The organism is Rosenbergiella sp. YN46 (genome assembly GCF_036620675.1).
Classification (GTDB): domain Bacteria; phylum Pseudomonadota; class Gammaproteobacteria; order Enterobacterales; family Enterobacteriaceae; genus Jejubacter.
In genome coordinates, this window is sequence record NZ_JAZHEE010000012.1 from 1 (window position 1) to 107482 (window position 107482).

The 107482-nt window shown below is 56.3% G+C and carries 93 protein-coding genes, 1 tRNA gene, 1 pseudogene and 1 riboswitch; of the genes and pseudogenes, 41 read left to right on the top strand and 54 right to left on the bottom strand.

Going from position 1 to position 107482, the window contains the following annotated elements; all coding sequences use genetic code 11:
• Positions 1–663: 663 nt before the first annotated feature.
• Positions 664–1551 carry a LysR family transcriptional regulator gene (locus V3W49_RS10915; RefSeq protein WP_500145413.1) on the bottom strand — a complete coding sequence of 296 codons (888 nt, stop codon included), beginning with the start codon at positions 1549–1551 and terminating at the stop codon, positions 664–666.
• A gap of 115 nt (positions 1552–1666) precedes the next feature.
• On the opposite strand from V3W49_RS10915, the gene V3W49_RS10920 reads away from it, so the two are divergent.
• The 5 genes from V3W49_RS10920 to V3W49_RS10940 all read left to right on the top strand — a co-directional run bounded on the left by V3W49_RS10920 (position 1667) and on the right by V3W49_RS10940 (position 5550).
• A complete protein-coding gene (locus V3W49_RS10920) occupies positions 1667–2614 on the top strand; it encodes an amidohydrolase family protein (protein WP_500145414.1) in 948 nt (315 codons plus the stop codon).
• 387 nt (positions 2615–3001) lie between these two features.
• Entirely contained in the window at positions 3002–3529 is a 528-nt protein-coding gene (locus V3W49_RS10925; protein WP_500145415.1) for a cupin domain-containing protein, read from the top strand.
• A 48-nt stretch (positions 3530–3577) separates the two neighbouring features.
• Complete coding sequence (locus V3W49_RS10930; protein ID WP_500145416.1) at positions 3578–4015, top strand: lipocalin-like domain-containing protein; 438 nt, start codon at positions 3578–3580, stop codon at positions 4013–4015.
• Between the two features lie 301 nt (positions 4016–4316).
• Positions 4317–4961: a hypothetical protein gene (locus tag V3W49_RS10935; RefSeq protein ID WP_500145417.1), complete on the top strand. Its 645-nt coding sequence runs from the start codon at positions 4317–4319 to the stop codon at positions 4959–4961.
• Between the two features lie 61 nt (positions 4962–5022).
• On the top strand, positions 5023–5550 hold the full coding sequence (locus V3W49_RS10940) for a hypothetical protein (protein WP_500145418.1): 528 nt from the start codon (positions 5023–5025) through the stop codon (positions 5548–5550).
• A 31-nt stretch (positions 5551–5581) separates the two neighbouring features.
• On the opposite strand, the gene V3W49_RS10945 is transcribed toward V3W49_RS10940, so the two are convergent.
• From V3W49_RS10945 to V3W49_RS10965, 5 genes are all read right to left on the bottom strand, one after another.
• Complete coding sequence (locus tag V3W49_RS10945; RefSeq protein ID WP_500145419.1) at positions 5582–6163, bottom strand: glycoside hydrolase family 19 protein; 582 nt, start codon at positions 6161–6163, stop codon at positions 5582–5584.
• Positions 6160–6636, bottom strand: coding sequence for an Hcp family type VI secretion system effector (locus V3W49_RS10950; RefSeq protein ID WP_500145421.1), 477 nt, complete (start codon positions 6634–6636; stop codon positions 6160–6162). Before V3W49_RS10950 ends, V3W49_RS10945 begins: the two co-directional genes overlap by 4 nt.
• A gap of 313 nt (positions 6637–6949) precedes the next feature.
• Positions 6950–7026, bottom strand: a tRNA-Pro gene (locus V3W49_RS10955).
• Positions 7027–7103: 77 nt separating this feature from the next.
• Entirely contained in the window at positions 7104–8870 is a 1767-nt protein-coding gene (gene yejM, locus V3W49_RS10960; RefSeq protein ID WP_500145422.1) for an LPS biosynthesis-modulating metalloenzyme YejM, read from the bottom strand.
• Between the two features lie 19 nt (positions 8871–8889).
• The gene (locus V3W49_RS10965) at positions 8890–9117 is read right to left on the bottom strand and encodes a YejL family protein (protein WP_500145423.1); all 228 of its coding nucleotides are present in this window, start codon (positions 9115–9117) and stop codon (positions 8890–8892) included.
• Positions 9118–9323: 206 nt separating this feature from the next.
• Here V3W49_RS10965 and yejK point away from each other — a divergent pair, with 206 nt between their 5' ends.
• Entirely contained in the window at positions 9324–10328 is a 1005-nt protein-coding gene (yejK, locus tag V3W49_RS10970) for a nucleoid-associated protein YejK (protein ID WP_500145425.1), read from the top strand.
• Between the two features lie 59 nt (positions 10329–10387).
• On the opposite strand, the gene rplY is transcribed toward yejK, so the two are convergent.
• Positions 10388–10672, bottom strand: a complete 285-nt coding sequence (gene rplY / locus V3W49_RS10975) for a 50S ribosomal protein L25 (RefSeq protein ID WP_500145426.1) — start codon at positions 10670–10672, stop codon at positions 10388–10390.
• Between the two features lie 241 nt (positions 10673–10913).
• On the opposite strand from rplY, the gene leuE reads away from it, so the two are divergent.
• Positions 10914–11558: a leucine efflux protein LeuE gene (gene leuE / locus V3W49_RS10980; RefSeq protein ID WP_500145428.1), complete on the top strand. Its 645-nt coding sequence runs from the start codon at positions 10914–10916 to the stop codon at positions 11556–11558.
• Between the two features lie 14 nt (positions 11559–11572).
• Here leuE and radD read toward each other — a convergent pair whose 3' ends face one another.
• Positions 11573–13327, bottom strand: a complete 1755-nt coding sequence (gene radD, locus V3W49_RS10985) for a DNA repair helicase RadD (RefSeq protein ID WP_500145429.1) — start codon at positions 13325–13327, stop codon at positions 11573–11575.
• 173 nt (positions 13328–13500) lie between these two features.
• On the opposite strand from radD, the gene rsuA reads away from it, so the two are divergent.
• The 3 genes from rsuA (at position 13501) to V3W49_RS11000 (ending at position 16109) form a co-directional block, all read left to right on the top strand.
• A complete protein-coding gene (gene rsuA / locus V3W49_RS10990) occupies positions 13501–14208 on the top strand; it encodes a 16S rRNA pseudouridine(516) synthase RsuA (protein WP_500145430.1) in 708 nt (235 codons plus the stop codon).
• A 16-nt stretch (positions 14209–14224) separates the two neighbouring features.
• Positions 14225–15409, top strand: a complete 1185-nt coding sequence (locus tag V3W49_RS10995) for a Bcr/CflA family multidrug efflux MFS transporter (protein WP_500145431.1) — start codon at positions 14225–14227, stop codon at positions 15407–15409.
• Between the two features lie 349 nt (positions 15410–15758).
• On the top strand, positions 15759–16109 hold the full coding sequence (locus tag V3W49_RS11000) for a YejG family protein (protein WP_500145433.1): 351 nt from the start codon (positions 15759–15761) through the stop codon (positions 16107–16109).
• A gap of 7 nt (positions 16110–16116) precedes the next feature.
• On the opposite strand, the gene yejF is transcribed toward V3W49_RS11000, so the two are convergent.
• The 10 genes from yejF to V3W49_RS11050 form a co-directional block, all read right to left on the bottom strand.
• Positions 16117–17697 (bottom strand): microcin C ABC transporter ATP-binding protein YejF, encoded by a 1581-nt coding sequence (gene yejF / locus V3W49_RS11005; protein ID WP_500145435.1) that lies wholly within the window; start codon positions 17695–17697, stop codon positions 16117–16119.
• Between the two features lie 2 nt (positions 17698–17699).
• On the bottom strand, positions 17700–18725 hold the full coding sequence (locus V3W49_RS11010) for a microcin C ABC transporter permease (RefSeq protein ID WP_500145436.1): 1026 nt from the start codon (positions 18723–18725) through the stop codon (positions 17700–17702).
• A complete protein-coding gene (locus tag V3W49_RS11015) occupies positions 18722–19819 on the bottom strand; it encodes a microcin C ABC transporter permease YejB (RefSeq protein ID WP_500145437.1) in 1098 nt (365 codons plus the stop codon). Before V3W49_RS11015 ends, V3W49_RS11010 begins: the two co-directional genes overlap by 4 nt.
• 8 nt (positions 19820–19827) lie before the next feature.
• Complete coding sequence (locus tag V3W49_RS11020) at positions 19828–21633, bottom strand: extracellular solute-binding protein (protein ID WP_500145438.1); 1806 nt, start codon at positions 21631–21633, stop codon at positions 19828–19830.
• 17 nt (positions 21634–21650) lie between these two features.
• Complete coding sequence (locus V3W49_RS11025) at positions 21651–21782, bottom strand: hypothetical protein (protein WP_500145439.1); 132 nt, start codon at positions 21780–21782, stop codon at positions 21651–21653.
• The gene (gene pdeN / locus V3W49_RS11030; protein ID WP_500145441.1) at positions 21761–23332 is read right to left on the bottom strand and encodes a cyclic di-3',5'-guanosine monophosphate phosphodiesterase PdeN; all 1572 of its coding nucleotides are present in this window, start codon (positions 23330–23332) and stop codon (positions 21761–21763) included. Before pdeN ends, V3W49_RS11025 begins: the two co-directional genes overlap by 22 nt.
• Positions 23333–23557: 225 nt before the next feature.
• Positions 23558–24124: a bifunctional murein DD-endopeptidase/murein LD-carboxypeptidase gene (gene mepS / locus V3W49_RS11035; RefSeq protein WP_500145443.1), complete on the bottom strand. Its 567-nt coding sequence runs from the start codon at positions 24122–24124 to the stop codon at positions 23558–23560.
• A 402-nt stretch (positions 24125–24526) separates the two neighbouring features.
• Entirely contained in the window at positions 24527–25246 is a 720-nt protein-coding gene (locus tag V3W49_RS11040; RefSeq protein WP_500145444.1) for a phosphatase PAP2 family protein, read from the bottom strand.
• A gap of 42 nt (positions 25247–25288) precedes the next feature.
• Positions 25289–26311, bottom strand: coding sequence for a CobW family GTP-binding protein (locus V3W49_RS11045; RefSeq protein WP_500145445.1), 1023 nt, complete (start codon positions 26309–26311; stop codon positions 25289–25291).
• Between the two features lie 117 nt (positions 26312–26428).
• Positions 26429–27895 (bottom strand): mannitol dehydrogenase family protein, encoded by a 1467-nt coding sequence (locus V3W49_RS11050; protein WP_500145446.1) that lies wholly within the window; start codon positions 27893–27895, stop codon positions 26429–26431.
• A 199-nt stretch (positions 27896–28094) separates the two neighbouring features.
• On the opposite strand from V3W49_RS11050, the gene uxuA reads away from it, so the two are divergent.
• Positions 28095–29285: a mannonate dehydratase gene (uxuA, locus tag V3W49_RS11055; RefSeq protein WP_500145448.1), complete on the top strand. Its 1191-nt coding sequence runs from the start codon at positions 28095–28097 to the stop codon at positions 29283–29285.
• A gap of 52 nt (positions 29286–29337) precedes the next feature.
• Here the strand turns inward: uxuA and yeiP are convergent, their stop codons facing one another.
• Positions 29338–29910 carry an elongation factor P-like protein YeiP gene (gene yeiP, locus V3W49_RS11060; RefSeq protein WP_500145449.1) on the bottom strand — a complete coding sequence of 191 codons (573 nt, stop codon included), beginning with the start codon at positions 29908–29910 and terminating at the stop codon, positions 29338–29340.
• Between the two features lie 150 nt (positions 29911–30060).
• Between yeiP and V3W49_RS11065 the strand changes: the two genes are divergently transcribed.
• Positions 30061–30315: a YkgJ family cysteine cluster protein gene (locus tag V3W49_RS11065; RefSeq protein ID WP_500145450.1), complete on the top strand. Its 255-nt coding sequence runs from the start codon at positions 30061–30063 to the stop codon at positions 30313–30315.
• Here V3W49_RS11065 and setB read toward each other — a convergent pair.
• Positions 30312–31493, bottom strand: a complete 1182-nt coding sequence (gene setB, locus V3W49_RS11070; RefSeq protein WP_500145452.1) for a sugar efflux transporter SetB — start codon at positions 31491–31493, stop codon at positions 30312–30314. The two genes, V3W49_RS11065 and setB, sit on opposite strands and share 4 nt — an antisense overlap.
• 413 nt (positions 31494–31906) lie before the next feature.
• On the opposite strand from setB, the gene V3W49_RS11075 reads away from it, so the two are divergent.
• Positions 31907–32626, top strand: a complete 720-nt coding sequence (locus V3W49_RS11075; RefSeq protein WP_500145454.1) for an HPr family phosphocarrier protein — start codon at positions 31907–31909, stop codon at positions 32624–32626.
• Positions 32623–33564, top strand: coding sequence for a 1-phosphofructokinase (gene fruK / locus V3W49_RS11080; protein WP_500145455.1), 942 nt, complete (start codon positions 32623–32625; stop codon positions 33562–33564). Before V3W49_RS11075 ends, fruK begins: the two co-directional genes overlap by 4 nt.
• 40 nt (positions 33565–33604) lie before the next feature.
• Here the strand turns inward: fruK and nfo are convergent, their stop codons facing one another.
• Entirely contained in the window at positions 33605–34450 is an 846-nt protein-coding gene (nfo, locus tag V3W49_RS11085; RefSeq protein WP_500145456.1) for a deoxyribonuclease IV, read from the bottom strand.
• Positions 34451–34686: 236 nt separating this feature from the next.
• On the bottom strand, positions 34687–35742 hold the full coding sequence (locus tag V3W49_RS11090) for a YeiH family putative sulfate export transporter (protein ID WP_500145457.1): 1056 nt from the start codon (positions 35740–35742) through the stop codon (positions 34687–34689).
• A gap of 273 nt (positions 35743–36015) precedes the next feature.
• Here V3W49_RS11090 and yieE point away from each other — a divergent pair, with 273 nt between their 5' ends.
• From yieE to V3W49_RS11110, 4 genes are all read left to right on the top strand, one after another.
• Positions 36016–36885: a DNA-binding transcriptional regulator YeiE gene (gene yieE, locus V3W49_RS11095; protein WP_500145459.1), complete on the top strand. Its 870-nt coding sequence runs from the start codon at positions 36016–36018 to the stop codon at positions 36883–36885.
• Between the two features lie 138 nt (positions 36886–37023).
• Entirely contained in the window at positions 37024–38493 is a 1470-nt protein-coding gene (locus V3W49_RS11100) for an amino acid permease (protein ID WP_500145460.1), read from the top strand.
• A 327-nt stretch (positions 38494–38820) separates the two neighbouring features.
• The gene (cirA, locus tag V3W49_RS11105; protein WP_500145461.1) at positions 38821–40803 is read left to right on the top strand and encodes a catecholate siderophore receptor CirA; all 1983 of its coding nucleotides are present in this window, start codon (positions 38821–38823) and stop codon (positions 40801–40803) included.
• Positions 40804–40918: 115 nt separating this feature from the next.
• The gene (locus V3W49_RS11110; protein ID WP_500145463.1) at positions 40919–41854 is read left to right on the top strand and encodes an EamA family transporter; all 936 of its coding nucleotides are present in this window, start codon (positions 40919–40921) and stop codon (positions 41852–41854) included.
• Here the strand turns inward: V3W49_RS11110 and fghA are convergent.
• Positions 41847–42680: an S-formylglutathione hydrolase gene (fghA, locus tag V3W49_RS11115; protein ID WP_500145549.1), complete on the bottom strand. Its 834-nt coding sequence runs from the start codon at positions 42678–42680 to the stop codon at positions 41847–41849. The genes V3W49_RS11110 and fghA overlap by 8 nt on opposite strands.
• A gap of 262 nt (positions 42681–42942) precedes the next feature.
• Here fghA and folE point away from each other — a divergent pair, with 262 nt between their 5' ends.
• Both folE and yeiB read left to right on the top strand, forming a co-directional pair.
• Positions 42943–43611 (top strand): GTP cyclohydrolase I FolE, encoded by a 669-nt coding sequence (gene folE, locus V3W49_RS11120; protein WP_500145465.1) that lies wholly within the window; start codon positions 42943–42945, stop codon positions 43609–43611.
• Positions 43612–43629: 18 nt separating this feature from the next.
• Positions 43630–44781, top strand: a complete 1152-nt coding sequence (gene yeiB / locus V3W49_RS11125; RefSeq protein ID WP_500145466.1) for a DUF418 domain-containing protein YeiB — start codon at positions 43630–43632, stop codon at positions 44779–44781.
• On the opposite strand, the gene sanA is transcribed toward yeiB, so the two are convergent.
• From sanA to V3W49_RS11145, 4 genes are all read right to left on the bottom strand, one after another.
• The gene (gene sanA, locus V3W49_RS11130; RefSeq protein ID WP_500145468.1) at positions 44778–45497 is read right to left on the bottom strand and encodes an outer membrane permeability protein SanA; all 720 of its coding nucleotides are present in this window, start codon (positions 45495–45497) and stop codon (positions 44778–44780) included. The two genes, yeiB and sanA, sit on opposite strands and share 4 nt — an antisense overlap.
• A gap of 111 nt (positions 45498–45608) precedes the next feature.
• Complete coding sequence (cdd, locus tag V3W49_RS11135; protein WP_500145470.1) at positions 45609–46493, bottom strand: cytidine deaminase; 885 nt, start codon at positions 46491–46493, stop codon at positions 45609–45611.
• 135 nt (positions 46494–46628) lie between these two features.
• Positions 46629–47324: a CidB/LrgB family autolysis modulator gene (locus tag V3W49_RS11140; RefSeq protein ID WP_500145471.1), complete on the bottom strand. Its 696-nt coding sequence runs from the start codon at positions 47322–47324 to the stop codon at positions 46629–46631.
• A complete protein-coding gene (locus V3W49_RS11145) occupies positions 47321–47722 on the bottom strand; it encodes a CidA/LrgA family protein (RefSeq protein WP_500145472.1) in 402 nt (133 codons plus the stop codon). The genes V3W49_RS11140 and V3W49_RS11145 overlap by 4 nt, the downstream gene beginning before the upstream one ends.
• A gap of 201 nt (positions 47723–47923) precedes the next feature.
• Between V3W49_RS11145 and dusC the strand changes: the two genes are divergently transcribed.
• Positions 47924–48883, top strand: a complete 960-nt coding sequence (gene dusC / locus V3W49_RS11150; RefSeq protein WP_500145473.1) for a tRNA dihydrouridine(16) synthase DusC — start codon at positions 47924–47926, stop codon at positions 48881–48883.
• Here dusC and V3W49_RS11155 read toward each other — a convergent pair.
• Positions 48843–49775, bottom strand: coding sequence for a LysR family transcriptional regulator (locus tag V3W49_RS11155; protein WP_500145474.1), 933 nt, complete (start codon positions 49773–49775; stop codon positions 48843–48845). The genes dusC and V3W49_RS11155 overlap by 41 nt on opposite strands.
• Before the next feature lie 78 nt (positions 49776–49853).
• Here V3W49_RS11155 and V3W49_RS11160 point away from each other — a divergent pair, with 78 nt between their 5' ends.
• A complete protein-coding gene (locus V3W49_RS11160; protein WP_500145476.1) occupies positions 49854–50750 on the top strand; it encodes an MBL fold metallo-hydrolase in 897 nt (298 codons plus the stop codon).
• Here the strand turns inward: V3W49_RS11160 and V3W49_RS11165 are convergent.
• Together V3W49_RS11165 and V3W49_RS11170 are read right to left on the bottom strand one after the other, a co-directional pair.
• Positions 50747–51484 (bottom strand): class I SAM-dependent methyltransferase, encoded by a 738-nt coding sequence (locus tag V3W49_RS11165; protein WP_500145478.1) that lies wholly within the window; start codon positions 51482–51484, stop codon positions 50747–50749. The two genes, V3W49_RS11160 and V3W49_RS11165, sit on opposite strands and share 4 nt — an antisense overlap.
• A gap of 21 nt (positions 51485–51505) precedes the next feature.
• Positions 51506–52090: a DedA family protein gene (locus tag V3W49_RS11170; RefSeq protein ID WP_500145480.1), complete on the bottom strand. Its 585-nt coding sequence runs from the start codon at positions 52088–52090 to the stop codon at positions 51506–51508.
• Positions 52091–52252: 162 nt separating this feature from the next.
• Here V3W49_RS11170 and V3W49_RS11175 point away from each other — a divergent pair, with 162 nt between their 5' ends.
• The 4 genes from V3W49_RS11175 (at position 52253) to V3W49_RS11190 (ending at position 55162) form a co-directional block, all read left to right on the top strand.
• Positions 52253–52840 carry a Yip1 family protein gene (locus V3W49_RS11175; RefSeq protein ID WP_500145481.1) on the top strand — a complete coding sequence of 196 codons (588 nt, stop codon included), beginning with the start codon at positions 52253–52255 and terminating at the stop codon, positions 52838–52840.
• 169 nt (positions 52841–53009) lie between these two features.
• Positions 53010–53924: a D-alanyl-D-alanine endopeptidase gene (pbpG, locus tag V3W49_RS11180; RefSeq protein ID WP_500145483.1), complete on the top strand. Its 915-nt coding sequence runs from the start codon at positions 53010–53012 to the stop codon at positions 53922–53924.
• Between the two features lie 228 nt (positions 53925–54152).
• The gene (locus V3W49_RS11185) at positions 54153–54755 is read left to right on the top strand and encodes a DUF8812 domain-containing protein (protein ID WP_500145485.1); all 603 of its coding nucleotides are present in this window, start codon (positions 54153–54155) and stop codon (positions 54753–54755) included.
• On the top strand, positions 54752–55162 hold the full coding sequence (locus V3W49_RS11190; RefSeq protein ID WP_500145486.1) for a lysozyme inhibitor LprI family protein: 411 nt from the start codon (positions 54752–54754) through the stop codon (positions 55160–55162). Before V3W49_RS11185 ends, V3W49_RS11190 begins: the two co-directional genes overlap by 4 nt.
• Positions 55163–55248: 86 nt before the next feature.
• Here the strand turns inward: V3W49_RS11190 and dld are convergent, their stop codons facing one another.
• Entirely contained in the window at positions 55249–56988 is a 1740-nt protein-coding gene (gene dld, locus V3W49_RS11195; protein ID WP_500145488.1) for a D-lactate dehydrogenase, read from the bottom strand.
• Positions 56989–57176: 188 nt separating this feature from the next.
• Here dld and bglX point away from each other — a divergent pair, with 188 nt between their 5' ends.
• The 5 genes from bglX (at position 57177) to V3W49_RS11220 (ending at position 63370) form a co-directional block, all read left to right on the top strand.
• On the top strand, positions 57177–59474 hold the full coding sequence (bglX, locus tag V3W49_RS11200) for a beta-glucosidase BglX (protein WP_500145490.1): 2298 nt from the start codon (positions 57177–57179) through the stop codon (positions 59472–59474).
• A 192-nt stretch (positions 59475–59666) separates the two neighbouring features.
• Entirely contained in the window at positions 59667–60551 is an 885-nt protein-coding gene (gene osmF, locus V3W49_RS11205) for a glycine betaine ABC transporter substrate-binding protein OsmF (RefSeq protein WP_500145551.1), read from the top strand.
• The gene (locus V3W49_RS11210) at positions 60551–61708 is read left to right on the top strand and encodes an ABC transporter permease (RefSeq protein WP_500145492.1); all 1158 of its coding nucleotides are present in this window, start codon (positions 60551–60553) and stop codon (positions 61706–61708) included. Before osmF ends, V3W49_RS11210 begins: the two co-directional genes overlap by 1 nt.
• The gene (locus V3W49_RS11215; RefSeq protein WP_500145494.1) at positions 61701–62642 is read left to right on the top strand and encodes an ABC transporter ATP-binding protein; all 942 of its coding nucleotides are present in this window, start codon (positions 61701–61703) and stop codon (positions 62640–62642) included. Before V3W49_RS11210 ends, V3W49_RS11215 begins: the two co-directional genes overlap by 8 nt.
• Positions 62639–63370 carry an ABC transporter permease gene (locus V3W49_RS11220; protein ID WP_500145495.1) on the top strand — a complete coding sequence of 244 codons (732 nt, stop codon included), beginning with the start codon at positions 62639–62641 and terminating at the stop codon, positions 63368–63370. Before V3W49_RS11215 ends, V3W49_RS11220 begins: the two co-directional genes overlap by 4 nt.
• Here the strand turns inward: V3W49_RS11220 and V3W49_RS11225 are convergent.
• Positions 63351–63458: a YohO family small membrane protein gene (locus tag V3W49_RS11225; RefSeq protein ID WP_500145497.1), complete on the bottom strand. Its 108-nt coding sequence runs from the start codon at positions 63456–63458 to the stop codon at positions 63351–63353. The genes V3W49_RS11220 and V3W49_RS11225 overlap by 20 nt on opposite strands.
• Before the next feature lie 150 nt (positions 63459–63608).
• Here V3W49_RS11225 and V3W49_RS11230 point away from each other — a divergent pair, with 150 nt between their 5' ends.
• Positions 63609–64073 (top strand): YehS family protein, encoded by a 465-nt coding sequence (locus V3W49_RS11230; protein ID WP_500145498.1) that lies wholly within the window; start codon positions 63609–63611, stop codon positions 64071–64073.
• A gap of 568 nt (positions 64074–64641) precedes the next feature.
• On the opposite strand, the gene metG is transcribed toward V3W49_RS11230, so the two are convergent.
• Positions 64642–66675 carry a methionine--tRNA ligase gene (gene metG / locus V3W49_RS11235; RefSeq protein ID WP_500145500.1) on the bottom strand — a complete coding sequence of 678 codons (2034 nt, stop codon included), beginning with the start codon at positions 66673–66675 and terminating at the stop codon, positions 64642–64644.
• 204 nt (positions 66676–66879) lie between these two features.
• On the opposite strand from metG, the gene apbC reads away from it, so the two are divergent.
• The 4 genes from apbC (at position 66880) to V3W49_RS11255 (ending at position 70835) form a co-directional block, all read left to right on the top strand.
• Positions 66880–67989, top strand: coding sequence for an iron-sulfur cluster carrier protein ApbC (gene apbC / locus V3W49_RS11240; protein WP_500145501.1), 1110 nt, complete (start codon positions 66880–66882; stop codon positions 67987–67989).
• 374 nt (positions 67990–68363) lie between these two features.
• Positions 68364–69242, top strand: coding sequence for a winged helix-turn-helix domain-containing protein (locus V3W49_RS11245; protein WP_500145502.1), 879 nt, complete (start codon positions 68364–68366; stop codon positions 69240–69242).
• On the top strand, positions 69242–69715 hold the full coding sequence (locus V3W49_RS11250; protein WP_500145504.1) for a YqeJ family protein: 474 nt from the start codon (positions 69242–69244) through the stop codon (positions 69713–69715). Before V3W49_RS11245 ends, V3W49_RS11250 begins: the two co-directional genes overlap by 1 nt.
• Before the next feature lie 337 nt (positions 69716–70052).
• On the top strand, positions 70053–70835 hold the full coding sequence (locus V3W49_RS11255; protein WP_500145506.1) for a LuxR C-terminal-related transcriptional regulator: 783 nt from the start codon (positions 70053–70055) through the stop codon (positions 70833–70835).
• On the opposite strand, the gene V3W49_RS11260 is transcribed toward V3W49_RS11255, so the two are convergent.
• Positions 70797–71153: an RcnB family protein gene (locus V3W49_RS11260; RefSeq protein WP_500145508.1), complete on the bottom strand. Its 357-nt coding sequence runs from the start codon at positions 71151–71153 to the stop codon at positions 70797–70799. The two genes, V3W49_RS11255 and V3W49_RS11260, sit on opposite strands and share 39 nt — an antisense overlap.
• A gap of 318 nt (positions 71154–71471) precedes the next feature.
• Here V3W49_RS11260 and V3W49_RS11265 point away from each other — a divergent pair, with 318 nt between their 5' ends.
• Together V3W49_RS11265 and nepI are read left to right on the top strand one after the other, a co-directional pair.
• The gene (locus V3W49_RS11265) at positions 71472–71924 is read left to right on the top strand and encodes a DUF1198 family protein (RefSeq protein ID WP_500145510.1); all 453 of its coding nucleotides are present in this window, start codon (positions 71472–71474) and stop codon (positions 71922–71924) included.
• Positions 71925–72020: 96 nt separating this feature from the next.
• Positions 72021–73205, top strand: coding sequence for a purine ribonucleoside efflux pump NepI (gene nepI, locus V3W49_RS11270; RefSeq protein WP_500145512.1), 1185 nt, complete (start codon positions 72021–72023; stop codon positions 73203–73205).
• On the opposite strand, the gene V3W49_RS11275 is transcribed toward nepI, so the two are convergent.
• The 5 genes from V3W49_RS11275 to hdcC form a co-directional block, all read right to left on the bottom strand.
• Positions 73202–75049, bottom strand: a complete 1848-nt coding sequence (locus tag V3W49_RS11275; protein WP_500145513.1) for an ATP phosphoribosyltransferase regulatory subunit — start codon at positions 75047–75049, stop codon at positions 73202–73204. The genes nepI and V3W49_RS11275 overlap by 4 nt on opposite strands.
• 104 nt (positions 75050–75153) lie before the next feature.
• Complete coding sequence (gene hisS / locus V3W49_RS11280) at positions 75154–76422, bottom strand: histidine--tRNA ligase (protein ID WP_500145515.1); 1269 nt, start codon at positions 76420–76422, stop codon at positions 75154–75156.
• Between the two features lie 12 nt (positions 76423–76434).
• Entirely contained in the window at positions 76435–77799 is a 1365-nt protein-coding gene (locus V3W49_RS11285) for an amino acid permease (protein WP_500145517.1), read from the bottom strand.
• Positions 77800–77995: 196 nt separating this feature from the next.
• On the bottom strand, positions 77996–79132 hold the full coding sequence (locus V3W49_RS11290; protein WP_500145519.1) for a histidine decarboxylase: 1137 nt from the start codon (positions 79130–79132) through the stop codon (positions 77996–77998).
• Positions 79133–79175: 43 nt separating this feature from the next.
• Positions 79176–80528 carry a histidine-histamine antiporter gene (gene hdcC / locus V3W49_RS11295; protein ID WP_500145521.1) on the bottom strand — a complete coding sequence of 451 codons (1353 nt, stop codon included), beginning with the start codon at positions 80526–80528 and terminating at the stop codon, positions 79176–79178.
• A 417-nt stretch (positions 80529–80945) separates the two neighbouring features.
• Positions 80946–81046, top strand: a riboswitch (TPP riboswitch).
• A 36-nt stretch (positions 81047–81082) separates the two neighbouring features.
• Here hdcC and thiM point away from each other — a divergent pair.
• From thiM to fbaB, 3 genes are all read left to right on the top strand, one after another.
• Positions 81083–81871, top strand: coding sequence for a hydroxyethylthiazole kinase (gene thiM / locus V3W49_RS11300; RefSeq protein WP_500145523.1), 789 nt, complete (start codon positions 81083–81085; stop codon positions 81869–81871).
• Positions 81868–82668, top strand: coding sequence for a bifunctional hydroxymethylpyrimidine kinase/phosphomethylpyrimidine kinase (gene thiD, locus V3W49_RS11305; RefSeq protein WP_500145525.1), 801 nt, complete (start codon positions 81868–81870; stop codon positions 82666–82668). The genes thiM and thiD overlap by 4 nt, the downstream gene beginning before the upstream one ends.
• A gap of 2752 nt (positions 82669–85420) precedes the next feature.
• On the top strand, positions 85421–86473 hold the full coding sequence (gene fbaB, locus V3W49_RS11310; protein ID WP_500145527.1) for a class I fructose-bisphosphate aldolase: 1053 nt from the start codon (positions 85421–85423) through the stop codon (positions 86471–86473).
• 97 nt (positions 86474–86570) lie between these two features.
• Here fbaB and yegS read toward each other — a convergent pair whose 3' ends face one another.
• From yegS to V3W49_RS11385, 15 genes and pseudogenes are all read right to left on the bottom strand, one after another.
• Positions 86571–87467 (bottom strand): lipid kinase YegS, encoded by an 897-nt coding sequence (gene yegS, locus V3W49_RS11315; protein ID WP_500145529.1) that lies wholly within the window; start codon positions 87465–87467, stop codon positions 86571–86573.
• A 241-nt stretch (positions 87468–87708) separates the two neighbouring features.
• Positions 87709–89073, bottom strand: a complete 1365-nt coding sequence (gene trhP, locus V3W49_RS11320; RefSeq protein WP_500145531.1) for a prephenate-dependent tRNA uridine(34) hydroxylase TrhP — start codon at positions 89071–89073, stop codon at positions 87709–87711.
• Positions 89074–89275: 202 nt separating this feature from the next.
• Positions 89276–91366 carry a peptidase domain-containing ABC transporter gene (locus V3W49_RS11325; RefSeq protein WP_500145532.1) on the bottom strand — a complete coding sequence of 697 codons (2091 nt, stop codon included), beginning with the start codon at positions 91364–91366 and terminating at the stop codon, positions 89276–89278.
• Positions 91356–92639 (bottom strand): HlyD family secretion protein, encoded by a 1284-nt coding sequence (locus V3W49_RS11330; protein ID WP_500145534.1) that lies wholly within the window; start codon positions 92637–92639, stop codon positions 91356–91358. The genes V3W49_RS11325 and V3W49_RS11330 overlap by 11 nt, the downstream gene beginning before the upstream one ends.
• On the bottom strand, positions 92636–93670 hold the full coding sequence (locus V3W49_RS11335; RefSeq protein WP_500145535.1) for a glycosyltransferase family 2 protein: 1035 nt from the start codon (positions 93668–93670) through the stop codon (positions 92636–92638). Before V3W49_RS11335 ends, V3W49_RS11330 begins: the two co-directional genes overlap by 4 nt.
• Positions 93643–95028: a TcdA/TcdB catalytic glycosyltransferase domain-containing protein gene (locus V3W49_RS11340; protein ID WP_500145537.1), complete on the bottom strand. Its 1386-nt coding sequence runs from the start codon at positions 95026–95028 to the stop codon at positions 93643–93645. The genes V3W49_RS11335 and V3W49_RS11340 overlap by 28 nt, the downstream gene beginning before the upstream one ends.
• A gap of 10 nt (positions 95029–95038) precedes the next feature.
• On the bottom strand, positions 95039–95287 hold the full coding sequence (locus tag V3W49_RS11345) for a hypothetical protein (protein WP_500145538.1): 249 nt from the start codon (positions 95285–95287) through the stop codon (positions 95039–95041).
• A gap of 87 nt (positions 95288–95374) precedes the next feature.
• Positions 95375–95662, bottom strand: coding sequence for a hypothetical protein (locus tag V3W49_RS11350; RefSeq protein ID WP_500145540.1), 288 nt, complete (start codon positions 95660–95662; stop codon positions 95375–95377).
• A gap of 293 nt (positions 95663–95955) precedes the next feature.
• On the bottom strand, positions 95956–96678 hold the full coding sequence (baeR, locus tag V3W49_RS11355; RefSeq protein ID WP_500145542.1) for an envelope stress response regulator BaeR: 723 nt from the start codon (positions 96676–96678) through the stop codon (positions 95956–95958).
• On the bottom strand, positions 96675–98066 hold the full coding sequence (gene baeS, locus V3W49_RS11360) for an envelope stress sensor histidine kinase BaeS (RefSeq protein ID WP_500145544.1): 1392 nt from the start codon (positions 98064–98066) through the stop codon (positions 96675–96677). Before baeS ends, baeR begins: the two co-directional genes overlap by 4 nt.
• Positions 98063–99524 (bottom strand): annotated as a pseudogene (gene mdtD, locus V3W49_RS11365) (multidrug transporter subunit MdtD). Before mdtD ends, baeS begins: the two are co-directional and overlap by 4 nt.
• Before the next feature lie 3 nt (positions 99525–99527).
• Complete coding sequence (mdtC, locus tag V3W49_RS11370) at positions 99528–102608, bottom strand: multidrug efflux RND transporter permease subunit MdtC (protein WP_500145545.1); 3081 nt, start codon at positions 102606–102608, stop codon at positions 99528–99530.
• Positions 102609–105731, bottom strand: coding sequence for an MdtB/MuxB family multidrug efflux RND transporter permease subunit (locus V3W49_RS11375; RefSeq protein ID WP_500145546.1), 3123 nt, complete (start codon positions 105729–105731; stop codon positions 102609–102611).
• A complete protein-coding gene (locus V3W49_RS11380) occupies positions 105731–106987 on the bottom strand; it encodes an MdtA/MuxA family multidrug efflux RND transporter periplasmic adaptor subunit (protein ID WP_500145553.1) in 1257 nt (418 codons plus the stop codon). Before V3W49_RS11380 ends, V3W49_RS11375 begins: the two co-directional genes overlap by 1 nt.
• Positions 106988–107229: 242 nt before the next feature.
• On the bottom strand, positions 107230–107482 hold a 253-nt coding region (locus tag V3W49_RS11385; RefSeq protein ID WP_500145548.1), incomplete at its 5' end, for a hypothetical protein.

Consider the following 107482-nt stretch of genomic DNA (forward strand, 5'->3'; position numbering starts at 1 on the left):
TCCCTCTCCCGTTTCGGGAGAGGGCCGGGGTGAGGGTGACAGGCGGCTCCGGCGCCCTGTTTCAGAATAAAAACGGCAGAATATAATGATGCGGCGGGCTGTTCCGTTCATTGGCGGGAAACTCCCTCTCCCGTTTCGGGAGAGGGCCGGGGTGAGGGTGACAGGCGGCTCCGGCGCCCTGTTTCAGAATAAAAACGGCGGAACATAGCGATGCGGTGGGCTGTTCCGTTCACTTTGCGTCACTGCTTCTCTGTGGATTCACCGGTTCCGCAACCGACATATAAAAATACCCTTCAGGTAAGCGGAACCTTCTCCTGCGCTACATAATCACCCAGAAGCCAGGGCAGCCGTCGGTAACTTCAGCTTCACGATAATCCGCGATGAACCTTTTTTATTGCGCCTCTTGCGTTGGGCGTCTGAATGGAAACAGGGGAAAGGACGGTCGCTTTGCGGGAAGGGAAAGAAAACGGGGCCGTATGCAAGAGCCCCGCCCCGGCGCCCGATAGTGCGAATATTGGTTAGCCGGGCTGCGCATAATACCTTGTTGACGTAGGGAATCCAGATGTCGGGTGATAGTTTCAGACTTTTTAGCGCAAGCAGATGTCAGTATCCCTGAAAAATGCATTGTTCTGCTTCCCTTCCTGTTGGCTTCACATATTCTGCTTACGCCGATCTCAATTCTCTAATCACTTCCAGAAATGATGCCAGCAGGGGAGAGGGGTCATCATTTCTATATATGCAATTCAGCTCGACGGAATTTAATGCACTATCTTGCAACTTGCGAAACACTACGCCGGGAAGCTGCAGATAGGTTCCGGAATGCGTCGTGATACCAACGCCAAACCGGCTCGCGACCAGGGTGATACAGCTCATAACATCGTCGACCTCATGCTCAATTTTCAGACGTAATCCCTTATTACGAAACGCGGCATAGATCTCGTGGCGTAGACCGTATGGTGAGGCATTAGGGTAAAGGATTAACGGTTCTGATTGTAAATCTTCCAGGCTAATTTCAGGAAGGTGGCACAGAGGATGAGACTCGTGAAGCGCGACAAAAACCTCTTCTCTGGATACCCAATCAATCAAAATATCAGGCGCCTCCAGGGGAAAACGACAGAACCCGATATTTAGCTGTCTTTTGTGTAGAGCGGAAACCTGCTCCAGCTTGGACAGATTGTGCAGGCATACTTTTACGCAGGGAAAAGCCTGGTGATAGCGTTCCAGAATCTTAAGCACGCTTTGTAGTCCACCAAAGTTGAACAGCCCTACATCAAGGCGGCCACTGTAGCCGCTCGCCGTTCTTAACACCTGTTCAGAGGCAATATCGGCAAGAGAAAGAATCGTTACTGCATAGTCGTGGAGCGCATGCCCGGCTGGGGTTAATTCAATTCCTTTTGGCTGACGAAGAAATAGCCTGGCGCCAAGACTTTCTTCAAGCTGCATGATAGCTCTGCTGAGAGGGGGTTGAGTGATATTCAGCCGGTTTGCTGCTCTGTGGAAGTTTAACTCTTCCGTCAGAACAAGAAAGGATCGCAGGTGCTGTAAATTCATGACAGAAGAATCTCCGTTCGATACCTAAAAGGTATCGGCTGAGTAATATTACGAATTAGACGGTATCAGAGCAGAATACTACTATGGCTTCATGTTTCCTAATCCTGAGGGATTTATGAAAATTATTGGTATTGAAGAGCACTGGATCTCCCGCAAATTCGCGGGTTTCTATCCGGCAGAAGGCCAGCCTGGTCAGGATGCCCCGATTGATGTTTTGACTAATATAGGCCAGGGACGGATCGACGTCCTTGATAAAGAAGGGATTGACATTCAGGTACTGGGACACGGCATGTTTCCTGCCACTACGGCACCTTTGGCTGATATACGGGAAACGAACGATCAGGTCGCCGAGGCGATAGCCCGTTTCCCAACGCGTTTTGCCGCATTTGCGGCGCTACCTCTGGCAGATGCCAGGATTGCTGCAGAAGAACTGGAACGTACTGTGGTGAATTACGGGTTTAAAGGCGCGATGATCAACGGAACAATTGACGGAAAATTCCTCGATAACCCGATTTTTGAACCGTTACTGGCCAGGGCACAGGCGCTGGATGTTCCCCTCTATCTCCATCCTGCCTATCCGGTACCCGCGATAAGCGATATATATTATAAGGGTGAATTCAGCGATCTGGTGGGGTTCACCTTAGGGTCAACAACGGCGGGCTGGCACTGGGAAGTTGGGTTGCATGTACTTCGAATGATTGTTTCCGGTGTCTTCGATCGCTATCCCAATTTGCAAATTATCATTGGTCATCTGGGGGAGCTGATCCCATTCTTTTGGGAGCGTATAAAATTCTGGCTGGAACCGAGAGCCACAGGGCTAAAGTATCCGGTTCGTGAGTATTTCTTCCGTAATATACATGTCACAACCAGTGGGTATTCCACGCTGCCTCCCTTTATGCTGGCGCTGGAGATATTTGGTGCGGACAGAATTATTTTCTCGGTAGATTATCCGTTTAATCCGATACGGCCCGCGGTGGAGTTTCTGAAAAAGTTACCGGTTAGCAAGGAAGAGCAGCTAAAAATAGCGAGTGGAAATGTTTCTAAGCTTCTGAAAATAGAATAGGCATACAAATTTAGCGCCAGACATAAGTCTGTGCATATGCCTGCAATCATTGAGGATGCATGATTTTGACATGCCAGAGGATCGTGTTGTCGCCTGCGAAGATATTTACCACTGAACGACAAAAGGAGCATTTTCATAACTCCACTCGTGATGGTAGGGGACATGAGAGTATCAACGCTGTTTTTCTGGTTTATCTAGCCTTGCGCTCGGCTATATAGCAGGGCGTTCAGGGATGCAATATTTGAATTTTTCGGCCAGATGCTACCGGGAATAGCGGGCTTTCTGACGACTCGATTTAACAATAGGTGCTCAAATCCGCGTTCTGAACTTTATTGGGTATATAATTATTTTTAATAAAATTGAAATCCTGTTAAGAGGCTAAAAACCATGAGCAACACAGCGAACATCAAAACGGGTAAAATAAAAACATCTGACAAAGCATTTAAAGTGCGGCGAATTGTAACGGGTGAGAAAAATGGTCGTTCCTTAATAACCTCCGATGATATTGTCAAAACAACCGTCGCAATGAATGATATACCCGAGTTTGTGACAACGGATGTCTGGAAAACAAATACGTTTCCAAATGATTATGTTGATGATTTTTCTGAAGATAGTGAATATAGCTTTTCTTTAGAGCCCACTCCTCACGGAAGTATATTGCGTTTAACAGAATTTATTCCTAATGAAGATCTCATCAAGCAGAGTGGCGTATCATCGCCTCAATTCCACACAACGGATACGGTGGACTATGGTGTTGTGCTTCGAGGGGAAATCACGCTACTGACTGATACCAGTGAAACTTTAGTCAGGCAAGGCGATATCGTGATCATGCGTGGTGTCAATCATGCATGGGTAAATAACTCAGCGCATTCAACTTTAATGCTATTTGTGTTGATGGCGGGTAAGCAACGATAAACAGCGATTGATTTTGTATAATGATTAATGCGAAAGATAGGATTACACATGAAAGCAGAAGATGTTATAGGAACCTGGCAATTAACAAGTTATCAGTTAAAAGATAATTTTGGTAATTTAGTATTTCCCTTCGGTGAACACGCCCAGGGGTTTCTTATTTATAATAAAAGCGGTTATGTTACTGCGCAGATTATGAAGCCGGGTCGGGAAAAATACGACGGTAAGAGCTTATTTGATGGCAATGACAAAGTGTTAGCTGAATCTGCACGTGGTTATATTTCTTATGTTGCCAGGTATACCGTAAATGTAGCAGATAACACAGTAACTCATGATATTATTCTGAGCTTAAACCCTGGATTGATTGGTAATTCCCAAAGACGTTTTGTGAACATGAGTGAAGACTTATCCACACTAGATATTATTTCTGAAATTGATGGTGCTAAACTTTCGTGGCGGAAAGTGCTAAACGCTCATGAAGAGTATTAATTCAGACCCGATCTGACAGTTACCGGTTATTTATACAGGTATCTGTCAGATTACATCAGCTTAGCTTTTTCTCAGCCCGGAAGCGCTTTCCATTAAGTAATGTTTCCATGGCGTCCGATCACAACAGTTGCCCCGTACTCCGCTCGGAAAGATATAATTCCCGGCAGGGAAAAGGTTCTGTATCTGCAAGGGTATATATACAGTGCATGCCTGAAACAGCTGTATAGTTGGAAGCCTGCGCCAGGCTGTACATTTCAGGTAGCGCAGGCAACCGGTAGTCCTAAGATTGGGAGTTGTTTTTGTGGGCAATTTCTTACATCTTATCCAGCACGCTGAATCTGACGCGGCGCTGCTGTCCCGGCTGGCGGCGCTCTATGGCGCGGTGAGCAAGCCAACCAACGGATTCTGGTTATTCCTGGAGTATGGCGCCGGCCAGACGGTATCGGGTCGCGAAATGGTTGAAGTTACGATCACGCCTGAGATGGTATCCCGGTGGAACTATTCAGAAAGGAAGCGGGACGGGGCGCAGTCTACGGCGAAAAAGAAAGGTAAGGTGACGGTTAACTATTTCGACCCGGCCAGCGGCGAGATTAAAAGCCACGAAGTGGAGCACGACGGCACGGACAAGATACATCCCCACACCCAACCGGATCAGAGCCATGCGCAGCAGAACGCCGCCGCGAAGGTGAAGCGGGTGGAAAAATCCGGGCGAAAAATGTCACTGACCATGCCGGTGGTGCCAGAGCTGGTGAAACTGACGGCAGAGAGTCGGATCACAACGCAGGGGTTTGGGGTCAGGGAAGATCACAACTGGCTGACAGAGAGCCTGCAATTTTCGATGTCTGAAAGCGGTTTTACGCTGGAAATTGACCTGGCAACGGATATTTCGCAGAAAGGGGAGAAGGGGAAGAAAGGGACGCTGCCAGCGGTGGATTATTTTGGATAGATAGCGGTACTGCTGTTACGCTATCATGTCAACATACCCTTTATGATGAAGAGGATTTTGTATGAAAAAAAGGATTTTGCTGTGTGCATTGTTGGCCCTGTCTGGAGTAGTGCACGGGACTGAGCCGGTTTATACAGGGCCGGATTGTTCACAAGGCGATGGAAAAGACGAAATTATTTCTGTGGTTCATACAGCGTTAATTTCCGGGTTGGGTGATATCCCTAAGAGCGATAAAGCCAGAATAGAAAAGCAAGATAAATATATAAACTCATTTGATGTGGGAAATAAATCACTGAGTTTCTTAGTCAAAAGACTGGCATCTGAAGAAATGAAACAAAAAGATGTTCTGGAAAAACTGGTCATGTTTAGCTATGACAAGAAACATCCGGAAGATATCAAACCTGGCGGCATGCTTTATGAACGATATATGAATAAGAAAGTATATAATCAATTCTATGAGATAAAAAGCAGCAATGGTATTATAGCTATATCAGAAAGGTATGCAATTCCATCTGCAATCGGAGGTGACAATCTGTCATATGAATGTTCTGATATCGGACGTGTTTTTATTGTTACCGATGTGTTTTAATTAAACATCCCGCATAATATGCGGGATGTTATTATATGTTCAGTAACTGCTTTGCTTTGTTAAGTGCTCTGCGGCGCTCAGGCTTTCCGTTTATCCCTCCATTTACCCTGTGGCATATTTCGTCAAAGTTGTCTGCATCAGCCAGGAAATTCAATCCACGACTTTTCCAGAACATGCAGGACGTTCTTACAGCTAATGATAAATCTTTAGCCACTATCTCGGGATTACCCTCTAAATCCTGATGGATTTGATCACCATAACGGCGATAATTTTCTCTGCCGGTCAGATGTAACAATCCTCGCCCTATGTATTTTGGCCCATCCCCTGGAAACTTATTACCAACCCGCCTACCTGCATTTGTTGTTGGTTCATATTCGAGTCCACCTTTAGCGGGGCGCTCTGTCAACCATAAGAAGTAGCCAGTTTCACAGCATGCTTGTGCGAGGAAATGCGCAACCCGAAGTTTGTTTTTATTAATCTCATAAACAGAAAACCAATGATTAATATGAAAGGGAAGCGCGTGAAAATTGGCTTGTTGTGCGACTGCTCTTCCCCTGTTACTTCTGTATGGCAATGAGATGCCCATTAGTAATTGAGGGGTTACTGTAATCATGCTGTTGTTCTCTCGCTCCATGAGTCGGTAAACTGCACATTACCATCACAATATTTCCATGTGATTTTTTCATAGCGTAATGACACATGTTCAACATGGTTAGTCTTGTCTTCGTTTACCATTGAAGGAGAAACCGAAACCACCTTTACCCCCTCCAGCAGCATATTAAAATATTCGACTTCCTGCCCGGCGTCGTTAATTTTATACCATCTGATTTCGGCGGAATGCAGGCGCTGACCGGTTGCGACCGCCTTATAGAGATAGGGAGAGGACGAATCAAACACCTTTTCCAGATTCATTGCACCATGAATACGGGTTCCCGTTAGTTTTCCGGTAGCGTCATCGGTGGGAATTCTTAGGGAATGTCCGAAACTAATGATTTCGATACTGCCATCTCTGTCTATCACATCAACGGAGCCTTTGATATCCGCGCCGCCATCATCTTTAAGCCACATATAAGCCGGAATTGCCATAGTTAACCTCTTTATCCATGTTGTTATTAAGGTTTTAAATTACACAAAACATCATTCTGTTAGCAAGAAAAAAGTGGGTATTCAGGTTCACTCAAAGACGTACCAGAGGATTAATAGCAGCTAACAACCATTGATTTTTAGTGGGTAATAATCAGAATTTTCATTCAAAGAAATGAATGACAGATGTTAAAGAGGATGGATTATGGAGGAAGTTGCAGGCTTTCACGTGACAGGGTTTCACCATCGTTTCACCATGTTAAAACGATGTAAAAGAAAAAAGCAGCCATAAGAGGCTGCTTTTTCCTGGGAATTTTGGTCGGCACGAGAGGATTTGAACCTCCGACCCCTGACACCCCATGACAGTGCGCTACCAGACTGCGCTACGTGCCGATTCAGTGGGGCTAATACTACCGTTTTATTCGCTGAATGCAAGGGGCTGACCGTCTGAGTGAGTTATAAATAATCAATCAGTTAGCAATAAAGCGTTTTTCATCGGTCAGCACCTGCAGCAGCAGACTCAACTGCGGTCGCTCCTGCTTCAGCTCTTCTCCTTTGCGGTTCCAGACTTTGTAATTACCGTTGTTATCCAGCACCAGCGTCATCTCCGGCGTGGTAATGGATAACGTATTGCTGTCGGCACCCACAACCCAGTTATTGCTGCGATTAGCGGCAAAGAGATCTTCGCCCTGTGAGTATTCCCAGGCCGGTGTCCGCACGTGCAGCAGACGCTGCATCAGGGTTGTCATCAGATCCCGATGGTCGGTCAGACGCGTGACCTGCTGGGCAGGGGTGCCGGGCCAGTGGATAACCATCGGCACCTGAATCCGGGCGCGGGACCAGCCGAAGCTGTCGCGCTGCTTATCCAGCGGCACGCCGTGGCTACCGGTAATAATGACCACGGTGTTATTCAGCTTGCCGCTGCGCTGTAGCGCATCCAGCACGCGGCCAATCTGACCGTCTACATTGCGCGCGGCCTGAGTATAGCGACGCGTGAAGTTTTGCTGATTGCTCTGTTCATCGACACGGGTGCCGTTAAACGAGATCCATGAGAACCAGCGGTTATCCTCGTTGGCATACTTGCCCAACCAGTTAATCCACTGGCTGGCGGTCTGCGAGTCCGGCTGATTGTGGGCGGGCGGCAGCGAGAAGTCGGAAAGCAGCGCCTGGCGATACAGCGGATTACCGAAACCGTCGGAGGCGAACAGGCCCAACTGATAGCCCTGCTGATTGAGCGCGCTGATCAAGGCGGCCGGCGTACGGGAAGAGAGCACGCCGTCCATATAGGCGGGCGTGATGCCGTAGAACAACCCGAATATACCGCCATCGGCATTGTTGCCGGGGCTCATATGCTGAGTAAAGTTCACATTCTGGCGGGCGAATTCCGCCAGCTGCGGCATGGTTTTCTCAAAGTCGGAATAATTCAGCCCGTCTACCGTAATCAGCAGAACGTTATGGCCGGCGCCCATATCCCGGTAGCTTAGCGGGCCGAGCGGATACTGAACTGCCGCCGCTTCCGGATTCCCCTGTTCCACCAGGCGACGCTCATACTCCTGGGCATCCAGCAGACCGTGTTTCTCAAGGAAACGGCGGGCCGTCATTGGATAAGAGAGGGGCAGATTGGCTCGCTGCATGGTGATCGGGCGATAAAAATTGGCATCGGCCCAGATATACATCAGATGACTGGCGAAGAAGGAGATGCAAAACAGCGTGGCCAGCGGCTTACCGTAGCGATTACGACGACGGCTAAGGCTACGCAGCTTTTGCCAGCTCCAGGTGGCGAACAGCATCTCGACAAGCAGTATCACCGGCACACCGATAAACATCAGTTGCCAGTCGCGGGCCATCTCGCCCTGGTCGGGATTAATCACCAGCTCCCAGACCACGGGATTCAGGTGCAAATGAAAGCGGGTAAAGACTTCGCTGTCGATCAGCAATAGCGTCATTCCCGCCGTGGCGAAAGCCACCGACAGAAAGCGCATCAGGCGCTGCGACATCACCACAAAGGTGAGCGGAAACAGAATCAGCAGGTAGGCGGCGAACACCAGAAAGCTAAAGTGCCCCGCCAGGCTGAACCACGAGTACAGGCGACCGGTCAGCGTACCCGGCCAGTCAGCGGCCAGCAGATACCGGCTACCGAGCAGGATTGCCACCAGAATATTGAACAGAGCAAACCAGTGCCCCCAGCTAATCATCTGGGAGACTTTTTCGCGGTAGCGCTGACGGTTAGTCACCATAACTCGTTAACATTATTCCTTAATGAGCTTTATCTTCGCGAATAGAGGCGTTCAGCGCCTCGGCGAAGGAGCGGGCCAGAACACGCCGCTGGTTTGGTGCCACACTGCTGTTAATCAGGTTGGTGACCATATTCCCCAGAACCATCAGGGAGAGATCGGTCGGCGCATGATGTTTCTCAAGCACCTCAACCAGTTCGCTGAGCAGCGCTTCAACGCGTTCGTCACTATAGCGGGATGTTTGCGGCATAAAAATCAGTTATCAGTATGTTTCCGGAAAGGGAGCATCTTACCGTAGACGTCGGGCTTTTTCTGCTTTTTTATCACGGTTGCAGCCAGCGGCCAATCGTGGCTGAATACCCGGCGCCTTTATGCGCCGTTGGTGGGCCTGTGGCAATGATCGCCAGCGGCGCTCATGTATAATGGCGCAATACAGCCATATCAGGAGAGTTTAACATGAGTCTGGATATCGACCAGATAGCCTTGCACCAGTTGATTAAACGCGATGAGCAGACGCTGGAGCTGGTTCTCAGGGACAGCCTGCTGCAGGAAAGCCCGGCGGTGGAAGAGATGATGGCGGAACTGCACCGGGTCTATAGCGCTAAAAGCAAAGCCTATGGTCTGTTCAGCGAAGAGAGCGAACTGGCGGATGCGCTGCGTTTGTGTCGCAAGGGCGAAGAGGATTTTCTGGGCTTCAGCCGTGCGGCGACCGGCCGGCTGCGCGACGAGCTGGCGAAATATCCGTTCGCCGATGGCGGTATTGTCCTGTTCTGCCAGTATCGCTATCTGGCGGTGGAGTACCTGATGGTGGCGGTACTGAACAACCTGAGCAGCATGCGGGTGAACGAGCAGCTCGATCTCAGCACCACGCACTATCTGGACATCAATCATGCCGATATCGTGGCGCGTATCGACCTGACCGAGTGGGAAACCAATCCGGAATCCACCCGCTATCTCACTTTCCTGAAAGGGCGGGTAGGGCGCAAGGTTGCCGACTTTTTTATGGATTTCCTGGGGGCCAGCGCCGGTCTGGATGCCAAAGCTCAGAATCGCGGCCTGCTACAGGCGGTGGACGACTATACCGCAGAGGCGCAGCTGGATAAGAGCGAGCGCCAGAACGTGCGTCAGCAGGTATACAGCTATTGCAGCGAACAGCTGCAGGCCGGAGAAGAGATCGAACTTTCTTCCCTTTCTCAGGAATTGCCGAACTTCGGTGAAAAGAGCTTTCAGGAATTTACCGCCGAGCAGGGATACGAACTGGAAGAGAGCTTCCCGGCGGATCGCAGCACGCTGCGTCAGCTCACCAAATTCGCCGGTAGCGGCGGTGGCCTGACCATTAACTTCGACGCCATGCTGCTGGGGGAACGCATTTTCTGGGATCCGGCGACCGATACCCTGACCATAAAAGGGACGCCGCCGAACCTGCGCGACCAGTTACAGCGTCGCACTTCCGGGGGCTGAATCCCGGGCATAAAAAAACGCCGCATTATGCGGCGTTTTCCTTTTCGGCGACCCGGCGATTACGCGCGCAGGAAGTCGATGTGAGTCAGTTTCGGCTTGAACGGGTGACGCTGTACAGCCTGAACTTTGACTTTCTCTTCTTTACCGTCAACAACCACGGTCAGTACTTCAGTGTAGAACGCTTCGTTCTTCTGAGTGTTGATAACCTGGTCGTGATCCAGCTCGATAGCTACCGGGGAGGCTGAGCCGCCGTAGATGATTGCCGGGAACTTGTTAGCTGCGCGCAGGCGGCGGCTCGCACCCTTACCCTGCTCTTTACGTACTTCTGCGTTGATAGTAAACATTGATGTCTCTCTATATATAAATCCTGTTACAGGCGACCCAGCAACAGGCGAATGTTCTGCCCTGCGGCTGCAGAGCGGGCTGCATTATAGCGGCAAGAGGCTTGCGCGGCAACGGAAACCGGCGCTGCGGGAAAAAGCATGCCGGCAACTTTAAACTATCCGGTATCTGGAGTAGCATCTGCGCGCAATAATTGACGAGTATGATGGCTCCGCTGGCGCGGAGGGATTCGGAGTAAAGTAAGTGTTTGCTGAGTTTGGGGTTTTGAATTTCTGGACCTATTTCTTTGGGGCGGTATTTATTGTGCTGGTGCCGGGGCCGAACACTCTGTTCGTCCTGAAAACCAGCGTGGCCCATGGCGTGAAGAAAGGCTACCTGGCGGCCAGCGGCGTCTTTACCGGCGATGCGGTGCTGATGTTTATGGCTTACGCGGGGGTGGCGACCCTGATTAAGACCACGCCGGTGCTGTTTAGCGTGGTGCGCTACCTGGGGGCGATTTATCTGCTGTACCTGGGGGGCAAGATGCTGTACGCCACCTTTATTAACAAAGGGAAAGGGCAGGCGTCGGGGCATGATGCGGTGCCGGGCCGTGCGATTCTGCGCCGTTCGCTGGTGTTGAGCATGACCAACCCCAAGGCGATTCTGTTCTACGTCTCTTTCTTCGTGCAGTTTATCGACGTTAAGGCTGCGCATCCGGGTATGGCCTTCTTTATTCTGGCCTGCGTCCTGGAGCTGATAAGCTTTACTTATCTGAGCTTTCTGATCTTCTCCGGCGCCTTTGTTACCCGCTATGTGCGTACCCGTACCCGGTTGGTTAAGCTGGGCAACGCCCTGACCGGTATGCTGTTTGTCGGTTTCGCGGCGCGGCTGGCCAGTCTGCAATCCTGATCGCGGATTCAGCGTTAGAGTTCGTTAGCGCGTCGGAAGCGGCCCTGATAGTCGAAAACCTTTTCCCGAACCTGCCACCAGGCGCCTTTTTTGCGAGCGACGACGAAGTCAGGGTGGCGCAGCGTTCGCTGCTGTGCCACTACGTCATCCAGCGTCATCCAGGGGAGGGGGACGCCGGGTGTGCGGCTGTGGGGGCGGATAAACAGTAATTCAAAGGCGGTGCGCTGAGCCCGGGAGCTTACCCGGAAGCGTTCGCTCACCTCGGCGCCGTCCTCATCGTAATAAGTCACTTTCAGCCAGGGGCCTTTGGCGTCGCTGCCCTGTGCCAGGACCATGCCGCTACAGCGCAGCACCAGCGCGTCTTTTAGCTTTAGCGCCGCCTTTAGCATATCGTCGGGATCCACCAGTACCTGGCCGCACTCATGGCAGCGCCGGGCGGCGATATCATTTTCAGCATTACAGTTGGGGCACTGCTTAAAGCGAAAGCGGTAGCTGCACTGCTCGCGTTGGCCATCGTCGTCTTCGAACCAGCCCTGGCAGCGGCGCCCGAAGTGTTCGATGAGGGTGCCATCGGCAGCGGTTTTGCCCCAGAAGATGTTGGCGAAGCCGCAGTCGGGGCAAAAAACCTGCACCGGGACGTTATCGCTTTGCTTACGCGGTGTGCCCACTTCCGGGGCGTAGAGATCGTGCGGATTCCCGGCATAGTCGAGGATCAGGCAATTCTCTTTTCCGGGAAACAGCCGCAGGCCGCGACCCACTATCTGCTGATAGAGGCTAACCGACTCGGTAGGGCGCAGAATGGCTATCAGATCGACATGGGGAGCATCGAAGCCGGTGGTCAGCACCGAAACGTTCACCAGATAGCGAAACTGCTGGCGCTTAAAGGCGTCGATAAGCTGGTCGCGTTCAGGGCCAGGGGTTTCGCCGGTAATCAGGCGAGCCCGATCGGCGGGCAGCAGCCCGGTCACTTCCCGGGCGTGTTCTACCGTGGCGGCAAAGATCATCACGCCCCGGCGGTTTGCTGCGAACGTTTCTATCTGGCTGATGATATGAGGCGTAATTCGTCGCTGATCTTTCAGCTCGCGGTTGAGATCGCTTTCACTGAACAGCCCGTTTTCCCTGGCCTGCAGGCGGCTGAAGTCGTACTGTACCACCGGCATATCCAGACGCTCCGGTGGCGTCAGATAGCCGTGTTTTATCATATAGCGCAGCGGCAGTTCATAGATGCAGTCGCGAAACAGCGCTTTTTCGTCACCGCGCACCATACCGTGGTAGTGGAACTGATAGATCCAGCCTTTACCCAGACGGTAAGGGGTGGCGGTCAGGCCCAGCAGGCGCAGGCGCGGATTGGCATTTTTCAGATGACTGATAATTTGCTGATACTGACTCTTCTCGTCATCGCTAATGCGATGGCATTCGTCGATAATCAGCAGGGAAAATTCTGCGCTGAAATGGTCAGGGTTACGGGCCACCGACTGAACGCTGCCGAACACCACCTTTCCCTGACTTTCTTTACGCTGCAGTCCGGCGGCGTAGATGTCAGCTTCCAGCCCCAGAGCGCAATATTTGGCGTGATTCTGGGCCACCAGCTCTTTGACATGGGCCAGTACCAGTACCCGGCCGCGAGCCAGCCGCGCCAGCTCGGCGATAACCAGACTCTTACCGGCCCCGGTGGGCAGCACGATAGCGGCGGGAGCGTCATGATGGCGGAAGTGCTTCAGCGTGGCGGCGACCGCCTCCTGCTGATAGGGGCGTAAACGAAAAGACATAGCGCAGGCATTGGGTGAAACATCGCGGTATTATGCCATAACACCGCGTCAAAATGGGGTTTTCCTGCGCTTTTACCGAAGGCGCGAGATCGCTATACTGACCCACTGATTTACCATTTCTTGTATCCGCGCCGCTGCGGCCGGTATCTGCAACAGACAGGCATAATAATTTCATGCGACTTGATAAATTTATCTCCCGGCAGTTGGGCGTCAGCCGCGCCATTGCGGGGCGAGAACTTCGCGCCCAGCGGGTCACCGTTGACGGCAATGTGGTCAGAGACGGCGCCTTTAAGCTTCAGCCGGAGCATCAGGTAGCCTTTGATGGCAATCCGCTCGTTCAGCAGAGTGGCCCGCGTTATTTCATGTTGAACAAACCCCAGGGCTATGTCTGCGCCACCGAAGATCCCGATCATCCGACGATTCTTTATTTCCTGGATGAGCCGGTGGCCCATGAGCTGCACGCCGCCGGACGGCTGGATATCGATACCACAGGGCTGGTGCTGATGACGGATGACGGCCAGTGGTCGCACCGTATTACCTCGCCGCGCCACCACTGCGATAAGACCTACCGGGTACAGCTTGAATCGCCGCTGGCGGAAGATATCGCCCACCAGTTTGCCGAAGGCGTACAGCTTAACGGCGAGAAAGCGCCGACCCGACCGGCGCAGCTGGAAGTGATTACCCCTACCGAAGTGCTGTTGACCATTAGCGAAGGACGCTACCACCAGGTGAAGCGGATGTTCGCCGCCGTGGGTAATCACGTCGTGGCGCTGCACCGGGAGCGTATCGGCGCTATTACGCTCGACCCCGATCTGGCGCCGGGGGAATATCGTCCTCTGACCGCAGAAGAAATCGCCAGCGTCGGATTACCGCCGCGTTAAATTCAGGAGAACATCAGTGACCAACACCGGGAAAAACTCCTCACTGGGGATCGTTTTTATCCTCGGCCTGCTGGCCATGTTAATGCCGCTGTCGATCGATATGTATCTGCCTGCGCTGCCCGGCATCGCCCGGGAGTTCGGCGTGCCTGGAGGCAGCGCGCAGATGACCCTCAGCACTTATATCCTGGGGTTCGCCATCGGTCAGTTGCTTTATGGGCCGATGTCCGACAGTCTGGGGCGTAAACCGGTGATTCTGGGAGGAACGCTGTTTTTCGCTGCTGCGGCGGTGGCCTGCGCGCTGTCGCAGACTATCGGCATGCTGATCGGTATGCGTTTTCTGCACGGTCTGGCTGCCGCCTCCGCCAGCGTGGTGATTAACGCCCTGATGCGTGACACATACTCCCGGGATGAGTTTTCGCGCATGATGTCTTTTATGATGCTGGTAACCACAGTCGCGCCGCTGCTGGCCCCAATGATGGGCGGCGCGGTGCTGGTGTGGTTTAACTGGCATGCGATCTTCTGGATCCTGGCCGCCGCGGCGCTGCTGGCGTCGCTGATGATCCTGTTTCTGATCGATGAAACGCTACCGCGGGAGCGGCGTCAGAAGTTTCACATTCGCACCACGCTGGGGAATTTTGCCACGCTGTTTCGCCACAAGCGGGCACTGAGCTATATGCTGGCCAGCGGCTTTAGCTTTGCGGGGATGTTTTCGTTTCTGAGTGCCGGGCCATTTGTTTATATCGAACTGAATCAGGTTCCGGCCCAGCATTTCGGCTATTATTTTGCGCTTAACATCCTGTTTTTGATTGTTATGACCACCATTAACAGCCGTTTCGTGCGCAGGGCGGGGGCGGTGAATATGTTCCGCTTCGGCCTGTTCGTTCAGTTTGCCATGGCGCTGTGGCTGGTGGCGACGCAGCTTGCGGGCGTGGGCTTCTGGGCGATGGTGCTGGGCGTGGCGGCGTTTATCAGCTGTGTGTCGCTGGTGTCGTCCAACGCAATGGCGGTGATACTCGACGAGTTTCCCCATATGGCAGGAACCGCGTCTTCGCTGGCGGGTACCTTCCGCTTTGGCATCGGCGCTATTACCGGCGCATTGCTGGCTATGGTGAGTTTTCGTTCCGCCTGGCCGATGATCTGTTCAATGGCGCTGTGCGCCACCCTGTCGATTCTCTTCTATCGCTACGCCAGTCGCCGCTAATCGCGGGGCCGACTTGCTTCAGGGCGCCGGACGGCGCCCTGTTTCTTAATCCATATCAACAAAGTTACCGGTAAAGCTGATATAGTTGTTTAGCGTTTGTAACGTTATGGGATAAGAAAAGTCACATCTTTGTAGTAAAAAAAGTTGAGTTAGCTCCCATAAAAGGGTACATATAGCGCAAAATTATGGGTTCCCGTCACATAAACATCCCCCGCAGCGGCTGTGACTTAGCGGTTATTCAGTGCGATGAAAGAGGGAGAGGGGACTCTGGTTGATGTAATGTTAAACAACATTATGTTAACCTTTGTGCAATAATTATATCAATATGAGTACTTCCGGGGACTTCAGTTTGAATACACTACAGCTTTCCATCGTCCATCGCTTGCCCAACAGCTATCGCTGGGCCGCGGGTTTAGCAGGTTCAAGTGTTGAACCGATTCCGCCCACGCCAAACGGCCTGTGCGAAGACAACAGCCTGGTAGGCCTTAAGCTCCTGAGTCCGAACGGCGACAAGGCGTGGTCGGTTATGCGTAACCTGAGCCTGGCTCTGAGCGATATCGACGTCGAAAGTTCGATTCTGGAGTGCGAAGGGGAGCCCTGCCTGTTTGTGCGCTGTCAGGATGAATACGCCACCACCTGCCGCCTGAAAAACTGCGGCGTAGCTATCGCCGAGCCATTTTCCGCCGCCGCGCCCTTCTAAGATAGTCTCAGTCGGGCGCCAGTAGTAGCTGACGGGTATATTCCGTTTCTGGCGCGCTAAACACCTTCTGACACTCTCCCTGCTCCACGACCTCTCCCTGCCACAGCACCACTACCTGATGGCAGAGCGCGCGCACCACCTGCAGATCGTGACTGATAAACAGATAAGCCAGCCGGTGTTTACGCTGAAGGTTTTTTAACAGCGCCAGGATCTGCGCCTGCACGGTTCTGTCCAGCGAGGATGTCGGTTCATCCAGGATAACCAGCTCTGGTTGCAGAATCAGGGCGCGGGCGATGGCGATACGCTGGCGCTGGCCGCCGGAAAACTCCGACGGATAGCGATACCGGGTCTCTGGATCCAGCCCGACCTCTTGCATCGTGGTGATGGTGCGCGCTTCGCGTTCCGCCGCGTTCAACTGGGGATGGTGAACTTTTAGTCCCTCTTCGATAATCTGCTGCACCGTCAGGCGAGGGTTCAGCGATGAATTGGGATCCTGGAATACCACCTGAATGCGGCGGCGTACTGGCAGCATCTGTTTACGATTCCACTGGTGCAGAGGCTGGCCATCGAACAGAATCGTGCCGCTGGAATGGATCAGGCGCAGCAGCGCAAGTCCCGTGGTGCTCTTACCGGAGCCGGATTCGCCGACAAGGCCGATGCTCTCACCCGGTCGCAGCGTAAAGCTCAGGTGACGAATACCATAGTGGTGACCCACGGTTCGTTTGAGAATGCCGCGCCGGACAGGGAAAGCCACTGCCAGGTTCTCTACCTGTAACAGCGGCGCCTGCTGCGAGTCAAACGCTTCGGGCTCCCCGGAAGGCTCCGCCGCCAGCAGCATGCGGGTATAGTCGTGGCCGGGAGAGGCGAAAAGTTGGCGCATGGTATTGTGCTCCACGCAGCGGCCGCGGCGCATGACGGTAACGTCATCCGCCAATCGTTGCACCAGATTCAGGTTATGGGTAATAAACAGCATGCCCATATTCAATTCTTTTTGCAGCTCGCGCAGCAGCGAGAGGATCTGAGCCTGAACCGTAACGTCCAGCGCAGTGGTGGGCTCGTCGGCGATCAGCAGTTCAGGGTGAGTCAGCAACGCCATGGCGATCATCACGCGCTGGCGCTCGCCGCCGGAAAGCTGATGCGGAAAATCGTTGAGTCGCTGCCCTGGGTTGCGGATCCCCACCCGCTCCAGGCAGGTAATAATTTCAGCGCGCGCCGGCTCTCGCCGCATACCCCGGTGCAGCGACAGCACTTCATAGAGCTGTTTTTCCACGTTGTGCAACGGGTTTAGCGATACCATGGGCTCCTGGAATATCATGGCAATACGGTTGCCGCGAAGAGCGCGCAGCGTCCTTTCCGGCGCGCGCAGTAGCGGCTGACCGTGGAAAAAGATCTCACCGGAAGGGTAGCTGACGGGCGGCGTAGGCAGCAGACGCAGCACCGAAAGGGCGGTCACGCTCTTTCCCGAACCGGACTCGCCCACCAGCGCCAGAGTCTGGCCCGCTTCGATTTTCAGCGACAGATCCTCCACCACCTTCTGTTGGTCAAAGGCGATGGAAAGCTGGTCTATCGACAGGAGCGGCGTGGTCATGGTTATCGTCCCCGGGATGGATCGAAGGCGTCGCGTACGGCTTCGAAAATAAAGATTAACAGCGACAGCAGAATCGCCAGCGACAGAAAGGCGGCGATCCCCAGCCAGGGCGCCTGGAGATTATTCTTGCCCTGCAGCAGCAGTTCGCCAAGGGACGGCGAGCCCAGCGGCAGACCAAAGCCCAGAAAGTCGAGCGAGGCCAGGGTGGTAATTGAGCCGCTCAGGATAAACGGCAAAAATGTCAGGGTAGCCACCATGGCGTTAGGCAGCATATGACGCAGGATAATAGCGCCGTCGCTAACGCCCATCGCCTGGGCGGCGCGAATGTAGTCGAAGTTGCGGGTGCGCAGGAATTCGGCGCGTACCACGCCCACCAGACTCATCCAGCCGAACAGGGTGGTAATGCCCAGCAGCCACCAGAAGTTGGGCTGCACCACGCTTGACAGCAGAATAATCAGAAACAGGGTCGGCATGCCGGACCAGACTTCAATTACCCGCTGTCCCCACAGATCGACGCGCCCCCCGTAATACCCCTGGAGCGCCCCCACAAGAATGCCGATAACGCTGGCGCACAGGGTGAGCATCAGGCCGAACAGAATCGAAATACGGGTGCCGTAGAGGATACGCGCCAGCACGTCGCCGCCGTTGGCATCGGTACCCAACCAGTTACCCGGCGCCGGCGGCGAAGGGAAGGGCTGGTCGGTGGCGAAGTTGATACTGGTGGCGCCAAAGCGGATTGGCGCCCACAGCACCCAGCCCTGAGATTCCAGCTTCTGGCGCAGCCAGGGATCCTGGTAATCCGCGCGGGTGGGCAGCGGTCCGCCGAAGTCGCTTTCGCGATAGTCGCTTACCACAGGGAAGTACCAGTTGCCCTGATAATGCACCGCCAGTGGACGATCGTTGGCGATCAGTTCGGAAAACAGGCTGAGTACGAAAATCACCACGAAAATCCACAGCGACCAGTAGCCGCGGCGGTTTTGACGAAAGCGCGACCAGCGCGCCTGGTTAACGGGACTAAGACGGCTCATGAACGCCCCTCGAAATCAATGCGCGGATCGACCAGGGTGTAGGTCAGGTCGCTGAGGATGTTCAGCAACAGGCCTACCAGAGTGAAGATATACAGGGTGCCGAACATCACCGGATAATCGCGGGAAACGGTGGCTTCATAGCCCAGGAGCCCCAGGCCGTTAAGCGAGAACATCACCTCTATCAGAAGCGAACCGGTGAAAAACATGCTGATAAAGGCCGCCGGAAAACCGGCCATGACCAGCAGCATCGCGTTTCGGAAAACGTGACGGGTCAGAATGCGCTTTTCATCCAGCCCTTTAGCCCGGGCGGTCACTACGTACTGCTTACGAATTTCGTCGAGGAACGCATTTTTGGTCAGCATGGTCAGTGAAGCGAATCCGCCGATAACGGTAGCCAGCACCGGCAGCGTGATGTGCCACAGATAGTCGGTAATCTTCTGGTACCAGGGCAGAGTATCGAAGTTAGCGCTGACCAGTCCGCGCAGCGGGAAGATATCCAGCCAGCTGCCGCCGGCGAAGAAGACGATCAGCAAAATAGCGAACAGGAACGACGGCACGGCGTAGCCAACGATGATCGCCGCACTACTCCAGATATCGAAGCGGCTGCCGTTACTGACCGCTTTACGGATCCCCAGCGGAATCGACACCAGATAGATAATCAGGGTGCTCCACAGTCCCAGCGAGATGGAAACCGGCAGGCTCTCTTTGATCAGATGCACCACGGAGGCGCTACGGAACAGGCTGTTGCCGAAGTCGAAACTCAGATAGTCCCTGAGCATTTTGAAGTAACGCTCGTGTATCGGTTTATCGAAGCCGTAGCGTTTGGTTATCTCCTCGATCACTTCCGGATCCAGACCGCGTCCCCCCCGGTACTGGCTTTCCCCCGGTCGGGCGATACCAGTATGGGCATGGCTGGCGCCTTCTCCGCCAGCGGTGACGCCGGGCATGCCGGGGGACTGACCAAACTGAATGGCGGCGATAGCCTGGTCGACCGGCCCGCCGGGAGCGACCTGAACGATGAAGAAATTCAGCGTGATGATGGCCCACAGGGTGGGGATCACCAGCAGTAGTCGACGGATAAGATAGGCGCTCATTATATTCCTTAGCGTCGTTCCGCCGGCAGGCGTGCGGCTTTGTTGATGTCATACCACCAGGTATCGAAACCCAACGAGTAACGCGGGCGAATCTCCGGATGGGAGAATTTATCCCAGTAAGCAAGGCGGTCGGTAGCCATATACCACATGGGCAGCATATAGAAATTCCACGTCAGCACCCGGTCCAGCGCTCGCCCCAGCGGCAGCAGCCTCTTCTCGTCGCCCTGATGGGCAATTATCTGGCTAATCAGCTTGTCCACCACCGGATCCTGAACGCCCGGAGTATTCCAGGTGGAGTCGATAAAGGCGGAATCCCAGAGGATCTGGAGATCGGAACTGGGATACGTCATGGCGCGGTATACCGTCGGCATCATATCGAAGTCGCGGCTGCGCAGACGGTTGGTGAGCTGGGAGTTATCCACCTGGCGGACGTTCATTTTAATGCCCAGCCGTTCCAGATTGTGGCTAAAGGGCAGCGCCCACTGATTATTGCCCCCGCCAGGCAGCAACAGTTCAAAAATGAAGGGCTTGCCGGTTTTGGCGTTAACCAGCTTGCCGGATTTTAACTCCCAACCGGCGGCCTTCAGCAGCGCCAGGGCTTTCAGAAGGTTATCGCGGTCGAAACCGTTCCCCCGGGAGACCGGCGGTTGATAGACCTGGCTAAATACCTCGGGCGGCAGCGATTTTTTAAATGGCGCCAGTATCGTCAGTTCGTCAGCCTGAGGGTAATTGCGGGCCGCATAGTCGGTGTTCTGGAAATAGCTGTTGGTACGGCTGTACGCGCCGTAAAACAGCGCCTTGTTCATCCATTCGAAGTCGAAGGCCAGAGTAATGGCTTCGCGCACCCGGCGATCGGCAAATATCGGGCGTTTGATATTAAAGGCCAGCCAGCGGGCATTCTGGGCGGAGTTGTTATTCTGCTCTTCGCGCACGATATGGTTATTGGTGAAGTTTTTTCCTACGTAGCGGGTCGCCCAGTTTTTCGGGCTGGGCTCTTCGCGAAAATCGAAGGCCCCGGCCTTAAAGGCTTCGAAGGCGACATTGTCATCCAGGTAGTAGTCATAACGGATAGTATCGAAATTCCAGCGGCCACGGTTAACCGGCAGGTCGGCGGCCCAGTAATCTTTCACCCGGCTAAAGATAACGTACTGCCCCATACGCCAGGCGCTGATGCGATAAGGCCCGCTGGAGAGCGGCGGTCTGGGGAGCGGTTCACCCAGATTGTGATGGCGCCAGAATTTTTCCGGCATCACCGGCAGGGTGAACAGGCTCAGCATGGTGTCCTTACTGGGCTTCGGCAGTTCGATACGAACGGTTAGTCGGGAGATTGCCTTAACCTTCACGCCCTTATAGTAGATACGAAACTGGGGCACCCCTTCGGTCATAAACTTATGGAAGGTATATTCCACATCTTTGGCGGTAATGGGACTGCCGTCGTGGAATCGGGCGCGGGGATTAATGCTGACTTCGCTCCAGGCGTAGTCAGCCGGATAGCGAGCCTTTTCGGCGACCAACGGGTAGTAGCTGCCCGGTTCGTCATCGGAGGTGGCAAACAGCGCGTCATACAGTTCACCGGTGCGGATACTCGCGTTGCCGCGTAGCGCATAACGGTTGAAGTTATCAAATGTGCCAATAGCCGACAGAGTGATATTGCCGCCTTTGGGCGCTGCGGGGTTAACGTAATCGAAGTGATTAAAATCGACGGCGTATTTAGGCTCTCCGAGTACGGAAAACGCGTAGCTTTCGTGAATTTCCTGCGCCATGACGGAACCGCTTATCAGGCCAAGCAGCAGGACGAATATGCGCACAAACATCGTCGTCAGCAATCCTGTTATAAAGGAAAATGCATCGCCGAAATAGTCTCTTCCTGAGGCGAACGGCGATAAGAACCACGGAAAAACCAGTGGCTTGATAATAAGTGACTGAGGCGCGATTGTGAAATTAATCCTGCCGCTTCTGCCATTCGATAAGCTCCTCGATGGGGAGTGGGGGACTGAACAGATAGCCCTGCAGATAATTAACCCCCTGTTCCACCAGCCAGCGGGCCTGCTCCTGAGTTTCAACGCCTTCGGCGACGGTGGCCATATTCAGGCGTTTTGCCAGGGTGATAACGGCGTCAAGCACTGGCGTTGTCACCGTTTCCATACCGATACTGCTAACGAAACCCCGGTCGATCTTCAGATAGTCGAGTTTAAAACGCTCCAGGTAGATAAGGGCGCTGTGGCCGGTACCGAAGTCATCCACTGCGATTTCAAAGCCCTGCTGATGCAGCCAGTTAAAAACGTCGCAGGCCACATTTTCATTCAGCATATCGCGCTCAGTGATTTCAAAAACCAGCTGGAAATGGTTCGCCGGCAGGGCGGCCACCAGATCGCGGATATCCTGCTTAAATTCCGGTGCGTGCAGGTGACTGGGGGCCAGATTAATGCCGAGCTTACTGCCGACCGGCAGTATCTGGCTCAGGCGCGGCGCATCCCTGGCGATTAACGTAAACAGATGGCGGGTTAGCGGTACAATCAATTGACGAGCTTCGGCCCAGGCGATGAAGACATCCGGAGAGATAGGGCCGGCGCTGGGATGATCCCAGCGCATCAATACCTCAACGCCGGTGAATTCCATTCCTGGTGCCGTAACAACCGGTTGCCAGACGATATGGAATTGGTTGCGGCGTATGGCGGTCGGGATTTCCCGTCCGTTACGCAACCGCGTCATCAGTATCAGGCTACACAGAAGCCCGCTTCCCAGGCCCAGCACCAGTCCGGCCAGCAGGCTGAGCTGGATATCCTCGGTGGTCAGGAGATCGCCATACAGCCACAGCGACATCGGGAATCCCTTGATATTGGTAATCCGGGTCGGGTGGCTCCACAGTTGATCTACCGCAATCACCCGCGGCGAAAAGGTGGTCAGCGCTTTATCACCAATCACCAGCGCGATACCGTTGACGTCCCTCTGGCGCTCGGTATAGAGCAGATAGGGGGTCAGGTTGACATTCAGGGTTGTGAATATGCCACGATCCGGTACCAGCGGGTTGCGATACCAGGCCGCAATGGCAGGTTTGTTAGGCAGCATGGGCGTGCCTTCCATAATCGCCAGATCCACCGCCTTATTAATGTTGATATTCGGCGCCAGCTGTTGAAGCGGTAAATCCATGTGGCCGGTGGCGGAAGAGCAGTAGGCGGCGCCATCCTTTACCAGTAAGAAAGCGCGTACGTTAACGTTGAAGGCGGCATGGGAGGTGAGCTGCGAGACGACATGACCGCAGTCCGTCATGGTCAGAGGCTGAATGGCCTGTGCCGTGGCGCTCAGTTCGCCAAAAAAGGCGTCCATATAGCCGCGAATATCCTGGATCAGAACGTCGTAGCTGGCCTGACGTTTATGATACAGCCAGCTTGCGGTAAAGCAGCCTGCAAAAATGGCGCATAATAGTCCAATGAGAAGGCTTAATGCAGCGATTCTTCTGGGCGTTGAGAGGTAATGGTCGAATATTTTTCTGCCGGGCACGTTAGAGACCAAATTAAATGTCTGTCTATGCGACGTTGTTTTAGCCACAGACTAAAAGGAAAGCATGCTTTTATATGTGAAGATAGTCACGTAAGTTAATAAAAGCATCCGTAGTATTTTGCTACTAAATGGTTTTTTCAGGTAATGATAATCATAGTGTAACCATAAAAAAAACGCTGCCCGGCAGCGCTTTTTCTTTCTCTTTCCCTGAGAAGGTATCAAGGGACTGAAATAATCTTAACTGCGGGTTAAAACCCGTCTTGCCTGGTTATAACGCTTGTTCCAGTACGGCTCATCGAGATTAGAAATCATGACGCCGCTGCTGGTGGATGCGTGAACAAACTGGTTATTACCAATATAGATGCCGATGTGACGTCCAGTGGAACCTGCACGGAACAGAACCAGATCGCCGGTGCGCAATTTACTGCGGGAAACGGGAGTGCCACTGCTTCTTTGTTGTGAGGTGGAGCGGGGAAGTTCAAGACCAAACTGTTCGCGGAATGTGCGTTGTACAAATGCGGAGCAGTCAACGCCTCTTTTGGTATCGCCGCCCAGTCGGTAACGAACCCCTTTCCAGCTGGCGTATTGATCCATTAAACGGGATTTAATATCCAGGTTGTGCACCATGCTTTCGAATTCGTCCTGAGAAGTCTGGAGTAAGAATCCGTTATTACCGCTGCTGGGTGAAGGTGTGTGCATAGTGTTAGCAGTATTGGTGGAGCTACAGGCCGAGAGCACGGCTGCCACCGCGACTGCGGGGATAGCCCGCAGAATATATCTCAAAATCGGCTGAGATGTGACCATTGTGTTTTTGATCCCTTGATGTCCTTAACGACAACGTCGTTATGAAAATGCCAAACGTGACGAGAATAAGTATCGAACGGGAATGAGACAAATCTGGAATAATAAAACTGTGGCATGGCGCACGTTTTATTATTCAGGGTACCCAAAAACCCGGCGATAAAACGAGAGAAAGATTACCCGATCAATCGCCGGTTGGCGAGGGCTTTTACGTCTGTTTTACGATAAGTTTTGTGATGGATAGCCTGTAAATGTTAGCGAATTTTACAAGAGCCTGGCGGTTAAAAAAAAGGTGTTGTGGTGGTTTTATGAACAAAAAGAAAAAGTGTTAGCGATGAGATCAAATAACTCAGAGAAATTGCCGGGAATTATTCCCGGCAATTTATGAAGGTTGTGTTGAATTAATTAGTCTGAAATGTTGCTTGTTTGTTTATATTTGCCGGGAAGATGACGGTCAAACCAGAGAATAATCCGATCGCTTAATGGGGTCATCAGGCACCAGGGCAGTCCCACCAGTACAACCGATAATGAACCGACAAAAACGTCGGTAAACCAGTGAGCACCGCTCATCATACGCGGCAGCGAGAAGAGCACCACAATGATCAGCGCGACGGTGAAGGCCCGGCGTCCGAAATAGCGCAGCATAAAGCCAGCGAAGATCAGCAGCATCATTCCGTGGTCACCAGGGAAGCTGTCACGCGAGGCGTCTTTAGTGGAAACCGGCAGCAGGTCACGGACGCGATGTGCGTTTTCAAAGGTCAGTGTCGGACTCGGGCGCTCTACCGGAATACGCTGCCCTAGCTGGTTCAGCACGACGGCGGTCAGCAGCATAGTCAGACCCATAATAAATATCCAACGCCGCTCGCGGGCGGAGCTTCCCCACCAGTAGCTTAGCATCAGCAGACCCATACACAGCAGCGAGCAGAGATCGAAAGCCCGGTTGTTAGTGATGGCTACCAGCCACAGAAAAGCGCGGCTGTTAACCAGCCCGGCGTTAAAGAAATGAAAAATACCGGAATCTATCGCAAACCAGAATCCGTGGTTCGCTGGCAGATACCACGAAAAGAACAGCGCCAGTCCCAGCGCGTTCAGTAACAGAATGTGAGTGTAATCAGAACGAGTCATAGGTTTCCCACCAGTAAACGCTGGTGGGAAACACGCTAACCGTTAACCGGTAAACGAATCGTCAACGGTGGCGGCGCTCTGACCCTCGTCGGGTAAACGAAGCTTCAACAAATCCTGTTGAAGTCGATTCCAGTCGCATTCTTCACTGTGAATGATCTCGATACGGCTGTCCGGCGGAGCCACATTCTGGGTTTCGATATGGAAATCCTGACCCTGGCGATTGATGCGCACCAGACCTTCGGGGATGCGCATAACGCCTTTAACACGCTCTACCGGCGCCAGGCGCGCCCATTCCAGCAGGCCGATGGTATCGAAGCATGTTTCCGGGTCGAAGATCCAGCCGCAGGCGTGGTGGCCCTGGCCGCTGTTCAGGCTGCGGCGCCAGCGTTGATGAGACGCCAGACTCAGGGCCGCCAGTCCCCGGGAAGCGGAATGAGAATGGCTGTGACCGGCGCTTGTGGGCAATGCCCGCAGATTGCGGCGCGGCTCTTCCAGCAGGGCGGGATCGATCTGGCCCTGGCTTACGGTAACGACTTTGCGCTCATCCTGATTGCGACTCAGCCATTCCTCCAGCGCCGCGCGGCTCTCCCGATCCTGCCTGTCAGCCTTATTGGCAATGATAATGTCGGCGGCGGCCAACTGGTCGCGGAAGTTTTCGTCGTTTTGCAGGCGGGGCTCCAGCAGCTGGCGCGGATCGAGCAGCGTCAGAGTAGCGCGCAGATCGATCCACGGTTGGTAAACGTCGGCGCTCAGCATATCCAGGATCTGTTTCGGATGCCCCAGCCCGGTGGGTTCGATCAGCAGGCGATCGGGTCTCCCCTGGCGCAGCAGAGTATTGAGTCCCACCTGCATGGGCAGACCGTTGACGCAGCACATACAGCCGCCGGGAATCTCTTTCAGCAGCGCGCCGCTATCGGCCAGCAGCGCGCCGTCAATACCTATCTCGCCAAATTCATTTACCAGCACCGCCCACTTCTCATTTTCAGGCTTGTGGGCCAGCAGGTGAGTGATGGTGGTGGTCTTACCGCTGCCAAGAAAGCCGGTAATCAGATTGGTTTTTGTCACAGGTGCTCCGGGATAATAGTGATGTTGCGGCAGCGCCGCGAAGGAACCGTACTATCCTGGCGAAAAAAAAACGAAAAGAGAAGGGCGCGGCCAGGCGTTTGCCGTCGCCCTGAAGGGTTAACCGGCAAGTGTCGCGGCTACGGCGCCGCGCGCGCCCTTACGGCACAGCAGATGCCAGGCTTGCTCCACGGCGTCGACAAAGGCGGGATTGGCCGGCAGGTCGTCGCCGAAGATCTCTTTGAGCGTCAGCAGTGCGCTAACGCGTTCCTGCTCGCTGCTTTGCGCCACCCGGACGGTGATTTTTTCCCGCAGCGGATCGCGGATGTCGATCGACTCGCCGCGATCGTCCACGCCGCTGACGTAGCGCATCCAGCCCGCCACGCCCAGCGCCAGTAACGGCCAGTCGCTATCGTTAGCCAGATGCCAGCGAATACCGTTCAGCATCCGCTGCGGCAGTTTCTGACTGCCGTCCATGGCGATCTGCCAGGTGCGGTGCGGTAGCGCGGGATTACTGAAGCGCGCGATCAGGCCGCTGGCGTAATCGTTCAGATCGACGTTGTGAATATTCAGCGTGGGCGCCTGTTCCTGTAGCATCAGGCGCCGGGCGGCGGTTTGGAAATCGGCGTCGGCCATGCAGTCGGCAATGGTATTAAAGCCCGCCAGATAGCCCAGCCAGGCAAGAAATGAGTGACTGCCGTTAAGCATGCGCAGTTTCATCTCTTCCCAGGGCAGGACATCCTGAACCATTTGTACGCCCACCTGCTCCCAGGCCGGGCGTCCGGCGACGAAGTTATCCTCAATCACCCACTGAATCCACGGCTCGGCGCAGATGCCGCAGGGATCTTCCACCCCCAGCGTATCGGCTATTTCTTGCAGTGATGACTCCGTGGCGGCGGGTACGATACGGTCTACCATGGTAGAGGGGAAGGTCACGTTATCGCGGATCCAGTCCGTCAGGGCTTTGTCGCGCTGTTGCGCCAGGCCCAGCACGGCATTGCGCACCGTATGACCATTGTCGGGAATGTTATCGCAGGAAAGTACGGTAAAAGGCGCCAGGCCACGCTCCCGGCGGCGAGCCAGGGCCTCCACCAGAATGCCCGGCGCGGAATGGGGCCGATCCGGATGCTCGAGATCGTGACGAATTCGCTCATTATTCACATCGAGCTGGCCGCTGGCCGGATCGATGCAGTAACCCTTTTCGGTGATGGTGAGCGACACAATGGCGACCTGAGGCTCGCAGAATTTTTCAATAATGGCGGGCAGACCATCGAGCCGGGCATTCAGGCATTCGTTAACGGCGCCGACTACGATAGCTTCACTACCCTGCGGGCCTTTTTCCAGCACGGTATAAAGGTGATCCTGAGCGCGCAGCGCGCTCATCAGTTTGTCGCCGCTGAACAGGCTGATTTCGCAAATGCCCCAGTCGCCGCCCAGCAGGTTTTGAACCCGGTCAGTCAGCAACGCCTGATGGGCGCGGTGAAAGGCGCCAAATCCCAGGTGAACGATGCGGCTTTTAAGCTGTGTGCGGTCATAGCCCGGCAGACGAACGCCGGACGGCAGCGCGGCGCTGGCGATAGTGTTCATGAAATGTTATTCCCGATAACCATTGATTAACATTGCCAGTGTAAAGTTATATGACAACAAATGAAATTGGTGTGCCTTATTTATCGGGGGAATGTGAAGTAGATCAACCAATACTGCGGATAATATTGACGGAATTTGCAGGGCATGTAGGGTAACTGCATTAACTGATTGGTATAACATCTTTTGCGAGGAGATGGCGATGGAACAAACCTGGCGTTGGTATGGGCCTAATGACCCGGTTACCCTTGATGATGTTCGGCAAGCGGGCGCGACTGGGGTGGTCACTGCGCTGCATCATATTCCCAACGGCCAGGTCTGGCCGGTTGAAGAGATCCGCGAGCGTCAGCGGCTGCTGGCGGAAAAAGGGCTCACCTGGTCGGTGGTCGAAAGCATTCCGATCCATGAAGATATCAAGACCCATAGCGGCGACTACGATCGGTATATCGCAGCCTGGCAGCAGAGCGTGCGTAACCTGGCCGAATGCGGCATTGATACCGTTTGCTACAACTTTATGCCGATTCTGGACTGGACCCGTACCGATCTGGCCTGGACTCTGCCGGATGGTTCAAAGGCGCTGCGTTTCGATCAGATTGCCTTTGCGGCGTTTGAACTGCATATCCTCAAGCGTCAGGGGGCCGAAGCCGACTATACCGACCAGGAGCGCGCCCAGGCGGCGGAGTACTTCGCCGCTATGAGCGAAGCTGATATTGATAAGCTGACCCGGAATATCATCGCCGGTCTGCCCGGGGCTGAAGAGGGTTATACCCTCGATCAGTTCCGAGCTCGTCTGGCGGAATACGACGGCATCGATAAAGCGAAGCTGCGCGAAAACATGGCTTATTTCCTGAAAGCGGTGGTACCGGTGGCAGAAGAGTCTGGCGTGCGCCTGGCGATTCACCCGGACGATCCGCCGCGCCCGATCCTGGGTCTGCCGCGTATTGTCTCTACCATTGAAGACATGCAGTGGATGAAACAGACCGTAGACAGTATCTATAACGGCTTCACGATGTGTACCGGCTCTTACGGCGTGCGCGCCGATAACGATCTGGTGAATATGATCGAAACCTTCGGCGATCGCATTCACTTTACCCATCTGCGCGCCACCTGCCGGGAACAGAATCCGAAAACCTTCCACGAAGGGGCGCATCTGCAGGGAGATGTGGATATGGTCGCGGTAGTGAAGGCGATTCTGAGCGAAGAGTCGCGACGTAAGGCGGCAGGTGACCTGCGTCCGATCCCGATGCGTCCGGATCACGGCCATCAGATGCTGGACGATCTGCATAAAAAGACCAACCCGGGCTATTCCGCCATCGGGCGTCTGAAGGGGCTGGCGGAAGTGCGCGGCGTTGAGCTGGCGCTGAAAAAGCTGCTGTTCCCTGAACTGCTGTAATCGGTTATCAAAAGAAACGGGAGGCCCTGGCCTCCCGTTTCTTTATGGCCGATTACTCGGCGCGTCCCATATAGCGGCGCTCGGCCACGTGAATACGGATTTTCTCACCAGTCACCAGATATTCCGGCACCTGAATCGTCAGGCCGGTTGAGAGGGTGGCCGGTTTGGTACGGGCGCTGGCGGAAGCGCCCTTAATGCCCGGTGCGGTTTCGGTAATTTCCAGATCCACCGTCTGGGGCAGCTCCAGCGCCAGTACCTGGCCGTCCCAGGTCAGAACCTGCATACCGGGAATACCGCCTTCGGGAATAAACTGCAGCTCGTCGGCAATCTGCTCCTGGTTAAAGGAGTAGGGGGTGTAGTCTTCGTCATCCATAAAGACGTATTCGTTGCCGTCGACGTATGAAAAATTAACCGGGCGGCGGCTGAGTATGATGGTGTCCAGAATATCGTCACCCTTAAAGCGCTCTTCCACCTTGAGACCGGTGCGGACATCCGAAAAGCGCATCTTATAGAGCGTGGCCGCGCCGCGGGCGCTCGGGGCCTGGATATCGATATCTTTCACCAGCAGCAGCTTGCCATTGTAGTTGACGGCCATGCCGCGCTTGATTTCGTTAGCTCTTGCCATACATCAATCCTGATCGATAACGCGATAAAAATATGGCGACAAGGTACTCGCGGCACCGCGTTCAGGCAAGAAAATTCTCTGTAGGTAAAGAGGGTGGCTGTGGGGGAAATGGGCTGTTAGAGTAGCGGTTTTTCCGGCCGGAGCCTTCAGATGGACTGTCGCCCTGACTGCGGTGCCTGCTGCACCGCCCCTTCAATATCCAGTCCGATCCCCGGTATGCCTGAAGGCAAGCCTGCGGGCGTGCCCTGCGTGCAGCTCGACGAGCGTCAGCGCTGTAAGCTTTTCGGCTCGCCACTGCGCCCTGCCGTTTGCGCCAGCCTGAGTCCGCACGCCGCGATGTGCGGCACCAGCCGGGAGCAGGCGCTGGCGTATCTTATCCATCTTGAGGAAGCGACGGCACCCTAAACGTCGCGAATGCGCAGTAAGCACCAGACGGCGACGGCAATCATTCCCAGCGCCAGCCAGAATACCGAATGATAGCTCCAGAGCTCTGCCGCTATACCTGCAAGCCCACCGGCGATAATCCAGCCAACGCGGGTGGTGTTGGTGTACAGCGTGGTGGCGGCGCCCGCCTGGCCTGGCATCAGGTCCTGGAAATAGAGCATGCCGATGCCCGCCAGTATCCCGATATAGACGGCATTCATCAGCTGTAGCGCCAGCAGCAGCATCGGGCTGTGCAGCGTCAGCATACCGATATAGAACAGCATCCCGCCGACCATCGCCACCCGTATCAGAAAGCGTTTGCCGAAGCGCCGGGCGTAATAGCCGGCAATAAGCATGGTGGGAATCTCCAGCCCGGCAGCGGTGCCCATCATCAGCCCGGCCAGTTTTTCCGGCAGTTTAAGCTCGTGGATGATGTAGAGCGGCATATTAATGATGTAGAGACTGTTGCTGCCCCACATCATGGTACAGGCGATGAACAGCAGCAGGGCATCGTGGCGATTACTGTGCGGTGCTTCCAGGCGGCCCGCCCCGGCGGCGGGATCCTTACGCATCGACGGCAGCCAGAACCAGACGATGAGCCCGCACACGATAAAGGCCGCTGCGGCACTCAGATACATCGCCTGAAAACCAAAACCCAGGGCCAGCGCATAGGCCAGTGGCGGCCCCACCACCCAGGCCAGTGACACCTGGGCGCGCAGGATAGAGCTGAACATGACCGCTTCGCGCCCGGTACGATCTGCGTGCTCCCGGGCCAGGGCGAACATCTGCGGGTTCGCCGTAGAACCAAAGCTACTCAGAAAGACGCCAATAAATAACAGAATAAAGTAGTTACGGTTCCAGGCGAACAGTACGCAGGCCAGCGCCCCCAGCAGGCAGCAGACCAGGATCAGGCTTTTGCGATCGCCTCGCCTGTCAGAATGGCTGGCCAGAAACTGACTGACCAGGATGCCGATAACCGCGCTGCCGGTAAAGAACAGTCCCACCATGGCCGGACGGGCGTGTACCTCTTCGCTCAGGAACAGGCTCAGGGTAGGCGTCTGGAGCGCGCCGGCAATACCGGTCAGAAACGCGACGATCAGGAACGCCGCCGACGTCAGGTTCACGGGGCCTGAACGAGGCAGGGTAGAGTCAGGTTGCATGGAAAATGTTTGAGTTGATGAATTAACGCGCGCAGTGTAACGGGCCTGAAGATAAATAAACAGTCACTAAAATCAAAATCGGCATCGAAAATCAAAACGCTATTCCATCTTTGTAAGCAGGGCGGTGAGTGATGAGCGGTTTTTTGGCGCCGCACCGGGGGCTGATATCGGCTGAAACTGTGCTGAAAATCAAACTTCTGTGGCCGGAATCAGCCAGGAACTTGCCTGAATTCGGTGAATGACGGACACTATTGCGGGATTTTTTGAAACGTTTCAGCGCCTATATCCTGCGGCGAAAAGTTGCATGGCGTCGTTTTTTATGGTCCGATAGCTGAAACGTTTCAATTTATGACGGGAGTCGCTATGCCGCACGCGGGGCGCCAGACTCTTTCCATTGGACCGGCGGAGCGCTGATGGAAAAGGGGCCGCACAGCCAGTTAATTTTTGATGCCGGTACCCTGATACTGGATGCGGAAGCCCGCGATCTGGCGGTGCTTCAGGCCCTGAATATCGGGATGCTGAAGGCCAGAGGCGCGATTAACGATGCTTTCGCGCATAGCGCCAGTGAACAGTGCCCTAATCATCTGGGGCAGGGGGTCTGGCTGAACGACAGCCTGCACGGTAATCTCATCAGCGCTGTCGCCATCAGCCGCCCCAGAACGCCATTCCTGGCAGACGGGCTCCCGGTCGCGTTGCTAATCACCACGTCGGTGGCGGATGATAAAGCGCTGCAAATTCTGGGGCGTCTGAGCGCGCTGCTCAGCCAGGGAGAGGGTGAACGTCTGCTAAACGCTAACGTCGCGACGCTGCTGAGGCTGCTGACCCGGGATGAAACTGCCAGTGAACCCACGCCGCAGATAGCAGATTTTGTGATACGCAACGAATACGGTATTCATGCCCGTCCGGGCGCCGTACTGGTCAATATTATCAAACAGTTTAAGAGTGACATTACCGTGATAAACCTCGACGGAACGGGCAGGGCGGCCAGCGGCCGCAGCCTGATGAAGATAGTCGCGCTGGGCGCGAAAAAGGGACACCGTCTGCGTTTTACCGCCTGTGGCGAGGATGCCTCACCCATGCTGAAAGCGATCGGTGAAGGCATCGCCAGTGGCCTGGGGGAGGATGTGGCATGACCAGACGCGTTGCCACTATTACCCTTAATCCGGCCTATGACCTGGTGGGTTTTTGTGAAGAGATTGAGCGCGGCGAAGTGAACCTGGTGCGCACCACCGGTCTGCACGCTGCAGGAAAGGGCATTAACGTCGCTAAGGTGCTGAAGGATCTGGGCATCGACGTGACCGTCGGCGGCTTTCTGGGGAAAGAGAATCAGGAAGGCTTCCAGCACCTGTTCAGCGAACTGGGTATCGCCAACCGCTTTCAGGTGGTGCAGGGGCGAACCCGCATCAATGTGAAGATGACCGAAAAAGATGGCGAAGTGACCGATCTCAACTTTTCCGGTTTTGAAGTGACCCGCCCGGACTGGGAGCGTTTTGTTACCGATTCCCTGAGCTGGCTGGGCCAGTTTGACATGGTGTGCGTCAGCGGTAGTTTGCCGGTGGGTGTACAGCCCGACGACTTTACCGACTGGATGGTACGCCTGCGCCGCCAGTGTCCGTGCATTATCTTCGACAGCAGCCGCGAAGCGCTGAAGGCCGGTCTTAAAGCGGCGCCCTGGCTGGTGAAACCTAATCGTCGTGAACTGGAGATCTGGGCCGGTCGCCCGCTGGAGGGCATGCAGGATGTCGTTGAAGCAGCCCATCAGCTGCGCGAACAGGGCATTGCCCATGTGGTGATTTCTCTTGGCGCCGAAGGGGCGCTGTGGGTCAATGCCTCCGGCGCCTGGATAGCCCGTCCACCTGCCTGCGACGTGATCAGCACCGTCGGCGCCGGTGATTCCATGGTCGGCGGCCTGATCTATGGGCTGCTGATGCGCGAAAGTAGCGAACATACCCTGCGTCTGGCGACGGCGGTGGCGGCACTGGCGGTGAGCCAGAGCAATGTAGGCGTCAGCGATCGTTCCCGGCTGGCCGCCATGATGGCGAAGGTGGAATTAAAACCGTTTAATGGCTGAATGACGCGGGGCCGGCTGTCGGCCCCGCGATGTGCGGCGATTAGTCGTTCTGCTGGGCGCGCAGCCAGGCAATCTCTTTATCCCAGATATCCGGATTAATGGTTTCCAGTATCAGCGGAATGCCGTCGAAGCGCGGATCGCGCATTATCCAGCGAAAGGCTGTATGGCCGATATTGCCTTCGCCCAGGCTGTGGTGGCGATCCACCCGGCTGGCGAATTCGCTTTTCGCGTCGTTCAGATGCATGCCCCGCAGATAGTGAAAGCCGACCGTTCGTTCGAAATCGGCAAAGGTTTCGCGACAGGCTTCTTCGGTGCGCAGGTCGTAGCCGGCCGCGAATGCGTGGCAGGTATCAATGCAGACCCCTACCCGCGACTTATCCTCGACGCCTTCGATAATTTCCGCCAGCTGTTCGAAGCGGAATCCCAGGTTACTGCCCTGACCGGCGGTGTTCTCAACGACCGCCGTCACCCCTTCGCTCTGCTCCAGCGCAATATTGATGGAGTCGGCGATGCGCGCCAGGCATTCGGATTCGGAAATCTGTTTAAGGTGGCTACCGGGGTGGAAGTTAAGCAGCGAAAGCCCCAGTTGCTGGCAGCGCTGCATTTCGTCGATAAAGGCAGTACGCGATTTTTCCAGCGCCTCCTGAACCGGGTGGCCCAGATTAATCAGGTAGCTGTCATGGGGCAGGATCTGGCCTGGGCCAAAATGGTACTTTTTACAGGCCGCCTTAAAATTTTCGATGGTCTCTTCGCTGAGCGGCGCAGCCCGCCACTGGCGCTGATTTTTGGTAAACAGGGCGAAAGCGGTGGCTTCCAGCTCTGCGGCGCGGATAACGGCGTTCTCCAGGCCGCCAGCCGCGCTGACGTGCGCTCCAATATACTTCATTATCGTTGTTCTCCGGTCGTCCCGCAGGGAAGTGCCTATAATAGCGGTTCGACCGGCAAAAATCTTATCCCCTTTATACTTCGGGCTGCCTCTTTGTTGGCGGTCTTTGCTCGCCCCGGCCCCTGGTATGGCGATGCTCCCGGGGGGATGAGCCTGCGGGCCGGCGTACACGTTGTTCAAACCGGTTTGTCGCTCGGTTGCCGCTTTGATGCAATCCGAACTAATTCGGGTATCAATCACGATGAGAACAGATGTTGCACCGCCAGATTAATGGTGCCACCGCCGACAATCAGCCAGATAAACAGGATGAGCGCTAACAGCATCGGCCGCAGCCCGGCTTTTTTCAGGGCGCTGACGTGGGTAGTCAGACCCAGAGCCGCCATGGCCATGGCCAGCAGCGCGGTATCCAGTGCGACTATCTCCTGTACCAGCGTATCCGGCAGCAGGTGAAAGGAGTTAAACACTGCCACCACAATAAACAGCACCGCGAACCAGGGAATGGTGATTTTACTCTTTTCCTGTTGACCGGTAGGGGCCAGTTGCTTCACTCGCGCCGCCAGCAGCAAGAGGAAGGGGGCCAGCATCATCACCCGCAGCATTTTGGCGATGACCGCGCTGTTTTCGGTTTCCGGGCTGACGGCGTGCCCTGCGGCCACCACCTGAGCTACTTCGTGTACCGTTGAGCCTGTATAGATACCGAAGGTTTCCGGGGTAAACCAGTGGCTGAGCAACGGCCACAGCGCCGGGTAAATAAAGATGGCGAGGGTACCAAATATCACCACGGTTGCTACCGCCACGGTGACCTTACTGGCCTCCGCCCTGGCCACTGGCTCTGATGCCAGTACCGCCGCCGCGCCGCAGATGCTGCTGCCGGCGCCAATCAGCCAGCTGGTCTGACGATCAAGACCGAACAGGCGCTGGCCCAGCAGACAGGCCAGCCCAAAGGTGCTGGAAAGGGTCAGAATATCGATAACGATGCCGCTGGCGCCGACATCGGCAATTTGCGCAAAGGTCAGGCGAAAGCCGTAGAGAATAATCCCCAGTCGCAGCAGATGCTGCTTAGAAAAAAGCACTCCTGCGTCACACTGACGCCATACTTTAGGGTAAAGGGTATTACCCACCACCATACCGAGCAAAATGGCCAGCGTCAGGGCGCTGAATCCGGCGCCTGCCACCAGGGGCTGATTGCCGCCCCACAGGGCGATAGCGGCAATCAGCGCGCTCAGCAGCAGGCCTGGCGCGAAGTGCCACAGGGTACGACGGTGTGGCGCGGATAACGTAGACGTTGTCATAAATCTCCTCCCGAATGATGGGGAGAAGCTTAAGCCCGGCTGGTATAAAGATAAAATTGATTATATCTTTATAATCAATCTGAATAAGTAGTAACGCTCGTCATGCTTCAGGCTGTAGATAGGTTAGCGGTACTTAGCCATTCGGCCCGTTCATGGGCCTCGCACCATAGGGCCGTGCTGAAGCACGGACATATCTGCCTGTGGCAGCGATGTCCTGCAATTCAAATTATTTAGAGCATTACGGGTCGGACTGGCCCATATCATGGGGATTCTATGCATATCACACTGCGTCAGCTTGAGGTCTTTGCCGAAGTCCTGAAGAGCGGTTCCACCACTCAGGCCTCCCAGGTGCTCTCTCTGTCCCAGTCAGCGGTCAGCGCCGCCCTGGCCGATCTGGAAGGGCAGCTTGGTGTTCAGCTGTTCGATCGGGTCGGTAAACGGCTGGTGGTAAACGAGCATGGACGTTTGCTCTATCCCCGGGCTGTGGGGCTGCTGGAGCAGGCCGGGGAGATTGAGCAACTGTTTCGTAACGATGTCGGGGCTATCCGCGTCGGCGCCAGTAGCACTATCGGCAACTATATTCTGCCGGAGGTCGTCGCCCGCTATCGCCGCGACTTCCCCGAGCTGCCGCTGGATATCAGCATTGGCAACAGTCAGGATGTGATTAACGCAGTGGCCGACTTCCGGGTAGATATCGGCCTGATCGAAGGGCCCTGCCATAGGGCGGATATCGTCACCGATCCCTGGCTTGACGATGAGCTGGTGGTTTTTGCCGCGCCGACTTCGCCGCTGGCCCGGGAGCCGGTTACTCTGGAGCAGCTGGCCACCGCGCCGTGGATTCTGCGTGAACAGGGGTCCGGCACCCGTGAGATTGTTGATTATCTGCTGCTTTCCCATCTGCCGCACTTTCGACCCGGCATGGAGCTGGGTAATTCCGAGGCTATCAAGCATGCGGTGCGTAACGGTTTGGGGGTGAGTTGCCTGTCGCGACGGGTTATTGAAGAGCAGCTTGATAACGGCAGCCTGGTGGCGCTGGAGGTACCGCTACCTAATCTGGTGCGTACGCTCTACCGTATTCACCACCGCCAGAAGCATATCTCCAGCGCGCTGCAGCGCTTTTTGCGCTACTGCGAGCCGCTATAGCCGATGCGCTATTCTTTGCTTTACTTATAATTCTTCGGCTGTCATGAAGCGATCTTATAACCGGTGAATTGCGTCGGGCGCTTTTGGCAACTTCTGCTACAATCGCGCCTCATTATTTGAATAAGCAACAATTTTCTTATGGTTTCTGAAGATAACAGCACACAGCCGACTGGGCTACGGCGCGAACTGAAAGCGCGCCATTTGACGATGATAGCCATTGGCGGTTCGATTGGCACAGGGCTGTTTGTGGCCTCCGGCGCGACAATTTCTCAGGCAGGCCCGGGTGGCGCGCTGCTCTCCTATATGCTGATTGGCCTGATGGTCTACTTCCTGATGACCAGCCTTGGCGAACTGGCAGCTTATATGCCGGTTTCCGGTTCCTTTTCGACCTATGGGCAGATGTACGTGGAAGAGGGCTTTGGCTTCGCGCTGGGCTGGAACTACTGGTACAACTGGGCGGTGACTATCGCTGTCGATCTGGTAGCGGCGCAACTGGTGATGACTTACTGGTTCCCGGATACCCCTGGCTGGATCTGGAGCGCCCTGTTTCTGGGCATAATGTTCCTGCTCAACTACATTTCGGTAAAAGGCTTCGGTGAAGCGGAATACTGGTTTTCGCTTATCAAGGTGACGACCGTTATCATCTTTATCGCTACCGGCCTGTTAATGATTTTGGGCATCTTCAAAGGTGCGCATCCCGCAGGGTGGGCTAACTGGAGCACCGGAGACGCTCCCTTTGCGGGCGGCTTCGCAGCCATGATTGGGGTGGCGATGATCGTCGGTTTCTCGTTCCAGGGCACCGAGCTTATCGGGATCGCCGCCGGTGAATCCGCCGACCCGGCGAAAAATATCCCTCGTGCGGTACGCCAGGTGTTCTGGCGAATTCTGCTGTTCTACGTGTTCGCTATTCTGATTATCAGCCTGATCATTCCATACACCGATCCGAGCCTGCTGCGTAACGACGTGACCGACGTCAGCGTCAGCCCCTTCACGCTGGTGTTTGAACATGCCGGCCTGCTTTCCGCGGCGGCGGTAATGAATGCGGTTATTCTGACCGCCGTACTTTCTGCCGGTAACTCCGGTATGTATGCTTCTACCCGTATGCTGTATACCCTGGCCTGCGATGGAAAGGCACCGAAGGTGTTCTCGAAGCTGTCGAAGGGCGGAGTGCCGCGTAACGCCCTGTACGCCACCACCGTGGTGGCCGGGCTGTGCTTCCTGACCTCGATGTTTGGTAACCAGACCGTGTACCTGTGGCTGCTCAACACCTCCGGGATGACCGGTTTTATCGCCTGGCTTGGGATCGCTATCAGTCACTACCGCTTCCGCCGTGGTTATGTGATGCAGGGCCATGATATTAATGAGCTGCCGTATCGTTCTGGCTTCTTCCCGCTGGGGCCGATCTTCGCTTTTGTTCTGTGCCTTATCATCACCCTGGGTCAGAACTATGAAGCCTTCCTGCAGGATCGCATCGACTGGGTGGGGGTCACCGCCACCTACATTGGTATTCCGCTGTTCCTGGCTATCTGGTTCGGCTATAAGCTGTTCAGAGGCACCCACTTCGTTCGCTACAGCGAGATGGAGTTCCCGGAGCATCTGAAGAAGTAATTTTCCTGTCTATGGGGCGCTTTGGCGCCCCGTTTTTTATCCTTTCCTACTGTTCCTGATCTGTCACATTTCTATATTCTCCATTTATTTAATAAAGATATTGATAACAATTATCATTTGCTTTATCTTTTGCAAAAATTGTAAAAAAGCGTGTTTGGCTGGCTTAAAGTCATTGATCGTTCTGGGGAATCACGGTCAAGGGCGGCGCTGAATAACGGGAAAATACCCGTTCGGAGGCCAGTATGATGACCGCCGTCATCGACTCTGATGACTTTGCTGTGTGAGCAAATTTGATTGATTTGCGTTATTTACCTCATGGAGAAAAGAATGTTTAGGTTAAATCCTGTGGTGCGGGGAGGCGTGTGCCTGTCCGCCGCCGCGCTGATGCTGCCCGCCTGGGCTGAAACCGACGCGGAGCGGAAGGAAGAAGATGTGATGGTGGTGACGGCCGCTGGGGTAGAGCAAAACCTGAAAGACGCGCCCGCCAGCATCAGCGTGATTAGCGGTGAAGATCTTAAGCGCCGGCCGGTGCAGAACCTGAAGGATGTCCTGAAGGAGGTGCCGGGGATTCAACTGACCAATGAAGGGGATAACCGCCAGGGTGTCAGTATTCGCGGCCTCGACAGCAGCTATACCCTGATTCTGATCGACGGCAAGCGCGTTAATTCCCGCAATGCGGCATTCCGCCACAATGATTTTGACCTGAACTGGATCCCGGTGGACGCCATTGAACGTATCGAAGTGGTGCGCGGCCCGATGTCATCGCTGTATGGATCAGACGCCCTCGGTGGCGTCATCAATATCATCACCCGTAAAGTCGGGCGAGCCTGGCACGGCAGCCTTAGCCTGGATACCACGGTTCAGGAAAATCGCGATCTTGGCGATAGCTATGACGGTAGCCTGTTCGTTACCGGGCCTGTTATTGATGACCTGCTTGGGGTGAAGTTCTGGAGTAGCCTCGGCAAGCGTGAAAAAGATAAGCAGCAGCGCTCTGCTACCAGCAGTACCGGGGAATCGCCGCGCATTGAGGGTTATACCACCCGTAGCGCTAACGTTGAATTCGCGCTGACTCCCACGGATAACCAGGATATCGATTTCGGTTACGGATTCGATCGCCAGGATCGCGCCTCGGACTCGCTGGATAAAAACCGCATGGAGCGCCAGAACTACTCGCTGGCGCACCGTGGCCGCTGGGATTACGGCAACACCGAGCTGCGCTTCTATGGCGACCGTCTGGAAAACCTGAATTCCGGCAACAGCGCGCCCATCGTGTCGCGCAATAATACCCTGGACGGTAAGCTGGTGCTGCCGCTCACTGAGTTTAACCATATACTCACTATGGGCGGCGAATGGCGCCACGATAAGCTGAGCGATTCGGTGAATTTGACCGGCGGCGGCGGTAGCAGCACTTCTGCAAGCCAGTATGCGCTGTTTATCGAAGATGAATGGCGTTTGTTCGAACCGCTGGCCCTGACCACCGGTCTGCGTATGGACGATCATGAAACCTACGGCGATCGCTGGAGTCCGCGAGCCTATCTGGTGTGGAATGCGACGGACAGCATGACGGTGAAAGGGGGCTGGGCCACCGCCTTTAAGGCGCCGTCCCTGCTACAGCTTAGCCCGAACTGGCAGAGTAATTCCTGTCGCGGCTCCTGTAAGGTGGTAGGAAGCGCGGATCTGAAGCCGGAAACCAGTGAAAGCTTTGAACTGGGGCTTTACTACGCGGGCGAAGAGGGCTGGCTGGAAGGGGTGACCGCCAGCGTCACCGCTTACCAGAATGATATCGACAATATGATCAATATCAGCCGTACCTCAAATGCCGCACTGGCGCCGAGCTGGCCTAACTACGTCGGTATGATCGACGGCAAGCCCGCATTCCGCTATTACAATGTGGATCGGGCGCGGATCCGCGGCGTAGAAACGGAGCTGAAAGTACCGTTCAGTGAACAGTGGAAGCTGACGCTTAACTACACCTATACCGATGGCCGCAATCTGAGCGACGGCGGCAACAAGCCGCTGGAAGAGCTGCCATTCCATACCGCTCATGCGACCCTGGACTGGCTGCCGGTCGATGACTGGTCGTTCTACATTCAGACCGACTACACCGGCGAGCGCCGTACTATCACCAGCGGCAATCCGACGCCCGGCGGCTACACGGTCTGGAATATCGGCGCTGCCTGGCAGGCGACAGCCAACCTGAAGCTGCGCGGCGGGGTGCTCAATCTGGGCGATAAAGCGCTGAATCGCGACGACTACAGCTATAACGAGGATGGCCGCCGTTACTTCCTGGCGGCGGACTACCGCTTCTGATCCTTCCGACTGGCCATGTCTTCAGGCGACATGGCCTTTCTTGCGCGATGAACCTTAAAAACAAACCGCTTTACCGCTATCATGCCCGACATCTTTTCCTGCCTGCGGAGCAACCATGGGCCAGACCAAAAAAGGGATTATCTGCGTACTCTTCGCCGCCGTACTCTGGGGCAGTTCCGGAGTGTGCGCGCAATATATAATGGAGAGCAGCCGGGTGTCAGCTCAGTGGCTGACCATGGTCAGACTGCTGTTTTCCGGCTTGATCCTGCTGATGCTGGCGTTTATGCAGGGCGAACGCATTTTCCGCATTTTTACCGACCGCGCGGATCGCTACCGGCTGCTGTTCTTTACTCTGTTCGGCGCGCTGCTGGTGCAGCTTTCGTTCCTGGTGACCATTGAAAAATCCAACGCCGCTACGGCGACGGTGCTGCAATTCCTTGCGCCTTCGATTATCGTTGCCTGGTTTGCGCTGGCCAGGAAAAGCTGGCCGGGCCCGTTTGTGCTGGTTGCCATCATAACGTCGCTGGCGGGAACCTTCCTGTTGGTCACCCACGGCAATCCCACCTCGCTCAGCATTTCCGGCGCGGCGCTGCTGTGGGGGATTATCTCGGCCTTTGCCGCTGCCTTTTACACTACTTATTCGTCGGGTCTTATCGCCCGTTACGGCACGCTACCGATCGTCGGGTGGAGCATGCTACTGGGTGGATTGATGCTGGTGCCGTTCTACGTGCGCCAGCCGGTGCAGATCGCGGGCGATGGCCGCGTATTAATGGCTTTCTTCTATCTGGTAGTCGTCGGTACCGCGATCACCTTTAGCCTCTATCTGAAAGGGGCGCAGGTTATCGGCGGGCCGCGGGCCAGCATTCTGAGCTGCGCCGAACCGCTCAGCAGCGCGCTGCTGTCACTGCTGTTGCTTCACGTGGTTTTCACTATTCCGGACTGGGTGGGGACGCTGCTTATTGTTTCCTCGGTGATGCTGATAGCGCTGGATTCGCGCCGCAGGCAGGGGCGTTATGCCCCGCGCGAGAGCGGGGCCGGAGATGTTACTTAAACAGATACCCCGCGTGAAAACGCAGATGCTCTTCAATAAAGCTGGCGATAAAGTAGTAGCTGTGGTCGTACCCGTGCTGGATGCGCAGCTCCAGCGGCCAGTCGCGGCAGCGGGCCGCTTCGGCCAGTCGGGCGGGCTGTAGCTGTTCCGCCAGGAAGGGATCGGCATCACCCTGGTCGACCAGCATCGGTAGTTGCGCCGCTTCAGGTGCGCCAGCCAGCAGTTCGCAGCTGTCCCATTCACGCCAGGCGGCCTCGTCGGGGCCCAGATAAGCGCTGAATGCCTTTTGTCCCCAGGGTACCCGGCACGGATTGACGATGGGGGCGAAAGCGGACACCGAGCAGAAACGCCCCGGATTTTTCAGTGCCATTATCAGCGCACCGTGGCCGCCCATCGAATGACCGGCAATGGCCTGCTTGCCAGAAAACGCAAAGTGGCTATCCAACAGGGCGGGCAGTTCATCGCACAGATAATCGTACATCCGATAGTGGCTGGCCCAGGGGTGCTCGCTGGCGTTCAGGTAGAAACCGGCGCCCTGGCCCAGATCATATGCGGCGTCATCGGCGATAGCGTCTCCGCGCGGGCTGGTGTCCGGCGCGATCAGCGCAATCCCCAGTTCCGCGGCCATCCGCTGAGCGCCTGCTTTGGTGGTAAAGTTTTCATCGTTGCAGGTCAGACCGGAGAGCCACCACAGCAGCGGTGGCGCATTTTCGCGCGCAGGGGGCTGGAACAGGCTGAAGGTCATGGGACAGCCCAGCGTCGTCGAATCGTGGCGCCAGCGCTGCATTAGCCCGCCAAAACAGCGATGCTCTTCGATTTTTTCCATCATGTCACTCCATGTTGTCTCGCACACGTGGCTTTCATCATAGCAGCCGTTGGGCAATAATTTCACGACGACTGAGGAAGTTTCACTTCACCCGCTGTCGGGAATGGCGCATCATTCCCTCGTTACGCCCGGGGTTGAAAGGCAGCAACTATTTCAGCCATTATCGGGCTAGCCGCTGGATTCTGTGCGCCTGCTACCGCACAATGAGCGCACGCTCCGTCCCATGAGGCGGAGATTAGCCACACCTGCAGGAGAAAAATAAATGCCGTCACTCAGTAAAGAAGCCGCCCTTGTTCATGAGGCGCTGGTCGCTCGCGGGCTTGAAACTCCGCTGCGTCCGCCGGTGCACGAGCTGGATAACGAAACCCGTAAAAGTCGTATCGCTGGTCATATGACGGAGATTATGCAACTGCTCAACCTGGATCTCAGCGATGACAGTCTGATGGAGACGCCGCATCGCATCGCCAAAATGTATGTGGATGAGATCTTTTCCGGCCTCGACTATGCGAATTTCCCGAAGATCACCCTGATTGAAAATAAGATGAAAGTGGACGAGATGGTGACGGTGCGTGATATCACGCTGACCAGCACCTGCGAACACCACTTTGTGACCATCGATGGCAAGGCGACCGTCGCCTATATTCCCAAAGATACGGTGATTGGCCTGTCGAAAATCAACCGCATCGTGCAGTTCTTTTCCAGCCGTCCGCAGGTTCAGGAGCGCCTGACCCAGCAGATCCTGGTGGCTCTGCAAACCCTTCTGGGCACCAACAATGTGGCGGTATCCATTGATGCAGTCCATTATTGTGTGAAGGCGCGCGGTATTCGTGACGTGACCAGCGCCACCACCACCACTTCGCTGGGCGGTCTGTTTAAATCGAGCCAGAATACGCGCCAGGAGTTCCTGCGCGCCGTCCGTCACCATAGCTAATCATTCGGGCAGGAGAAAATGGAGAGAAATGTCACGCTGGATTTTATTCGCGGCGTTGCCATTCTCGGCATCCTGCTTCTGAATATCAACGCCTTCGGTTTGCCGAGGGCGGCCTGGCTGAATCCCGCCTGGGCTGGCCATATCTCGCTTAGCGACGCCTGGACATGGGCGTTGCTGGATCTTTTCGCCCAGGTCAAATTCCTGACCCTTTTCGCGCTGCTGTTCGGCGCCGGATTGCAGATGCTGCTGGCACGTGGCAAACGCTGGATCCAGGCGCGCCTCAGTTTACTGGTGCTGCTGGGCTTTCTGCACGCTGCGCTGCTGTGGGACGGCGATATTCTGCTGTCTTACGGCCTGGTGGGGCTGATTTGCTGGCGTATGGTGCGCGACGCTTATGGCGTTCGTCAGCTGTTCAATACCGGCGTGCTGCTTTACCTGATTGGCGTGGTGGTGTTGCTGGTGCTGGGTGGCATTCAGGGTAATGGCTTCAGCCGCAGCTGGGTACCTGATACCGCGGCGCTTCAGTACGAACGGCTGTGGAAACTGGCTCAGGGCGGCGAGGCTATCCACGAGCGGCTGGGGGCGCTAAGCGACAGTCTGCTGGCGCTGGGGGTACAGTACGGCTGGCAGCTGGCAGGTATGATGCTGCTGGGTGCCGCGCTGATGCGCAGCGGTTGGCTGGCCGGGCGTTTCAGTCTGGATCACTACCGGCGCAGCGGTTGGCTGCTGATAGCCCTGGGCATGGCGATTAACCTTCCCGCTATCGCTGCCCAGTGGCGCCTGGGGTGGGATTATCGCTGGTGCGCTTTTATCCTTCAGGCGCCGCGTGAACTGGGGGCGCCGTTTCAGACCATTGGCTATGCCGCGCTGGCGTTCGGCTACTGGCCGCGCCTGGCCCGTTTTCGTCTGACGGTGGCGGTGGTCTGCGTAGGCCGCATGGCGCTCACCAACTATCTGCTGCAGACCCTGATCTGCACCACGCTGTTTTATCGCTTCGGGCTGTTTATGCAGTTCAGCCGGCTACAACTGCTGGCTTTTGTGCCGGGAGTATGGGCAGTCAATCTGCTGTTCTCGCTACTGTGGCTGCGCCGCTTCCGCCAGGGGCCGGTGGAGTGGTTGTGGCGCCAGCTCACCGCCCGGGCGGCTGGCACCAACAATCAAACGGCCTAACGTTTCAGTTTCTTTTCCAGTTCGACCAACTGTTCAGGGGTGACAGCCGGATAATTCTGGGCGTCGGTGGCTATCTCGTGGGTGGCCGGAATCGGCACCAGCGGCCCCAGGAAGCGCGGTTCGCGTTTAAAGATGTAGAGATCGGCCAGTGCGCTCAGGCGGGCGCCGAATTCGCGGATGCGCACCGTCAACATGTTCTTGGGGGAAGGAACCGCGTAACACTGGGCCTGAATGCCCATATGCCAGGCGATAAACAGCGCGCGTTCGCAGTGAAAACGCTGGGTGATAATGATGAAATCGTTGGTATCGAACACTTTACGGGTGCGTACGATGGAGTCCAGGGTGCGAAAACCGGCGTAGTCCAGCACGATAGCTGAAGGATCGACGCCAGCGGCGATCAGATCGCGCCGCATGGTGCGCGGTTCGTTATAGCTTTGTTGGGCGTTGTCGCCACTCAGCAGCAGATAATCGACCTTACCGCTGTTCCAGGCATTAATTGCCCCCTGAATGCGGTAGCGGTAATACTGATTAATCACCCCGGTGCGGTAATACTTGGCGGTGCCCAACACTACGCCGACCTGGCGGCGGGGCAGATCCTGGATTTCGTCATAAACCCAGGGGGCGGTTTTCCAGCTCATCCAGCGGTCCAGCGCGAAAACGGACAACAGCAGTAAGCCGATAATGACCAGCAGGCTGTATAACAGGCGCTTCAACATGGACTTGCGGGCTCGGTATCGGGAATCAAAAGGTTATCCAAGGCTACTGTATCCGTGGAAGCGGCGCAACACGGGCGAATCCGGTTGCGCTAATTTTCAGCCAGTTATCGCTCAGACCAGCAAAGCACGATCGAGGCTGCGGCACTCCATGGTGCGCAGCAGCGCAACGGTGGTTTCCCATTGGGTCAGGGTGCCGTCCGGTCGTTCAGCCAGTATGGCGCGCAGCAAATCCTGTGGCTGATAGCCGCACAGGTACATCAGATTTAACGCGGCCTGAAGCGGCGGCAGCGAAGGATTATAGGCGGCGTTTTCCGCATAGCTGCCGGTAAACAGCGTGCCGTCTCGCATCTCCAGCGCCACGCCGGAGGGTGACTGGCTGTATGGAGCATGGCTGCGGTTAGCGGCGGCGATAGCGGCCCGGCTCAGGGCATCGCCTTCCAGCGGATAGCCGTGATCTTCTTCGTCCATCATCAAGGTGGCAATATTCAGATCCCGGGGCCCGAAGGCGTCTGGCAGGTAGTCGCCCAGGGTGGCAAACGGGCGACCCGGTAGGTGAATATGCAGATCGGTGCCGCTGTTCAGCTCATTCATAAACTGACGGCAGTGGCCGCAGGGGGTGTAGTTGACGGTGATGGCCATCAGGCGACGCTCGCCGCGCATCCAGGCGTGGGCGATGGAGCTCTGCTCGGCATGCAGGGTCTGCTGCATGGTGGTGCCGGGAAACTCCATATTAGCGCCAAGATAAAGATTGCCGCTTTCGCCCCGGGCTACGGCGCCGACGTTAAAGCGTGAAATCGCGGTACGGGCGCAGGCGGCGGCCAGCGGTAGCAGCGCAAAGGCCAGCGCGTCATCGTCCAGTCCGCTGTGGCGCTTCAGGGTTTCGACCTCCGCTGCGCTGAACATAGCGGGGAAGTGGTCATCGGCGACGAGCGGTGCCAGCGCGGCGTGCAGTTGCGTTGGAGTCTGGTCGAGGGCGACCTGGAAACGTGAATGCATGAAAGGATTCCGAATCAGCTTAATGGAACCGTAGTGTACGGCGCTGTTGGAAAGCTATATGTGATCATAATCTAATTATTAATGTAACAAATGAAAATTAACTTCAACTCAGAGTAAAGCAGCGCACAGTTTAGCCTAGCCCATTAGCGCCATGATTATCGGGAACATAAAAGGGGCCAGCAGCGAGGTGAAGATACCGCAGATAACCAGCGCCAGGGAGCCAAAAGCGCCTTCCTGATAATCGAGTTCTGCGCAGCGGGCGGTGCCCAGCGCATGCGAGGCGGTACCCATCGCCAGACCGCGCGAAGCTTTGGTACTGATGCGCATACTGTTAAGCAGGGTATGACCAAATACCGCTCCCAGAATGCCGACGAAAATTACGCACACTGCGCTAATTGCCGGAATGCCGCCAATACTGCCGCCGACTGCCATGGCGATAGGTGTGGTGACTGACTTCGGCAGTATCGACGCCGCTATCTGCGGAGTAGCGCCCATTAGCAGGGCCACGGCGGTGCCGGTAAACATCGCCACCAGGCTACCGATAAAGCAGATGCTGATAATCGACTTCCATCGGGCGCGAATCTGGTGCAATTGCTCATAGAGCGGGAAGGCCAGCGCGACTACCGCCGGTTGCAGCAGATCGTTTAGCACTTTGCTGCCCCGGAAGTAGTGGGCGTAAGGCGTGCCGCTCAGCAACAGTAGTGGAATAATGACCACCATTGAAACCAGTAACGGATTGAGCAGCGGCGTTTTCAGCCAGCTCCCCAGTCTGCGTGCCGTGAAGAAGACCACCAGCGTCATGGGAAGCGACCACCAGATATCGTGGATCATTTTTTATTTGCCTCTTTTTGTCCGATAACTTTGCGCTCGCCGTGAATCAGATGGGAGCTCCAGCTCACCACCACCAGCACCAGCAGAGTGCTGACCACGCAGGAGACCACGATAGGTCCGAACTGGGCGCGTAGCAGATCGAAATACTGCATTACCCCAACGCCGATAGGCACAAACAGCAGCGCCATATAGCGAATCAGCAGATGGCAGCCCGGTTTAACCCACTGGGCCGGCAGAATTTGCAGTGACAGCAGCAGAAACAGAATCAGCATACCGATAATGCTACCGGGAATAGTGACAGGCAGCAGGGCGGCGATGGCGATACCGGCATATAAGCAGGCGTAAATCAGCAGAAAGGCCCGCAGGTAGTGCCAGACGATCTTTAAAGTCTTATGCATGGCGTTAACCCTTAGTGAAACGCATTCATCATACAATTAAATCCAATTCTGTGATACAGGTAGCAACATGAATTCCAGGAATACCTTTTATTCCTGGCCTGCCTGACGGCGAAACGCAAGGTTACGCTCTGCGGCCAGAGAGACTTTATTCGCCATGACAGAAACGCTAGCATAGCGCCTCTTTATTCAACGGGCGGATTTATGCGGGTATTACTGGCGCCGATGGAAGGAGTGCTTGATGCGCTGGTGCGCGAGCTCCTCAGCGAAGTGAACGACTACGATTTGTGCATCACCGAATTTTTGCGGGTGGTGGATAAGCTGCTGCCGGTAAAGTCTTTTCTGCGTATCTGCCCGGAGCTGGAACACCAGAGCCGTACCCCCAGCGGTACCCCGGTGCGTATTCAGCTACTGGGACAGTATCCCCAGTGGCTGGCGGAAAACGCCGCCCGGGCCGTGGAGCTGGGCTCCTGGGGCGTGGATCTTAACTGCGGTTGCCCGTCGAAGGTGGTGAACGGCAGCGGAGGCGGCGCCACGCTGCTGCGCGATCCGGAACTAATTTACCAGGGGGCGAAGGCGATGCGCGAAGCCGTGCCAGCCCATCTGCCGGTAACTGTTAAGGTGCGGCTGGGCTGGGGCAGTAGCGAGCAGCGATTCGAAATCGCCGACGCCGTACAGCAGGCTGGTGCCAGTGAGCTGGTAGTACACGGACGTACTAAAGAAGACGGCTATCGGGCGGAACGTATCGACTGGCCGGCCATTGGCGAAATCCGCCGCCGTCTGTCGATTCCGGTTATCGCCAATGGCGAGATCTGGGACTGGAAAAGCGCACAGGCTTGCATGAAAGCGACCGGCTGCGATGCGGTGATGATCGGTCGCGGTGCCCTTAACGTGCCCAACCTGAGCCGGGTGGTGAAAGAGAACGCGGCGCCAATGCCATGGCCGGAGGTGGTTCAACTGCTGCGTAAGTACACCCGGCTGGAAAAACAGGGCGATACCGGCCTGTACCATCTGGCGCGCATTAAGCAGTGGCTGGGCTATTTGCGCAAGGCTTACCCCGAAGCGGGAGAATTGTTCAGCGCGGTGCGCCCTTGTCAGACCTCCCGGGCGGTATCCGAGGTTATTAACGGCTGGCAGCTTCCGCAGCAAGTCGGGATTGAATAAACCCTCTAAGCCACATTAGTGCCGGATCGCTGCTGTGACGCTGATGCCATAGCAGCGACAGTTCGAACGGCGCGATCGCCAGCGGCGGCGGGCTACAGCGCAGCCCGGCGCTGCGCTGCCACGTTTCGGCCAGGCCGGCGGGCACCGTCGCCAGGGCGGGCAGGGTTGCCAGCACTCCCGGCATGGCGGCGAAATGCGGCGTGGTATAGCAGATATGCCGTTGCAGGTTCTGCTTACCGAGCAGGGTATCGATCTGGCTGCTGGCGGCTTCACGGTAGCTCACCAGCAGATGCGGATGTTCGACGTACTGCGCCAGGGTTAGCGGCGTATCCAGCGTGAGCTGCTGTGGATGCCATAAGGTGGTAAAGTCCATGGCGGTCAGCACCTCGCGTTCCAGCCAGCGCGGGCCGCCAGCGGCCACGCTAATCGCCATATCCAGCTCCCCCGTTTCCAGCCGTTGCGGATCGCTGAAGGGGGTGCCTGTCACCACATTCAGGCGAATTCCCGGCGCCGTTTCGAAAAGCAGCGGCAGGATCTGCGGCATCAGCCACATTTCCACCCAGTCCGTCATACCGAGAGTAATGGTCGCGCTGGCCCGGGCCGGATCGAACTCCGGGCGCTGGAACAGCGCCGATTGTAGCTGTTCCAGCAGCGGCATCAGTTCGTCGTGCAGCTCAATAGCGCGGGCGGTCGGCAGCATCCGGTGGCCGCTGCGGATAAACAGCGGGTCGGCGAACATTTCCCGCAAACGTGCCAGAGAGCCGCTGACCGCAGGCTGGCCCAGGTGCAGCTTTTCTGCCGCCAGTGACACACTCTGTTCGCGGAACAGCACCGCAAAGGCGATCAGAAGATTGAGATCGATTCTTCGGAAATCATTTTCTTTGATAGTCATTATTTCTCCAATCAATTGGAGTGATGATATCGGTTCATCCATACTTCAGCAAGATTTGTTCACAAGCTGGAGAATAAGATGAAAACGCTGGTTGTGCTGATGTTACTGACAGTCTCCGCCGTCGCTCAGGCGGCAGAGACTGCCCGCTCCCTTGAGCTGGGGGACTGGCGGGTGACTGCGGTCTCTGATGGCAGCGCTCAGGTGCCGCTGGAAAAATTGATGAAGAATATCAGCCCCGCCAGCCTGCGACAGCGCCTGGCGGCGGCGGGGGAGGCTTCTCCCACCCCGACCGCGATTAACGCTTTTGTGATCGATACCGGAAAGCAGCGCATCCTGGTGGATACCGGAGCCGGGCCGCTGATGGGGCCGGACAGCGGCCGACTGGCGGATAATCTGCGGGCCGCTGGCATCGCGCCGCAGAGCATTAATACCATTTTGCTGACTCACATTCACGCCGACCATTCAGGCGGCCTGCAGCGCGACGGACAGTTGCAGTTCCCGAACGCCACGGTATGGGTTGATAAAAAAGATGTCGATTTCTGGCTGGATCCGACTCACGGCGACCTGGTGACTGAGGCGGAGCGCCATACCTTTGAGGAGTCACGCCTTTCACTTGCGCCGGTACAGGCGGCCGGAAAATTGCGTACCTTTACGGCACCAGCGCGGCTCGTTGACGGTATCGAGGCCGTGGCGGCGCCAGGACATACGCCTGGCAGCGTGATGTACCGGGTGACCCGTGGCGGCAAAACGCTGGTGCTGTGGGGGGATATTATCCACGCCGCCGCCGTACAGTTCGCGCTGCCGGATGCCGCGATTCGCTTTGATGTGGATAGCCGCCAGGCGGTGAAGACCCGCAAGCGGATACTGGAACAGGTTGCCGATGAAGGAGACCTGGTGGCCGCGCCCCATATCGCTTTTCCGGGGTTAGGCCACGTGGTGCATCAGGGCAGCGCCTTTCAGTGGCAGCCGCTTTAATTGTGAGGACGGCGAGCCGCCAGCAGGAAAAACATCGGGCGATCGGCTTCTTCGGCAAGCTGGGGCGCGGCGGTGATTTGCTCAGCCGTTGGGCCCCATTCATCAAGATGAATCAGCTCAAGGCCGCTTGCCAGTACCAGGTTTATCCAGGTGGCGAGTTTACGATGCTGCTTTCTGACATCAGCATTAAACCAGTGGTTGACCCGTTCGCCTTCCTGCTGGTAATGGTTAACCGGCCAGCTGCGGCGCCCTTCGGTATCGCTGCACCAGCCCGGCGCCAGCGGTGCGGTGTAGATCGGATGTTCGGCAGAAAAGATCAGCATACCGCCGGGGACCAGCGCCTGATAAACGGTGGCGAACAGCGCCGGAATGTTCCGCAGATAGTGCAGGGTCAGGGAACTCCAGACCAGATCCAGCGAAAGTTCCGGGAGCGTCAGCGTTTCGAGATCGGCATGCTGCCATGCGATATTCTTTTCCGGCGTCATAGCTGCGGCCCGTTCCAGCATTTTATGCGAGACATCGAAACCGGTGACCCTAACGGCGCCGGCATCCCGGGCGTAGCGGCAGAACCAGCCGTAGCCGCAGCCAAGGTCGGCAACGCGCTTTCCGGTTAACTCCGGCAGCAGGGCGCGCAGAGCAGGCCACTCCGGAGCGCCTTCCAGACCGCGGGTGGAGCGGTCAAGGGTGGCATAACCCGCAAAAAATTGCGGATCGTCATAGATATTCTGGGTCATAAAAACTCCATGGATGGGGCGTTAACCCGCGTTGTTATCCTCACTTCGGCGGGCATTGCGCCGCTTCAGCCAAAGACGCGCCAGCCACACCAGGGCTATCACCAGCGCCAGCCAGATCAGATGCTTGATATGCTGGTCGAACTGGTGCAGCCACGGGGCTATCATCTCGCCGCCCAGATATCCCAACGCGCTGAACAGGCTGGCCCAGACAATCGCTCCCAGGATATTGAGCGGCAGAAAAATGCGCGGCGGCAGGTGACTGGCGCCAATCAGGATTGGGCCGATAATCCGGAATCCGTACATAAAGCGGGTACCGATGACGAACAGCCAGGGGCGATGATTAATCAGGTTACGCGCCCGGGCAATCTGTTTTTTATGGCGTGGAAAGCGCTTTAGCAGGCCGTTGCCGAAGCGGCGCCCCACCAGGTAGAGAAGCTGATCGCCGATCATCCCGCCGAGCGCGACAGCGGCCACCACCAGCGGAAACTTCAGCAGTCCCTGATGTGCGGCCACACCGCCGAGCAGAGTGACGGTTTCGCCTTCCGCCAGGCTGCCAACAACCAGCGCAACATAGCCGTAGTGGCTGATTAAGCTATTAATATCCATTGGCTGATAAAACCTTACTCTGTCGCGTGTTTTACCTTTAAGCATACACCCACAGGGCGTCTGTAGCTTCAACGGACGCCCTCTGCGACGCTGGCTGCTCATAAAATCATCTATACTTAACCAGACGCGGTAGCGCGGCATCATGAGATGAGGGAGGTTGTTATGAACCATGTCTGGGGGCTGTTTTCCCATCCCGATCGTGAAATGCAGACCATTAAGCGTGAAAACGAAACGGTATCGCACCATTATTTGCACCACGTGCTGATCATGGCGGCGATTCCGGTCATTTGCGCCTTTATCGGCACCACGCAGATAGGCTGGAACTTTGGCGCTGGCAACTATGTTCAGCTGTCGTTGAGCACCGGAATTGGGCTTGCCGTACTGTTTTACGCCCTGATGCTGGCCGGGGTAGCGGTCATGGGGCGGGTTATCTGGTGGATGGCGCGTAACTATCCGCAGCGTCCGTCTCTGGCGCGCTGTATGGTGTTTGCCGGGTATGTGGCGACGCCGCTGTTTCTGAGCGGTATTGTGGCGCTCTATCCGCTGGTCTGGCTCTGCGTGCTGGTCGGTACCCTTGCGCTGTGCTACACCGGCTATCTGCTGTATGTGGGTATCCCCACCTTCCTGAACATCACTCGCGATGAAGGGCTGAGTTTTTCCAGCTCGACCCTGGCTATTGGCGTACTGGTGCTGGAAGTGCTGCTGGCCCTGACGGTGGTGCTGTGGGGCTATGGATATAGATTATTCTGAAAACCGCAGCGTCACGGCGATTTCGTGCGCGGCGCAGCATTTAGTGACGATTACAGGCTGGCGACGGCTGTCGGGGGCGGAGTATGATGCCGTTTCCGCGCGCCGTCGCGTATTCGAGGCTGACGGCGGCGGGTAATGTTATTTTCCCGTGGACAATTTGAAGCCGATCATGCCGAAACTCCGTCTTTCCCTGTTCAGCCTCGCGCTGATGCTAGCCGTTCCTTTTGCGCCTTCTTCCGTTGCTGCGACCAGTACCGCCGCTCCTTATGCCTCTACGCCGCAGATTGCCTCCGGCAGCGCCATGATTGTGGATCTGGCGACCAATAAAATCGTCTGGTCCAGCCATCCGGATGTGGTGCGGCCTATCGCTTCGGTTTCTAAGCTGATGACCGCGATGGTGGTGCTGGATGCAAAACAGCCGCTTAACGAAAAGCTGTCAGTGGACATCAGCCATACGCCGGAGATGAAAGGGGTCTATTCCCGGGTGAGATTAGGCAGTCAGATCAGCCGTCACGATATGCTGCTGCTGGCGCTGATGGCGTCGGAAAACCGCGCCGCCGCGAGCCTGGCGCATCACTATCCCGGTGGCTATGATGCCTTTATTCAGGCCATGAATGCGAAAGCGAAAGCCCTTGGCATGACCCATACCCATTTTGTGGAGCCGACCGGGCTTTCCGAAAGCAATGTCTCTACCGCTCGCGATCTGAGCAAACTACTGATTGCCAGCCAGCGCTATCCGCTGCTGGGCAGCCTGAGCACCACGGTAGAGGATACCGCCACCTTTAGCCACCCGGCATACAGCCTGCCGTTCCGTAATACCAACCATCTGGTGCGCCGCAGCGGCTGGAATATCCAGCTGACCAAAACCGGCTTTACTAATGCCGCGGGCCACTGTCTGGTAATGCGCACCACTATCAATGGCCGCCATGTAGCTATGGTGCTGATGGACGCCTTTGGTAAGTACACTCACTTCGCCGATGCCAGCCGTCTGCGCACCTGGCTTGAAACCGGCGAGGTAAAACCGGTGCCCGCCGCCGCGCTGGCATATAAAAAAGAACGCGCGGGCCAGGTTGCCGAAAATTAATTTTTTACAGGAACTCGTATTTGGGGTTAGCGAGCGAATTTCTGAAAATATGGGGCGGGGTAAACTGCCCCTGAACCAGAATATAGCTATTCTTTAGTGTTCGACGATGGCTTACCGTTAGGTGACTGGAAATTGTGTGGGAAAAGGCTTGCCGGAGGTATAAAAAGCGGTTAATAGAATAATAAAGACTGAATTGTCCCAGAGACATGGAAATGGAGGATGTGAGACATGGAACCCAAAGAGGGCGGGTTAACTTACCGTGCTGAAGGAAATAATATTCCTGGAAGCCCCTATTATTCCAGAAAAATTCACTGGCCGGGGATTTCATTCCGGTGTCATACTTATGGTTCTGGCGTGACGATAGGGCGAGGTTACGATCTCAAACATCGTTCCCGCCGTGAAATTGTCCACGACCTGACTCTTGCCGGTGTTCCTTCTGAGCAGGCAGAAAAAATCGCTGAGGCAGCGAAAAAAAGCCACTGCAGTGCCAGAGATTTCGTTAAACGAGAAAGAGAATATATTGGTGAAATTACTGAGCTTCAGCAGTTACGACTGTTTGAGTTGACGTATCAAAAGTATATAGTAGATTCCATACGTTTTTATAATAAATATAAAAAGACAACTTCCGTCAGCTGGGAGAAATTAGACTCAACGCTTAAAGATGTCTTTGTTGATATGAAATATCAGGGGGTTTTGACTATGGAGATGGTGCCAGTTTTTGGCAAAAATGAAAAGCAGAATGTTATTGATTTAATAAAAACAAACGCTGATTTGTCTTCGGCCGAACGGGCCAGAGGGAGGGTTTCTTATATACAAGGAAGTAAAAAATGAAACCACTTACACTTTCTCTTTTTTTTCTGATCTCTGTCGCTTACGCTGATGGGGGGTACGCTAATGATGTTACCTCTTATCCATACTGTATGAATATACCTTATTCTCCTGAGGTTATTGGTTGCATGATGGATACAACTGAACAAAAGGAAAAAGAATACCAGGACGCATTTAAGAAATATTTGCAATATATTAATCCGTCACAGGAAAGGCCCTATAATAAATCTCTTATCGCCAGCCTGGCTAATAAAGCCAGAAAAAGCTGGGATATCTACATGAAAAATGAATGTTTAGCTGAGGCATCTGTCTATGAAAAGGATTCTTATGGCTATAACGCCGCTTATAATATATGCCTGACAATACGCTATGACAGCAGGATAAAATATTATAAGAGTAAAATATATTAATATTTCATTACGCCTTAGCTGACTTTATCACCTGACACTGGCTACTTCACTGCCAGGCGATGAGATACAGAAAACGAGTCTGCTCGCTATTGAGTGTTGTGCTCCTGCCCACACCCGCACTCGCCCCAGTGCTTGAGTTTACTGGTCTTGCCGATACCGGGATTCATGCTGTTGGTGGGATCGTTGGCCTTATAGAAGGTGCGCAGGCTTTCCGGCGCTTCATACAGGTGGCCGACGTTATGCTCTGCCGGATATTGGGCGCCGCGCTCGCGCAGCAGAGCCAGCATCTGCTCTTTGACCGCGTGGGGATCCCTTCCTTTCTTCACGATATAGTCCTGGTGGAAAACGTGACACATAAAGTGACCGTAATAGAGCTTATGCACCAGCTGACTGTCGATCTCCGGCGGTAATTGTTCGAACCAGTCGCGATCGTTACGTTTCAGGGCGATATCCAGCGCCACGATATCCTCGACTTCATCGGTATGTACCGCGTGGTAGCGTATGGCAGCGCCGGCGGCGGCAAAGCGGTGCAGGAAGGCTTTGGCCCCCTCTTCAGCGGTGCAGGCAAAGAAATCGCCTTGCGCTTCACGGAAGTACTGAGATAGCCACTCCCTGGCCTCGTGAATGCCGTCGCCTGCCATCTTCAGCAGCAGGTGATGCTCGTATTTGTCGCGCCAGCTCTTCATGCGCGGCGGCAGGTGAGCCGGAAACAGGGCGCCCAGTTTCTGCATAAAGCGGTCGGTAAAGTGAGGCTTCACAAAAGGCACGCGTTCCAGCAGCGCATCGGTTCGCCCCTTCAGTGTGAAGAAGAAGGGCATTTTGTCGGTGCCCAGCTTATCGATCATCAGGAAGGTGTCTTTGCCGTAGATTTCCGCAATATCGTAGATATCGCGGTGCATGTACTCACCCGCCACCGGCAGATGCTTAAAGTTCGCCAGAATATGGCGACGGATTTCGGTCAGCACTTCCGGCTGGTTGGTGCCAATATAGAACACTTCCTGCTGTTTTTCCGCCGGGAAGGTGTCCAGCCGTACAGCGAAAACCGCCAGCTTACCGGCGCAGCCGGAGGCTTCGAACAGTTTTTCGGGATTGGCGTTATAGCGGGAAGGGGTATCGGCTTCGACGTCGCGCACCCGCTCACTGTAGCCGTGATCGGAAGCCTGGCGCTGGTCGTGGCGGACATCTTCTGGACGAACCCGTTCGTCGTCCAGGCGGCCAAGAATCTGCTCTGGCGTTTCGCCCAACTCAATGCCCAGATGGTTAACCAGGTTCAGATTGCCCTGTTCATCAATGCGGGCAAACAGCGCCATTTCGGTATAGGCCGGGCCGCGCTGCACCAGCGAGCCGCCGGAGTTATTGCAGATGCCGCCGATGACCGATGCGCCAATGCACGAAGAGCCTATTACCGAATGCGGCTCGCGGCCCAGCGGCTTCAGGGCCTTTTCCAGGGTGTAGAGCGTGGTGCCCGGAAAGGCCAGTACCTGTTCGCCGTTCTCCAGCAACTGAAGCTTATCCAGACGCAGCGTGCTGATAATCACAATCTCGCGATCGTAGTCGCTGCCACTGGGGGTCGAACCTTCGGTCAGACCGGTATTGGCAGCCTGCATCAGAATGATGGCGTCGGCGTTCACACAGGCTTTCAGTACCCGCCACAGTTCCAGCAGGCTGCCTGGAAAAACCACTGCCAGCGCGTCGCCTTCACCGGAGCGGAAGCCCCGCCGGTAGCGGGCGGTTTTAGCAGGTTCGGTCAGAATATGGGAATGACCCACCAGACGGGTCAATTCATTGATGAGCTCAGCGCTGTTATGGGTCGCTGTAGGTGACATGCTCCACTCCTTGTGGCCGGTAGATAACTAATCATAGCGCGCAGAATATAAGGTTCACAGAGAAAACATCGAAATATCAGCCTATAACATTTCTTACGCGGTTTCGCTTGTGGCAAACTGCTGTTTATATCAGGACGAGGCGGCTGCCAGCTCCTGCCGCTGAATATCGAGACAAGAGAGTGTATGAGATGAAATGGCTTTGTTCTGTAGGCGTTGCCGTAGGGCTGGCGCTTCAGCCGGCGCTGGCCGACGATGTAATCGGTAATCACCCTATGACGCCACAGGCGCGGGACGCGTTTGTCAGTTCCCTGCTAAAGAAGATGACCACCGACGAGAAGATTGGCCAGCTGAGACTTATCAGCGTGGGGCCGGATAACCCGAAGGAGGCCATCCGTGAGATGATAAAAGAGGGCCAGGTCGGGGCGATTTTTAATACGGTGACGCGTCAGGATATCCGCGCCATGCAGGATCAGGTGATGTCCCTCAGCCGCCTGAAAATTCCGCTGTTCTTCGCCTTCGATGTGCTCCACGGCCAACGTACTATTTTCCCTATCAGCCTGGGCCTGGCGTCCACCTTTAATCTGGATACGGTCAAAACCGTGGGGCGAGTATCGGCATATGAAGCGGCGGACGACGGTCTGAATATGACCTGGGCACCTATGGTTGATGTTTCGCGCGATCCGCGCTGGGGACGAGTATCTGAAGGCTTTGGTGAAGACACTTACCTGACTTCCGTCATGGGGCGCGCTATGGTCGAGGCGATGCAGGGCAAAAGCCCGGCGGATCGCTATTCGGTGATGACCAGCGTTAAGCATTATGCCGCCTACGGCGCAGTTGAAGGCGGTAAAGAGTACAACACCGTGGATATGAGCCCCCAGCGTCTGTTCAATAACTATCTGCCACCCTATAAGGCCGGTCTGGATGCCGGTAGCGGTGGGGTGATGGTGGCGCTTAACTCCATCAACGGCACGCCCGCCACCTCTAATAGCTGGCTGCTGAAAGAGGTGCTGCGTAAAGAGTGGGGCTTTAAGGGGATTACGATTTCCGATCATGGTGCCATTAAGGAGCTGATTAACCACGGCGTTGCCGGCGATCCGCGGGACGCGGTACGGGTGGCGCTCAATGCCGGCGTCGATATGAGCATGAGCGACGAGTATTACAGCAAATATTTGCCGGAGCTGGTGAAGAGCGGCGAAGTCACTATGGAAACTCTGGACGACGCGACTCGCCACGTGCTGAACGTGAAATACGATATGGGGCTGTTTAACGACCCTTATAATCATCTGGGCCCCAAAGAGTCAGATCCGAAAAACACCAACGACGAAAGCCGCCTGCACCGTGAAGAGGCGCGTGCCGTCGCTCGTGAAAGCCTGGTGCTGCTGAAGAACCGCCTGGAGACGCTGCCGCTTAAAAAGTCTGGCACCATCGCAGTAGTGGGGCCGCTGGCGGACAGTCAGCGCGACATTATGGGGAGCTGGTCGGCGGCCGGGGTAAAAGAGCAGTCGGTGACCGTACTACAGGGCATGAAGAATGTGGTTGGCGATAAGGCGAAGATCCTCTATGCCAAAGGGGCCAACATTACCGATAACAAAGGTGTTGTCGACTTCCTTAACCTGTATGAAAAAGCGGTTCCGGAAGATAAGCGTTCGCCGCAGCAGATGATCGATGAAGCGGTAGCCGCCGCGAAGCAGGCCGATGTGGTGGTGGCCGTGGTGGGGGAATCCCAGGGGATGGCTCATGAAGCCTCCAGCCGTACCAGCATCGGTATTCCCCAAAGCCAGCGCCGCCTGATTGACGCGATGAAGGCCACGGGCAAGCCGCTGGTGCTGGTGCTGATGAACGGTCGCCCGCTTTCGCTGGTGCGGGAAAATCAGCAGGCGGATGCCATGCTGGAGACCTGGTTCGCTGGCACTGAAGGGGGCAACGCCATCGCCGATGTGCTGTTTGGCGACTACAATCCTTCCGGTAAGCTGCCGATGTCTTTTCCGCGCTCGGTGGGACAGATTCCGGTTTACTACAACCATCTGAATACCGGACGTCCCTATAACCCGGAACACCCGAACAAATACACTTCGCGCTACTTCGATGAAGCGAACGGCGCGCTGTTCCCGTTCGGCTTTGGTCTGAGCTACACCACCTTTTCGCTGTCGGACGTGACGCTGTCGGCACCGACCATGACCCGCGACGGCAAAGTTACCGCCAGGGTTACGGTCAGCAATACCGGCAAACGGGAAGGGGCCACGGCGGTACAGATGTATTTGCAGGATGTCACCGGCTCTATGAGCCGTCCGGTAAAAGAGCTCAAGGCATTCAAAAAAGTGAATCTGAAGCCTGGCGAAAGCCAGAGCGTGAGTTTCCCCATCGATGTCAATGCGCTGAAATTCTGGAACGCGCAGATGAAATACGACGCCGAGCCGGGTAAGTTCCGGGTTTACATCGGCCAGGACTCCGCCCGGGTCAGGCAGGCGGAATTTGAACTAAAATGATATCACGGGGCCGAAAATAGCGGCCCCGCTGTTTTTTTACGCGATCGAATCGTGACGGAACCGCAATTGTATGGGCTCCGCTGGTCACATTCGGCGTTTTTCGTCCATGCTTTGATATCACCAATAACAAAAAGTGAGAGGAACGGGATGAAAATGGGGAAATGGCAGGGATGGACAGTGGCGCTGGGATTGATGTTGAGCGCGGCTTCGGTCGGCGCGGCGCAGCCGGTGACGGTGGGCTCCAAAATCGATACCGAAGGTTCGCTGTTAGGCAATATTATCCTGCAGGTGCTGGAAAGCCACGGCGTGAAAACCGTGAATAAACTCCAGTTGGGAACCACCCCGGTAGTGCGCGGCGCTATTACCGCCGGCGAGCTGGATATCTATCCGGAATACACCGGCAATGGCGCGCTGTTCTTTAAAGATCAAAACGATCCGGTGTGGAAAGATCCCGCCAGGGGCTATCAGAAAGTCAAAACCCTTGATGCGCAAAAAAACCAGCTGGTCTGGCTGACGCCGGCTTCGGCCAATAACGGCTGGACTATCGCGGTACGCCAGGATCTGGCCAACGACAACAAGCTGAATTCTATGGCGGATCTCAGCCGCTATCTGAAAGAGGGCGGCGAATTTAAGCTGGCGGCCTCGGCGGAATTTATCGAGCGTCAGGATGCGTTGCCAGCCTTTGAGAAAGCCTATGGATTCAAGCTTAAACCCGATCAGCTGCTGTCACTGGCCGGGGGGGATACCGCGGTGACCCTGCGGGCGGCGGCGCAGCAGACTTCCGGCGTTAACGGCGCCATGGCTTACGGCACCGACGGCCCGGTTGCCGCGCTGGGTCTGAAAACCCTGAGCGACCCGCAGCGGGTTCAGCCGGTCTACGCTCCGGCGCCGGTAGTGCGCGAAGCGGTGATTAAGGCATATCCGCAGATGGCGCAGTGGCTGGATCCGGTATTCCGCGCGCTGGATGAGAAAACGCTCCAGCAACTGAATGCGAAGATCGCTGTAGAAGGCGTCGATGCAAAACAGGTCGCCGCTCAGTGGCTGCGCGATAAAGGGCTGGTGGGCGCTCAGGGCTGATGCTGCGCTGTTATAACCGCGTCACGCTGCTGTTATGCGTCCTGATGCTCCTGGCGCTGGCGCTACCTTTTGCCAGCTATGCCCCTAATCGGCTGGTTTCCGGTGAGCCGCTCACGCTGTTCGCGCTGCCGGGCGGGCCCGCTCTGTGGCTGCTACCCGGGCTGGGGGGGCTTTTGGTGTTGCCTTTCATTGCCCAGCGCCCCCGCGTTCTGGGGCTGACGCTGCTGTGGGGAGAAGTGCTGTTTTTGCTGCTGCTGCTGCAGCTTGGCCGTAGCGCTGACGAACTGGCGGGACAGGGGAGCGCTATCGCCCGAACGTCGCCAGGCGGCGGGTTCTGGCTGTTGCTCGCCCTGTGTTTGCTACTGTGTCATGACGCCACGCGTCGCCTGACCCGGCGCCCGGTGCTGCGCTGGCTGCTGCAGGCGCAAATCTGGCTGTTACCGCTGCTGATGCTGGCGGCCGGTCGCTTTGATGAACTCTCGCTGCTTAAAGAGTACGCCAACCGGCGGGCGGTGTTCCATGACGCTTTCTGGCGCCATCTGCTGCTGGTTATCGGTACTCTGATTCCGGCGCTACTTATTGGCGTGCCGCTGGGGCTGTGGTGTCGGCGTCGGCCCGGATTACGCGGCCCGGTATTCACCCTGCTCAATATTATCCAGACCATTCCTTCCGTCGCCTTATTCGGCCTGCTGATAGCGCCGCTGGCGGGACTTTCCCGCGCCTGGCCCTGGCTGGGCGAGTTGGGTGTTTCCGGCACCGGCCTGGCGCCGGCGCTGATTGCCCTGGTGCTCTATGCGCTGCTGCCGCTGACGCGCAGTGTGGTGGCCGGGTTGGATCAGACGCCGCGCCAGGTGATGGAAAGCGCCCGTGGAATGGGGATGTCCGGCGCGCGAATTTTCTGGCAGGTGGAGGTGCCCCTGGCGCTTACAGTACTGCTGCGCGGTATGCGTCTGGTGGCGGTTCAGACGGTGGGTATGGGCACCATCGCCGCGCTTATCGGCGCCGGGGGCTTTGGCGCCCTGGTGTTCCAGGGGCTGCTCAGTAGCGCGCTGGACCTGGTGCTGCTGGGCGTGATCCCGGTGATCGCTATGGCGGTACTGGTGGACGGGATATTTAACCTGATTATTTCCAGACTAAAGGCCACAACCGATGATTGAGTTTAACGGCGTCAGTAAATATTACGACGGCGTGGCGGCGGTCAGCGACCTCAACCTGCGCTGCCCGGAAGGCGCCTTTACCGTGCTGTTGGGCAGTTCCGGTTCCGGGAAGTCGACCACGCTGAAGATGATCAACCGACTGGAGCCGCACGATAGCGGTACCCTGCTGTTCGGCGGCCAGGATGTGCGCAGCATCGAGGTAAAAAGCCTGCGGCGGCGTATTGGCTACGCCATCCAGTCGGTGGGGCTGTTTCCCCACTGGACCGTGGCCCGTAATATCGCCACGGTTCCCGCCCTTCTGGGCTGGGATCGCGCCAGAATTGAGGCGCGAATCGACGAACTGCTGGCGTTGCTGGGCCTTGAGGATGGCCGGTTTCGCAACAGTTATCCGCACCAGCTTTCCGGTGGTCAGCAACAGCGGGTAGGGGTTGCCAGAGCGCTGGCGGCCGATCCGGAAGTGCTGCTGATGGACGAGCCTTTTGGCGCCCTGGATCCCGTGACCCGTAGCGCGCTGCAGCAGGAGGTACGACGCATCCATCAGTTACAGGGGCGAACTTTTGTGCTGGTGACTCACGATGTGGACGAGGCACTGCTGCTGGCGGACAGGCTGGTGGTGATGGATCAGGGGAAGGTGATACAGCAGGGGACGCCCGCTGAACTGTTGAGCCATCCGGCTACGCCTTTTGTGCGCGATTTCTTCGGCGGCAGCGAACTGGGGGTGCGCCTGCTGGCGCGGCGTACCGTGGCGCAATGGCTGCGCCCCGGCGAGTGGCTGGAAGAAATGGAGCCCGTTGATGAACAAATGACGCTGCGCGAGGCGCTCTCAAGGTTTATCGAGCTGGGCTGCCAGCGATTGCCGGTACAGTCGGCGGACGGCGAGCGACTTGGCGTGCTGCATTTTTGCGATCTGGCGGCGCAGGAGCCGACGCTATGAGGTGGCTGCGCGAACCCATTTTCTGGCTGCTGCTGCTGTCTGGCGTGCTGCTCTACGGGCTGCCGTACAGCGAACCGCTGTTTCGCTGGCTGTTTCCGGATCTGGCTAACCCGCTGTGGCGCCAGCAGAGTTTTGCCTCTCTGGCCCTGGCGCATCTGACGCTGGTGGCGGTGTCTGAACTGGTCGCCGTGGCCGTCGGGCTGGGACTGGGGCTGGCGGTAAGCCGTCCTGGCGGCCAGGAGTTTCGTCCTGTGGTGGAGACTATTGCCGCCGTAGGGCAGACTTTTCCGCCAGTGGCGGTACTGGCGGTGGCGGTGCCGGTGATGGGATTTGGCGCGCTGCCGGCGCTTATTGCGCTGGCGCTGTACGGGCTGTTGCCGGTGCTCCAGGGAACGCTCGCCGGGCTGGCGGTGGTACCCACCGAAGTCAAACAGGTGGCCAGCGGCGTGGGGATGGGGCCATGGCGGCGATTATGGCAGGTGGAGCTGCCGCTGGCGGCGCCGGTGATTCTGGCTGGCGTGCGAACGTCGACAGTGATCAATATAGGAACGGCGGCCCTGGCTTCGACGGTCGGGGTCAACAGTCTGGGTACGCCTGTGATTATCGGCCTGAGCGCCTTTAATACGGCGTATGTGTTGCAGGGAGCGTTACTGGTGGCGCTAATGGCGATAGTTATCGATCGCGCGTTCGGGCTGTGTCTGCGTCGGCTCAGCCGCCATGCAGAATGATGGAGTAGCCTGCCAGCATTACGCCGCTGATGCCACCCAGAGCCAGCACGACCATGGCGCCAATAATGACGATTTTTCCTGGTTTCATCCGTTACCTCTTAATGTTAACAGACGGATTGTAACCTGAAACGACCGGGTTAACACAGCATTACGTGCCTGATAAACGGAAGGGGCAGTAAGTTAATCGCCCGCATCGGTGATACACTGCCGCCCCGCGTTTTTGTATTCTGAAGGCTTTATGCTAAGTAATGACGTTCTTCGTAGCCTGCGCTACATCCTGAAAAACAGTAACACCGATCTGTTGCGCATCCTGGCGCTGGCGGATACCGAAGTCAGCGCTCAACAGCTGGCGCCATGGCTGAAGAAAGAAGACGATGAAGGTTTTGTCCGCTGCCCGGATATCGTTCTGTCGGCCTTTCTTAATGGTCTGATTTACGATCGGCGCGGAAAGATCGAAAGCGCTCCTCCGCTGGCGGTGGAGCGCCGCATTAACAACAATATCGTGCTGAAAAAGCTGCGTATCGCCTTCGCCCTGAAAACCGACGATATCCTCGCCATTCTGACCGAACAGAAATTCCGGGTTTCACTGCCGGAGATCACCGCGTTTATGCGTGCGCCGGGTAATAAAAACTACCGTGAATGCGGGGATCAGATGCTGCGCTATTTTCTGCGCGGGCTGGCAGCTCGTTTGCATAAGGCGTAGTTCTTCCACTTCCCCCTCACCCTAACCCTCTCCCCCTAAAGGGGAGAGGGGACTGGGCGTTCCGGGGAGCTGGTTTGTACTAAAAGGGGATAAGGGGTCAGGAAGGTGCTGGTTTTCTCCCTCTCCCTTTTGGTGTGTGCGTTCCGGGGAGCTGGTTTGTACTAAAAGGGGATAAGGGGTCAGGAAGGTGCGGGCTTTTTCCCTCTCCCCTTTGGAGTGTGCGTTCCGGGGAGCTGGCTTGTACTAAGAGGGGATAAGGAGTCAGGAAGGTGCTGGCTTTCTCCCTCTCCCCTTTGGGGTTGGCGTTCCGGGGAGCTGGCTTGTACTAAGAGGGGATAAGGGGTCAGGAAGGTGCTGGCTTTCTCCCTCTCCCCCTTTGGGGTGTGCGTTCCGGGGAGCTGGTTTGTACTAAAAGGGGATAAGGGGTCAGGAAGGTGCTGGCTTTCACCCTCTCCCCCTTTGGGGTGTGCGTTCCGGGGAGCTGGCTTGTACTAAAAGGGGATAAGGGGTCAGGAAGGTGCTGGTTTTCTCCCTCTCCCTTTTGGGGAGAGGGCTGGGGTGAGGGGGATCACTTCACCTGCTGACCAGGCTTAGCGCCGTTATCCGGGCTTAACAGGAAGATATCCTTTCCCCCGGGGCCGGCGGCCATCACCATGCCTTCCGATACGCCGAAGCGCATTTTGCGCGGCGCCAGGTTGGCGACCATAATGGTCATGCGACCAATCAGCGCCTGGGGATCCGGATAGGCGGAACGGATGCCAGAGAAAATATTGCGCTTCTCGCCGCCGATATCCAGGGTCAGTCGCAGCAGTTTATCGGAGCCTTCAACAAACTCGGCGTTTTCGATAAGGGCGATACGCATGTCCACTTTGGCGAAGTCGTCAAAGGTGATGGTTTCCTGAATCGGGGCGTCCGCCAGCGGGCCGCTAACCGGCTTCGCGGCGCTTGCCTTCACCTCTTCTTTCGACTCTTCGATCAGGGCGTCGACCTGCTTCATATCAATGCGGCTATACAGCGCCTTGAACGGATTAACCTTATGGCTGAGCAGCGGCTGTGCAATGCCGTCCCATGTCAGTTCAACATTCAGGAAAGCCTCTGCGCGGGCGGAAAGGCCCGGAAGAACCGGCTTCAGCCAGGTCATCAGCACCCGGAAAAGGTTGATCCCCATAGAGCAGATGCGTTGCAGCTCGGCGTCGCGGCCTTCCTGCTTCGCCACCACCCACGGCGCTTTTTCGTCAACGTAACGGTTGGCCTGATCCGCCAGCGCCATAATTTCGCGCACCGCGCGGCTGAATTCGCGTTTTTCCCATGCCTCGCCGATGCTTCGGGCGGACTCGACGAAGCTCTGATACAGCTCGGGAGAGTCCAGTTCAGCCGACAGTTCGCCGCCGAAGCGTTTGGCGATAAAGCCCGCATTACGGGACGCCAGGTTAACGACCTTATTGACGATGTCGCTGTTGACCCGCTGAACGAAGTCTTCCAGGCTGAGATCGATATCGTCGATACGCGGCGACAGTTTAGCGCTGTAGTAGTAGCGCAGGCTGTCAGCATCGAAATGCTTCAGCCAGGTGCTGGCCTTAATAAAGGTGCCGCGTGACTTGGACATCTTGGCACCGTTGACCGTCACGTAGCCGTGAACAAACAGGTTGTTTGGCTTGCGGAAACCGCTGCCTTCCAGCATCGCCGGCCAGAACAGGCTGTGGAAATAGACGATGTCTTTACCGATAAAGTGATAGAGCTCGGCGTCGGAATCTTTTTTCCACCAGTCGTCGAAGTTCAGATCGCTGCGTTTGCCGCACAGGTTCTTAAACGACCCCATATAACCGATGGGCGCGTCCAGCCAGACGTAGAAATATTTGCCCGGCGCCCCTGGAATTTCAAAACCGAAGTAGGGCGCATCGCGGGAGATATCCCACTGCTGCAGGCCGGACTCGAACCACTCCTGCATCTTATTGGCGACCTGCTCCTGCAGTGCACCGGAACGGGTCCAGGCCTGCAGCATTTCGCTAAAGGCCGGCAGATCGAAGAAAAAGTGTTCGGATTCGCGCAGCACCGGCGTGGCGCCGGAAACCACCGATTTTGGTTCGATCAATTCAGTGGGGCTGTAAGTGGCGCCGCACACTTCGCAGTTATCGCCATATTGATCCGCCGCTTTACATTTCGGGCAGGTGCCTTTCACGAAACGATCCGGCAGGAACATACCTTTTTCCGGATCGTAGAGCTGGGAGATGGTACGGTTTTTAATAAAACCGTTCTCTTTCAGTCGCTTATAGATAAGCGACGACAGCTCGCGATTCTCTTCACTATGGGTGGAGTGATAGTTGTCATAGCTGATATTGAATCCGGCGAAGTCGGTCTGATGCTCCTGGCTCATCTCGTCGATCATCTGTTCCGGCGTCACGCCGAGCTGCTGCGCTTTCAGCATGATAGGCGTGCCGTGAGCATCGTCGGCGCAGATAAAGTTGACCTCATGGCCGCGCATTCGCTGGTACCGTACCCAGACATCAGCCTGGATGTGCTCCAGCATGTGACCGAGGTGGATGGAGCCGTTGGCGTACGGCAGGGCGCAGGTTACCAGTATTTTCTTTGCGACTTGGGCCATAGTGACAATAAATCTTTCGTTGTAAAAGGGGGATTGATAGTACCAGAAGGGAATTCGAGTCAAAAGCGATGGCGGGCTAAATTATTTCCGCTAGCGGCTTGCGAGGCTTCGGGCTGTCAATCCCGGGCGCGCCATATGTATAATTGACGCATACAGTCTGTGAATGTCCGCAGACGACAACCACTACCTACAAAAGGAGTCGGGATGAATTCGCAATCCCCGGCCGGTTCTCCGGAAGCCCTGCGCGCCATGGTCGCCGGAACGCTGGCTAATTTTCAACATCCAACGTTAAAGCATAATCTCACTGCCCTGAAGGCACTGCGCCACGTGGCGTGGCTTGACGATACCGTCCATATCGAACTGCAAATGCCTTTTGCCTGGAACAGCGGCTTCGAGGCGCTGAAGGCTCAGTGCAGTCCGGAACTGCTGCGGCTGACTGGCGCTCAGGCCATTGACTGGAAGCTGAGTTACGGCATCGCTACCCTGAAACGGGTGAAAAATCAGGCGGGTATTAATGGCGTGAAGAATATTATTGCCGTTAGCTCCGGTAAGGGAGGGGTAGGAAAATCCTCTACGGCGGTAAACCTGGCGCTGGCGCTGGCGGCGGAAGGGGCGAAGGTCGGGATTCTGGATGCCGATATCTACGGCCCTTCGGTTCCCACCATGCTTGGCAGCGAGCATGAGCGCCCAACGTCACCGGATGGCACTCATATGGCGCCAGTCATGTCCCACGGTCTGGCGACCAACTCTATCGGGTATCTGGTCACGGACGATAATGCCATGGTCTGGCGCGGCCCGATGGCCAGCAAGGCGTTGATGCAGCTGCTGCAGGAGACATTGTGGCCGGAGCTTGATTACCTGGTGCTGGATATGCCCCCGGGCACCGGCGATATTCAGCTGACGCTGGCGCAAAATATCCCGGTCACTGGCGCGCTGGTGGTCACCACGCCGCAGGATATTGCGCTTATCGATGCGAAGAAAGGCATCGTGATGTTCGAGAAGGTGGAAGTACCGGTGCTGGGTATCGTCGAAAATATGAGCGTCCACATTTGCAGCAACTGCGGACATCACGAGCCTATCTTCGGCACCGGCGGTGCGCAGAAACTGGCTGAAAGCTATAACACCACGCTTCTGGGGCAGATGCCGCTGCATATTTCGCTGCGTGAGGATCTCGATCGCGGTGAACCGACGGTAGTCAGCCGTCCTGACAGTGAATTTACCCACCTTTACCGCCAGCTCGCCGGAAAAGTGGCGGCCCAGCTATACTGGCAGGGCGAAGTTATCCCTGGTGAAATCGGCTTCCGCGCCCTCTGATTGATATATAGCAGGTTATCTGGTCGGGTGACCTGCTATTCTCTATACAAATCTTGACGTTTTATCTATACAATTCTTGACGCTTTGTCCGGCAGTTCTGTGGGGCATTGAGATAAATCTTGCTATTTTGTGGATTATTTTTTTTGATTATGTAATTAAAATGATCAAAAGAATAAGAAAACACGATAATTACCGTCATTTTTCTCATCCTGGCGTAAATTTGTTTGAATTACCTCAAAAGGTGTATTAAAAATACTATTTATTAGATTATTCCCAAAATCGGTTTAATGAATATGTGCAACGCCAGAAGCTGCTGCGCAGAGTAGGCCTGGAGCGAATATCAGTCCATAAACGCTAATACGAAGAATAATTCCATGAGTAACTATTATTTACTAAACAATGTACGGTTCCTGCCCCGGGAACGTACTCTGTTTAATGATGAAAGCGGTGAAAAAGTCGTTCTGACAAATATTTCAGCTAAATGTTTGTTATGCTTTTGTGAGCGTTATGAGAAGCTAATTAGTCATGATGAACTGATTGAGTTTGTCTGGGACGTTCAGCATAAGACGGTACAGTATAATTCTCTGTATCAGGTGTTACTTATTTTACGACGTTCGCTGGCTCAGGTGGGGTTGAGTCAGGAGATGATTCGTACCCTGCCGCGTAAAGGATTCATTATGGGCGGCATTAAACTGGAACAATATACGGGGGATGAGTCCCCGGAGGTGGCCCGGCAGAGCGGTAGCGAGGCGCTCGCCGTTGTGAAGGCCAGCATTGCCCAGGACGAAACGGTAGATAATGGCGAGTTACAGCCGGTACTACAGAGCATCGAAGCCCCCTTCAGTGAGATAAAACCACCAATAACGTCAGGTATTACGCTGCATTTATCCGTAGCGTCGTGTCTGGCTGTGGCTGTGCTCCTGTTGGTGGCTCTGGTCGCAGTATGGCAGTTCTTTCCCTCCAGTAATCGTAATTTTTTTAGGGGTTATGAGGTAGCGAAAGATGCCCCGGGTGCCGGGATCTGCACCTGGCTATATAACAGCGATGCCTCCAGCTTTGAGCGCCACCGACAGTTTAGTGCCGACCACCCGGAATTGTGTAATGAGCAGGAGGCGATTTATGTCACGGCTTATACGACTTCCCGTAAGATTTCCGCCGTTGCCTGTAGCAACAGCCTGACCACGGCCAGCCGTCAGGCGCATTGCCTTTCCTGGTATTATCCTAATCGCTCAACGCTAAAAGACTCACTGTAATGAAGAAAAAACATAAAATCGTGATTAGCGCCGCTGCTTTTTTTTGTCTGGCTATTGTGGCAATCCTCTATTTCTATCAATCACCTTCACGCAGAAATAATACCTTTGTCTGTAGCGCCCGGGTGGTGATAAGAAATGAAGGATACACACTGTACTCCCTGCTTAGTTTTCACCTTGGCCGTGGTGATGGCGTCGCCGCGCTGTCCGGATATATGGAGGATCCACAGCACAGGGAAACGGCGATCAACCGCTATATTCACTTCAGTGAATTGGATCGGGATGAGGGGAAACAGCTGCAAAGCGAGAAGATCATTCCAGCTTCTAATGAGAGCGTTTCGGCAGATGCGCTGGCCGGGATACTTCCTGATTTTTTTGTCGAAAAAGGGCATCTGTTAAATTTGCGGCGTACCTGGGCCGGGGAAAACAGCATGATGATTCTGGTCTCTGGTTTTCCGGCAATTCTTTGCGATTAAATCTGTTTCTGCGGCCCCCCTTCTGGAAACGAGATAAGCTCCGATTCCAGAAGGAGGGCGATTTTTTGTTCTTTTTTTTGGCTTATTTTTAATCTCTTTAGATAAGATTGCTCAAAAATAAGAACATGATAACTTTTGTAAATTCAATTTAAATCAATGGCTTATATGTAATTTTATCTATAGGGAAATCTTATAAATCTTATCTCATCATGATAATAGGATTTATCTTGTATGAATATCTGGAATAACTGAACATGCCTCCGAACGAAAGCGTTCCTGATAATAATTATCTATCTGGCTATAAAAGATTGGTATGGGATTTATCTTAGGGATTGGTATGGAAATTAATCTTCCGAAACTGGAAGTCTATCCAGGATATTGCATAGGATGCAGCATGATGAATATAAATATTATCTCTAATGATATCTATTATCTTATCGGTAGTGAGAAAATAGCCGGGTTTCGCGCAATAAACATGTCTCCTTACCATGTAAATGATCAGGATGACCTAAATACTGTTATTGATAGTTGCCAGCATACAGGCGATTCTAACGATAAGTTCATCTTTATACTCGATGATTTAACGCTACTGGAACAAGCCATCAATGAAACCCGCAAGCGGGAATTGAAGTCAGCATTTCTGGTTGACCAACCACTGGAATATAACTATTTCATCTGTAATGGACTGCTGTTTGCCTCTAAAAAACACAGCCGTCATGGTTTTTATGACATTCTGTTTCGTCTGAATAAAGTCCAGGATTTACCTCAGGGGGTTATCTCAAATCGGGAAATGGAAGTGCTGGAAATGCTGTTGAGTGGCGTAGACACTAAAGAGATAGCCAGGCGTCTGGCCATTTCCAGCAAAACGGTCAGCGCCCATAAGAAAAAGGTCGCTCGTCGCTTTGGTATGGATAACTGGAATGACGCGCTGATGTATAAATATCTGACCATGCTCGTCGAACGCGATGAACCCGCCGCGAAACCTCAGCAGACCACTCTGCCAGTATCAATGCACATTCCACGCTGGCATGAAGAGGAAGGCCTGCCGATTATCGAAGCGCTGCCGGCGATAAGAGGGAGCTTAGCGACTATAAAAAATGTCGCCAGATTCCGCCTTTAAGATCTTACCGGTGGTATTGGAAATCAGCACATAATTGCCGCCCATGTAGGTCCAGTGGCTGTCGGGCTGCGGCGCTGGAAGATTGCGCTGCCGCCACTGGGCTATCTCATAGGTTTTGCCGCGATAGGTTTCCGGAACCATATCGCCGATTTCGAAACGCTGAAAGTCGGCGGTGAACTGCTTGATTTCGTGGGATTCCGGTTTTTCTGTCGCCGTGTTTGCCGCGTCTGCGGGCTGTTGGGCGTGAAGCGAGGCCATCGGCAGGGCGCTCCCCAGTGACAGCAGCATCGATAGCATGAGAATTCTGGATTTAGCCATAATCACTCCGGATAAAAATGGGCAAAAGCGGGATTGGTCCTTTTTATACGCCTGACGACTGAATGCCCGCAATGCGATAACGGTAAACAGTAGCCGCGACCCCCGGTATTCTGCGATCATCCCCTGTGGGCGCGGAGGCGGCAAGCCTGATTATGTGTTTAGCATTGTCATTCTGGCAGTAAATGTTTCACTGTGCTGAAAAAGTGTGACGTTTTAGTGAAGACGAACGCGATGCGCTGCGGTTTTTCCCGTTCGCCAGCTGTCGCCCCGGCGCGCTTTCCCCTATGATATTGCCCCTGACAGAAAACGGGTAACTAAATGATTTGGTTGATGCTGGCCACTCTGGTTGTGGTTTTCGTTATTGGCTTCAGGGTGTTGACCTCTGATTCACGACGTGCGGTAAAGCGACTGAGCGAGCGGCTGGGTATTACGCCGGTGCCAATCGAGTCGATGATCGATCAGATGGGCAGGCAGGCCGGAGCGGAATTTATCGCCTGGCTGTCTCGTCCCGACGAGGCGCATCTACAGGGAGCCGCCGCGACGCTGCTGGTCTGGCAGATCTGTGTTGTCGACGGCAGCGATGATAATCTGGCGATCTGGCATCGCAGGTTGCAGAAAGCGCGGCTGGCGGCGCCCCTGAGCGATGCCCAGTTGCGTCAGGCGATGGGCTTCTTGCGTGAGCTGGAGCCGGATATGCAGGAGCTTCAGTTATTCCAGAGCCGCTATAACGCGCGGTTCGCCGACCAGGCCGGCGTAAGCTGGCTGCATTGAGCCGTAAGGGGCGGCTTTGTTAGTAAACTGTTAGGTTTGTCACAGTTTGATGTTACACTGCGTGGCCTTACATTCGTTATTAGTGAAGGTCATTGAATGCCTGATACCGCGCAGACATCGGGAGCCGCTGAGGTGATTCGCGCCAACTGGTCCGCCGTTTTTGCCGTGGCCTTTTGCGTCGCCTGTCTGATTACCGTTGAGTTCCTGCCGGCCAGTCTGCTGACGCCGATGGCTCAGGAGCTGAATATCAGTGAAGGCCTGGCAGGGCAGTCGGTTACCGTTACCGCCTTTGTGGCGATGTTTTCCAGCCTGTTTATCACCACGATTATCGGTCAGACCGATCGTCGCAGAGTGGTGCTGGCTTTTGCCGTGCTGTTAACGCTCTCCTGCCTGCTGGTGTCGTTTTCTCACAGTTTTATGCTACTGCTGCTGGGGCGAGCCTTCCTTGGGATGGCGCTGGGTGGTTTCTGGGCCATGTCGGCTTCGCTGACCATGCGCCTGGTGCCGCGCCATACTATTCCAAAGGCGCTGTCGGTGATTTTTGGGGCGGTATCTATCGCGCTGGTGATTGCTGCGCCGCTGGGGAGCTTTCTTGGCGGACTTATCGGCTGGCGAAACGTGTTTAACGGCGCGGCGCTGATGGGTTTTTTGTGCATTTTCTGGGTATGGCGGGCGCTGCCGCGACTTCCGGGTGAGGCGCCGTCTCATCATCAGAATATAATTGCGGTGCTGCGAAGACCAGGCGTCCTGGCGGGCATGATCGCGATATTTATGGCATTTGGCGGCCAGTTCGCCTTTTTTACCTACATCCGCCCGCTGTATATGAATCTGGCGGGCTTTGATGTGGATGGCCTGACGCTGGTGCTGTTGAGCTTTGGGATCGCCAGCTTTGTCGGTACTTCATTCTCCTCCGCTTTCCTGAAGCTGAGTCTCAGGGGCGTGCTGGCCTGCGCGCCTCTGGTGCTGGCGCTGAGCGTACTGGCCCTAATGCTGTGGGGGGCCGACAAACGGGTCGCTGCCGCGGTGGCGATAATCAGCGGCTTTACGTTCTCGCTGATTCCGGTGGGCTGGTCGACCTGGATAACCCGCACCCTTTCCGATCAGGCGGAAAAGGCCGGATCGGTGCAGGTGGCGGTGATTCAACTGGCAAACACCTGCGGCGCGGCAATTGGTGGCCTGGGGCTCGATCATCTGGGCCTGCTGGCGCCGCCGGCGATGTGTGGCGTAATGATGCTGCTGACGGCGATTCTGGTGGCGGCAAAAGTGCGGGCACGTGCCTAAAGCATCAACATGGCGCTCAGTTCCTGCACTACCTTCCGGGCCGGAATACGCACCGAGCGCCAGCTTTGCAGATCGATAAGTTTCACTTCCTGTTCATCACCTTCGACCATCAGTACAAATCGGGCGCCCTGGCTACGGGCGTTCTTTTGTCGGGTCGTGGTTCTTAGCTGCGAGCAGTCATTGATGATACTTAATCGCGGAAAGCTCTGGCGCAGCGTACGACCCAGCAACAGCGCGCTGCCGTGGGCGCGGTTGCGATCGGGAATAATGACCAGATCCACCTGGCGGCTGTGGGGCGTATCACGCTGTACGCATAGCAGTAACTGCATTATCGGCTCAATCATAAATGCGAAACCGCAGGCGTAGATATCGCGCCCGGTGAGTTGGCTGGCGCTGTGGTCGTATCGCCCACCACGGCACAGCAGCCCGGGCGCCGGAATCTTATCGCTGTGCCATTCGAATACCAGGTGGCAGTAGTCATTAACCGGAAACAGCGCTTCGTCATGGGTATAGGGGATCGCCATTTTATCCAGGGCGTCGCACAACTGGCGAAAGCGCAGGCGGGAGGCATCGGAAATAAAGCTCTTCAGTCGCGGCGCATTGCCTGCCATGCGCTGTAGCAGTACATCCGGATCGTTCAGTAACTGCTCCGGCGCCTGGTGCAGAATATGCTGCTGCTCCGGGGAGAGTAGCTGGGCTACAGGATGATAGTAACAACGTAGCGCTTCGCGAAAGGCAGCGAATTCTGAAGCGGCGCCCGGCGTATTCAGACGCAGCTCTACCTGACTTTCGAGGTGGAGGTCGCGAAAAAATCCGACCTGAAGCGCAATCTGTTCCAGTTCGATGCAGTGCCCCGAATAGCCGAATGCTTCTACGCCTATCTGATGGCATGAGTGTATCGCCTCTTTCTGCTGATGACTGCGGCGAAACATGGTGCCCAGGTACCATAGCTTGCTGGTTTTCTGGAGATCCTGGTGGTTTGCCACAATACGCAGGCAACCCATGGTTCCATCACCGCGCAGTAAAGCCTGGTGATTAAGGGGGAGTTCGCCGGTGCCGGCGGAAAAAGGGGAGACCGACAACTCCTGTTCCCATCGTTCCAGGAGCGGCATACGAATTTCCCGGTAGCAGTAGCGTTGCAGACGCTGCCCGGCCTGTCTTTCCAGCCAGCTCCAGGCGGAAACCGGGTTGCGGTAATATTTACGCGGCCGCCCGGCGCTGCGTGGTTGTAACGGTCGGGCAAGGGCGCCCTCCAGCGAACGGCTGAACTGCGGCGTTGCCAGCAGGCAGTTCTGATCCAGCGCGGTTTCGATACGGTTAAGGACGGTCGGGCTGAAAGGTCGTTGACAGAACTGGCGGTATTGTTGAACTCGCTGTTCGGGGGTGGCGCCCAGCCGCAGCCAGCAGGGATGAAGGCTGAGCCGTTCGGGCGGGGTATCGGCGAAGCTGTGGCGCCCAGCCGCTTCCTGGTGTTGATGTTCGACGTACTTCTTTACCAGCAGAAACCAGGCGTCGGCTTCAACCGGGCTGCTCCGGTAGCGGCTTTCCCAAAGCGCGCCGCGCCGATGATAGCGGCCATTATACCAGGGGACGTAGCTGCGCCCGATATATTGCATAAAGTGTCCCATCGCCTCTTTATCCGGCGCATCGAGCAGTAGCAGAATGCGCTGGGGCGTTAGCGACCAGGCATAGAGTTGCACGGCGTACAGCGTGCCGGCGCGATCGAGACATTCAAGGAAACGATCGTAATCTTCAGACGCTTTAAAAAGCGGTTCATAGTTATGCCCGCGCAGTTTAATCAGGTGAGGAAGCCCTGGCACAAAGAGTCTTTTTTTTCTGGACATAATCAATTCTCACCGGGTGGCTGAAAGGCCGCCATTATTGTTATTAAACGCGTCGGCGCGGTGGTGCCGTCAGGGGCCGACGCACTCCTTTAAAAAATAAAATCTTAGCGTGCCGGCATCTGCTGCAGTACTTGAGCAAGCTCGGCATCGCTGACGTCGGATTGCTGATTATTTGTCAGATCCCACAGTCGGACGGTGCCATCACGATTCAGGGTCACAATATACTGGCCGTGGGATTTCAATGCATTCTGGTGCTGGCGTTTAAGACGGGCGCCGCTGCAGTCTACGGCGATATAGCGCTGCGGGCATCTCTGGCGCAGGAATTCAGCCAGCAGCAGGGCGCGGATATTGCCATCCTCCAGCTCGCTGGTAATGGTCACATCAGGACGGTAGTGCCACTGGGGATTATCCTTATCGCTGATGGCCTGGATTAGCAGCAGCAGGCGCTCAATACCAATGGCGAAACCGCAGGCAGGTAGCGGTTTGTCGCCGAACAGGTCGGCCAGACCGTCATAGCGACCGCCGCCGCAGACCGTGCCCTGGGCGCCGAGCTTGTCGGTCACCCACTCAAAGACCGTTCGGGTGTAGTAGTCCAGCCCCCTGACCAGCCGGGTATTCAGGCGCCAGGGGATGTCGGCGCTATCGAGCAACTGGCACAGCGTGGTGAAATGCTGGCGTGATTCTTCCTCAAGGTAGTCAAGCAGTCGCGGAGCCTGCTCAATCATCTCCTGCATTTGCGGGTTTTTGCTATCGAGGATACGCAGCGGGTTAACTTCCAGGCGAACCAGACTCTCTTCGTCCAGCAGTTCGCGGTGTTGTTCGAACCAGGAGACTAACTCCTGCCGGTACCGGCTGCGCTCCCGGGCGGTACCCAGCGAATTTATCTCCAGGCGCACGTGCGGCAGAATCCCCAGCTCGTGGAACAGATCCCGAACCATGAAGATCAGCTCGGCGTCGATATCAGCCCCTGGCATACCGAAAGCTTCCACTCCAAACTGAGTGAACTGCCGCAGGCGACCTTTCTGGGGCCGCTCATAACGGAACATTGGCCCCTGATACCACAGGCGCTGAGTTTTGTTGTAGCACATGTTTTGTTCCAGCACGGCGCGCATGCAGCCGCTGGTGCCTTCCGGGCGCAGCGTGATATGTTCGCCGCTCTTATCCAGAAAGTTGTACATCTCCTTAGAGACAATATCAGTCGCTTCGCCGACGGCGCGTTCGAACAGCGCTACCGGCTCCAGCAGCGGCAGGCGCATCTCCTGATAGCCGTAGCGGAAGGCCATATGGCGAAACTTGCTCTCCAGCCATTGCCACATGGGCGTTTCATCCGGCAGCACGTCCCGCATTCCACGTATTGCGCGTAACTTGATCATACAGATTCCTTTTTATTGATGAGAACCAGGCGCCGGCAGTAGCAGGGAGGCAGTGGTTTGCTCCCGTCGTTGCCGGCGTACGATATACAACAGGTAAAGGGGGATTGTGGCGATTTGTAGCAAAACGCCGCACAGCAGGGCGCGCGACTGTCCGGACAGTATCGCGCCCGCAATAAATGCAAAGGTGGTCAGGCTCAACAGGCAGTAGCCGTAAAATCCGCCGCCGCGATAGCGGTCTTTCATCACCATCATTCCGGGTAGCGCCAGGGCGGCGAAAGCGTAAGGAAAAAGGCTGGCCGCAACGGCCAGAACAATGACGCTTCTGAACTGGCTTTGCAGGCTCGCCGACAGCGTCATCAGCAGCACCAGGGTCATCAGGATAGCGGTAAAGATCAGCGCGACCCAGGGCACGCCGTAACGATTCGTGCGGGCGAAAATCGGAGGAAAAATGCCCGATTCCGCTGCCGCCCGGGGAACTTCTGTTTGCAGAATCTGCCAGCCGGGCATGGCGCCCAGACAGGCGATGATGGCCGCTGCGGAGATAAGCTTTCCGGCACCGGTGCCCCAGATGGCCCGAGCGGTATCGGCGAAGGGCGAGGCCGACGCCGCCAGCGTGGCATGAGGCAGAATGCCCATAATCACGTTGGTGGAGCTGGCATAGCACAGGCCGGTGATGGCCAGCCCGAACAGGGTGGCCAGCGGCACGGTACGCTCCGGTTTTTTCACCTGGCTGCGGGAAACCGAGGCGGACTCCACTCCCAGAAATCCCCACAGTGAAATCACCGCCGCATTAATCACGGCATGGCTGTCCGACTGGCCGCTCAGATTCCAGGCATCCAGATAGATATGGAGATTGAAGTGGCGCCAGCCCAGTAAGCCGATGCTGAGAATGGCTGCGACCATACAGCCGCCGGTGATAAGTTGCGCTCTGCCTACCAGCTTTGCGCCGCGCAGCCCCAGGAGTACTGCCAGCCACAGCAGGGCAATACAGGCCAGCGCGCCGTAAAGCGGGTGGCGCAGAACGGGGAAAAAGAAAGAGAGATAGCCCACGCCTGCCAGCAGCAGGGCGCAGTTACCGACCCAGGTGGCCAGCCAGTAAAACAGCGTCATTTGCAGGCCGATAAAGGGGCCAAAACAGTAGTGAATGCTGGCGATAATGCCGCCATTATGTGGGAAGAGGGCGTTCATCTTGTTGAAGATGAGCGCCAGGCAGAGGATGACCAGGAAGGTCAGCGCCCATCCCCATACCGAGACTGAACCGATTTGCCCAAGGGTAGTGGGCAGCATAAAGACGCCGCTGCCCATCATATTGGACGCCGTCATGACAGTCAGCGCCAGCAACCCCATACGGTGCGAAGTTGAGCGGTTTTCATCCATATCATTTTTTGTCCCGACGCAGTGAGATGAAAGGACTGGCAGGTTGCGAACGCCGCTCTTGCGGATGTTGCTTTACCCGGGTAAAGCGTTTAGCGTGAACGGGGCTCGTAGCGAGCCGGATGCGCCACTGGTAACGGTTGGCTCTGGTGCCAGTGGCGCGTTTGCGCGAAGGGTGGTGAGGAATCACCACCCTTTTTTACGCCGCGCGGGCGTTGAGATCGGCGATGACATCGTCGATCAAGGCGTCAACCTTGCTGGTATCCAGGTGGTGCCCGGAAGCGATCAGGTGAGCAACGTCGCCCGATGTTGCCAGGCAGTGTTTTTTCCATACCGCTTCCGACGGGCAGGGGAAGACCACGGTAATGGAGTTTTTATTGCGCCAGGCGTTAATGCCTGCGACCTGGAAGCGATCGACCGCGTACTGCGCGATGTCAAGGCAGTGGCGAATGCGACGCTGCCAGTCGGCGAAAGTGTGGCTGCGCACCGCCTCCCACATCATCAGCGGTGTATGGCCGTTACGGGAGCCAGTGATGGTTTTGTCGTGGGCTGAGATGTAGTCGATTTCAACGCTGATCAAATCGACGTTTTTACGCCGTGCCACGACGATCCCGCAGGGGATGGGGCTACCGATCATCTTATGGCCAGAAACGCCGATAGAGTCGATGCCGTCGGCAAAGGTAAAGGGCTGGGGTTCGTCAACGAAGGGTAGAATCATGCCGCTCAGCGCCGCGTCGGCGTGCAGGTAGTAATCTTCCCGGGCGATGCCCGCTTCCTTCAGGCGCTGCTGGATGATGGCGATATTATCGACAGCGCCGCGTACCGTGGTGCCGATATTGGCGAAAATAATCGGATGCCGCTCGTCGTCGGCGGCGATTTTGCGCATCAGATCGTCGTAGTCCATCTCGCCGTTAGGCTGGGATTCCACCACCCGTGACTTAATGCGCAGCAGCTTAACGATCTTGGCGACCGAATAGTGGGTGTCTTTGGAGTAGTACAGGGTACCGTCCGGGAATAATTCACGCCCCAGATAACAGCCGAACATATTGCCTTCGGTACCGCCGTTGGTGACGTAGCCCCAGCTTTCCTCAAACGGAATTTTGAACAGCTGGGCAAAATATTCCATCACCTCTTTTTCAAATTCGAACGAGTTCAGCAGATAGTTGCAATATTCCGCCCAGTCGCCGCAGTTATTAATGGAAAAGCGCATAAACCTTTCCAGAATGGTGTAATCGAAATCAGCGGATTCCGGATAACCAATATTGAAATACTGGTTCTTAACGCAATATGACCAAAATGCATCGAGTTTATTCTGATCTGCGATGGATAATGTCATTTTATTTCTCCTTTTCAACATAACGTTTAATCACAACTGATATTCAGACTTTCTTATCCAGATAAAGCACTTTCTCGCCTTTCCTGCTGCGACCGGCGGCCACGAAGCAGAACAGCGGAATGGTCACCATCATCATCACTACGCCCCAGAACATGGAATCGCTGCCGGAGCCCAGCAGGGCGAAGATGCTGTAAATAATGCCGATAACCACCATCACGCAATAAAACATGAAGCTGCGACCGCGATTTAATTTCTTCGAAACCATAATGATCGGCAGGGAAATCAGGGCGTACATATAGGGCAGCAGCGAAGCGAAGACCGACATCAGAATGACCACTTCGAACTGTTTCGCCAGGTTAGGGGAGGCCGTCATCATTAACACCAGGCTCATCAGTACGCCGGTGAAAATCAGGCTTTTCATGGGAACGTCGCGCTTATTGGTATCGGCGAAGAACTGCGGGAACAGCCCCTGTTGGGCGCCAGCGCGCGGGCCTTCGGACTGCAGGATAAGCCAGCCGGAGATAGAGCCGAAGCAGGCGATAATGCTTAGTGCCGAAGCAATGTTGCCAGCGGTGTTGCCGAACATATAGCGCGCGGCGTCGGCAAAGGGGGCGGCGGAGTTAACCAGCTCACTGTGCGGCACCAGACCCATAATCACCGAGCAACTGCCCACATAGCAGACTGAGGCGATCAACAGGCCATATACCGTTGCCTTGGGTACGGTTTTTTCCGGATTATCCACCTGACCGGTAGAAACTACCGCTGATTCAACACCCAGGAATCCCCACAGCGCAATGGATGCGGCAGAGATAATCGCCGATCCGTCGCTGCGGCCGGTGCCGTTATACACTTCAGTGAACATATGCGGATCGAACCAGAACCAGCCTACGACACCGACGCCCAATACCACCAACAGCATACAGCCTGCGGTAAATGACTGGGCGCGGCTGGCGGTTCTGGCGCCGAAGCTTGCCAGCACAATAAAGGCCCATAAAATAACAATGGCGGCAATACTGCTGTACACCGGGTTTTTTAATTCCGGGAAGAAATAACTTAAATATCCTACCCCGGCGACCAGCAGGGCCACATTACCCACCCAGGCGCTAATCCAGTAGCACACGGTGGTTTGAAAACCAATAAACGGGCCAAATGCATCGCTGGCATAGGCCACAATCCCGCCGGTACGCGGCGTAATTAAACTGGTTTTGGCGAATACCAGCGCCAGGGCGATGACGCCGACAATGGTAAGCACCCAACCCCACAGCGATATATAACCAACGCCGGCAAGGTTGGTGGGTAACATAAATACGCCGGAACCCATCATATTTGAGGCGGTAACCAGCGTAAGGGCGACCACTCCCATTTTATGAACTGAGCCTGAGCTAACCGATCCCATAATATTTTTCCTTATTGAGAAACAGACATGAAATAAACGTTAAAACCAGTGCTTTTGTGCCGATTCTAGGTTGGAAGGGGGGAGTATTTTTGATAATGATCACTATTTACCTGGCTGGCAGTGAATAACCGCCTGAAGGTTGGCGGTTATTTGAACAATGATTTGGATATTGACTCCGTCCCCTTTTTTTTGAGCCGTGACGGATTCCATTCGACAACGTGTTTGTCTGCCGGTTGGTCGCTGCCTTTCCGGCAGGCGCTTTGCTATTCCTGCTTTATAGTGTGGCCCCGGCCGTAGCCGGTGGCATTTCTGGGCAGGTTGATGGGGAAAACCGCTGGTTGGCTCTTGTTTCCTGGGGCTCTCACCCGTATTATCCCGATCGGCGATTAACGAAACCTTTATCGCAATCTTTTGATTTTCAATGACTCGGGGTGCTCCGCTGACTGGACGCGGGGCTGAGAAAGACCCGTTGACCTGATCCGGATAATGCCGGCGTAGGGAAGTCAGATGCCCGAACCGGTATCGCACTTCTTCGCGTCGGTCGGGAGTTCACCATGCAATCTGACCCACTGAGCAGCAGGGCCGTCCTGCAGACGCTGCATCATCTTCGTACCATATCGCCGCTGGTTCACTGCATGACCAACGATGTGGTACAGACCTTTACCGCTAACGTTTTGCTGGCCCTTGGGGCTTCCCCTGCCATGGTAGTGGATGAACAAGAGGCGGCGCAGTTTAGCGCCATCGCGAATGCGCTTTTAATCAATATCGGTACCCTGACCCGCGAGCGAGCCAGCGCCATGCGTGCCGCCATCGACAGCGCTCGCAGGGCGCAGCGCCCATGGGTGCTTGACCCGGTGGCGGTGGGCGGCCTGACGCTACGTAGCGACTTCGCCCGGGAAGTGCTGGCGCTTCAGCCTGCTGTGATTCGCGGCAACGGATCGGAAATTCTGGCGCTGGCCGGAGTGCCGGGCGGGGGACGCGGCGTCGACAGCACCGACAGTACGCGGGTTGCGCTGCCTGCGGCCCGTCAACTGGCCCGTGAGAGCGGCGCTGTGGTGGCGGTCACCGGCGAGGTGGATTACATCACCGACGGCGAACGTATTCTGGAGGTGCCCGGCGGCGATATCATGATGACCCGGGTGGTGGGCACCGGTTGTGCGCTTTCTGCGCTGACGGCGGCCTGCTGCGCACTGCCGGGCGAGCGTCTGGAAAATGTCGCTGCCGGTTGTCGGATAATGACCCGCGCCGGGGAGATAGCCGTTGCCCGTAGCCAGGGGCCGGGGAGCTTTGTTCCGCGCTTCCTTGATGCGTTATGGCAACTGAATGAGGAGGTGCTGGCATGAAGCGCATTAACGCCCTGACCATTGCCGGTACCGACCCCAGCGGCGGGGCGGGTATCCAGGCGGATCTGAAAGCCTTTTCTGCGCTTGGCGCTTATGGCGCCAGCGTGATAACCGCGCTGGTGGCCCAGAACACGCGCGGCGTGCAGTCGGTCTATCGTATCGAGCCCGATTTTGTGGCGGCCCAGCTTGACTCGGTGTTCAGCGATCTGCGTATTGATACGGTAAAGATCGGCATGCTGGCGGAAACCGATATTGTCGAAGCGGTAGCGGAGCGGCTGGCGTACTGGCAGCCGCCTGTCGTGGTGCTGGATACCGTGATGCTGGCGAAAAGCGGCGATCCGCTGCTGTCGCCTTCGGCGGTTTCGGCGCTGCGCGAACATCTGCTGCCCCGGGTGTCGTTAATCACCCCGAATCTGCCGGAGGCCGCGGCACTGCTGGAAGCGCCGATGGCGACCAGCGAACGCGAGATGCATCTGCAGGGGGAAGCGCTAATGGCCCTGGGCTGCGAGGCGGTACTGATGAAGGGCGGCCATCTGGACGATGCCGAAAGCCCGGACTGGCTGTTTACTCGCGATGGCGCTCAGCGCTTTACCGCGCCAAGGGTGCGGACCAAAAACACCCATGGCACTGGCTGTACGCTTTCATCGGCGCTGGCGGCGCTGCGTCCACGTTATGATGACTGGGCTCAGAGCGTGGTGGAGGCCAAGGCCTGGCTGACGCAGGCGCTGGCCGCTGCCGATAGCCTGGAGGTGGGGCATGGGCATGGGCCGGTGCATCACTTTCATGCGTGGTGGTGATTTTTTGATTATATGATTACAAGATTATTTGGTGATTGTCCTGCTCCCCACTGGGGAGAGGATTACGCCGTAGCTGCCTGTTGCTCTTACATCTTCTGCCCTGAGACAGCAAAGAATGATGCTGGTCGCTTTTGAGCAACCAGCCTGAAGCGACGAGGGTGTAGCCTCCCGGCTTAAAAAACGCCGTAGCGTTCACGAAGGGCCGGAGGAGCGACAGGATGTCGCGACAGGGCAAGGTCGCCAGGGAAGGCGACTCTTGCCCGTTCCGAAAAGCCCGGAGTGATAAGCGAAGGGGCCCGCGTCAGCGGCGTTTTTTACCGCCGGGGAGCCCGGGTTGCCAGGGGAGCGGCGACTGAGCCCCCCTGGCCCGTTCACCCGCGGTGGATTGACAGAGAAGCAGCTACCTGAAGTGAACGGAACAGCCCGCCGCATCACATATTCTACCAGGTGGCCTTTCAAATGCAGACTGGGGCTGCGGATGTAATACGTGGTCATGCCGGTTGCGCTATTTTTGCGACGGTGCTGTGTGCCGGGGGAATATGCCGCGCTGGCGAAGGTTCCGTTCACCTTAAGGTGATTTCTCTTATGCCGGTTCCGGAACTGGTGAACGGGTCAGGAGGCTCAAACGCCACCTCCTGGCAACCTGGCTTTCCGGCGTGAAAATCGCCCTTCGGGATTACTCGGCCCGTCCCTGGGCCTCGCCCCCCGGGGCCAACGCCTGCGGCGTTGTTCAAAATGGCTCCCGGCAATTTTGTCCTGCGTATTCCCGGCAGCCGGACGGGTCGGGCGTGACGGCACCTCCGTGTGCCGCACACCCTCAGCCCGACGTCCTGTCGGGCTGACCCTGGCTGCCGTGAATACTCCGGCGATTTTCAGGCCGGGGTGTCACCGCCCTGAATCTTCTGCCCAAACTTATCCGTAAAGGTATTGCTGGTGTGATTTGAAAAAACAGACTGAAGCGATGAGGGTGTTATGTTCCGGCTTAAAAAACGCCGTAGCGTTCACGCAGGGCCGGAGGAGCGACAGGATGTCGCGACAGGGCAAGGTCGCCAGGGAAGGCGACTCTTGCCCGTTCCGAAAAGCCCGGAGGGATAAGCGAAGGGGCCCGCGTCAGCGGCGTTTTTTACCGCCGGGGAGCCCGGGTCGCCAGGGGAGCGGCGACTGAGCCCCCTGGCCCGTTCACCCGCGGTGAATCAGCAGAGAAGCAATCACGCAAAGTGAACGGAACTGCCCACTGCATCCTCATATTCTACCCAGTGGCTTTTCAGATGAAGGCTGGGGCGGCGGTTGTAGTACGTGATCATGCCGGTTGCGCTATTTTTGCAGCTATGGCGTGTTCTGGAGGAATATGTCGCGCTGGCGAAGGTTCCGTTCACCTTAAGGTGATTTCTCTTATGCCGGTTGCGGAACCGGTGAACGGGTCATGGGCTCAAATGCCGCCCCTGACAACCCCGCTTTCCGGCGTGAAAATCGCCGCTGTCGCGGGCCCCTCCGCTTTTCCCGTCCGCCGGACGGGTCGGGCGTGACGTCACCTCCCTGTGCCGCACGCCCTCAGCCCGACGTCCTGTCGGGCTGACCCTGCCGGACGTGAACACTGCGGCGATTTTCAGGCCGGAGAGTGTCATCGCCCTGAATCTTCAGCCCAAACTTATCCGTAAAGGTATTGCTGGTTGTATTTGAGCAATCTGTCTGAAGCGACGAGGGTGTTGCCACCCGGCTTAAAAACGCCGCAGCGTTCACGCAGGGCCGGAGGAGCGACAGGATGTCGCGACAGGGTAAGGTCGCCATGGATGGCGACTCTTACCCGTTCCGAAAAGCCCGGAGTGATAAGCGAAGGGGCCCGCGTCAGCGGCGTTTTTTACCGCCGGGGAGCCCGGGTTGCCAGGGAGGCGGCGACTGAGCCCCCCTGGCCCGTTCACCCGCGGTGGATTAACAGAGAAGCAGTGACGCAAAGTGAACGGAACACCCACCGCATCGCCATATTCTGCCATTTTTGTTCTGAAACCGGGCGCCGGAGCCGCCTGTCACCCTCACCCCGGCCCTCTCCCGAAACGGGAGAGGGAGTTTCCCGGCAATGAACGGAACTGCCCGCCGCATCATTATATTCTGCCGGTTTTGTTCTGAAACCGGGCGCCGGAGCCGCCTGTCACCCTCACGCCGGAACGCACACCCTGAAGGGAGAGGGAGTTTCCCGGCAATGAACGGAACAGCCCACCGCATCGTCATATTCTGCCGCTTTTGTTCTGAAACCGGGCGCCGTAGCCGTCTGTCACCCTCATCCCGGCCCTCTCCCGAAACGGGAGAGGGAGTTCCCGGCAATGAACGGAACTGCCCACTACATCGTTATATTCCGCCGGTTTTATTCTGAAACCGGGCGCCGGAGCCGCCTGTCACCCTCACGCCGGAACGTACTCCCTGAAGGGAGAGGGAGTTTCCCGGCAATGAACGGAACAGCCCGCCGCATCACCATATTCCGCCGCTTTGCTTCTGAAACAAAGCCACCTTTTTCCTCATCCTGGGTCGGATATAAAGAAGAGACATTGTTTTGAATCCCCTCAATTTCCCTAACCGATGAAACGCATCAGCCATTACCACCACTGGCAGTGAAGCGTGCCAGCGGAATTGACTGAAAATGCTGCGTGTTCTGGCAAATAGTGTTGTAACCAACCAGACTTAATGCGCCCGTTTGTGAAGCGGGTCAGGATTTAACTGGTGCGGCGGGAAGCCCCCGTCGCCGTTACGGGAGTGAATTATGACTGATATTACGCAGTTACTTGGCAAAGATGCTGACACACTGCTCCAGCACCGTTGTATGACCATTCCGGCGGATAATCTCTACCTGCCGGGCGACGACTACGTCGATCGCGTCATGGTGGATAACAACCGCCCCCCGGCGGTACTTCGTAATATGCAGACCCTGTATAATACCGGCCGTCTGGCGGGAACCGGCTATCTGTCCATCCTGCCGGTGGACCAGGGAGTGGAACATTCGGCGGGCGCCTCGTTCGCCGCCAACCCGCTCTATTTCGATCCTAAAAACATTGTCGAACTGGCGATTGAAGCGGGCTGTAACTGTGTGGCTTCCACCTATGGCGTGCTGGCTTCGGTGGCGCGCCGCTATGCGCACCGCATTCCTTTTCTGGTTAAGCTGAACCACAACGAAACCCTGAGCTATCCCACCCAGTACGACCAGACCCTGTATGCCAGCGTTGAGCAGGCGTTCAATATGGGGGCCGTGGCGGTGGGGGCGACTATTTATTTTGGATCCGAAGAGTCCCGGCGCCAGATCGAAGAGATCTCGGCTGCCTTCGAACGCGCCCATGAGCTGGGGATGGTAACCGTACTCTGGGCCTATCTGCGTAACCCCGCCTTTAAAAAAGAGGGCGTGGACTATCACGTCAGCGCCGACCTGACCGGCCAGGCTAACCATCTGGCGGCCACCATCGGCGCTGATATCGTCAAGCAGAAGATGGCGGAGAATAACGGCGGCTATCAGGCGGTTAACTTCGGGTATACCGATGAGCGGGTCTACAGCAAGCTGACCACCAATAATCCCATCGATCTGGTGCGTTACCAGCTGGCTAACTGCTATATGGGGCGCGCCGGGCTGATTAACTCCGGCGGCGCCGCGGGTGGTGAAACCGATCTGTCCGATGCGGTACGTACTGCGGTTATCAATAAGCGCGCTGGCGGTATGGGGCTGATTCTGGGCCGTAAGGCCTTTAAGAAATCGATGGCCGACGGCGTGAAGCTGATCAACGCCGTACAGGATGTTTACCTCGACAGAAAAGTCACCATTGCCTGATCTTCTGGCGCGCTCCGTGTCGGTGGCGCGCCGTTTTCTTCTGTTTGTCTTCTTAGCATGCGCGGATGGCGGTGTATCACCACCATTTACACCCGGATCACTTCAGCAGCGGGCAGTCTGGCGGTAGACGGCAGCTCAGCGCGCCCGGCTTAACCTCAATGCGGAAACTGCGCCCGGCCAGCGGTTCGCCATCCAGGTTAAAGGTGATGTCGTGCGGCGCTTCAATCTCAAACCAGGGCGACGCGCCGTCGATGATATTGGGGTTCTCTTCCGGCTTGCTCAGGGTCGAGAGCAGGGCGGGCAGCAGTTCCTCGCCGGTAAAGATGCGCAGCTGCAGCAGACCATCGTTAATGAGCGCTTCAGGGCAGAGCTGTTGCCCACCGCCCGCCTGACGGCCATTGCCGATGCCAATCGCCAGCGCGTCCCCCTGCCAGTGGAAATTCTCGCCGCGAATCTCGCAGCGATCCGGCTTCAGGGTATCCATCCGCAGCAGGCCGTGAATAAAGTAGGAGACGCCCCCCAGGGCCGCTTTTAGTTTTTCCGGGGTTTCGGTGGTGATCCGGGTGCCGAAGCCGCCTGTCGCCATATTGATAAACCAGGCTTCGTCGTTCACGCTGACCAGGTCGATAGCGCAAGGTCGCCCGACCAGCGCCAGTTGCAGCGCTTTGTCTGCCTCAAGGGGAATACCGGCGCTGGTGGCAAAGTCATTGGCGGTGCCGAGCGGCACAATGCCCAGCGCGGGTTGTTGGCCGTTCAGATCGGCCAGGGCGGTGGCAACTTCGTTTATCGTGCCGTCGCCGCCAGCGGCAATCACGGTTTGTGCGCCAAGGGCGACGGCTTCGTTGAGGTAGCGAGCGGCGTCGCCATGCTCCCAGGTTACGCGTACCTCAAGCCGCTGGCCTGCTTCGCGTATATCGGCAACGGCAGTTCTCAGGGCTTCGTCGCCCGCGCTTTTACCATTAATAATCATCAGTGATAAGCAGGAATTTTCCATATCTGACTCTTTGGACCAAACAAGCGGGAAATTAAGTTTACCGTATAGCGAAACGGGGTGCCCGGGAAGAGGAATAAAGATAAAAATAAACCTGCGTAAGATGAGTTTACGCAGGCCTAAGGAGGTGATTGCTGTTACCGCTGATGATTCATTTTCGTTCGAATCCTGATCATACCGCCGTCAGCCGCGGCGGTGTGTGATCGTTTTCGAAAAAAATGGATGCAGGGGAAATAACGCTAACTCACTCTTTTCCGTGTGGATTACGGGTAGTCTGGCCGTTCAGATTGCGCATCAGCAGGGCATAATCCAGTGCCATGGCCTCGGGAACCGGCAACCATACGGTATGGCCGTTGCCGGGCGCGACATCAACGGCGGCGCCTTTGCCGTTTTCCATACTTTCCAGAGTGAAGGTGACGTTGCCCTGAGGCGTCATCATTTCAAGAGCATCGCCCAGCGAAAACTTGTTTTTGACCGCGACGGCGGCCAGACTGCCGCGGCGTTCGCCGGTGAACTCGCCGACAAACTGCTGCCTGTCGGAAACCGAGTAGCCATATTCATAGTTCTGATAGCTGTCATGGGTGTGACGGCGCAGGAAACCTTCGGTATAGCCGCGGTGCGCCAGCCCTTCCAGGGTTTGCAGCAGCGAAGGATCAAACGGCTTGCCGGCCGCCGCGTCATCGATAGCCTGGCGGTATACCTGAGCGGTACGGGCGCAGTAGTAGAACGATTTGGTGCGGCCTTCAATCTTCAGCGAATGCACGCCGAGCTGGGTCAGACGCCCGACGTGCTCAATAGCGCGTAAGTCCTTAGAATTCATGATGTAGGTGCCGTGTTCGTCCTCAAAGGCGGTCATATATTCGCCCGGACGCTGCGTCTCTTCAATCATAAAGACTTTGTCGGTTGGCGCGCCGCTGCCCAGGGTCGGCTCTACGTTGTGAACCGGGATGGGATCGTACTGATGAACAATATTGCCGATATCGTCTTCTTTGCCTTCCTGTACTTTATATTCCCAGCGGCAGGCGTTGGTGCAGGTGCCCTGGTTGGGATCGCGCTTGTTGATATAACCGGAAAGCAGACAGCGGCCGGAATAGGCCATGCACAGCGCACCGTGAACGAAAACTTCCAGCTCCATTTCCGGCACCTGCTGGCGGATTTCGGCTATCTCCTCCAGCGACAGTTCGCGGGAAAGAATCACCCGGGTCAGCCCCATCTGATGCCAGAACTTCACCGTCGCCCAGTTAACGGCGTTGGCCTGCACTGAAAGATGAATCGCCATCTCCGGGAAGGCTTCGCGTACCATCATAATCAGCCCGGGATCGGACATAATCAGCGCGTCCGGCCCCATATCCACCACCGGTTTCAGGTCGCGGATAAAGGTTTTCAGTTTGGCGTTATGGGGGGCGATATTCACCACCACGTAGAATTTTTTACCGAGCGAGTGGGCTTCGTTGATGCCGAGCGCCAGGTTTTCGTGGTTGAATTCATTATTACGCACCCGCAGGCTGTAGCGCGGCTGGCCTGCGTACACGGCATCGGCGCCGTAGGCGAAGGCGTAACGCATATTTTTCAGCGTTCCCGCCGGAGAGAGCAGTTCCGGTTTAAACATGATTTTCTCGTTCTGATGACAGGTCAGAGCCGTCTCACCTGATGAGACGGTTGTAAGCGAGGGCTTTGGATATAGCCTTTATTTAAGGGCGGGAATTGTAGCGCCGGCAACCAGGGGAGTAAAGCCAGGAGAGGCCATTGAGGGACTTCACCGATACACATAACGATCAATAGAGGCCTGCAATTTGCTACCGGGAAAAGGGCTATTTACCCTCTGCCAGGGTAATCACCCGCTGGGCCGAAGCGATAGTCGACGGGCGATGCGCGACAATAACGCGGGTGATCGCAAGGTCAGCGATGGCCTGATTGATCAGGCGCTCGTTATGCTCATCAAGGTGGCTGGTGGCCTCATCCATAAACAGAACACCGGGACGACGGTAGAGCGCCCGGGCGATAAATAGCCGCTGGCGCTGGCCGCCGGAAAGGCCTTCCCCCAGCTCGCCAACCCGGGTGTCATAGCCCATAGGTAGCGCCATAATGTCGTCGTGAATAGAGCAGAGCCTGGCGCAGGTCGTCATCCAGGCGTCGTCCGGCTGCGGGCTGAAGCCGCAGATATTATCGCGCAGCGAGCCGGACAGCAGCTTATCGTGCTGAAGGATAACGGCGACGGCGGCGCGATAGTCGGTGAGCCCCGTGCGGTGGATGTCCCGGCCATCGGCACTTATGGTGCCCGCTTCCGGCATCGTTAAGCCGCTTAGCAACTTCAGCAGCGTACTTTTTCCACACCCGGAAGCCCCGGTGATGGCCACGCTTTCCCCGGCCTGAATGGTGAGCGAGATGCCATTAATCACCGGCGCCGAGAAGCGATCGTAGCGAAAGATCAGGTTTTGCGCATTCAGGGCGAGCGCCTTTCCTTGAGGATAACCCGCACCCGCAGGGCCGGTGGGCTCTGGCGCAGAGAGTGCGATATCGCAAACGCGTTCGTTATGCAGCGACAGAATACGCAACTGGAGCAGGGTATCGGTTAGCCCCAGGGCGGCATCGGAAAACAGCGTTCGGAATGCGCCGAACGCGACCCAGGCGCCCAGCGTCATTTGACTGTCCAGCACCATCGACACCCCAATCCAGAGGATTAATATGAATTCGGCGCTGCCCGTCAGCGTGCCTGCGACGCTAAAGGCCATCTCCAGCTTTCCGAGCCTGATATCGGCGTTGGTGGTCAGCGCATTCAGGTTCAGCATGGTGCGGTTGCGTAGCTCCGCCAGCCCCTGGGCCCTGAGCGTATGAATGCTGAATAACGTTTCGGTCAGGTAAGAACTGGCGCTGGCGCTTTTTATCAGTTGCTCCTCTGATAATCGACGGAACACAGGCCAGGTGATCAGGCGCACCAGGATATACAGCAGGGTAAAGGCCAGAGCGATACCGGCCAGCGCCCCGCCGTAAACGACCAGCATGACGAAGGCGCCGAGGCAGATGATAATGCCGATCAGCCCGCCGGTAATTTCATGAATAACGGTCTGGCGAATAGTGTCGATGGAAAAGTAGCGCGACTGGATATCTCCCAGCTTACGCTTTTCAAACCAGTCCAGCGGTAGGGTGAGCATATGGCGAAACAGGCCGTCTTTCCATTGCAGGTCTGTCAGCGCGTTGATAAGCAGAGTGGCCCAGTATCGCCACAGGGTTATCCCACCCTGCAGGCACGTCATTAACAGCAATGCCAGGCAGATAATACTCAGCATGCTTCTGTCCTGTTCGGGGATGATATTATCCATCACCAGTTGCGTGACCACCGGAAACAGCAGGCTGATAAATTCCACCATAAGCGACAGCAAAAACAGTTTGCCAAGCGCCCCTTTGAAGCCCCGGATGTTGCGCAACAGATCGAATGTCTTCATACGCACCGGGCTGACGGGCGGGATAAAGTCAGGTTTGGGCCACAATTCCAGAGCAATGCCGGTAAAACTTTTTGACGCTTCCTTCAGGCTTATGCGCTTTTTGCCGCTGGCCGGGTCGTGGATAGTGATCCGACTGGCACCGACGTGAGTCAGCACCACAAAGTGATTAAATTCCCAGTGCAGGACGCACGGCAGCTTCAGGTTATCCAGCTCTTCAAGTTCCAGGGAAAGCACTCTGGAAGCCAGTGCTAATTCGGTGGCGATATGGGTGAGCGTCGCCATCGTGCTGCCATGCAGGGACAGGCCGAAATCTTGTCGCACAGCCGCAACGTTGGTCGGGCTGCCGTGATAGCTGACGATCATGGCAAGGCAGGCCAGCCCGCATTCGCCAGCCTCGCTTTGCAACATCAGCGGCACCCGGCGGCGCAGCGCCAGATCCAGCAGGTCGCTATGGCGCATGGATGGGGCCTCCGGCGTCATTACGGATTTTAAGCAGGGGCGAGGCCAGCCATTCGATAATGCGTCGCTTTTCCAGAAACAGCGTACAGCTTACCCGCATGCCGTTACGGGGAAGGAACTGTCTGTTGCGATAGATAAAGCGCGTATTCTGGGGGGCCACCAGCATTTTGTACCAGGTTTCCGAAGTATCCGCGGCGCTGGCCAGGGCGGAAGGGTAAGTCGCCATCTCCTGACGCGTGGCCGGCACTTCGGAAATGGCGGTGACTCGCCCCGGGAACTGACCGAATTTCTCCGCCGGAAAAGCCTCGTAGCGCAGATTTACGGTATCGCCGGGGGAAATATAAGGGACCGCGTGAGCAGGAACCCACATCACCAGCTGATAGTGGCTCACATCGCCGGGAACTATCTGCAGCAGGCTGTCGCCTGGATTGAGCGTCTGGCCCGGCGCCATGCCCGAGGTTTCTACTTTGCCGGTGACCGGAGAGGTCACCAGCAGCGTTCCTCCGGCGTCTGCGTCGGCCAGCTGTCTGACCAGCGCGCTGCGTTGGATCTCTAACTGGAATAGCTGGTTGTCGAATTCCGCGGCCTGGGTTTGCAGCGTACTGTTCAGCAATAAAATCTGTAATTCATTCTGTTGACGTTGGGTGCGAACGTTCAGCATGTTGAGCTGCTGCTGTTGGTTCATGGAAATCTGTTCGGCCAACTGCGCTTTATTGATAAGCCCGCGTTGCAAATATTCGCTGTAGTTTTTTACGTTACGGCGGGTGTAGTCGGCGCCCTCCCTGATGTTATCCAGAATCGGTCGGGCATCGATAAGTTCTTGCTGATAGCTGGCTTTCTGACGGGCGATAAGGGCAAGCGTGGTCTCTTTGTTATGCCGGGTGCGGTCAAGGATATTGTCAAGCGTCGCTATCTGCTGCTCGATGCTCCGCCGGTGTATTTGATTGACCACGCCGCTGGTGGTTGTGCGGCTGACGTCGATTTCATACAGCGGTTCCCCCTGGCGTACCTGGCTTCCCGGGCTGACAAATATTCGGGCTATCGCGCCCTGATAGTGCGAGTAAACCGTTATCGCCCGCGGTACCGATACCAGTTCGCCGCTGACTTTCACTTTCCGATTCAGGTTGCCGAAAATCAGCAACAGCAGGGTCAGGGTAAAAAGTAATGCGGTGAAGATAGCGGTAAACCACAGCGGAACGCCCGCCAGCATAATGGCGGCTCCCTGCCAGCGGGTTGCGCGGTGTTCGAGAGCGGCCTTTCTGAATATTGTCATAGGGTTAGCGGCGCCAGCAGATCGCCGGCGGCGATACGGGTGATTTCCACCAGCAGACGGTGAAACTGGTTGATGTCTGGCCGCTCATGCAGATAGTCGTCGCCAGCTCGTTCGCTCAGAGTATGCAGCTGGCGGTACGCTTTTTCTGCTTCTGCCCGAAAGCTTTTCCGTTGGTTGAGATAGCGTGCGAGCAGGTACAGCGTAGCGATTTCTCTGCTTTGATAGTGTCGTTTTAGCGCTGCTGCGTGCCGCAACGCCTGGCGATATTCTCCCCGCGATAGCTGCTGGTTGATATGGCGAACTTTGATATTGAGGGCGAACACCTCGTTCTGCGGATCGTATGGCAGGGGAAGCGCGACGAAATCGCGCATAATGGCGGCATATTCCGGCCCATCGTCGGGCAGATAGCGTAGGGCGAAATATCGCCAGCGCAGGCTATCGGGCTCCAGCGCTATCTGCTGTTGCAGCAGCGCCCAGTTGCGCTGATACCTGTTTTTCTGGTGCCCATCGCCAGTCAGATAACCGGTATGATTAATCCTGATGCCGGGTACGAACTGGATTTCGCTCTGCGCTTCGCGAAGGTATTCGTGCACTTTGCCGTGATAGCGCAGCGAGGGGCGTTTTTTAAACAGCCGGGCGTTGTTGGTCAGCTGAGTGCCGTCCAGGTTATCGATCAGGGGAGCATAGAGCGTGCGGCCACGATCTTCGCGCATCAGTCGGGCAAGGATCTGGCGAAATGCAGGGCGCGACTCGCTGGCGATATATTCGTCAGCGTCAAGGATCAGGCACCATCGATAACGGGTTTGCGCAATGGCAAAATTGCGGGCGGCGGAAAAATCGTCGTTCCAGCGGTAAGTATGAAGCGTAACGGCTGCGCCATAGCCAGAAAGGATATCCGGCGTGCTATCGGTTGAGCCGGTATCCAGCACCAGAATTTCATCGACCAGCCCAAGCAGCGAATCGACGGCGGTGGCAATGGTTCTCTGTTCGTCGCGGCAGATAATTACCGCGCTGATTCCCTGTTGTTGCATAGTCCATTCATCCATGTGGAACGGGCGCTTAACGGCGTGTCGAGCGTATGGCTAAAGAAGGCGACTCCCGGATACGTGCAGCGCATCGCTTCTGATAAAAAGGCTGGCGGAATTTCCTCGCCAGGCTTCAGAATCTGGTAGACCAGCGCCAGCAAAACTTCGACTATCATCCCGGGCCCGGTTAATGCGAGGGTAACGTCGCCTGTTTTGATCAGGCTTTCATAGCGCCAGGGCAGTAAACGCGAGAGATAGTGACGGTTATCGTGGCGGTCAATCAGCGTAAAAATGGCGTTGCTGGATTCCAGAAAGCGATAACGCTTGTGGATGGTGCGCAGCAGAATCGCGACGCCTTTAGCGCCGGGCGCGCAGCCGATAACATTGCTGAACCAGGCCTCCGCAAGCCAGGGCAGGGCGCTGAGTACCGGCAGATCGCGGTAGCAGGCGATCGGCCCCAGGGGGCGAATATCGGCCAGGCGAACCGAAGCGGCATCCGCGATAATAGCCTGGCAAAGCGGCTCCCGCAGCGGCTTTGGAAACGGCAGCAGGCAGGCCCTGATTTGCGCCAGCGCCTCTTCTTTCGGGTGGTGCAGCCTGGCAAGCAGCGCGGTGGATTTGGCGCGGGTTATGGCGTGATGTCCCGGAATGCCGGCCCGCTGCTGCCAGACATTGGTTGTGCTAAAAAGGTCATCGATATCGGGCAGGGTATCTCTGTCGATATAGAGTCCGCCAAAGCGATAGAGAATCAGCAGCCGGACGATATCGCTGGCCGCCGCGAAGTTGCCCCTGAGTATCACTTCATAGTCGTAAAACCGTCTCAGGGCAGCGAACTTGCCGGTAAATAACGAAGATATTTCCTTGATTTGCAGGTCGGGGACTGGATCGGGACAGACAGGCCGCGGTTGCCCGGGAATCCCTTTGAGCGCCAGAAATTGCGCGGCCAGCGTGTTAAAGGTTTTCCCCCCGGCCATTTGCGGATGAATAAAGGCGAATGCCTCGTTTTGTAGCCGTAACAGCGCGTCGTGCCGATCGCAGGGGCGGGTGGTTTTGACATATTCGGTCAACTGATTATGAAAGCGCTGACAGTCATGACTTCCGGAGTCGAGCCACAGGTAGCAGGTTTTATCGGGGTTGGCGGCCTTCCAGATTTGGATGTAGCTCAGATCCAGAGAATGTCGACAGCCAATCCATACCGTATGAATCAGATCGGGAATGGTGCATTCCGCTGTACAGGATAAGCGGGATATATTCGAACCGATTGGGGATATTTCCCGGGGAGCGGCCTGAAGGACGCTCTGATTAAATGCGGCGACAATTTCTGCGCGCAGACGCTGCTTTAAATCGTCGTGAGGGGCATTCATGATAATGAACCTACCGCAGCAGATTAAAGATCAGTGATGAAAAGGTGACATCTTTACCAAATTCCTTAAGTGCTTCGGTATTGGCACGGTAATTATCTAAAAGAAGATCGATAGCCTTCCCTTCATCTTCAGCTGATATTTCCAGGTCGATCTTTTTAAAACCGTCGTCAATCAATTTTTTGCGCTGCGCGTCGGATAACTGCGTTTTATTATAAACGTTAATGGCAATGTCTTTTGAATAAAATACCCAGGTCGTCATTATCAATTCCTTCTGGTTGCGATAGGGTGCCTTTCGTTGGTGAGACAGGCGTCATTTCAGGGGTGAAACGGCGCCTGAATAGACGGATTAACGCTGAGTTCCGCAGTTATTCGCACCACCGTGAGTGCTGCTGTTGCTGCGGCTGCCGCCAGCGCAGCCGCCTGAACCGGCGGGCTTATCGTAGGGGTTGTTGGGGGCAAAGAAGCTACCCGCCATGGTTCCACTACTGCCCCGGTTGCCTGCGTTACCGTTGCCTTTGCTGCCGCTGTTGCCTTTACCCCGACCGCTGGATGAGCAGTTGCTGCTGCCCGGGCCGCAGGTACCAAAACCGCCGCCGATCATGATATATTGCGAAGTTGTAATTTCTTTCATCATAGGGTCCTTATTGTTATTGTCCAGTTTTATATATCGATTATGGAAGAGAGAATCCATAGTCGATATTTGGAAGCTACTGGAAATAAATTTGATGTAAATTTCCAAATTGTAACTGAATGTAATTTGGCGGAGCGGTGTGGCGGGTTATTTTTAATTGAAGATGTTACGTAAAAAAGTAATTAATTTCAGGGGGGAGGTAACTGATTTTGTAATATGGTTGAATAACGTTGGCTATTATATTTTTCTGAAAGTATAACGGACGATTTTACGTCCGTTATATTAGGGGGATGTGGTTAAACCACCTGTCCCGCTTCGGCTTCCCAGCGGTAGCCTACGCCGTAGACCGCGCGGATAAACGCCTGTTCGGCATCCTGCGCTTCCAGCTTGCGGCGCAGGTTTTTGATATGACTGTCGATGGTGCGATCGGTGACCACCCGGTAGTCATCGTACAGGTGGTTAAGCAGCTGTTCCCGGGAAAAAACCTTGCCCGGCTCGGCGGCCAGGGTTTTCAGCAGCCGGAATTCGGCGGGGGTTAGATCCAGCACCTTGCCGCGCCAGCTTGCCTGGAAGCGGCCTTCGTCGATAATCAGCGGCAGGGCGTCGCTGGCGCCGATCGCATCGCGGCGTGGCTGAAGGCGGCGCAGAATGGTTTTGACTCGCGCCACCACTTCGCGCGGGCTGAAGGGTTTGCAGATGTAATCATCAGCGCCGATCTCCAGCCCCAGCAGACGGTCGATCTCTTCGATTTTGGCGGTGACCATAATAATGGGCACGTCGGAAAAGCGGCGAATTTCTCGGCACAGGGTCAGGCCGTCGGTGCCCGGTAGCATCAGATCCAGCAGAATCAGGTCCGGCGGCGTCTGGCGAACGTACGGCAGCACTTCATCGCCGTGGGCCAGCAGGCTGGGAGCATAGCTGGCGGCGCGCAGGTAGTCGATCAATAACTGGCCCAGTTTGGGTTCATCTTCCACCACCAGTACGCGCGGCGCGTTGTCATCAATCGGTAATTCGGTCATACGCTTTGACTTCTCTGTAAATCGGTATCCAGTGGTAACTCTACTCTAATGCACACCCCGCCGGAAGGCGAATGGGCGGCCCTGATGGCGCCGCCATGCGCCTGAACAATGTTCTGGCAAATAGCCAGACCCAGGCCGGAACCGCCACTGGCGCGGTTGCGTGAACCTTCGGTGCGGTAAAAACGCTCAAACAGCTTATCCAGTTGCTCGTCCGATACTCCCGGCGCGCTGTCGGCGAAGCTGAGTACAAAGTTTCTGCCGTGCAGCGCGCCGCTGATTTTAAGTTCGCCGCCGGCGTCGGTGTAACGCAGGCTGTTTTCCAGCAGATTAGTGAATAGCTGAAGCAGGCGATCGGCGTCACCGGGCAGAGTCACCTGCTCCGGAAGCGCCAGTTTAAGCCTGAGATCGCGGCTTCGAAACCGCTCCTTAAATACGCCCGCGGCCACTTCCAGTAACGCCACGATATCCAGCGACTTCATCTGGTAAGCCAGTGCGCCTTTGTCGGAAAGTGAAAGCTGATGCAGGTCGTCTACCAGCTTGGTTAGGGTGGCGACCTCTACCTGCAGCGATGAGACGCTTTCCGGCGTAAAGCTGCGTACCCCGTCCTGAATCGCTTCCAGTTCGCCGCGCAGTACCGCCAGCGGGGTGCGCAGCTCATGGGAAATATCCGCCATAAAGGCGCGCCGCATCTGCTGGTTTTTCTCCAGGGTGCTGGCTAACTGGTTAAAGTCGTTAGCCAGCCGCCCCAGTTCGTCCTGGCCCACCGGAATACGGGTGGTGAAGTCCCCGGCCGCCAGCTTATGGGTGCCATCAACCAGTCTTTTCACCGGTCGCAGCATGCCCCGGGCCAGCGGCAGGGTGGCGCCGGCGGCCAGCAGGATCGACAGACCGACGATCAACCAACTGGTGCGCTTCTGCTGCCGGTCGAAGTTGATATCGGTACTGCGGGTCAGACGCTCCACCGGCGACGAAACCACCCAGCCGACGGTTTTCCCGCCCACCAGTACCGGCTGGCTGGCGCCATCCGGCGGAATATGGCCCGGCGGTCCCACTAGACGGCGGAAGTTGACGTCCGTCACCCAGAACTGGGTACGCCAGCCGTGAGGCGGCATTTCTGAATTGGGATCGTGTTCGAACGAGCGCAGCAGTCGAAACAGAAAGCGGTCATTGTGGCGCAGAAAACCCCAGTCGCCGTGAACGGCGTACTGTTCCGCCAGCGCGTCGCTGAGCTGGGAAAGACGCTGCTCGTTGCCGTGCTTGATGTAGTCGATAAAACCGCGCTCGAAGCTGATACGCACCGCCTGATGCATCAGGATCAGTACCAGCAGGCAGGTACCGAAAATGGCGAGAAACAGTTTGGCGGTAATGCCGGGGCGCCAGCGTTTCATTTAATACTCCTTTTGCGCCGTGCGATGGCGATGTTTTTACTGCTGTCCTTCGGTACTCGCGCGAACAGCAGCGCGGGCAGGGCGATAATCACCGCTATGGTCAGCCAGGTATAGAGAAATACGTGGTGGGCGGTGCCACTGTCGATGGACAGATGCTGGCTACCGTACAGGCCCAGCAGCAGACCGGCCAGGGTCACGCCCAGACTCATGGAAAGCTGCATTACCATTGACAGCAGACTGTTGCCGCTACTGGCAAGGTCATCCGGCAAATCTTTCAGCGTCAGGGTGTTCATCGACGAAAAGCGCATGGCGTTAACCATGCCCAGTATAAACAGCACCGGCGGCAGCGCGGCGTTCCAGCCCAACAGTCCGGTGGCCATAAACAGCACGGCGATAAGTGCCAGCGCCAGGGTGGCGAACACCAGAACCTGACGATAGCCAAAACGGTTCACTACCTGAACCACAATGCGCTTCATCCCCATGTTGCCCAGCACCATGGGGATGAACCACAATGCGCTTCATCCCCATGTTGCCCAGCACCATGGGGATCATCATCAGTCCGGCGTAAAACGGCGAAAAGCCCAGGCCCACCTGCAAAAAGAGGGGAATCATAAAGGGCAGCATACCGCTGCCGATACGGGCAAACAGGCTGGCGGTTAGCCCAATGGCGTAACTGCGAGTCCGGAACAGATTCAGGCTGAATAGCGCCCGGGGATTGTCCCGGGCGTGGTGCAGGTAAAGCAGCAGCGCCGCAGCGCCCGATCCAACCAACAGCGCCAGCCACAGAGGATTGATGCCCAACCCCTTACTGCCATCCAGCGCGAGGGTCATAGCCGCCATACCGAAGGCCAGCAGCAAGAAGCCGCTAAAGTCGAAGCGCCGGGTCTGCATCCGGTAGTTGGGCATCAGCCACAGCGTAGCGATGGCGCCGGCGATTCCGACCGGTAAATTGATCAGGAAGATCCAGTGCCAGCTGGCGTACTCCACCAGCAGACCGCCCAGGGCCGGGCCGAGCAGCGGGCCGACCTGGCCTGGCAGGGTCACGAAGGTCATGGCCGCCATATACTGCTCCCGGGGGACTATTTTCATCACCGTCAGGCGCCCCACCGGCACCATCATGGCGCCGCCGATGCCCTGAATCATCCGGGCGATAATCAGGGCGTTAAGGGTAGGGGCCAGGGCGCACAGCAGAGAGCCCAGGGTGAAGATGACAATGGCGCTGAAGAAGATATTACGTACCCCGACCCGGTCGGCCAGCCAGCCGCTGGCGGGCAGCATCACCGCCACCGTCAGCACATAGGAGACAATCACCATATGCATGCGCAGTGGGCTTTCCCCCAGGCTCCGGGCCATGGCGGGAAGCGCGGTGTTGACGATAGTGGTGTCCAGCGCCTGCATAAAGAAGCCGAAAGCCACTATCCATAGCTGCCAGCGCACCGTATTCGGGAGCTCGGTCATCGTTTATTCACCCATCAGCGCTTTTTCGCGCTTGTTGCGGCGTGTGAAGCGCAGCCGCAGACGGTCAAAGAACAGATAGACCACCGGCGTGGTGTAGAGCGTCAGCAGCTGGCTCATGACCAGACCACCGACGATGGTGATCCCCAGCGGCTGGCGCAGCTCCGCGCCGTCGCCGCTGGAGATAACCAGCGGCAGCGCGCCGAACAGCGCCGCCAGGGTGGTCATCATAATTGGCCGAAAGCGCAGCAGGCAGGCCTGGAAGATGGCCTCCTGAGGCGATAGATCGCCGTGGCGCTGGGCCTCGATCGCGAAATCCACCATCATGATGGCATTCTTTTTCACGATGCCAATCAGCAGCATAATCCCAATCAGCGCGATCAGGCTGAAAGGGGCGCCGAACAGTTCCAGCGCCAGCAGGGCGCCGACCCCGGCAGAAGGCAGGGTGGAAAGAATAGTCAATGGATGAACATAGCTTTCATACAGGATCCCCAGCACGATATAGACCGTAGCGATGGCCGCCAGAATCAGGATAACCTGGGAATTCATGGTTTCCTGGAATAGCTGCGCGGTTCCGGCGTAAGAGCCGCGCACCGATGGGGGAACCCCAAGTTGGGTCATGGCTTTGTCGATGGCGGCGCTGGCTTCGGAAAGCGATACCCCGGTCGGCAGGTTGAAGGAGATGGTAGACGACGCTGACAGCCCCTGGTGATTTACCGACAGCGGCGCATTGGCGGGCTGCCATTTGGCGAAGTATGACAGCGGGATCGGTTTCCCGTCCTTGTTGATAACGAACATCTGATCGAGGGCGCTGATGTCCTGGGTGTAGCGCGGATCGACCTCCATGACCACCTTGTACTGGTTCAGGGGTTGGTAGATGGTGGAGATCTGGCGCTGGCCGAAGGCGTTGTTCAGCAGGTTGTTAGCGTCGGAAACGTCAATACCCAGCCGCGACATGCTGTCGCGATCGTAGACCAGATCCATTTCCGCGCCGTTGTCCTGCTGATCTGAATTGACGTCCGCCAGCTCCGGCAGCGCCGCCAGCGCTTTACGGATCTTCGGCTCCCACTCGCGCAGGGCGCTAAGGTCGTCAGACAGCAGACTGTACTGGTAGCTGGCGTTGGACTGGCGTCCACCCACCCGAATATCCTGCACCGCCATCAGGAACAGGCTGGCCCCCGGCTCTTTGGCCAGCTTTTTACGCAGTCGGTCGATGATCTGCTGGGCGCTTTCGTTACGCTCCGACAGCGGCTTAAGGGTAATAAACATCATGCCGCTGTTGACCCGGGAACCGCCGGTAAAACCGGTGACGTTGTCCACCGCCGGGTCCGCATGGATAATCGTCATAAAGTCCTGCAGCTTGCCGCGCATCGCCTGGAACGAGATGCTCTGATCCCCCTGAATACCGCCCATCAGGGCGCCGGTGTCCTGTTCCGGGAAGAAGGTTTTGGGAATGGCGATATAGAGCCAGACGTTCAGGGCGATGGTAGCGAGCAGCACGCAGCCTACCAGCCGGGCGTGGTTCAGCGCCCACTTAAGGGAACGGGCATAGCCCTGCTGCATGGCATTCAGTAGCCGACCAATGCCGCGATTATGCCGGGGCTTGTCGCGGTTGCGCAGCAGCCAGCCGCACATCATCGGCGTCAGGGTCAGCGAGACCGCCAGCGAGATACCGATAGAGACCGAGAGCGTCACGGCGAACTCACGAAACAACCTGCCAGGCAGGCCGCTCATTAGCAGCAGCGGCAGGAATACCGCCACCAGCGACAGGCTCATGGAAAGCACGGTGAAGCCGACTTCGCGCACCCCCTGCAGCGCCGCCTGTAGCGGTTTCATTCCCGCTTCGATATGGCGGGCGATATTCTCCAGCACCACGATGGCGTCATCCACCACAAAGCCGGTGGCGATGGTCAGGGCCATCAGCGACAGATTATTCAGGCTAAAGCCGCACAGGTACATGGCGGCGAAAGTGCCGATAAGCGACACCGGCACAGCCACCGCCGGAATAAAGGTGGCGCGTCCGGAACGCAGGAACAGGAAGACCACCAGGATCACCAGCCCTACCGAGATCGCCAGGGTCTGTTCCACTTCCGCCAGTGAAGCGCGAATGGTTGGAGAGCGGTCCATCGCCACCTGAAGATCGATGGCGGCAGGAATGGTTTCGCGCAGTACCGGTAGCCTTTCGCGAATCCTGTCCACCGTTTCGATAATGTTGGCTTCCGGCGTTTTGCGCACCATCAGCAGAATGGCCGGTTTGGCGTTGGTCATCCCGGCGTTGCGCACGTCCTGAACCGAATCGGTCACGGTGGCGACATCGCTCAGGCGCACCGCGGAGCCGTTGTTGTAGTGCACCACCAGCGGTTGATATTCGGCGGCGGTTTTCAGCTCGTCGTTGGTCTGCAACAGCCAGCGCCGGGTATCGTCTTCCACCGCGCCCTGGGGGCGACGCACGTTGGCGCTACTGATGGCGCTGCGTACCGCATCCAGCGATACCCCCTGGTTAAACAGCGCCTGCGGATTCAGCGCCACCCGGACGGCGGGCAGGGAGCTACCGCCGACGCTGACGTCGCCCACGCCGTCGATCTGGGCGATGGTCTGGGCCAGTTGGGTCGAGGCATAGTCATACAGCTCGCCCTGGGAGTAGGTATCCGAGGTAAGCGTCAGGATCATGATCGGCATGTCCGACGGGTTAGCCTTGCGGTAGGTCGGGCGACTGGGCATGCCGCTCGGCAGCAGGCTCTGGGCGGCGTTAATAGCCGCCTGTACGTCCCGGGCCGCGCCGTTGATATCGCGGCTGAAGTCGAACTGCAGAATAATGCGGGTACTGCCCAGCGAGCTGCTGGAGGTCATCTCATTGATCCCGGCGATGCGCCCCAGCGAGCGTTCAAGTGGCGTCGCCACCGAAGAGGCCATGGTTTCCGGCGAAGCGCCAGGCAGCGAGGCGCTGACCATAATCACCGGAAAATCCACTTGCGGTAGCGGCGCCACCGGCAGCAGCCGGAAGCCCAGCACTCCGCACAGCGTAATGGCGACGCTGAGCAGAATGGTGGCCACCGGGCGGTGAATAAAGAGGGCGAAGAATTTCACTTACGCCTCCTCTTCACGCTTAGGGAAACGGCTGCGGGTCCAGTGTGACAGACGGTCGAACAGCAGATAGATGACCGGCGTGGTGAACAGCGTCAGCACCTGGCTGACCAGCAGACCGCCGACCATGCCGATGCCCAGCGGGCGACGCAGTTCGGCGCCGACGCCGGTACTCAGCATCAGCGGCAGGGCGCCGAGCAGCGCCGCCAGAGTGGTCATCAGGATCGGGCGAAAGCGCAGCAGGCAGGCCTGATAGATGGCCTCATAAGGGGCCATGCCCTGTTCGCGCTCCGCCGCCAGCGCAAAGTCGATCATCATGATAGCGTTCTTCTTCACGATGCCGATCAGCAGGATGATGCCGATAATGGCTATCACATCCAGCTCGCTGCCCGAAAGCCAAAGCGCCAGCAGCGCGCCGACCCCGGCGGTAGGCAGAGTGGAAAGAATGGTGATGGGGTGAATAAAGCTTTCATACAGCACTCCCAGCACGATATACATCGCGACGATCGAGGCGACAATCAGCCAGACTGTGCTGCCCAGCGCCGCCTGGAAGGCGAGGGTGCTGCCCTGGAACGAAGTGGTGATATCGCTCGGGAAACTCAGGGACTGTTCAGCTTCGTCGATCGCCTGTACCGCGTCGCCCAGCGAATAGTCGTCCGGTACGTTGAACGAGATGGTGGTCGACGGGAACTGATCCAGATGGTTGATGGTCAGCGGCCCAAAGCGCTGTTCGACCTTCGCGATAGCGTTCAGCGGAACGATACCGCCATCGCTGCTGGTCAGGCGAATATGATCCAACGCCGCCAGCCCTGGTGTGGTGCTGGTGTCATGTCCCAGTACCACCCGGTACTGGTTGGCCTGGGTGTAGATGGTGGAGATCAGCCGCTGGCCAAAGGCGTTATACAGCGCGTTATCCACGTCTGACATGCTGATGCCCAGACGACTGGCCGAGTCACGATCGACGTTAACGTACGCCACCATCCCCTGGTCCTGCCAGTCGCTGCTGACATCGGCAAGCTGGGGCAGGCTGTTCAGCTTATCCATGAGCTTCGGCACCCACTGACTTAGCTCGTCAAGGGAAGTTGCCTGCAGGGTAAACTGATACTGGGTGCGGCTTACCTGGGTATCGATGGTCAGATCCTGTACCGGCTGTAAATAGAGCGTGACCCCAGGCAGATTCGCTACTTCCTGCTGCAGGCGCTCAATGACTTTGCTGACCCGATCGTCACGTTCATCCAGCGGTTTCAGGTTGATTTGCAGACGTCCGCTATTGAGCGACGGATTGGTGCCGTCGACCCCGATAAACGAGGCGACGCTCTCTACCGCCGGATCTTTCAGGATCACGTCTGCCGCCTGACGGCTTCGGTTTGCCATGGATTCGAAAGAGACTGACTGCGGCGCTTGCAGGGTGCCCTGGATAATGCCGTTATCCTGCACCGGGAAGAAGCCTTTGGGGATCATGACCCACAGCAGCACCGTCAGCACCATGGTGCCCAGCGCCACTCCAAGGGTCAGCCATGGGTGGTTAAGCACCCGCTTCAGCACCCGACCATAGGCGGCGATGATGCGATCGAACATCCGTTCGCTGGCCCGGGAAAAGCGGTTCTGTTTACGCAGTGACTCGTGGCTCAGCATGCGGGCGCACATCATGGGCGTCAGCGTCAGGGAGACCACCGCCGAAATCAGAATCGCCACTGACAGCGTAATGGCGAATTCGCGGAACAGACGGCCGACGATATCGCCCATAAACAGCAGCGGAATCAGCACCGCAATCAGTGAAAAGGTGAGGGAGATAATGGTGAACCCTATCTCACCGGCGCCTTTCAGCGCGGCGGCCAGCGGTTTCTCGCCCTTTTCTATGTAGCGCGAGATATTCTCGATAACCACGATGGCGTCATCCACCACAAAGCCGGTGGCGATGGTCAGCGCCATCAGCGTCAGGTTGTTGATTGAAAAGTCGAAAAAGACCATCACCGCGAAGGTGCCCACCAGCGACAGCGGTACCGCCACGCCGGGAATAATAGTGGCGGGCACGTTGCGCAGGAACAGATAAATAATCATCACCACCAGCGCGATAGCCAGCATCAGTTCGAACTGGGTATCGGTCACCGAGGCGCGAATATTGGTGGTGCGGTCGGTCAGCAGCTCCACCTTTACCGATTTGGGCAGGCTCTCTTTCAGGGTCGGCAGCAGCTTACGGATATTGTCGGCGGTGTCGATGATATTGGCGCCCGGCTGACGCTGGACGTTCATGATAATCGCCTGATCTTTGTTCGCCCAGGCTCCCAGCCAGCTATTTTCGGCGCCCTGTTCCACGGTTGCCACATCCCCCAGTCGTACCGGTGAACCGTTCTGGTAAGCCACGATCAGCTGGCGATACTCTTGCGCTGACTTCATCTGGTCATTGGCGGAAAGGGTAATTGCGCGGGCCGGGCCGTCCAGGCTCCCTTTGGCGGAGTTAACGTTAGCGTTGCTGATGGCGGTACGCACCGTTTCGCTGGTCAGACCAAGGGCCGCCAGCGCCTGGGCGTTAAGATTGACCCGCACCGCCGGACGCTGACCGCCGGAAATGCTGACCAGACCCACGCCGGAAACCTGGGATATTTTCTGGGCCAGCCGGGTTTCCACCATATCCTCAACCTGGGTCATCGGTAGAGCGGAGGAGGTGACGGCCAGAGTCATAATTGGCGGATCCGCCGGGTTTACCTTGCTGTAGACTGGCGGGTTGGGCAGGTCGCTGGGTAGCAGGTTGGTGGCGGCGTTAATCGCGGCCTGCACCTCCTGCTCAGCCACATCAAGCGGCAGGCTGAGCTGGAACTGCAGAGTGACCACCGACGCGCCGCCAGCACTCTGGGAGGACATCTGCTTAAGCCCCGACATCTGACCGAACTGGCGCTCTAGCGGTGCGGTAATGGCGGAAGTGGTTACATCCGGGCTGGCGCCGGGGTAGAGGGTCACCACCTGAATAGTGGGGTAGTCCACCTCGGGCAGCGCCGACACCGGCAGGAAGCGATAGCCGATAATACCGGCCAGCATAATAGCCACCATGACCAGCGTGGTGGCGACCGGGCGTAGAATAAACAGGCGGGACGGGCCGCCAGTGGCGCTGGGAGGTAAAACCTGCATCAGGAACGCGCCCCCTGAGCGCCGCCTTTCTCTTTTGGAGAGGCGCGTTTATCGGCACTGGCTTCGGCATTGTGGGCATCCACCACTTCCACCGTGGCGCCTTCGGTCAGACGATCGATGCCGTCGGTCACGACCCGATCCCCCGCGGAAAGCCCGCCGGTAATCACCACTTTTTCGCTGTCCTGAATGCCGGTGGTCACCAGATGTTTGCTGACCCTGTTACCGTCGCCCAGCACCCAGACGAAGTGGCCTTCGTTACCCATTTGCAGTGCCGCGGAAGGGATAACGACCGCGTCATGCTGGGTATCGACCAGCATACGGGCATTGACGAACTGGTTGGGGAACAGCCTGTCGTCCTGATTAGCGAAGCGCGCCTTGAGTTTGATGGTGCCGGTGGTGGCATCGATCTGGTTATCCAGGCTTAACAGTGCGCCATCGCTCAGTTTCTGCTTATTGGTGCGATCCCAGGCTGCGACGCTCAGGGTCTGGCCCGCCTTTTGGGCTTCCAGAATTGAGGAGATATCGCCTTCCGGCAGAGTGAAGACCACGTCGATGGGATGGGTCTGGGTCAGCACTACAATACCGGTGGTGTCGCTACTTGATATCTGGTTGCCGATATCCACCTGCTTCAGGCCAACCCGGCCGTCGATAGGGGCGGTGATGCGGCTCCAGTCGAGCTGTAACTGGGCGCTGGCGACTGCGGCTTCATCGGCCTTAATGGTTCCCTGGGTTTCGCTGACCAGCGCCTGCTGGGTGTCCAGCTCCTGGCGTGACACCAGGTTGGTTTTGGCCAGTTGCTGATAGCGTGCCAGATCGCGACGGGCGTTGGCGAGCGTGGCGCGATCTTTCGCCAGCTGGCCCTGAGCCTGGGCGAGGGCGACCTTAAATTCGCTGGGATCGATTTCCGCCAGAAGGTCGCCCGCTTTTACCTGCTGACCTTCCTGAAAGTGGATAGCCATTAGCTGACCGTTAACCCGGCTGCGTACCGTAACGGTATTGGCGGCGGTGACGGTGCCAAGGCCAGTGAGATAGCGTGGAACCGACTCGCTGGTGGCGGTCGCCGCCTGTACTGGCGGCGCCGGGCCGCGCATACCGCGCCCTCCGCGGCCGCCGGCCCCCGGCTTTTGCTGACCGGCAGCCTGCTGGGATGCGCCGCCGTTGTCGCCAGAGTGCGAATACCAGAAAAAAAGCGCAGCCAGCGCAATAATCACAATGCCCGCCAGCCATATCCAGCGGTTCTTCTTAGAGCCTTTCATCATTAACGTCTTCTACCCTGAAACGATTTGGCGTAATGGTACTAGTTTAGACGGCCATCGACAGGGAAAAATGAAGGAAATATGGAAAGGGATTCAGGAATAGTCTGGTTCCTGGGATGGTTGTTATCAGACTTTACAATGCAGGTTATCAGAGTGCTACGCGGCAGCGAGAAAACCAGGATTATCTAACGCGTTCCTTCTTTAATAAGATTCTGGCTGTTGTTATTTTAACCTGCCGTTAATTACAGGGGGCTGTATTTCTGTATTCGGAATTTTGTTAATAATTTGGTGTGCTTTCGGTGTTGTTTCATTGACGGTGAAATATTATTACGGTGGCGCTGTGTTCTGGAGGAATATGCCGCGCCGGCGAAGGTTCCGTTCACCCGCGGTGGATTAACAGAGAAGCAGTGGCGCAAAGTGAACGGAACCGCCCACCGCATCGTCATATTCTGCCGCTTCTGTTCTGAAACCGGGCGCCGAAGCCGTCTGTCACCC

Excerpts from the sequence above, each read along its gene's own strand:
- V3W49_RS11380 (WP_500145553.1), bottom strand. The coding sequence starts at position 106,987 with ATGAAAGGCTCTAAGAAGAACCGCTGGATATGGCTGGCGGGCATTGTG.
- V3W49_RS10945 (WP_500145419.1), bottom strand. The coding sequence starts at position 6,163 with ATGATTACAGTAACCCCTCAATTACTAATGGGCATCTCATTGCCATAC.
- V3W49_RS10930 (WP_500145416.1), top strand. The coding sequence starts at position 3,578 with ATGAAAGCAGAAGATGTTATAGGAACCTGGCAATTAACAAGTTATCAG.
- V3W49_RS10920 (WP_500145414.1), top strand. The coding sequence starts at position 1,667 with ATGAAAATTATTGGTATTGAAGAGCACTGGATCTCCCGCAAATTCGCG.
- rplY (WP_500145426.1), bottom strand. The coding sequence starts at position 10,672 with ATGTTTACTATCAACGCAGAAGTACGTAAAGAGCAGGGTAAGGGTGCG.
- V3W49_RS11100 (WP_500145460.1), top strand. The coding sequence starts at position 37,024 with ATGGTTTCTGAAGATAACAGCACACAGCCGACTGGGCTACGGCGCGAA.
- V3W49_RS11145 (WP_500145472.1), bottom strand. The coding sequence starts at position 47,722 with ATGCATAAGACTTTAAAGATCGTCTGGCACTACCTGCGGGCCTTTCTG.
- V3W49_RS11290 (WP_500145519.1), bottom strand. The coding sequence starts at position 79,132 with ATGACATTATCCATCGCAGATCAGAATAAACTCGATGCATTTTGGTCA.
- V3W49_RS11260 (WP_500145508.1), bottom strand. The coding sequence starts at position 71,153 with ATGGCTAAATCCAGAATTCTCATGCTATCGATGCTGCTGTCACTGGGG.
- thiM (WP_500145523.1), top strand. The coding sequence starts at position 81,083 with ATGCAATCTGACCCACTGAGCAGCAGGGCCGTCCTGCAGACGCTGCAT.
- metG (WP_500145500.1), bottom strand. The coding sequence starts at position 66,675 with ATGGCCCAAGTCGCAAAGAAAATACTGGTAACCTGCGCCCTGCCGTAC.
- baeS (WP_500145544.1), bottom strand. The coding sequence starts at position 98,066 with ATGAAACGCTGGCGCCCCGGCATTACCGCCAAACTGTTTCTCGCCATT.
- yeiB (WP_500145466.1), top strand. The coding sequence starts at position 43,630 with ATGGAGAGAAATGTCACGCTGGATTTTATTCGCGGCGTTGCCATTCTC.
- V3W49_RS11255 (WP_500145506.1), top strand. The coding sequence starts at position 70,053 with ATGGAAATTAATCTTCCGAAACTGGAAGTCTATCCAGGATATTGCATA.
- V3W49_RS11110 (WP_500145463.1), top strand. The coding sequence starts at position 40,919 with ATGGGCCAGACCAAAAAAGGGATTATCTGCGTACTCTTCGCCGCCGTA.
- V3W49_RS11345 (WP_500145538.1), bottom strand. The coding sequence starts at position 95,287 with ATGACGACCTGGGTATTTTATTCAAAAGACATTGCCATTAACGTTTAT.
- bglX (WP_500145490.1), top strand. The coding sequence starts at position 57,177 with ATGAAATGGCTTTGTTCTGTAGGCGTTGCCGTAGGGCTGGCGCTTCAG.
- V3W49_RS11335 (WP_500145535.1), bottom strand. The coding sequence starts at position 93,670 with ATGCAACAACAGGGAATCAGCGCGGTAATTATCTGCCGCGACGAACAG.
- V3W49_RS11350 (WP_500145540.1), bottom strand. The coding sequence starts at position 95,662 with ATGATGAAAGAAATTACAACTTCGCAATATATCATGATCGGCGGCGGT.
- V3W49_RS11075 (WP_500145454.1), top strand. The coding sequence starts at position 31,907 with ATGGAAAAGGGGCCGCACAGCCAGTTAATTTTTGATGCCGGTACCCTG.
- V3W49_RS11215 (WP_500145494.1), top strand. The coding sequence starts at position 61,701 with ATGATTGAGTTTAACGGCGTCAGTAAATATTACGACGGCGTGGCGGCG.
- V3W49_RS11050 (WP_500145446.1), bottom strand. The coding sequence starts at position 27,895 with ATGAACACTATCGCCAGCGCCGCGCTGCCGTCCGGCGTTCGTCTGCCG.
- cdd (WP_500145470.1), bottom strand. The coding sequence starts at position 46,493 with ATGCATTCACGTTTCCAGGTCGCCCTCGACCAGACTCCAACGCAACTG.
- mepS (WP_500145443.1), bottom strand. The coding sequence starts at position 24,124 with ATGGTCACATCTCAGCCGATTTTGAGATATATTCTGCGGGCTATCCCC.
- V3W49_RS11025 (WP_500145439.1), bottom strand. The coding sequence starts at position 21,782 with ATGGCAGAAGCGGCAGGATTAATTTCACAATCGCGCCTCAGTCACTTA.
- uxuA (WP_500145448.1), top strand. The coding sequence starts at position 28,095 with ATGGAACAAACCTGGCGTTGGTATGGGCCTAATGACCCGGTTACCCTT.
- V3W49_RS11010 (WP_500145436.1), bottom strand. The coding sequence starts at position 18,725 with ATGAGCCGTCTTAGTCCCGTTAACCAGGCGCGCTGGTCGCGCTTTCGT.
- yegS (WP_500145529.1), bottom strand. The coding sequence starts at position 87,467 with ATGGAAAATTCCTGCTTATCACTGATGATTATTAATGGTAAAAGCGCG.
- V3W49_RS11185 (WP_500145485.1), top strand. The coding sequence starts at position 54,153 with ATGGAACCCAAAGAGGGCGGGTTAACTTACCGTGCTGAAGGAAATAAT.
- dld (WP_500145488.1), bottom strand. The coding sequence starts at position 56,988 with ATGTCACCTACAGCGACCCATAACAGCGCTGAGCTCATCAATGAATTG.
- V3W49_RS11210 (WP_500145492.1), top strand. The coding sequence starts at position 60,551 with ATGCTGCGCTGTTATAACCGCGTCACGCTGCTGTTATGCGTCCTGATG.
- V3W49_RS11250 (WP_500145504.1), top strand. The coding sequence starts at position 69,242 with ATGAAGAAAAAACATAAAATCGTGATTAGCGCCGCTGCTTTTTTTTGT.
- V3W49_RS11285 (WP_500145517.1), bottom strand. The coding sequence starts at position 77,799 with ATGGATGAAAACCGCTCAACTTCGCACCGTATGGGGTTGCTGGCGCTG.
- folE (WP_500145465.1), top strand. The coding sequence starts at position 42,943 with ATGCCGTCACTCAGTAAAGAAGCCGCCCTTGTTCATGAGGCGCTGGTC.
- pbpG (WP_500145483.1), top strand. The coding sequence starts at position 53,010 with ATGCCGAAACTCCGTCTTTCCCTGTTCAGCCTCGCGCTGATGCTAGCC.
- fghA (WP_500145549.1), bottom strand. The coding sequence starts at position 42,680 with ATGGAAAAAATCGAAGAGCATCGCTGTTTTGGCGGGCTAATGCAGCGC.
- V3W49_RS11265 (WP_500145510.1), top strand. The coding sequence starts at position 71,472 with ATGATTTGGTTGATGCTGGCCACTCTGGTTGTGGTTTTCGTTATTGGC.
- osmF (WP_500145551.1), top strand. The coding sequence starts at position 59,667 with ATGTTGAGCGCGGCTTCGGTCGGCGCGGCGCAGCCGGTGACGGTGGGC.
- yeiP (WP_500145449.1), bottom strand. The coding sequence starts at position 29,910 with ATGGCAAGAGCTAACGAAATCAAGCGCGGCATGGCCGTCAACTACAAT.
- fruK (WP_500145455.1), top strand. The coding sequence starts at position 32,623 with ATGACCAGACGCGTTGCCACTATTACCCTTAATCCGGCCTATGACCTG.
- rsuA (WP_500145430.1), top strand. The coding sequence starts at position 13,501 with ATGCGACTTGATAAATTTATCTCCCGGCAGTTGGGCGTCAGCCGCGCC.
- radD (WP_500145429.1), bottom strand. The coding sequence starts at position 13,327 with ATGTCTTTTCGTTTACGCCCCTATCAGCAGGAGGCGGTCGCCGCCACG.
- V3W49_RS11220 (WP_500145495.1), top strand. The coding sequence starts at position 62,639 with ATGAGGTGGCTGCGCGAACCCATTTTCTGGCTGCTGCTGCTGTCTGGC.
- V3W49_RS11165 (WP_500145478.1), bottom strand. The coding sequence starts at position 51,484 with ATGACCCAGAATATCTATGACGATCCGCAATTTTTTGCGGGTTATGCC.
- V3W49_RS11170 (WP_500145480.1), bottom strand. The coding sequence starts at position 52,090 with ATGGATATTAATAGCTTAATCAGCCACTACGGCTATGTTGCGCTGGTT.
- V3W49_RS10915 (WP_500145413.1), bottom strand. The coding sequence starts at position 1,551 with ATGAATTTACAGCACCTGCGATCCTTTCTTGTTCTGACGGAAGAGTTA.
- V3W49_RS10950 (WP_500145421.1), bottom strand. The coding sequence starts at position 6,636 with ATGGCAATTCCGGCTTATATGTGGCTTAAAGATGATGGCGGCGCGGAT.
- yejF (WP_500145435.1), bottom strand. The coding sequence starts at position 17,697 with ATGACCACGCCGCTCCTGTCGATAGACCAGCTTTCCATCGCCTTTGAC.
- V3W49_RS10925 (WP_500145415.1), top strand. The coding sequence starts at position 3,002 with ATGAGCAACACAGCGAACATCAAAACGGGTAAAATAAAAACATCTGAC.
- V3W49_RS11015 (WP_500145437.1), bottom strand. The coding sequence starts at position 19,819 with ATGAGCGCCTATCTTATCCGTCGACTACTGCTGGTGATCCCCACCCTG.
- V3W49_RS11330 (WP_500145534.1), bottom strand. The coding sequence starts at position 92,639 with ATGACAATATTCAGAAAGGCCGCTCTCGAACACCGCGCAACCCGCTGG.
- trhP (WP_500145531.1), bottom strand. The coding sequence starts at position 89,073 with ATGTTTAAACCGGAACTGCTCTCTCCGGCGGGAACGCTGAAAAATATG.
- nfo (WP_500145456.1), bottom strand. The coding sequence starts at position 34,450 with ATGAAGTATATTGGAGCGCACGTCAGCGCGGCTGGCGGCCTGGAGAAC.
- V3W49_RS11140 (WP_500145471.1), bottom strand. The coding sequence starts at position 47,324 with ATGATCCACGATATCTGGTGGTCGCTTCCCATGACGCTGGTGGTCTTC.
- baeR (WP_500145542.1), bottom strand. The coding sequence starts at position 96,678 with ATGACCGAATTACCGATTGATGACAACGCGCCGCGCGTACTGGTGGTG.
- V3W49_RS11325 (WP_500145532.1), bottom strand. The coding sequence starts at position 91,366 with ATGCGCCATAGCGACCTGCTGGATCTGGCGCTGCGCCGCCGGGTGCCG.
- yieE (WP_500145459.1), top strand. The coding sequence starts at position 36,016 with ATGCATATCACACTGCGTCAGCTTGAGGTCTTTGCCGAAGTCCTGAAG.
- V3W49_RS11190 (WP_500145486.1), top strand. The coding sequence starts at position 54,752 with ATGAAACCACTTACACTTTCTCTTTTTTTTCTGATCTCTGTCGCTTAC.
- yejM (WP_500145422.1), bottom strand. The coding sequence starts at position 8,870 with ATGGTGACTAACCGTCAGCGCTACCGCGAAAAAGTCTCCCAGATGATT.
- V3W49_RS11090 (WP_500145457.1), bottom strand. The coding sequence starts at position 35,742 with ATGACAACGTCTACGTTATCCGCGCCACACCGTCGTACCCTGTGGCAC.
- nepI (WP_500145512.1), top strand. The coding sequence starts at position 72,021 with ATGCCTGATACCGCGCAGACATCGGGAGCCGCTGAGGTGATTCGCGCC.
- thiD (WP_500145525.1), top strand. The coding sequence starts at position 81,868 with ATGAAGCGCATTAACGCCCTGACCATTGCCGGTACCGACCCCAGCGGC.
- sanA (WP_500145468.1), bottom strand. The coding sequence starts at position 45,497 with ATGTTGAAGCGCCTGTTATACAGCCTGCTGGTCATTATCGGCTTACTG.
- V3W49_RS10965 (WP_500145423.1), bottom strand. The coding sequence starts at position 9,117 with ATGCCGCAAACATCCCGCTATAGTGACGAACGCGTTGAAGCGCTGCTC.
- setB (WP_500145452.1), bottom strand. The coding sequence starts at position 31,493 with ATGCAACCTGACTCTACCCTGCCTCGTTCAGGCCCCGTGAACCTGACG.
- V3W49_RS10940 (WP_500145418.1), top strand. The coding sequence starts at position 5,023 with ATGAAAAAAAGGATTTTGCTGTGTGCATTGTTGGCCCTGTCTGGAGTA.
- V3W49_RS11275 (WP_500145513.1), bottom strand. The coding sequence starts at position 75,049 with ATGTCCAGAAAAAAAAGACTCTTTGTGCCAGGGCTTCCTCACCTGATT.
- V3W49_RS11020 (WP_500145438.1), bottom strand. The coding sequence starts at position 21,633 with ATGTTTGTGCGCATATTCGTCCTGCTGCTTGGCCTGATAAGCGGTTCC.
- fbaB (WP_500145527.1), top strand. The coding sequence starts at position 85,421 with ATGACTGATATTACGCAGTTACTTGGCAAAGATGCTGACACACTGCTC.
- dusC (WP_500145473.1), top strand. The coding sequence starts at position 47,924 with ATGCGGGTATTACTGGCGCCGATGGAAGGAGTGCTTGATGCGCTGGTG.
- V3W49_RS11065 (WP_500145450.1), top strand. The coding sequence starts at position 30,061 with ATGGACTGTCGCCCTGACTGCGGTGCCTGCTGCACCGCCCCTTCAATA.
- V3W49_RS11230 (WP_500145498.1), top strand. The coding sequence starts at position 63,609 with ATGCTAAGTAATGACGTTCTTCGTAGCCTGCGCTACATCCTGAAAAAC.
- V3W49_RS11160 (WP_500145476.1), top strand. The coding sequence starts at position 49,854 with ATGAAAACGCTGGTTGTGCTGATGTTACTGACAGTCTCCGCCGTCGCT.
- V3W49_RS11040 (WP_500145444.1), bottom strand. The coding sequence starts at position 25,246 with ATGACTCGTTCTGATTACACTCACATTCTGTTACTGAACGCGCTGGGA.
- apbC (WP_500145501.1), top strand. The coding sequence starts at position 66,880 with ATGAATTCGCAATCCCCGGCCGGTTCTCCGGAAGCCCTGCGCGCCATG.
- V3W49_RS11155 (WP_500145474.1), bottom strand. The coding sequence starts at position 49,775 with ATGACTATCAAAGAAAATGATTTCCGAAGAATCGATCTCAATCTTCTG.
- cirA (WP_500145461.1), top strand. The coding sequence starts at position 38,821 with ATGTTTAGGTTAAATCCTGTGGTGCGGGGAGGCGTGTGCCTGTCCGCC.
- hisS (WP_500145515.1), bottom strand. The coding sequence starts at position 76,422 with ATGATCAAGTTACGCGCAATACGTGGAATGCGGGACGTGCTGCCGGAT.
- V3W49_RS11340 (WP_500145537.1), bottom strand. The coding sequence starts at position 95,028 with ATGAATGCCCCTCACGACGATTTAAAGCAGCGTCTGCGCGCAGAAATT.
- hdcC (WP_500145521.1), bottom strand. The coding sequence starts at position 80,528 with ATGGGATCGGTTAGCTCAGGCTCAGTTCATAAAATGGGAGTGGTCGCC.
- yejK (WP_500145425.1), top strand. The coding sequence starts at position 9,324 with ATGAGTCTGGATATCGACCAGATAGCCTTGCACCAGTTGATTAAACGC.
- V3W49_RS11175 (WP_500145481.1), top strand. The coding sequence starts at position 52,253 with ATGAACCATGTCTGGGGGCTGTTTTCCCATCCCGATCGTGAAATGCAG.
- V3W49_RS11245 (WP_500145502.1), top strand. The coding sequence starts at position 68,364 with ATGAGTAACTATTATTTACTAAACAATGTACGGTTCCTGCCCCGGGAA.
- V3W49_RS11225 (WP_500145497.1), bottom strand. The coding sequence starts at position 63,458 with ATGAAACCAGGAAAAATCGTCATTATTGGCGCCATGGTCGTGCTGGCT.
- V3W49_RS11375 (WP_500145546.1), bottom strand. The coding sequence starts at position 105,731 with ATGCAGGTTTTACCTCCCAGCGCCACTGGCGGCCCGTCCCGCCTGTTT.